The 111,411-nt window shown below is 66.5% G+C and carries 115 protein-coding genes, 5 tRNA genes and 1 pseudogene (1 of these 121 cut by a window edge); 53 read left to right on the forward strand and 68 right to left on the reverse strand.

Going from position 1 to position 111,411, the window contains the following annotated elements:
• The 5 genes in view from urtA to urtE are tightly spaced (at most 53 nt apart) and all read left to right on the forward strand, a layout consistent with a single transcriptional unit that may run on beyond the window.
• On the forward strand, window positions 1-749 hold the 3' portion of the coding sequence (gene urtA / locus AC4ELH_RS09930) for an urea ABC transporter substrate-binding protein (RefSeq protein WP_448446508.1). The gene continues 520 nt to the left of window position 1, outside the view; 749 of the gene's 1,269 nt are visible here — the last part of the coding sequence; its start codon lies off the left edge, out of view; its stop codon occupies window positions 747-749.
• A gap of 32 nt (window positions 750-781) precedes the next feature.
• Complete coding sequence (urtB, locus tag AC4ELH_RS09935) at window positions 782-1,666, forward strand: urea ABC transporter permease subunit UrtB (RefSeq protein ID WP_498884306.1); 885 nt, start codon at window positions 782-784, stop codon at window positions 1,664-1,666.
• On the forward strand, window positions 1,663-2,778 hold the full coding sequence (gene urtC, locus AC4ELH_RS09940; RefSeq protein WP_055113476.1) for an urea ABC transporter permease subunit UrtC: 1,116 nt from the start codon (window positions 1,663-1,665) through the stop codon (window positions 2,776-2,778). Before urtB ends, urtC begins: the two co-directional genes overlap by 4 nt.
• Window positions 2,779-2,831: 53 nt before the next feature.
• Window positions 2,832-3,587 carry an urea ABC transporter ATP-binding protein UrtD gene (gene urtD, locus AC4ELH_RS09945; protein WP_110916925.1) on the forward strand — a complete coding sequence of 252 codons (756 nt, stop codon included), beginning with the start codon at window positions 2,832-2,834 and terminating at the stop codon, window positions 3,585-3,587.
• Window positions 3,587-4,279, forward strand: coding sequence for an urea ABC transporter ATP-binding subunit UrtE (urtE, locus tag AC4ELH_RS09950; RefSeq protein ID WP_064885340.1), 693 nt, complete (start codon window positions 3,587-3,589; stop codon window positions 4,277-4,279). The genes urtD and urtE overlap by 1 nt, the downstream gene beginning before the upstream one ends.
• On the opposite strand, the gene hisS is transcribed toward urtE, so the two are convergent.
• Window positions 4,280-5,542 (reverse strand): histidine--tRNA ligase, encoded by a 1,263-nt coding sequence (hisS, locus tag AC4ELH_RS09955; RefSeq protein ID WP_498884309.1) that lies wholly within the window; start codon window positions 5,540-5,542, stop codon window positions 4,280-4,282.
• Entirely contained in the window at window positions 5,539-6,231 is a 693-nt protein-coding gene (locus AC4ELH_RS09960) for an MBL fold metallo-hydrolase (protein ID WP_498884310.1), read from the reverse strand. Before AC4ELH_RS09960 ends, hisS begins: the two co-directional genes overlap by 4 nt.
• Before the next feature lie 133 nt (window positions 6,232-6,364).
• Between AC4ELH_RS09960 and AC4ELH_RS09965 the strand changes: the two genes are divergently transcribed.
• From AC4ELH_RS09965 to AC4ELH_RS09975, 3 genes are read left to right on the forward strand one after another with little or no spacing between them, the layout of a single operon-like run.
• Window positions 6,365-7,240, forward strand: a complete 876-nt coding sequence (locus tag AC4ELH_RS09965; RefSeq protein ID WP_448446502.1) for a peptidylprolyl isomerase — start codon at window positions 6,365-6,367, stop codon at window positions 7,238-7,240.
• A gap of 6 nt (window positions 7,241-7,246) precedes the next feature.
• Window positions 7,247-8,221: a peptidylprolyl isomerase gene (locus AC4ELH_RS09970; RefSeq protein ID WP_498884312.1), complete on the forward strand. Its 975-nt coding sequence runs from the start codon at window positions 7,247-7,249 to the stop codon at window positions 8,219-8,221.
• An 18-nt stretch (window positions 8,222-8,239) separates the two neighbouring features.
• Window positions 8,240-9,328, forward strand: coding sequence for a preprotein translocase subunit SecD (locus tag AC4ELH_RS09975; RefSeq protein ID WP_498884314.1), 1,089 nt, complete (start codon window positions 8,240-8,242; stop codon window positions 9,326-9,328).
• On the opposite strand, the gene AC4ELH_RS09980 is transcribed toward AC4ELH_RS09975, so the two are convergent.
• The 6 genes from AC4ELH_RS09980 to yajC form a co-directional block, all read right to left on the reverse strand.
• Window positions 9,325-11,676: a RelA/SpoT family protein gene (locus AC4ELH_RS09980; RefSeq protein WP_498884315.1), complete on the reverse strand. Its 2,352-nt coding sequence runs from the start codon at window positions 11,674-11,676 to the stop codon at window positions 9,325-9,327. The two genes, AC4ELH_RS09975 and AC4ELH_RS09980, sit on opposite strands and share 4 nt — an antisense overlap.
• Window positions 11,677-11,716: 40 nt before the next feature.
• Window positions 11,717-12,244 (reverse strand): adenine phosphoribosyltransferase, encoded by a 528-nt coding sequence (locus AC4ELH_RS09985; RefSeq protein ID WP_174554257.1) that lies wholly within the window; start codon window positions 12,242-12,244, stop codon window positions 11,717-11,719.
• Window positions 12,241-13,908: an ABC transporter substrate-binding protein gene (locus tag AC4ELH_RS09990; RefSeq protein ID WP_448446497.1), complete on the reverse strand. Its 1,668-nt coding sequence runs from the start codon at window positions 13,906-13,908 to the stop codon at window positions 12,241-12,243. The genes AC4ELH_RS09985 and AC4ELH_RS09990 overlap by 4 nt, the downstream gene beginning before the upstream one ends.
• 6 nt (window positions 13,909-13,914) lie before the next feature.
• Complete coding sequence (secF, locus tag AC4ELH_RS09995) at window positions 13,915-15,189, reverse strand: protein translocase subunit SecF (RefSeq protein ID WP_064959141.1); 1,275 nt, start codon at window positions 15,187-15,189, stop codon at window positions 13,915-13,917.
• A gap of 4 nt (window positions 15,190-15,193) precedes the next feature.
• Window positions 15,194-17,029, reverse strand: a complete 1,836-nt coding sequence (gene secD, locus AC4ELH_RS10000) for a protein translocase subunit SecD (protein ID WP_448446495.1) — start codon at window positions 17,027-17,029, stop codon at window positions 15,194-15,196.
• Between the two features lie 72 nt (window positions 17,030-17,101).
• Window positions 17,102-17,455 carry a preprotein translocase subunit YajC gene (gene yajC / locus AC4ELH_RS10005; protein WP_064885324.1) on the reverse strand — a complete coding sequence of 118 codons (354 nt, stop codon included), beginning with the start codon at window positions 17,453-17,455 and terminating at the stop codon, window positions 17,102-17,104.
• A 160-nt stretch (window positions 17,456-17,615) separates the two neighbouring features.
• On the opposite strand from yajC, the gene gabT reads away from it, so the two are divergent.
• A complete protein-coding gene (gabT, locus tag AC4ELH_RS10010) occupies window positions 17,616-18,956 on the forward strand; it encodes a 4-aminobutyrate--2-oxoglutarate transaminase (protein ID WP_498884317.1) in 1,341 nt (446 codons plus the stop codon).
• 4 nt (window positions 18,957-18,960) lie between these two features.
• Here the strand turns inward: gabT and AC4ELH_RS10015 are convergent, their stop codons facing one another.
• The gene (locus AC4ELH_RS10015; RefSeq protein ID WP_064885322.1) at window positions 18,961-19,578 is read right to left on the reverse strand and encodes a hypothetical protein; all 618 of its coding nucleotides are present in this window, start codon (window positions 19,576-19,578) and stop codon (window positions 18,961-18,963) included.
• Window positions 19,579-19,646: 68 nt separating this feature from the next.
• Between AC4ELH_RS10015 and AC4ELH_RS10020 the strand changes: the two genes are divergently transcribed.
• From AC4ELH_RS10020 to car (AC4ELH_RS10030), 3 genes are all read left to right on the forward strand, one after another.
• Complete coding sequence (locus AC4ELH_RS10020; protein WP_498884319.1) at window positions 19,647-20,282, forward strand: maleylpyruvate isomerase N-terminal domain-containing protein; 636 nt, start codon at window positions 19,647-19,649, stop codon at window positions 20,280-20,282.
• A 170-nt stretch (window positions 20,283-20,452) separates the two neighbouring features.
• Window positions 20,453-23,938, forward strand: a complete 3,486-nt coding sequence (gene car, locus AC4ELH_RS10025) for a carboxylic acid reductase (protein ID WP_498884321.1) — start codon at window positions 20,453-20,455, stop codon at window positions 23,936-23,938.
• Between the two features lie 171 nt (window positions 23,939-24,109).
• A complete protein-coding gene (car, locus tag AC4ELH_RS10030; protein ID WP_498884322.1) occupies window positions 24,110-27,580 on the forward strand; it encodes a carboxylic acid reductase in 3,471 nt (1,156 codons plus the stop codon).
• Between the two features lie 95 nt (window positions 27,581-27,675).
• Here the strand turns inward: car (AC4ELH_RS10030) and AC4ELH_RS10035 are convergent, their stop codons facing one another.
• From AC4ELH_RS10035 to AC4ELH_RS10065, 7 genes are all read right to left on the reverse strand, one after another.
• Window positions 27,676-28,437, reverse strand: a complete 762-nt coding sequence (locus AC4ELH_RS10035; RefSeq protein ID WP_064960882.1) for a MerR family transcriptional regulator — start codon at window positions 28,435-28,437, stop codon at window positions 27,676-27,678.
• A 97-nt stretch (window positions 28,438-28,534) separates the two neighbouring features.
• Entirely contained in the window at window positions 28,535-28,918 is a 384-nt protein-coding gene (locus AC4ELH_RS10040) for a DUF1304 domain-containing protein (protein WP_064960862.1), read from the reverse strand.
• Between the two features lie 5 nt (window positions 28,919-28,923).
• Window positions 28,924-29,979 (reverse strand): Holliday junction branch migration DNA helicase RuvB, encoded by a 1,056-nt coding sequence (ruvB, locus tag AC4ELH_RS10045; protein ID WP_055113446.1) that lies wholly within the window; start codon window positions 29,977-29,979, stop codon window positions 28,924-28,926.
• Complete coding sequence (gene ruvA, locus AC4ELH_RS10050) at window positions 29,980-30,567, reverse strand: Holliday junction branch migration protein RuvA (RefSeq protein ID WP_498884325.1); 588 nt, start codon at window positions 30,565-30,567, stop codon at window positions 29,980-29,982.
• Window positions 30,564-31,133, reverse strand: coding sequence for a crossover junction endodeoxyribonuclease RuvC (gene ruvC / locus AC4ELH_RS10055; protein WP_064886602.1), 570 nt, complete (start codon window positions 31,131-31,133; stop codon window positions 30,564-30,566). Before ruvC ends, ruvA begins: the two co-directional genes overlap by 4 nt.
• Window positions 31,134-31,208: 75 nt before the next feature.
• Window positions 31,209-31,529, reverse strand: coding sequence for a hypothetical protein (locus tag AC4ELH_RS10060; protein ID WP_064886603.1), 321 nt, complete (start codon window positions 31,527-31,529; stop codon window positions 31,209-31,211).
• Window positions 31,530-31,600: 71 nt separating this feature from the next.
• Complete coding sequence (locus tag AC4ELH_RS10065) at window positions 31,601-32,203, reverse strand: TetR/AcrR family transcriptional regulator (RefSeq protein ID WP_498884327.1); 603 nt, start codon at window positions 32,201-32,203, stop codon at window positions 31,601-31,603.
• A 68-nt stretch (window positions 32,204-32,271) separates the two neighbouring features.
• Here AC4ELH_RS10065 and AC4ELH_RS10070 point away from each other — a divergent pair, with 68 nt between their 5' ends.
• Both AC4ELH_RS10070 and AC4ELH_RS10075 read left to right on the forward strand, forming a co-directional pair.
• Complete coding sequence (locus AC4ELH_RS10070) at window positions 32,272-33,105, forward strand: alpha/beta fold hydrolase (protein ID WP_064886604.1); 834 nt, start codon at window positions 32,272-32,274, stop codon at window positions 33,103-33,105.
• A 36-nt stretch (window positions 33,106-33,141) separates the two neighbouring features.
• On the forward strand, window positions 33,142-33,792 hold the full coding sequence (locus tag AC4ELH_RS10075) for an NAD(P)H-binding protein (RefSeq protein ID WP_064886605.1): 651 nt from the start codon (window positions 33,142-33,144) through the stop codon (window positions 33,790-33,792).
• Window positions 33,793-33,795: 3 nt separating this feature from the next.
• On the opposite strand, the gene AC4ELH_RS10080 is transcribed toward AC4ELH_RS10075, so the two are convergent.
• The 6 genes from AC4ELH_RS10080 to AC4ELH_RS10105 all read right to left on the reverse strand — a co-directional run bounded on the left by AC4ELH_RS10080 (window position 33,796) and on the right by AC4ELH_RS10105 (window position 38,545).
• Complete coding sequence (locus AC4ELH_RS10080) at window positions 33,796-34,125, reverse strand: rhodanese-like domain-containing protein (protein WP_064886606.1); 330 nt, start codon at window positions 34,123-34,125, stop codon at window positions 33,796-33,798.
• 38 nt (window positions 34,126-34,163) lie between these two features.
• Window positions 34,164-34,583, reverse strand: coding sequence for a MarR family winged helix-turn-helix transcriptional regulator (locus AC4ELH_RS10085; protein WP_498884464.1), 420 nt, complete (start codon window positions 34,581-34,583; stop codon window positions 34,164-34,166).
• 3 nt (window positions 34,584-34,586) lie between these two features.
• Complete coding sequence (locus tag AC4ELH_RS10090) at window positions 34,587-35,342, reverse strand: YebC/PmpR family DNA-binding transcriptional regulator (RefSeq protein WP_064886608.1); 756 nt, start codon at window positions 35,340-35,342, stop codon at window positions 34,587-34,589.
• Between the two features lie 77 nt (window positions 35,343-35,419).
• Window positions 35,420-35,743, reverse strand: a complete 324-nt coding sequence (locus AC4ELH_RS10095; protein ID WP_110777744.1) for a hypothetical protein — start codon at window positions 35,741-35,743, stop codon at window positions 35,420-35,422.
• 28 nt (window positions 35,744-35,771) lie between these two features.
• Window positions 35,772-37,211 carry an acyl-CoA reductase gene (locus tag AC4ELH_RS10100; RefSeq protein ID WP_498884330.1) on the reverse strand — a complete coding sequence of 480 codons (1,440 nt, stop codon included), beginning with the start codon at window positions 37,209-37,211 and terminating at the stop codon, window positions 35,772-35,774.
• Entirely contained in the window at window positions 37,208-38,545 is a 1,338-nt protein-coding gene (locus AC4ELH_RS10105) for a long-chain-fatty-acid--protein ligase (RefSeq protein ID WP_498884331.1), read from the reverse strand. Before AC4ELH_RS10105 ends, AC4ELH_RS10100 begins: the two co-directional genes overlap by 4 nt.
• Window positions 38,546-38,620: 75 nt before the next feature.
• On the opposite strand from AC4ELH_RS10105, the gene AC4ELH_RS10110 reads away from it, so the two are divergent.
• From AC4ELH_RS10110 to AC4ELH_RS10130, 5 genes are read left to right on the forward strand one after another with little or no spacing between them, the layout of a single operon-like run.
• Complete coding sequence (locus tag AC4ELH_RS10110; RefSeq protein ID WP_448446466.1) at window positions 38,621-39,253, forward strand: TetR/AcrR family transcriptional regulator; 633 nt, start codon at window positions 38,621-38,623, stop codon at window positions 39,251-39,253.
• Window positions 39,250-40,590 carry an aldehyde dehydrogenase family protein gene (locus tag AC4ELH_RS10115; protein ID WP_498884333.1) on the forward strand — a complete coding sequence of 447 codons (1,341 nt, stop codon included), beginning with the start codon at window positions 39,250-39,252 and terminating at the stop codon, window positions 40,588-40,590. The genes AC4ELH_RS10110 and AC4ELH_RS10115 overlap by 4 nt, the downstream gene beginning before the upstream one ends.
• A gap of 27 nt (window positions 40,591-40,617) precedes the next feature.
• Entirely contained in the window at window positions 40,618-41,013 is a 396-nt protein-coding gene (locus tag AC4ELH_RS10120; protein ID WP_064886613.1) for a carboxymuconolactone decarboxylase family protein, read from the forward strand.
• Complete coding sequence (locus AC4ELH_RS10125; protein WP_498884335.1) at window positions 41,006-41,896, forward strand: NAD(P)-dependent oxidoreductase; 891 nt, start codon at window positions 41,006-41,008, stop codon at window positions 41,894-41,896. The genes AC4ELH_RS10120 and AC4ELH_RS10125 overlap by 8 nt, the downstream gene beginning before the upstream one ends.
• Complete coding sequence (locus tag AC4ELH_RS10130) at window positions 41,893-42,756, forward strand: SDR family NAD(P)-dependent oxidoreductase (protein ID WP_498884337.1); 864 nt, start codon at window positions 41,893-41,895, stop codon at window positions 42,754-42,756. The genes AC4ELH_RS10125 and AC4ELH_RS10130 overlap by 4 nt, the downstream gene beginning before the upstream one ends.
• Here AC4ELH_RS10130 and AC4ELH_RS10135 read toward each other — a convergent pair.
• The 12 genes from AC4ELH_RS10135 to AC4ELH_RS10190 all read right to left on the reverse strand — a co-directional run bounded on the left by AC4ELH_RS10135 (window position 42,746) and on the right by AC4ELH_RS10190 (window position 54,668).
• On the reverse strand, window positions 42,746-44,629 hold the full coding sequence (locus tag AC4ELH_RS10135) for an ArnT family glycosyltransferase (RefSeq protein ID WP_448446458.1): 1,884 nt from the start codon (window positions 44,627-44,629) through the stop codon (window positions 42,746-42,748). The two genes, AC4ELH_RS10130 and AC4ELH_RS10135, sit on opposite strands and share 11 nt — an antisense overlap.
• Before the next feature lie 60 nt (window positions 44,630-44,689).
• A complete protein-coding gene (gene pdxT / locus AC4ELH_RS10140; protein WP_064960876.1) occupies window positions 44,690-45,271 on the reverse strand; it encodes a pyridoxal 5'-phosphate synthase glutaminase subunit PdxT in 582 nt (193 codons plus the stop codon).
• The gene (gene tesB, locus AC4ELH_RS10145) at window positions 45,268-46,116 is read right to left on the reverse strand and encodes an acyl-CoA thioesterase II (protein ID WP_064886618.1); all 849 of its coding nucleotides are present in this window, start codon (window positions 46,114-46,116) and stop codon (window positions 45,268-45,270) included. The genes pdxT and tesB overlap by 4 nt, the downstream gene beginning before the upstream one ends.
• Window positions 46,117-46,125: 9 nt before the next feature.
• Complete coding sequence (pdxS, locus tag AC4ELH_RS10150; RefSeq protein WP_064886626.1) at window positions 46,126-47,037, reverse strand: pyridoxal 5'-phosphate synthase lyase subunit PdxS; 912 nt, start codon at window positions 47,035-47,037, stop codon at window positions 46,126-46,128.
• 65 nt (window positions 47,038-47,102) lie between these two features.
• Window positions 47,103-48,173, reverse strand: a complete 1,071-nt coding sequence (locus AC4ELH_RS10155; protein ID WP_064886619.1) for an NUDIX hydrolase — start codon at window positions 48,171-48,173, stop codon at window positions 47,103-47,105.
• Window positions 48,174-48,175: 2 nt separating this feature from the next.
• Window positions 48,176-49,300, reverse strand: coding sequence for a glycosyltransferase family 4 protein (locus AC4ELH_RS10160; RefSeq protein WP_064886620.1), 1,125 nt, complete (start codon window positions 49,298-49,300; stop codon window positions 48,176-48,178).
• Between the two features lie 34 nt (window positions 49,301-49,334).
• Entirely contained in the window at window positions 49,335-50,246 is a 912-nt protein-coding gene (locus tag AC4ELH_RS10165; protein ID WP_064886621.1) for a phosphatidylinositol mannoside acyltransferase, read from the reverse strand.
• The gene (gene pgsA / locus AC4ELH_RS10170) at window positions 50,243-50,890 is read right to left on the reverse strand and encodes a phosphatidylinositol phosphate synthase (protein ID WP_064886627.1); all 648 of its coding nucleotides are present in this window, start codon (window positions 50,888-50,890) and stop codon (window positions 50,243-50,245) included. Before pgsA ends, AC4ELH_RS10165 begins: the two co-directional genes overlap by 4 nt.
• Window positions 50,887-51,456, reverse strand: a complete 570-nt coding sequence (locus tag AC4ELH_RS10175) for an ATP adenylyltransferase (RefSeq protein ID WP_498884340.1) — start codon at window positions 51,454-51,456, stop codon at window positions 50,887-50,889. Before AC4ELH_RS10175 ends, pgsA begins: the two co-directional genes overlap by 4 nt.
• 28 nt (window positions 51,457-51,484) lie before the next feature.
• Complete coding sequence (gene thrS, locus AC4ELH_RS10180; RefSeq protein ID WP_498884342.1) at window positions 51,485-53,533, reverse strand: threonine--tRNA ligase; 2,049 nt, start codon at window positions 53,531-53,533, stop codon at window positions 51,485-51,487.
• A 74-nt stretch (window positions 53,534-53,607) separates the two neighbouring features.
• The gene (locus tag AC4ELH_RS10185; RefSeq protein ID WP_135360772.1) at window positions 53,608-54,039 is read right to left on the reverse strand and encodes a TIGR02611 family protein; all 432 of its coding nucleotides are present in this window, start codon (window positions 54,037-54,039) and stop codon (window positions 53,608-53,610) included.
• Complete coding sequence (locus tag AC4ELH_RS10190; RefSeq protein WP_064879274.1) at window positions 54,036-54,668, reverse strand: PaaI family thioesterase; 633 nt, start codon at window positions 54,666-54,668, stop codon at window positions 54,036-54,038. Before AC4ELH_RS10190 ends, AC4ELH_RS10185 begins: the two co-directional genes overlap by 4 nt.
• A gap of 31 nt (window positions 54,669-54,699) precedes the next feature.
• Between AC4ELH_RS10190 and AC4ELH_RS10195 the strand changes: the two genes are divergently transcribed.
• Window positions 54,700-55,197: a DUF1990 domain-containing protein gene (locus tag AC4ELH_RS10195; protein WP_498884344.1), complete on the forward strand. Its 498-nt coding sequence runs from the start codon at window positions 54,700-54,702 to the stop codon at window positions 55,195-55,197.
• 14 nt (window positions 55,198-55,211) lie between these two features.
• The gene (locus AC4ELH_RS10200) at window positions 55,212-56,279 is read left to right on the forward strand and encodes an NAD(P)H-dependent amine dehydrogenase family protein (RefSeq protein ID WP_498884346.1); all 1,068 of its coding nucleotides are present in this window, start codon (window positions 55,212-55,214) and stop codon (window positions 56,277-56,279) included.
• Here the strand turns inward: AC4ELH_RS10200 and AC4ELH_RS10205 are convergent, their stop codons facing one another.
• Genes AC4ELH_RS10205 through AC4ELH_RS10215 form a run of 3 tightly spaced genes read right to left on the reverse strand, consistent with a single transcriptional unit; the run spans window position 56,280 to window position 58,858 of the window.
• Window positions 56,280-57,080: an SDR family NAD(P)-dependent oxidoreductase gene (locus AC4ELH_RS10205; protein ID WP_448446447.1), complete on the reverse strand. Its 801-nt coding sequence runs from the start codon at window positions 57,078-57,080 to the stop codon at window positions 56,280-56,282.
• A 42-nt stretch (window positions 57,081-57,122) separates the two neighbouring features.
• A complete protein-coding gene (locus tag AC4ELH_RS10210; protein ID WP_064879269.1) occupies window positions 57,123-57,920 on the reverse strand; it encodes an NADPH-dependent oxidoreductase in 798 nt (265 codons plus the stop codon).
• Window positions 57,920-58,858, reverse strand: coding sequence for a TauD/TfdA dioxygenase family protein (locus AC4ELH_RS10215; protein WP_448446445.1), 939 nt, complete (start codon window positions 58,856-58,858; stop codon window positions 57,920-57,922). Before AC4ELH_RS10215 ends, AC4ELH_RS10210 begins: the two co-directional genes overlap by 1 nt.
• 298 nt (window positions 58,859-59,156) lie before the next feature.
• Here AC4ELH_RS10215 and AC4ELH_RS10220 point away from each other — a divergent pair, with 298 nt between their 5' ends.
• Window positions 59,157-60,089, forward strand: coding sequence for a LysR family transcriptional regulator (locus AC4ELH_RS10220; RefSeq protein WP_448446443.1), 933 nt, complete (start codon window positions 59,157-59,159; stop codon window positions 60,087-60,089).
• Window positions 60,086-61,135: a ketopantoate reductase family protein gene (locus tag AC4ELH_RS10225; protein WP_448446441.1), complete on the forward strand. Its 1,050-nt coding sequence runs from the start codon at window positions 60,086-60,088 to the stop codon at window positions 61,133-61,135. The genes AC4ELH_RS10220 and AC4ELH_RS10225 overlap by 4 nt, the downstream gene beginning before the upstream one ends.
• Here the strand turns inward: AC4ELH_RS10225 and AC4ELH_RS10230 are convergent.
• The gene (locus tag AC4ELH_RS10230) at window positions 61,098-62,399 is read right to left on the reverse strand and encodes a cytochrome P450 (protein WP_448446439.1); all 1,302 of its coding nucleotides are present in this window, start codon (window positions 62,397-62,399) and stop codon (window positions 61,098-61,100) included. The genes AC4ELH_RS10225 and AC4ELH_RS10230 overlap by 38 nt on opposite strands.
• 118 nt (window positions 62,400-62,517) lie before the next feature.
• A complete protein-coding gene (locus tag AC4ELH_RS10235; protein WP_064879260.1) occupies window positions 62,518-63,387 on the reverse strand; it encodes a polysaccharide deacetylase family protein in 870 nt (289 codons plus the stop codon).
• Window positions 63,388-63,446: 59 nt separating this feature from the next.
• On the opposite strand from AC4ELH_RS10235, the gene AC4ELH_RS10240 reads away from it, so the two are divergent.
• Window positions 63,447-63,803 carry a MerR family transcriptional regulator gene (locus AC4ELH_RS10240; protein ID WP_498884351.1) on the forward strand — a complete coding sequence of 119 codons (357 nt, stop codon included), beginning with the start codon at window positions 63,447-63,449 and terminating at the stop codon, window positions 63,801-63,803.
• Between the two features lies 1 nt (window position 63,804).
• Here AC4ELH_RS10240 and AC4ELH_RS10245 read toward each other — a convergent pair whose 3' ends face one another.
• A complete protein-coding gene (locus AC4ELH_RS10245; RefSeq protein WP_064879256.1) occupies window positions 63,805-64,209 on the reverse strand; it encodes a DUF302 domain-containing protein in 405 nt (134 codons plus the stop codon).
• Window positions 64,210-64,393: 184 nt separating this feature from the next.
• On the opposite strand from AC4ELH_RS10245, the gene trxA reads away from it, so the two are divergent.
• A complete protein-coding gene (gene trxA / locus AC4ELH_RS10250) occupies window positions 64,394-64,777 on the forward strand; it encodes a thioredoxin (protein WP_463792156.1) in 384 nt (127 codons plus the stop codon).
• Between the two features lie 123 nt (window positions 64,778-64,900).
• Entirely contained in the window at window positions 64,901-65,617 is a 717-nt protein-coding gene (locus AC4ELH_RS10255) for a TVP38/TMEM64 family protein (RefSeq protein ID WP_498884353.1), read from the forward strand.
• Between the two features lie 3 nt (window positions 65,618-65,620).
• On the opposite strand, the gene AC4ELH_RS10260 is transcribed toward AC4ELH_RS10255, so the two are convergent.
• Both AC4ELH_RS10260 and AC4ELH_RS10265 read right to left on the reverse strand, forming a co-directional pair.
• Window positions 65,621-68,026 (reverse strand): Tex family protein, encoded by a 2,406-nt coding sequence (locus AC4ELH_RS10260; protein WP_463792154.1) that lies wholly within the window; start codon window positions 68,024-68,026, stop codon window positions 65,621-65,623.
• A gap of 105 nt (window positions 68,027-68,131) precedes the next feature.
• Window positions 68,132-68,206: transfer RNA gene (locus AC4ELH_RS10265), tRNA-Val, on the reverse strand.
• 211 nt (window positions 68,207-68,417) lie between these two features.
• Here AC4ELH_RS10265 and AC4ELH_RS10270 point away from each other — a divergent pair.
• The 4 genes from AC4ELH_RS10270 (at window position 68,418) to AC4ELH_RS10285 (ending at window position 69,206) form a co-directional block, all read left to right on the forward strand.
• Window positions 68,418-68,828: a hypothetical protein gene (locus AC4ELH_RS10270; protein ID WP_498884355.1), complete on the forward strand. Its 411-nt coding sequence runs from the start codon at window positions 68,418-68,420 to the stop codon at window positions 68,826-68,828.
• 109 nt (window positions 68,829-68,937) lie between these two features.
• A tRNA-Gly gene (locus AC4ELH_RS10275) sits at window positions 68,938-69,010 on the forward strand.
• A gap of 31 nt (window positions 69,011-69,041) precedes the next feature.
• Window positions 69,042-69,115: transfer RNA gene (locus tag AC4ELH_RS10280), tRNA-Cys, on the forward strand.
• Window positions 69,116-69,131: 16 nt separating this feature from the next.
• A tRNA-Val gene (locus tag AC4ELH_RS10285) sits at window positions 69,132-69,206 on the forward strand.
• Here AC4ELH_RS10285 and AC4ELH_RS10290 read toward each other — a convergent pair.
• A pseudogene (locus AC4ELH_RS10290) lies at window positions 69,177-69,274 on the reverse strand (hypothetical protein); the annotation flags it as partial. The gene AC4ELH_RS10285 and the pseudogene AC4ELH_RS10290 sit on opposite strands and share 30 nt — an antisense overlap.
• 311 nt (window positions 69,275-69,585) lie before the next feature.
• On the opposite strand from AC4ELH_RS10290, the gene AC4ELH_RS10295 reads away from it, so the two are divergent.
• From AC4ELH_RS10295 to AC4ELH_RS10305, 3 genes are read left to right on the forward strand one after another with little or no spacing between them, the layout of a single operon-like run.
• A complete protein-coding gene (locus AC4ELH_RS10295; protein ID WP_498884357.1) occupies window positions 69,586-69,852 on the forward strand; it encodes a hypothetical protein in 267 nt (88 codons plus the stop codon).
• Between the two features lie 29 nt (window positions 69,853-69,881).
• Window positions 69,882-70,760, forward strand: coding sequence for a zinc finger domain-containing protein (locus tag AC4ELH_RS10300; protein ID WP_498884359.1), 879 nt, complete (start codon window positions 69,882-69,884; stop codon window positions 70,758-70,760).
• Window positions 70,757-71,374, forward strand: a complete 618-nt coding sequence (locus AC4ELH_RS10305) for a hypothetical protein (RefSeq protein WP_498884360.1) — start codon at window positions 70,757-70,759, stop codon at window positions 71,372-71,374. Before AC4ELH_RS10300 ends, AC4ELH_RS10305 begins: the two co-directional genes overlap by 4 nt.
• A 335-nt stretch (window positions 71,375-71,709) precedes the next feature.
• Here the strand turns inward: AC4ELH_RS10305 and AC4ELH_RS10310 are convergent, their stop codons facing one another.
• Window positions 71,710-72,114 (reverse strand): hypothetical protein, encoded by a 405-nt coding sequence (locus AC4ELH_RS10310; protein ID WP_498884362.1) that lies wholly within the window; start codon window positions 72,112-72,114, stop codon window positions 71,710-71,712.
• Window positions 72,115-72,382: 268 nt separating this feature from the next.
• Between AC4ELH_RS10310 and AC4ELH_RS10315 the strand changes: the two genes are divergently transcribed.
• Entirely contained in the window at window positions 72,383-72,544 is a 162-nt protein-coding gene (locus tag AC4ELH_RS10315; protein WP_498884364.1) for a hypothetical protein, read from the forward strand.
• A 213-nt stretch (window positions 72,545-72,757) separates the two neighbouring features.
• On the opposite strand, the gene AC4ELH_RS10320 is transcribed toward AC4ELH_RS10315, so the two are convergent.
• The 11 genes from AC4ELH_RS10320 to AC4ELH_RS10370 all read right to left on the reverse strand — a co-directional run bounded on the left by AC4ELH_RS10320 (window position 72,758) and on the right by AC4ELH_RS10370 (window position 83,286).
• Complete coding sequence (locus AC4ELH_RS10320; RefSeq protein WP_498884366.1) at window positions 72,758-76,498, reverse strand: tape measure protein; 3,741 nt, start codon at window positions 76,496-76,498, stop codon at window positions 72,758-72,760.
• Window positions 76,499-76,591: 93 nt separating this feature from the next.
• Window positions 76,592-76,843 carry a hypothetical protein gene (locus tag AC4ELH_RS10325; protein WP_498884368.1) on the reverse strand — a complete coding sequence of 84 codons (252 nt, stop codon included), beginning with the start codon at window positions 76,841-76,843 and terminating at the stop codon, window positions 76,592-76,594.
• A 21-nt stretch (window positions 76,844-76,864) separates the two neighbouring features.
• Window positions 76,865-77,197, reverse strand: coding sequence for an HNH endonuclease (locus AC4ELH_RS10330; protein ID WP_498884370.1), 333 nt, complete (start codon window positions 77,195-77,197; stop codon window positions 76,865-76,867).
• A gap of 236 nt (window positions 77,198-77,433) precedes the next feature.
• Entirely contained in the window at window positions 77,434-77,679 is a 246-nt protein-coding gene (locus AC4ELH_RS10335; protein ID WP_498884372.1) for a DUF7302 family protein, read from the reverse strand.
• 49 nt (window positions 77,680-77,728) lie between these two features.
• On the reverse strand, window positions 77,729-78,379 hold the full coding sequence (locus tag AC4ELH_RS10340; protein WP_498884373.1) for a hypothetical protein: 651 nt from the start codon (window positions 78,377-78,379) through the stop codon (window positions 77,729-77,731).
• Window positions 78,376-78,795, reverse strand: coding sequence for a helix-turn-helix domain-containing protein (locus AC4ELH_RS10345; RefSeq protein WP_498884375.1), 420 nt, complete (start codon window positions 78,793-78,795; stop codon window positions 78,376-78,378). The genes AC4ELH_RS10340 and AC4ELH_RS10345 overlap by 4 nt, the downstream gene beginning before the upstream one ends.
• Window positions 78,779-79,087 carry a hypothetical protein gene (locus AC4ELH_RS10350; protein ID WP_498884377.1) on the reverse strand — a complete coding sequence of 103 codons (309 nt, stop codon included), beginning with the start codon at window positions 79,085-79,087 and terminating at the stop codon, window positions 78,779-78,781. The genes AC4ELH_RS10345 and AC4ELH_RS10350 overlap by 17 nt, the downstream gene beginning before the upstream one ends.
• Window positions 79,088-79,186: 99 nt before the next feature.
• Entirely contained in the window at window positions 79,187-79,783 is a 597-nt protein-coding gene (locus tag AC4ELH_RS10355; protein WP_498884378.1) for a hypothetical protein, read from the reverse strand.
• A 101-nt stretch (window positions 79,784-79,884) separates the two neighbouring features.
• A complete protein-coding gene (locus AC4ELH_RS10360; RefSeq protein ID WP_498884379.1) occupies window positions 79,885-81,132 on the reverse strand; it encodes an AAA family ATPase in 1,248 nt (415 codons plus the stop codon).
• 517 nt (window positions 81,133-81,649) lie between these two features.
• Window positions 81,650-81,910, reverse strand: a complete 261-nt coding sequence (locus AC4ELH_RS10365; RefSeq protein WP_498884381.1) for a helix-turn-helix domain-containing protein — start codon at window positions 81,908-81,910, stop codon at window positions 81,650-81,652.
• 224 nt (window positions 81,911-82,134) lie between these two features.
• Window positions 82,135-83,286 carry a tyrosine-type recombinase/integrase gene (locus AC4ELH_RS10370; protein ID WP_498884383.1) on the reverse strand — a complete coding sequence of 384 codons (1,152 nt, stop codon included), beginning with the start codon at window positions 83,284-83,286 and terminating at the stop codon, window positions 82,135-82,137.
• Window positions 83,287-83,609: 323 nt separating this feature from the next.
• Between AC4ELH_RS10370 and AC4ELH_RS10375 the strand changes: the two genes are divergently transcribed.
• Window positions 83,610-83,939 carry a DUF732 domain-containing protein gene (locus AC4ELH_RS10375; protein ID WP_448446426.1) on the forward strand — a complete coding sequence of 110 codons (330 nt, stop codon included), beginning with the start codon at window positions 83,610-83,612 and terminating at the stop codon, window positions 83,937-83,939.
• Window positions 83,940-84,030: 91 nt separating this feature from the next.
• Entirely contained in the window at window positions 84,031-84,378 is a 348-nt protein-coding gene (locus AC4ELH_RS10380; protein ID WP_413784891.1) for a hypothetical protein, read from the forward strand.
• Here AC4ELH_RS10380 and AC4ELH_RS10385 read toward each other — a convergent pair whose 3' ends face one another.
• The 3 genes from AC4ELH_RS10385 to AC4ELH_RS10395 form a co-directional block, all read right to left on the reverse strand.
• On the reverse strand, window positions 84,379-84,543 hold the full coding sequence (locus AC4ELH_RS10385; protein WP_448446424.1) for a hypothetical protein: 165 nt from the start codon (window positions 84,541-84,543) through the stop codon (window positions 84,379-84,381). It lies immediately after the preceding gene.
• On the reverse strand, window positions 84,543-84,893 hold the full coding sequence (locus tag AC4ELH_RS10390; protein WP_064879245.1) for a hypothetical protein: 351 nt from the start codon (window positions 84,891-84,893) through the stop codon (window positions 84,543-84,545). The genes AC4ELH_RS10385 and AC4ELH_RS10390 overlap by 1 nt, the downstream gene beginning before the upstream one ends.
• A gap of 148 nt (window positions 84,894-85,041) precedes the next feature.
• Window positions 85,042-86,745 (reverse strand): serine/threonine-protein kinase, encoded by a 1,704-nt coding sequence (locus AC4ELH_RS10395; RefSeq protein ID WP_498884385.1) that lies wholly within the window; start codon window positions 86,743-86,745, stop codon window positions 85,042-85,044.
• 181 nt (window positions 86,746-86,926) lie between these two features.
• Between AC4ELH_RS10395 and AC4ELH_RS10400 the strand changes: the two genes are divergently transcribed.
• Window positions 86,927-86,999: transfer RNA gene (locus AC4ELH_RS10400), tRNA-Gly, on the forward strand.
• Between the two features lie 12 nt (window positions 87,000-87,011).
• Here AC4ELH_RS10400 and AC4ELH_RS10405 read toward each other — a convergent pair.
• Complete coding sequence (locus AC4ELH_RS10405) at window positions 87,012-87,464, reverse strand: hypothetical protein (protein WP_448446420.1); 453 nt, start codon at window positions 87,462-87,464, stop codon at window positions 87,012-87,014.
• An 11-nt stretch (window positions 87,465-87,475) separates the two neighbouring features.
• Entirely contained in the window at window positions 87,476-89,107 is a 1,632-nt protein-coding gene (locus AC4ELH_RS10410; RefSeq protein ID WP_498884387.1) for an alpha/beta hydrolase, read from the reverse strand.
• A 156-nt stretch (window positions 89,108-89,263) separates the two neighbouring features.
• On the opposite strand from AC4ELH_RS10410, the gene AC4ELH_RS10415 reads away from it, so the two are divergent.
• The 4 genes from AC4ELH_RS10415 (at window position 89,264) to AC4ELH_RS10430 (ending at window position 93,319) form a co-directional block, all read left to right on the forward strand.
• Window positions 89,264-89,830, forward strand: a complete 567-nt coding sequence (locus AC4ELH_RS10415) for a TetR/AcrR family transcriptional regulator (protein ID WP_064879239.1) — start codon at window positions 89,264-89,266, stop codon at window positions 89,828-89,830.
• Between the two features lie 91 nt (window positions 89,831-89,921).
• Window positions 89,922-90,575: a biliverdin-producing heme oxygenase gene (locus tag AC4ELH_RS10420; RefSeq protein ID WP_064960255.1), complete on the forward strand. Its 654-nt coding sequence runs from the start codon at window positions 89,922-89,924 to the stop codon at window positions 90,573-90,575.
• 227 nt (window positions 90,576-90,802) lie between these two features.
• Window positions 90,803-92,392 (forward strand): PPE family protein, encoded by a 1,590-nt coding sequence (locus AC4ELH_RS10425; protein ID WP_498884389.1) that lies wholly within the window; start codon window positions 90,803-90,805, stop codon window positions 92,390-92,392.
• 117 nt (window positions 92,393-92,509) lie between these two features.
• Window positions 92,510-93,319: a hypothetical protein gene (locus AC4ELH_RS10430; protein ID WP_498884391.1), complete on the forward strand. Its 810-nt coding sequence runs from the start codon at window positions 92,510-92,512 to the stop codon at window positions 93,317-93,319.
• Here AC4ELH_RS10430 and AC4ELH_RS10435 read toward each other — a convergent pair.
• Window positions 93,316-94,374 (reverse strand): 3-deoxy-7-phosphoheptulonate synthase, encoded by a 1,059-nt coding sequence (locus AC4ELH_RS10435; RefSeq protein ID WP_064879231.1) that lies wholly within the window; start codon window positions 94,372-94,374, stop codon window positions 93,316-93,318. The genes AC4ELH_RS10430 and AC4ELH_RS10435 overlap by 4 nt on opposite strands.
• A gap of 270 nt (window positions 94,375-94,644) precedes the next feature.
• On the opposite strand from AC4ELH_RS10435, the gene AC4ELH_RS10440 reads away from it, so the two are divergent.
• Window positions 94,645-95,580, forward strand: a complete 936-nt coding sequence (locus AC4ELH_RS10440; RefSeq protein WP_498884393.1) for a LysR family transcriptional regulator — start codon at window positions 94,645-94,647, stop codon at window positions 95,578-95,580.
• Window positions 95,581-95,671: 91 nt separating this feature from the next.
• On the opposite strand, the gene AC4ELH_RS10445 is transcribed toward AC4ELH_RS10440, so the two are convergent.
• Together AC4ELH_RS10445 and AC4ELH_RS10450 are read right to left on the reverse strand one after the other, a co-directional pair.
• On the reverse strand, window positions 95,672-96,808 hold the full coding sequence (locus tag AC4ELH_RS10445; RefSeq protein WP_498884395.1) for a TDT family transporter: 1,137 nt from the start codon (window positions 96,806-96,808) through the stop codon (window positions 95,672-95,674).
• A gap of 76 nt (window positions 96,809-96,884) precedes the next feature.
• On the reverse strand, window positions 96,885-98,045 hold the full coding sequence (locus AC4ELH_RS10450; protein WP_064879283.1) for a CynX/NimT family MFS transporter: 1,161 nt from the start codon (window positions 98,043-98,045) through the stop codon (window positions 96,885-96,887).
• A gap of 140 nt (window positions 98,046-98,185) precedes the next feature.
• Here AC4ELH_RS10450 and AC4ELH_RS10455 point away from each other — a divergent pair, with 140 nt between their 5' ends.
• Complete coding sequence (locus tag AC4ELH_RS10455) at window positions 98,186-98,848, forward strand: FadR/GntR family transcriptional regulator (RefSeq protein ID WP_463792145.1); 663 nt, start codon at window positions 98,186-98,188, stop codon at window positions 98,846-98,848.
• Here the strand turns inward: AC4ELH_RS10455 and AC4ELH_RS10460 are convergent.
• On the reverse strand, window positions 98,836-99,180 hold the full coding sequence (locus AC4ELH_RS10460; RefSeq protein WP_064879223.1) for a winged helix-turn-helix transcriptional regulator: 345 nt from the start codon (window positions 99,178-99,180) through the stop codon (window positions 98,836-98,838). The two genes, AC4ELH_RS10455 and AC4ELH_RS10460, sit on opposite strands and share 13 nt — an antisense overlap.
• A gap of 46 nt (window positions 99,181-99,226) precedes the next feature.
• Here AC4ELH_RS10460 and AC4ELH_RS10465 point away from each other — a divergent pair, with 46 nt between their 5' ends.
• Window positions 99,227-99,961, forward strand: a complete 735-nt coding sequence (locus AC4ELH_RS10465; protein WP_498884398.1) for an SDR family oxidoreductase — start codon at window positions 99,227-99,229, stop codon at window positions 99,959-99,961.
• Window position 99,962: 1 nt separating this feature from the next.
• Here the strand turns inward: AC4ELH_RS10465 and AC4ELH_RS10470 are convergent, their stop codons facing one another.
• A complete protein-coding gene (locus tag AC4ELH_RS10470) occupies window positions 99,963-101,303 on the reverse strand; it encodes a sensor histidine kinase (protein WP_064879281.1) in 1,341 nt (446 codons plus the stop codon).
• Window positions 101,304-101,470: 167 nt separating this feature from the next.
• On the opposite strand from AC4ELH_RS10470, the gene AC4ELH_RS10475 reads away from it, so the two are divergent.
• The 4 genes from AC4ELH_RS10475 to AC4ELH_RS10490 are packed head-to-tail and all read left to right on the forward strand — an operon-like array spanning window position 101,471 to window position 103,780.
• Complete coding sequence (locus AC4ELH_RS10475) at window positions 101,471-102,217, forward strand: Clp protease N-terminal domain-containing protein (protein WP_448449173.1); 747 nt, start codon at window positions 101,471-101,473, stop codon at window positions 102,215-102,217.
• A 40-nt stretch (window positions 102,218-102,257) separates the two neighbouring features.
• Window positions 102,258-102,683, forward strand: coding sequence for a PPOX class F420-dependent oxidoreductase (locus AC4ELH_RS10480; RefSeq protein ID WP_064879217.1), 426 nt, complete (start codon window positions 102,258-102,260; stop codon window positions 102,681-102,683).
• Window positions 102,684-102,728: 45 nt separating this feature from the next.
• Complete coding sequence (locus tag AC4ELH_RS10485) at window positions 102,729-103,262, forward strand: hypothetical protein (RefSeq protein ID WP_498884400.1); 534 nt, start codon at window positions 102,729-102,731, stop codon at window positions 103,260-103,262.
• Window positions 103,262-103,780: a GNAT family N-acetyltransferase gene (locus tag AC4ELH_RS10490; RefSeq protein ID WP_498884402.1), complete on the forward strand. Its 519-nt coding sequence runs from the start codon at window positions 103,262-103,264 to the stop codon at window positions 103,778-103,780. The genes AC4ELH_RS10485 and AC4ELH_RS10490 overlap by 1 nt, the downstream gene beginning before the upstream one ends.
• Here AC4ELH_RS10490 and zapE read toward each other — a convergent pair.
• On the reverse strand, window positions 103,777-104,814 hold the full coding sequence (gene zapE, locus AC4ELH_RS10495) for a cell division protein ZapE (RefSeq protein ID WP_498884403.1): 1,038 nt from the start codon (window positions 104,812-104,814) through the stop codon (window positions 103,777-103,779). The two genes, AC4ELH_RS10490 and zapE, sit on opposite strands and share 4 nt — an antisense overlap.
• A 34-nt stretch (window positions 104,815-104,848) precedes the next feature.
• On the opposite strand from zapE, the gene AC4ELH_RS10500 reads away from it, so the two are divergent.
• The 3 genes from AC4ELH_RS10500 to aftC are packed head-to-tail and all read left to right on the forward strand — an operon-like array spanning window position 104,849 to window position 108,570.
• Window positions 104,849-105,619 (forward strand): pyrimidine reductase family protein, encoded by a 771-nt coding sequence (locus tag AC4ELH_RS10500; protein WP_064879208.1) that lies wholly within the window; start codon window positions 104,849-104,851, stop codon window positions 105,617-105,619.
• 59 nt (window positions 105,620-105,678) lie between these two features.
• Window positions 105,679-107,256 (forward strand): alpha/beta hydrolase, encoded by a 1,578-nt coding sequence (locus AC4ELH_RS10505; protein ID WP_498884405.1) that lies wholly within the window; start codon window positions 105,679-105,681, stop codon window positions 107,254-107,256.
• 36 nt (window positions 107,257-107,292) lie between these two features.
• Window positions 107,293-108,570: an arabinofuranan 3-O-arabinosyltransferase gene (aftC, locus tag AC4ELH_RS10510; protein WP_064879206.1), complete on the forward strand. Its 1,278-nt coding sequence runs from the start codon at window positions 107,293-107,295 to the stop codon at window positions 108,568-108,570.
• On the opposite strand, the gene AC4ELH_RS10515 is transcribed toward aftC, so the two are convergent.
• Window positions 108,562-109,134 (reverse strand): class I SAM-dependent methyltransferase, encoded by a 573-nt coding sequence (locus AC4ELH_RS10515; RefSeq protein WP_448449168.1) that lies wholly within the window; start codon window positions 109,132-109,134, stop codon window positions 108,562-108,564. The genes aftC and AC4ELH_RS10515 overlap by 9 nt on opposite strands.
• A gap of 92 nt (window positions 109,135-109,226) precedes the next feature.
• Here AC4ELH_RS10515 and AC4ELH_RS10520 point away from each other — a divergent pair, with 92 nt between their 5' ends.
• Window positions 109,227-109,970: a helix-turn-helix transcriptional regulator gene (locus tag AC4ELH_RS10520; protein ID WP_448449167.1), complete on the forward strand. Its 744-nt coding sequence runs from the start codon at window positions 109,227-109,229 to the stop codon at window positions 109,968-109,970.
• 71 nt (window positions 109,971-110,041) lie between these two features.
• Window positions 110,042-110,458 (forward strand): peptide-methionine (R)-S-oxide reductase MsrB, encoded by a 417-nt coding sequence (gene msrB / locus AC4ELH_RS10525; protein WP_448449166.1) that lies wholly within the window; start codon window positions 110,042-110,044, stop codon window positions 110,456-110,458.
• Window positions 110,459-110,468: 10 nt separating this feature from the next.
• Here the strand turns inward: msrB and AC4ELH_RS10530 are convergent, their stop codons facing one another.
• Window positions 110,469-111,212 carry a class I SAM-dependent methyltransferase gene (locus AC4ELH_RS10530; RefSeq protein ID WP_448449165.1) on the reverse strand — a complete coding sequence of 248 codons (744 nt, stop codon included), beginning with the start codon at window positions 111,210-111,212 and terminating at the stop codon, window positions 110,469-110,471.
• Between the last annotated feature and the right edge of the window lie 199 nt (window positions 111,213-111,411).

A 111,411-nucleotide genomic window follows, 5' to 3' on the forward strand; every position in this document is an offset into this window, starting at 1 on the left:
TGCCGGCACTGGACTACCTCAAGGAGAAGGGCGTCAAGTCGCTCTATCTCGTGGGCAGTGACTATGTGTTCCCGCAGACCGCCAACCGGATCATCAAGGCCTACGCCAAAGAGAACGGCATCGAGATCAAGGGCGAGGACTACACGCCGCTGGGCTCGACCGACTTCTCCACCATCGTCAACAAGGTCCGCAGCGCCGACGCGGACGCCGTGTTCAACACCCTCAACGGCGACTCCAATGTCGCGTTCTTCCGCGAATACAAGAATGTCGGTCTGACCCCGCAAGCGATGCCCGTGGTCTCGGTCTCGATCGCCGAAGAAGAGGTCGGCGGTATCGGGGTGCAGAATGTCACCGGCCAGCTGACCGCGTGGAACTACTACCAGACCATCGACACCCCGGTGAACAATGCCTTCGTCAAGGCCTACAAGGACTTCGTCAAGGATCCCAAGAAGCCCACCTCCGATCCGATGGAAGCCGCCTACGTCTCGGTGTACCTGTGGAAGAACACCGTCGAGAAGGCAAAGTCGTTCGACGTCGCGGCGGTCCAGGACAACGCCGACGGCGTCACCTTCGACGCCCCTGAAGGCAAGGTCACCATCGACGGCGAGAACCACCACATCACCAAGACCGCCCGCATCGGCGAGATCCGGCCCGACGGCTTGATCTACACCATCTGGGAATCCAAGGGGCCGATCGATCCGGATCCGTACCTGAAGTCCTACCCGTGGGCTGCGGGGCTGTCCGGCTGAGGCGAGCGTAGCGACGGCGAATCACACACAGCATGGACATCCTCATCGGCCAGCTGGCAACGGGATTGAGCCTCGGCTCGATCCTGTTGCTGGCGGCGCTCGGCCTGTCTCTGACCTTTGGGCAGATGGGCGTCATCAACATGGCGCACGGCGAATTCATCATGGCGGGCTGCTACACCGCCTACGTGGTGCAGCAGCTCATCACCAATGCCGGCGCCTCCCTGGTGATCTCCCTTCTGGTCGGGTTCCTCGTCGGCGGCGCCATGGGTGCTCTGTTGGAGGTGACGCTGATCCGGCGGATGTACCACCGTCCGTTGGATACGCTGCTGGTCACCTTCGGCGTCGGCCTGATCCTGCAACAGGTCGCCCGCGACATCTTCGGTGCGCCTGCGGTCAATGTCGTTGCGCCGGAATGGCTGTCAGGCGGCGTCGAGATTCTCGGCGCGGTGGTGCCCAAGACGCGGATCTTCATCCTGGTGCTGGCCGTCATCTGTGTCACGGTGCTGGCGCTGGTCCTCAAGACCAGCCCGATGGGACGGCGGATCCGGGCGGTGGTCCAGAACCGCGATCTGGCCGAGACCAGCGGCATCTCGTCACGCCGGACCAATATCACCACCTTCTTCATCGGATCCGGGCTGGCCGCGGTGGCCGGTGTGGCACTGACGCTGATCGGCTCCACCAGTCCGACCATCGGCCAGAGCTTCCTGATCGATGCCTTCCTGGTGGTGGTGGTCGGCGGGCTCGGCCAGATCAAGGGCACGGTGATCGCTGCCTTGGCCCTGGGTTTCCTGAACTCGTTCATCGAATACGGCACCACAGCGTCACTGGCCAAGGTGATCGTGTTCGCCATCATCGTGATTTTCCTGCAGGTCCGCCCACAGGGATTGTTCACGGTTCGGACCAGGAGTCTCGTATGACCATTCTCGGCCGCTGGCAAACCTGGGCCGGATTCGGCGTCGCAGCGATCGTGCTCTTCGGCGTGGCGCCGGCGCTACTGTCGGACTTCCGGCTCAGCTTGCTCGGCAAGTTCCTGTGCTTTGCGATCGTCGCGGTGGGCATCGGATTGGCCTGGGGCCGTGGCGGAATGCTGGTGCTCGGGCAGGGCGTGTTCTTCGGCCTCGGCGGCTACATGATGGGCATGCACCTCAAGATCGCCGACGCCCAGATCCGTGGGCACGATGTCCCTGACTTCATGCAGATCGCGGGAGTTCGGCAGCTGCCCGCTTATTGGCAGCCGTTCGCCTCCCCCGCGTTCGCGTTGTTGGCGATCCTGCTGGTGCCGACGGCGATCGCGGCCCTGCTCGGCTTCGGCGTGTTCAAGCGCCGGGTCAGGGGCGCCTACTTCGCAATCCTGTCGCAGGCGCTGGCGGCCGCGCTGGCGATCCTGCTCGTCGGCCAGACCAGTCTCGGCGGCAGCAACGGGCTGACCAATTTCCGGACCTTCTTCGGGTTCAACCTCAACGACCCGGTCAACAAGCGGATGGTGTATTTCCTTGCGGCAGTGACGCTGCTGATCGTCGTGGCCCTGGTCCGTCAGCTGATGTACAGCCGCTACGGCGAGTTGCTGGTCGCGGTGCGCGACGGTGAGGAGCGGGTGCGGTTTTTGGGCTACGACCCGGCCAACATCAAGGTGGTGGCCTACACTCTGGCCGCATTGTTCGCCAGCATCGCCGGCGCCCTGTTCGTTCCGATCGTCGGATTCATCGCGCCGTCGCAGGTCGGCATCGTGCCCTCCATCGCGTTCCTGATCGGGGTCGCGATCGGCGGGCGGACCACGCTGCTCGGCCCGGTCCTCGGCGCGATCGGCGTGGCCTGGGCGCAAACCCTGTTCTCCGAAAGGTTTCCGTCCGGGTGGATCTACGCCCAGGGCCTGCTGTTCATCGTGGTGGTCGGATTTTTCCCCGCCGGCCTGGCCGGTCTCGGCGTGCTGTTCTCCCGGTGGCGGCGCAAGCGGTCCACGGATGCGGAGGAGCCCCGGCCCGAGACGGCACCCGACGCCGATACCGAGAAAGTAGGTGCCGCATCGTGACCGGAACCGAGCAGGCCACGGCGCCAGAGCCGGTGGCCGGCGGCAACGCCGGCATGGGTGCCGAATATTTGGAAGTTCGCGGTCTCACAGTCGATTTCGACGGGTTCAAGGCAGTCAGCGACGTCGATCTCACGCTGTTCCAGGGCGATCTGCGCTTTCTGATCGGACCCAACGGCGCGGGTAAGACGACAGTCATCGACGCCATCACCGGCCTGGTGGGTGCCACCGGCTCGGTGAACAAGTCAGGTGCGGAGCTGCTCGGCAAGAAGGTGCATCAGATCGCCCGGTTGGGCGTGGGGCGGACATTCCAGACCGCGAGCGTCTTCGAACAACTGACGGTGTTGCAGAATCTCGATATCGCCGCGGGCGCCGGTCGTTCGCCGTGGACCCTGCTGCGCCGGCGGCACGGCGTGTTGCCCGCGATCGAGGAAGCACTCGAGACCACCGGGCTCGCGGACCTCGCCGACAAACCTGCGGGCGTGCTGGCTCACGGCCAGAAGCAGTGGCTGGAGATCGGCATGCTGTTGGTACAGAACGCCGATGTCCTGTTGCTCGACGAACCAGTGGCGGGGATGAGTCACGAGGAACGCGAGGAGACCGGAAATCTGTTGCGCCGTATCGGCGGAACTCGAACGGTGGTCGTCGTGGAACACGACATGGATTTCATGCGGGCGTTCGCGACCTCGGTGACCGTGCTGGCCCGCGGCCAGGTCATCGCCGAAGGTTCGGTGGCCGAGGTGCAGGCCAATCCCAAGGTCCAAGAGGTCTACCTCGGCACTGCCGCGGCCGGCGCGGAAGGAATCGCCTGATGCTCGAACTGCTCGATGTGCGAACCGGTTACGGCCGGTCCGAAGTGATCCACGGCACGAGCATCGCCGTGCCGTCCGACGGCGTCGCCGCGGTCATGGGTCACAACGGCGCGGGGAAGACGACCCTGCTGCGAGCGGCCGTCGGGTTGCTCAAATGCACTGCGGGCAAGGTGCTTTTCGACGGTGACGACATCACCAGGCTTCGCCCCAGCGCCCGCGTGGCCCGTGGCCTGGCGTATGTGCCCCAGGGCCAGCAGTCCTTCGGGCAGCTGACCACCGCGGAGAACCTCCAGGTGGTCGCCGACGGCCGCAAGAACGGCAAGGCGCTGATCGACGAGCAACTGGACCTGTTCCCGGCCCTCAAGGAGCTACTCAGCCGGCGGGCCGGCCTACTCTCAGGCGGCCAGCGTCAACAGCTCGCGATTGCCCGCGCGTTGATCACGAGTCCCAAGTGCCTGATCCTCGACGAACCGACCGAAGGGATCCAACCGTCGGTGGTGGCCGAGATCGAAGCCGCGATCACCTCGCTGACCGCACGCGGCGATCTGGGCGTGTTGCTGGTCGAGCAGCACATCGGGTTCGCGCTGGAATCCGCTCAGCGCTACTACATCCTGGAGGCGGGACGGATCACCTCGAGCGGCGCCGGCGGCTCGACGTCAGAGGCCGACGTCCGCGCCGCCATGGCCATCTGATCAGGCGAGGCGGGAAAGAACCTCTGCGACAACAGAATCGGCAGGAACATCGACCTGGTCGCCGGTCGAGAGGTCCTTGAGACCGACGGTGCCGGCCTCGATGTCGCGGTCGCCGGCCACCAACGCGTACCTGGCGCCGGAGCGGTCGGCCGCCTTCATCGCGCCTTTGAGCCCGCGGTCTCCGTAAGCCAGGTCGACACGCACCCCTTCGGCGCGCAGTCGCGCGGCGAGTTTGGCCAACTCGAGCTTGGCGGCATCGCCCAACGGCACACCGAACACCTGCACGCCACCGACACCGGCCACCGTCTTGCCCTCGGCCTGCAGGGCGAGCAGGGTGCGGTCAACACCGAGCCCGAAGCCGATGCCCGAGACGTCCTGCCCGCCGAGCTGACTCATCAGGCCGTCATACCGGCCGCCGCCGCCGATGCCCGATTGCGCGCCCAGCCCGTCGTGCACGAACTCGAAGGTGGTCTTGGTGTAGTAGTCCAGCCCGCGCACCATCCGGGGGTTGATCACGTAGGGCACACCGAGCGCGTCGAGGTGCGCCTGCACCACCTCGAAGTGGGCCTTGGCGCTGTCGGAGAGGTGGTCGAGCATCAGGGGCGCGTCCGCGGTCATCTCCCGCACCTGGGGCCGCTTGTCGTCGAGCACCCGGAGCGGGTTGATCTCGGCGCGTCTGCGGGTCTCCTCGTCGAAATCGAGCTTGAACAGGAAGTCCTGCAGCAGCTCCCGGTATGCCGGCCGGCAGGTGTCATCGCCCAGCGAGGTGAGCTCAAGGCGGAAACCGTCCAGGCCCAGCGACCGGAAGCCGGCGTCGGCGATCGCGATCACCTCGGCGTCCAGTGCCGGGTCGTCCACCCCGATGGCCTCGACACCGACCTGCTGCAACTGCCGATAGCGCCCGGCCTGTGGACGCTCATAGCGGAAGAACGGACCGGCGTAGCAGAGCTTGACCGGCAGCGCGCCGCGGTCCAGGCGGTGCTGGATCACCGCGCGGATCACTCCGGCGGTGCCCTCGGGACGCAGGGTCACCGAGCGGTCGCCACGGTCGGCGAATGTGTACATCTCCTTGGAGACCACATCGGTCGACTCGCCCACCCCGCGCGCGAACAACGCGGTGTCCTCGAAGATCGGCAGCTCGATGTCGCCGTAGCCGGCCCGGCGCGCCGAAGCCAGCAGCCCGTCCCGGACCGCCACGAACTGTGCCGACTCGGGCGGTAGATAGTCGGGCACGCCCTTGGGCGCCTGGAATGCAGAAGTCACAGAGTCAAACCTTCGAGAAACGGGTTGGTACGGCGTTCATGCCCGATGGTCGTGCGCGGGCCGTGCCCTGGTAATACCACGGTGTCGTCGTCGAGTACCAACAGCTTTGTCACGATCGAGGTGAGCAGGTCACGTCCGCTGCCGCCGGGCAGGTCGGTGCGGCCCACCGAGGACCGGAACAGCGTATCGCCTGTGAACACCGTCGGGGCCGCCGATGCTCGCTCCGGCCCGCCGGAGACCCGGAACACCACCGAACCCCTCGTATGCCCCGGGGTGTGGTCGACGGTGACCGAGACACCGTCAAAATCGAGGGTCTGGCCGTCGCCGCTCAGGTCGATCAGCTGTTTCGGCTCGGACAACAGCACGCCGAACGCCAGCCGGGACAACGCTCCCAGCGCCGCCGGGCCGAATCCCTTCATCGGATCCGTCAGCATGAACCGGTCTTCGGGGTGGATGTAGGCGGGACAGCCATAGGTGTCGGCGACCTTCTGAGCCGACCAGATGTGATCGATATGGCCGTGGGTCAGCAGGACCGCCGCCGGGGTCAGGCGGTTCTCGTCGAGAATCCGACGGAGCCGGTCCATCGCCCGCTGACCCGGGTCGACGACAATCGCGTCGGCCCCTGGTCGCTCGGCCAGGACATAGCAATTGCATGCCAGCATCCCGGCCGGAAATCCGGTAATGAACACGGTCCCAGTTTCCCATGCGACCACTTCCCCGATGTGCCGCGACCTGCGGTCTCCGCGGGTCGCAGAACCGGTACGCAGCTTCGCCTGGCAGACTCGTTGCCAACCTCAACCGCCTACAAGGAGGACTGCCGCGGTGCCGACCAACGAACAACGGCGTGCGACGGCCAAGCGCAAGCTGGAGCGCCAGCTGGAGCGTCGGGCCGCCCAGGAACGCAAGCGACGCATCCTGACCATCTCGGGGAGCGCGGTCGCGGCCCTCGTGATCATCGGGGCGGTCGTGGCCACGTTCGTCTTCACCAGCAAGGACTCGGGCAGCACCACCGCCTCGGCGGATACCACCACCGCGACGTCGGGTGCACCGGCCCAACCTGCGGCCGACGGCCAACTGCCGGCCTTCGCCGCCCCCGCTGACCTCGGCGCCAACTGTCAGTACCCGGCCGCGGCCGCGGCCAGCAAGCCGAACACTCCGCCGCGCACCGGCAAGGTCCCCACCGACCCCGCCACGGTCAGCGTCAGCATGGTCACCACCCAGGGCAACATCGGGCTGCAGCTCGACAATGGCAAGGCGCCGTGCACGGTCAACAGCTTCGCGAGCCTGGCCGGACAGAACTACTTCAACGACACCCCGTGCCACCGGTTGACCACCAGCGGCATCTCGGTGCTGCAGTGCGGTGACCCGACCGGCCAGGGCACCGGTGGCCCCGGCTACCAGTTCGCCAACGAGTACCCGACCAACCAGTTCCAGCCGGACGACCCGGCGCTGCAGAAGCCGGTGGTGTACCCGCGCGGCACCGTGGCCATGGCCAATGCCGGCCCCAACACCAACGGCAGCCAGTTCTTCCTGGTGTACCAGGACTCGCAGCTGCCGCCGGGCTACACCGTGTTCGGCAAGATCGACGACACCGGCCTGGCCACCCTCGACAAGATCGCCGCAGCCGGCGTCGCCGGAGGCGGAGCCGACGGCAAGCCGGCACTCGATGTCGAGCTGAAGTCAGTGGCCCTGGACTAGTCCCCGTTGACTGTCCCGCCCCCCTACGGCGGTTACCAGCCGGAGTATCCATATCCGGCTGGTCATCCCCCGCCTGCCCACACCAACGGCATGGCGGTCGCCGCACTGGTGTCCTCGGTGCTCTTCGCGCCGCTCGGCATCGTCTTCGGGCACATCTCGCTGTCGCAGCTCAAACGCAGCGGTGAGCAGGGTCGTGGTATCGCGATCACCGGCCTGGTCATCGGGTACGTGATGACGGCGCTGGCGCTCGTGGCGGTGGTGTTGACGGTGGTGTTCGCCGTCATCGTCGTCAAGGCCGCCGAGAACATGCCACGCCAGGACCGCTACACGGCTTCCCCGGGTGCCGGCCAGGACCTGCCCACATTCACGCCGTCGCAGAATCTCGGTGCCAACTGCCAGTACCCGGCCACCGCCGGACCCGCCGCCAAGCGGGCCGCCCCGCCGCGCACCGGCGCCGTGCCGACCCAACCCGCCACGGTGCCCGCAGGCATCGTCACCGACCGCGGCAGCATCGGGCTCAAGCTGGCCAACGACCGGGCACCGTGCACGGTGAACAACTTCGCCAGCCTGGCCGGACAGGGATTCTTCGACGGCACCCAGTGCCACCGGCTCACCACCGGTGACCTTGCAACGCTGCAGTGCGGCGACCCGTCCGCCACCGGAACCGGCGGGCCCGGGTATCGGTTCCCCAACGAGTACCCGACCAACCAGTACCGGCTCTCCGACCCTGCCGTGCAGCGACCCGTGGTCTACCCCCGCGGCACCGTCGCCATGGCCAACTCCGGACCCGGCACCAACGGCAGCCAGTTCTTCCTGGTCTACGAGGATTCATTGCTGCCACCGACGTACACCGTGTTCGGCACCGTCGACAAGACCGGACTGGCCACGCTCGACGCGATCGCCGCGGACGGGGTTGCCGACGGCAGCCACGACGGCAAGCCGGCCACACCGGTGACGATCAAATCGGCGAGCATGGACTGACCCGGCCAGGAGATTGCGATGTCCTATCCACTTCCATCCCAATTTCCGCCACCCCCATTCCCGCCGCCCCAACGCAGCGGACCCAGCGCGTCGACCCGCACGCTCGGGGTGCTGTTCCTTGCCGTGCTGGTTTGCGGCTATGCGGCAGCGGTGTTCCTGACCCGCCACATCTGGGAGGACCGAGAGGCCACCCGCATGACGTATTCGACCGCGACCTCGGATAGCGCGCCACCGTCGCCCGATGATCTGGAGAACGCGCGAGAGGTCGTCGAGAAGCGCCTGCACGAGGTCCGGCTCTCCGGATCCGAAGTGGCAGTCGACGGGGACACCGTGGTGGTCACGATCCCGAGCCGAAACCCGGCGGCGATGCGGGACATCACGATGCCGGGACGGCTGACGGTCCGCCCGGTGATCCATGCGATGGCCGCCAAGAGCGGATCTTCTTCCCAAACCCCGTCGACGCCTGTCCCCCGCAAAGCCAAACCTGATCAGGCACAACGCATTTCCGACGAGAAGGAACTTCGGCAGTCCATCAACCCGTCGATCCAGATCCTGGCGCTGCAGTACCAGGCCACCCGCTGCGACGACGACGACGCGATGGCCGGTAACGACGACCCCAACCTGCCGCTGGTCACCTGCTCCACCGACGGGCAAACGGTCTACCTGCTGGGCAAATCCGTCATGACCGGCGCGGAGATCACCGAGGCCGATTCGGAGTACAACGACGACGCGGGACAGTACGCGATCGACCTGGCACTCACCGGTGCCGGCACGAAGACGTGGGCAGACTTCACCTCGGCCAACGTCGGCAACCAGACCGCGTTCACCCTGGACTCCCGCGTGGTCAGCGCTCCGCAGATCCGAGAGGCCATCACCGGTGGCCGGGTCCAGATCACCGGCAACTTCACCGCCGACTCGGCGCGCGAACTGGCCGGCGTCCTGGGATCGGGCTCGTTGCCGTTCTCGTTGTCGCTGGAGTCCACCGCGGACACGATGTTGCCCGCGACGGTGATCGCCAAGCTGGCGCGCGCAGTCGTCATCATGGTGGGGATCGGCGTCGTGGCGATCACCGTCGTCGGGGTGCTCTACCTGGCCAGGCGACGCTAGGCCGCACTGGTGACGCGGTAGACGTCGTATACGCCTTCCACGTTGCGCACCACGCTCAGCAGGTGGCCGAGGTGCTTGGGATCGCCCATCTCGAAGGTGAACCGGCTGATCGCCACCCGGTCGTTGGAGGTCGTCACCGACGCCGAGAGGATGTTGACCTTCTCGTCGGCCAATACCCGCGTCACGTCGGACAGCAGCCGGTGCCGGTCGAGCGCCTCGACCTGGATGGCCACCAGGAACACCGACGACGGCGACGGCGCCCAGTTCACCTCGATGATGCGTTCCGACTGTTGTTGCAGGGAAGCCGCATTCGTGCAGTCGGTGCGGTGCACGCTGACGCCGCCACCACGGGTCACGAAGCCCATGATGGTGTCGCCGGGGACCGGCGTACAGCATTTGGCGAGCTTGGTCAGGGTTCCCGGCGCTCCCGGCACCGCGACACCGGTGTCGTCGGTGCTGCGCTGGCGCACCGGCATGGTCAGCGGGGTGGACCGCTCGGCGAGTTCGTCCTCGGCCGCGTCGTCGCCGCCGAACTGGGCGAGCAGGCGCTGCACGACGTGGCGCGCCGAGACGTGGCCCTCACCGACCGCGGTGTAGAGCGCGGATACGTCGGTGTATCGCAGTTCCCGTGCCAGCGAAGCCATGGAGTCGGCATTGATCAAGCGCTGCAACGGAAGTCCGCCCCGGCGGACCTCGCGCGCGATGGCGTCCTTGCCGGACTCCAACGCTTCTTCACGGCGTTCCTTGGCGAACCACTGGCGGATCTTGGCCTTGGCCCGCGGCGACACCACGAACGTCTGCCAGTCGCGCGACGGCCCGGCGTTGGGCGCCTTCGAGGTGAACACCTCGACGACCTCGCCGTTCTCCAGCTTGCGTTCCAGCGCGACCAGCCGGCCGTTGACCCGGGCCCCGATACAGCGGTGCCCCACCTCGGTGTGCACCGCGTAGGCGAAGTCGACCGGGGTCGATCCGGTAGGCAGGTTGATCACGTCACCCTTGGGGGTGAACACGAAGATCTCTTTGACCGCAAGGTCGTAACGCAACGACTCGAGGAACTCGCCGGGGTCGGCCGCCTCCCGCTGCCAGTCGAGCAGCTGGCGCATCCAGGCCATGTCGTCGATCTCGGTGGCTGCGTGGCTCTGCGGAACCCCGTTGCGGCCCTTGGCCTCTTTGTAGCGCCAGTGCGCCGCGATGCCGTACTCGGCGGTGCGGTGCATGTCACGGGTGCGGATCTGCACCTCCAGCGGCTTGCCCTCCGGCCCCACGACCGTGGTGTGCAGCGACTGGTAGACGCCGTAGCGCGGCTGGGCGATGTAGTCCTTGAACCGGCCGGCCATCGGCTGCCACAGCGAGTGCACGACGCCGACGGCCGCGTAGCAGTCCCGGATCTCGTCGCACAGGATCCGTACGCCGACCAGGTCGTGGATGTCGTCGAAGTCGCGGCCCTTGACGATCATCTTCTGGTAGATCGACCAGTAGTGCTTGGGCCTGCCCTCGACGACAGCGTTGATCTTCATCGCGCTCAGTGCCACGCCGATCTCGGCGCGCACCTTGGCCAGGTAGGTGTCGCGTGACGGCGCCCGATCGGCGACCAGCCGCACGATCTCCTCGTACTTCTTCGGGTGCAGGATCGCGAAGGACAGGTCCTCGAGCTCCCACTTGACCGTCGCCATGCCGAGTCGATGTGCCAGCGGCGCAATCACTTCCAGCGTCTCGCGAGCCTTTCGGGCCTGCTTCTCCGGCGGCAGGAATCGCATGGTGCGCATGTTGTGCAGCCGGTCGGCAACCTTGATCACCAGCACCCGTGGGTCGCGGGCCATCGCGATGATCATCTTGCGGATCGTCTCGCCCTCGGCGGCCGAGCCCAGCACCACCTTGTCCAGCTTGGTGACGCCGTCGACGAGGTGGCCCACCTCGGCCCCGAACTCGGTGGTCAGGGCCTCCAGTGTGTAGCCGGTGTCCTCCACCGTGTCGTGCAGCAGAGCGGCCACCAGCGTGGTGGTGTCCATGCCGAGCTCGGCCAGGATGTTGGCCACCGCCAGCGGATGGGTGATGTAGGGGTCACCCGATTTGCGCAACTGGTCGGCGTGTCGCTGATCGGCGACGTCGTAGGCGCGCTGCAGCAACTGCAGATCGGCCTTGGGGTAGATCTCGCGGTGCACCGCGACGAGGGGTTCCAGAACCGGGTTGACCGCGCTGCGCTGCGCCGTCATCCGGCGGGCAAGCCGGGCGCGCACGCGACGTGAGGCGCTGGTCTTCGTGGCGTCGGGTCCCGCGGCGGCCGGCAACGCCGGAGGCGACTGCACCGCCTGGCCGGCAGTCGCGTCCGTACCCGTATCGCCGGCCATCGTCACCTCCGCTCAACCTCCGAGAGTTCGAGGATATCCCTCACACCGTGTGGAGGCTGCTGACCCTCAGCGGTGCCACCACGTCCCGCCCACCCAGGGCTGTCAATTCCAGCACCACAGCGGCGCTCATGACGTTGGCGCCGCCGGCCTCGAGCAGTCGCATCGCCGCGGCCAGGGTCCCGCCGGTGGCCAGGACATCGTCGATGATCACAACGTTGCGCCCGGCGATATCAATCCCGTCGGCCGGGATCTCCAGCGTCGCGCTGCCGTATTCCAGCTGATACGTCACGCTGTGCACCGGCGGCGGCAGTTTCCCGCCCTTACGTACCGCCAGGACACCGGTACCGAGCCGGGTCGCCACCGCCGCGCCCAGCAGGAAACCCCGGGCGTCCAGTCCTGCGACCAGGTCGGCGTCGGCCGCGGTGGCGGCCAGTGCGTCGGTCACCGCGCCGAGGCCCTCGGCGTCGGCCAGCAACGGGGTCAGGTCCTTGAACTGCACGCCGGGCTCGGGAAAGTCGGGGACCTCCCGGATCAGTTGCCTGACCAGCCGGGAAACATCCGTGCTCACGTGGACAACTTCCAGCGGTCCATGTTCCAGCCCGCTCCCCACCGCGTCGGATTACTGCTCACGGCGTACATCTTGTTCGATGTCAGCACCGTGCGCTGCTGGCGGTACAGCGGCAGGGTCGGCATGTCGTTCCACAGGATCGGCGCGCCCTCCCCCGCCAGCCGGGCCAGTTCCTTCGGATCGCTCGTGACAGCCTGCGCATCGATGATGCCGTCGATCCGCTCGTTGAAATAGGCAGGCAGGTTGTTGCCGTTGCCGGAGTGGAATGCGTAGGCGTCGATCGCCGAAGAACCCGAGGAACCGCTGCCCGCGGCGCCGCCCGTGCTCGCCAGCAGACCGTCGATCTCGTTGTTGCGCAACGCCACCGGCCCCGCTGTCGCCGATCCGGCGTCTTGCACGGTGATGCCCGCCGCAGCACACGATTTCGCGATCGCGCCGACGGTCGCGGCCAGTCTGGCGTTGGGTGTCTGATACCCGATGCGAATGGTCAGCGGCTTGTTGTTCAGTGCCGCGCGCGCCGCACCCGGGTTGGCCACCGCGAATTGCGCGGCCTCGCCGACATTCTCGGCCGCGCTGAACGCATCGTCGCTGACCGGGCTGAGTCGCGAGTTGATGATCGGCGTCGCGGCGTTGCGGGCGATCACGTCGCGCGGCGTGCACAGCGCGACGGCCCGGCGTGCCGCCGGGCCGGCCAGCGGACCGCCCGGCGCGAAGATCAGCTGCTCGATACCGGCGGACGGGCTTTCCAGGCTGACGTAGTCGTCGGGCAGGTTGAGCAGGCCCGAGGAGCCGGACTCGATGTCGACGACGTCGAAGGATCCCTGGTTGACCCGCTCCTGGATGTCGGCCCCGCGCGGCCATACCGCGATCCGGTTGGTGACCGGCGGGGTGCCCCACCACTTGTCGTTGGCGACCAGGACCACCACGCCGTCCTTGGACACCGAGTCGATCCGGTAGGGACCAGACGAGGGGAACCGCTTGAGGTCCAGGTCCGGCTTGAGATCCCAGATGGTGTTCCACGCCTTGGCGATCCGGTCGATGACCGGCTGGTCACCGTTCTGCAGCGCGGTGGCCACAGCTCCGTCGCCCAGGTCGAGTTCGTCGGCGAGGACGTGTGCGGGCATCAGCGAGGTGGCCGCGAACAGTTGGCCGTAGTCGAGGAATCCGCGGTCCTGGGCGAAGGACACCCGGGCCCGCTTCTGGCCGGGTGCGCAGTCCACCGAGGCGATGTCGCGGTAACCCGCTTGGCTGGCGGCATCGAACACCGGGAACCGGCCGGATTGCGCGCCCCAGGTCAACACCAGGTCGTCACAGGTGATCGGCTTGCCGTCCGAGTAGACCGCCTTGTCGCTGATCACGTAGTCGAGCACCAGCGGGGCGCGACCCACCACCGACACCGAACCGAAGTCGTTGTCGGCGACCACCTGTCCTTCCGGACCGTGATAGGCGAACCCCGTCAGCGCCCGCGCGAATGCCTGCGGTCCGGCGGACGCGGCACCGGCCACTGTGTTGGTGTTGTAGGTGGTCAGTGTGCCGTCGACGGCGTAGTCGATCTCGTCGGCCGAACTGCCCGAACACGCCGCCAGGCCCAACCCGGCGACCACGGACAGCGTGGCCACTGTCGCTACTGTCCGTGTTCGGGCCACGGCCCGCCACTGAACCATCTGGCTTTACCGCCGGGTGTTCCGCTTGCCCGACGGACGTCCGGTCCGGGTGCCCGGACGTGCGCCCGGGGCCGGCTTGGCCGGTGCGGGCTCGCTAACGATCGACGCCGACACCGTGTCACCCGTGTCGGCGGCCTCGGTCGCATCGGAGGCCGCGTCGGTGTCATTGGTGGCCGTCGCCGCCTTGTTGCCCTTCTCCCGGCGGTTGAGCACCCGCTTGGTGTGTTTGCGCACCAGCTCGGTGCGTTCACGCAGCGACACCAGCAGCGGCGTGGCGAAGTAGATCGACGAGTAGGTACCGACGATGACGCCGACCAGCTGAACCAGGGCCAGGTCCATCAGGGTTCCGACGCCCAGGAGCCACACCGCCACCACCATCAGCGCCACGATCGGCAACACCGAGATCAAGCTGGTGTTGATCGAACGCATGAAGGTCTGGTTGACGGCCAGGTTGGCCTGCTCGGCGAAGGTTCGGCGAGTGGTGTGTTCGAAGCCGTGGGTGTTCTCCTCGACCTTGTCGAACACGATCACCGTGTCGTACAGCGAGAAGCCCAGAATCGTGAGCAGGCCGATGACGGTGGCCGGGGTGACCTCGAATCCGACCAGCGAGTAGACGCCGGCCGTCACGACGAGGTCGAAGACCAGGGTGGCCATCGCGGCCATCGCCATGTAGCGCTCATAGCGCCAGGCGATGTAGATCGAGGCCAGCACGATGAACACCACCAGCGCGATCAGTGCCTTCTGGGTGATCTGGCCGCCCCAGGTTTCCGACACCTTCGAGTCGCTGATGGCCTGCTTGCTGGGCTGACCGTCGCTGCCCTTGGGGTGGAACTCGTCGAACAGTGCGGTCCGCAGCTCTTCGATCTCCGGTTCGGACAGGGTCTCCGAACGGATCTGGACCGTGGCGGAGGCTCCGCTGCCGACCAACACGACCGACTCGGGCGCCTTGTTCAGGGTCTTGCTGTAGACGTCCTCGACCTGCTGGACGGAGACGACCCCTTCGGAACCGGCCGACGGCATCGACACCTTGGTGCCGCCCTCGAAGTCGATGCCGAACGTGAACCCGCGCAGCACCATGCTGGCGATACAGATCGCCACGATGACGCCGGAGACCGCGTACCAGAGCCTGCGGCGGCCGATGACCTCGAAGGCGCCGGTGCCGGTGTAGAGCCGAACGAAAAATCCGTGCTTGGGCAGGGCCGCAGACGTGGCTTCGATACTCGGCGTCTCCACCGAGGTGTCCTTGACGTCGTCAGCGGTGGTGTCGTTCTTTGCTGCCATGTGCCTATCCCCGTCCCGCGGTCGCATGCGAAGCCTCCCGGCGTTCCCGCGCGATCTGCTGCACCGCGCCGAGACCGTTGAGGGCAGGTTTTGCCATCGTCGGGGACTTGGACGCCAGGTACACCAGCGGCCAGGTCACCAGGAACACCACCACGATGTCCAGGATCGTGGTCAATCCCAACGTGAACGCGAAGCCCTTGACCTGCCCGATCGCCAGGAAGTACAGCACCGCGGCGGCCAGGAAGGTCACGGCGTTGCCGGACACGATCGTCTTGCGGGCGCGTGCCCAGCCTCGGGGCACCGCCGACCGGAACGACCGGCCCTCGCGGATCTCGTCCTTTATTCGTTCGAAGAACACCACGAAGGAGTCCGCGGTGGTGCCGATACCGATGATCAGACCGGCGATACCGGCCAGGTCCAGCGTGTAACCGATGTATCTGCCGAGCAGCACGAGGATGGCGAAAACCATTGCGCCGGCAGCAACCAGCGACAGGGCCACCAACAGACCGAGCACCCGGTAGTACAGCAGCGAGTACAGCAGCACCGCCGCCAGGCCGACCGCGCCCGCGATCAGACCGGCCCGCATCGAAGACAGGCCCAGGGTCGCCGAAACGGTCTCCGCTTCCGACGACTCGAACGACAGCGGCAGCGACCCGTACTTCAGCACATTGGCCAGTTCCTTGGCCGTGTCCGCGTTGAACTGACCGGTGATCTGCGTGTTGCCGCCAGGGATGGCTTCCCGGATCTCGGGTGCGCTGACCACCTGCGAGTCGAGCGTGAACGCCGTCTGGGTGCCCACGTTCGCCGCGGTGAAGTCGGCCCAGGTCTTGGCTCCCCCGCTCTTGAAGGTCACGTCGACGACGTACTGGGCCTGCTGCTGGTTCAGCCCCGAGGTGGCGTCCGCGATCTCTTCACCACTCATGATCGACGGACTCAGCAGGTAGACGGTCTGGCCGTCGGTGGAGCACGTCACGAGCGGCAACTTGGGGTCGTCGTTGCCGGCCAGAATGTCGTCCTTGTCGCAGTTCTGGGCGCGGTCCATGATCGCCTGGATCTGCATCATCGGGTTGGTGCTCTGCCGGATCGTCTTCGCCAGCGTGATCAAGGCGGCCCGAGTCTTTGCCTCGTCGGGTTTCGCCGGGGCGCCTGGCGGTGCGGGCTGCGGCGCCGGCGGCGCTGGCGTCTCTCCGGGAGCCGGTGCCGGGGCGGGCTCCGGTGCCGGAGCCGGTGTGGGTTCCGGTGCCGGATCCAACGGGTACGGGCGCGGCTGTGGGGCCGGCTCAGGCTCACTCACGGGCGGCGCCGCGGGCTGCTCGGCCGGCGCTCCCGGGACCTGGCCGGGGATCGCACCGGGAGCACCCGGAGCCGCAGGAGCACCCGGGGCCGCAGGAGCGCCCGGCGCCGCGGGGGCACCAGGAGCACCCGGCGCTCCACCCTGAGCGAGCTGCTTGATCTGCTGTACCGGTATGGCGCGAGCGACTGGCCGGATGTACAGCCGGGCGGTCTGGCCCAGGTTGCGGGCCTCGCTGCCGTCGTTGCCGGGAACGGTGATCACCAGGTTGTCGCCGTCGATGACGACCTCTGAGCCCGAGACGCCGAGACCGTCGACGCGGGCACTGATGATTTGTTGGGCCTGGTTGAGTGCCTCTCTGGTCGGCGTCGAGCCGTCCGGGGTGCGCGCTGTCAGCGTCACCCGGGTACCGCCCTGCAGGTCAATGCCGAGTTTTGGCTTGGCCTGCTTGTCGCCGGTGAGGAACACCAGCAGATATACGCCGATCAGAAGGACCAGGAAAAGTGTCAGGTAGCGCGCAGGATGCACCGGCGCCGAAGACGATGCCACGTTTCTAGGGTCTCCTCGAGATCAGTTCGTCAGCACCGCAAAGGGTACGTGCTTGTCCTGGGTGCTCTGCGGTCAGTCTTTCTTGAGGCCGTCGGTGTCGGTGACACCGGTGCTCTCGGTCAGTTCGGTCGCCGCCGCCGGGACGTCGGTGCCGGCCTCGTCGTCGGCGTCCTCCTCGATGCGGTCGCGCACGGCGAGCTTCATCCAGGTGGTGACGACGCCGGGCGCGATCTCCAGGTCGACGTTGTCGTCGGTGATGCCGGTGATCGTGGCCTGCAGGCCCGAGGTGGTGTGCACGCGATCGCCGATCTGCAGCGAGTTGTGCAGGTCGATGGTCGCCTGCATGGCCTTGCGCTGACGACGCGACGCGAAGAACATAAACGCGCCCATGACGATCAGCAGGGGCAGGAAAATGACGAGATCCATGTCAACTATGTCTTTCGTGTCGGGTCAGATGTCAGGGCGACCGAGGCCACGATACCGCCGCCGACCCGGACCACCCCATTCGCCGCCGACTGGCGGCCCGGACGACTAGGCTCGATACGCGTTCTTTCCTTCGCCGCCGTTCCGTTTTCAGGAGGCAGTGTTGAGCCATCCCGAGCAGAGCCGCCATCTGGCCACCGCGATCCCTGGCCCCAAATCCGAGGCGTTGATCGGCCGTAAAACGGCCGCGGTCGCCCGGGGCGTCGGCAACACCATGCCCGTCTATGCCGCCCGGGCCGGGGGCGGCATCGTCGAGGACGTCGACGGCAATCGGCTCATCGACCTGGGCTCGGGCATTGCGGTCACCACGATCGGCAACTCGTCGCCGCGTGTTGTCGAGGCGGTGGGTGCCCAGGCCGCGGAGTTCACGCACACCTGCTTCATGGTGACGCCGTATGAGCAGTATGTCGCGGTCTGCGAGCACCTCAACCGGTTGACACCGGTGCGCGGCGAGAAGCGTTCGGCGTTGTTCAACTCGGGTTCGGAGGCCGTGGAGAACGCGGTCAAGATCGCCCGGTCCCACACCCACAAGCCTGCCGTCGTCGCCTTCGATCACGCCTATCACGGGCGCACCAACCTCACGATGGCGCTGACCGCCAAGTCCATGCCGTACAAGCACGGCTTCGGCCCGTTCGCACCCGAGATCTACCGGGCTCCGTTGTCCTACCCGTACCGCGACGCCGAGTTCGGCAAGGAGTTGGCCACCGACGGCGCGCTCGCGGCGGAGCGGGCCATCGACGTGATGGAGAAGCAGGTCGGCGCCGACAACCTGGCCGCGGTCATCATCGAACCGATTCAGGGTGAGGGCGGGTTCATCGTCCCGGCGGACGGGTTCCTGCCTGCGCTGTTGGGGTGGTGCCGCGACAACAACGTGGTGTTCATCGCCGACGAGGTGCAGACCGGGTTTGCGCGGACGGGCGCGATGTTCGCGTGCGAACACGAGGGCATCGATCCCGATCTCATCGTCACCGCCAAAGGGATCGCCGACGGATTGCCGCTGTCGGCGGTGACAGGCCGCGCCGAGATCATGGACTCGCCCCACGTCTCCGGGTTGGGCGGCACCTACGGCGGCAACCCGATCGCGTGTGCGGCGGCGTTGGCCACGATCGAGACCATCGAAACCGACGGCTTGATCGCCCGGGCTCAGCAGATCGAGGCGTTGATGAAGGACCGCCTGGGCCGGTTGCAGGCCGAGGACGACCGGATCGGCGACGTCCGCGGCCGGGGCGCGATGATCGCCGTCGAACTGGTCAAGGCCGGCACGATCACACCCGACCCGGAGCTCACCAAGGCGCTGTGCGCCGGTGCACACGCGGCGGGCGTGATCGTGCTGTCCTGCGGCACTTATGGAAACGTGCTGCGCTTCCTGCCGCCGTTGACGATCAGCGACGATCTGCTCGTCGAGGGACTCGACGTGCTCGAGCTGATCCTGCGCGACCTCTGACGCGCTAGTGCGCGTGGGTGTGACGTCCACCGAAGAATCCACCCCAGGTCCGATGTCTGGGCGCGGGGGCTTCGGTCGGCGACGCGTCTGCGACTGCGACGGGTTCGGCCGACGCCGCCGTGGCGACGGGGCGTTGGGCATATTCGACATCACGCACGCTGCGGACCGACAACCGGCCGACCGCCATGGCCCCCAGCAACACGATCAAAGCACCCAGCCCGGAGAAGTAGGCCAACTCCAGCGACACCCGCTTGGCGTCGGTCACGGCAATCGGCATCCCGGCATCACCTATACCCAGCGGCCCGGCGAGCGCCCGGCCGATCACGAACCACGCTCCGCCCAGTACGGCCAGCCATCCGCCGAAATGAGCCGTGGCCCGGTTCCCCGAAACCAGAAGGAGCAGACCGCCCAGCGCCGTGACAGCGCCCGGAAGCACCTCCAACCAGCCGCGCGCCGACGTCCACACCCAGGCTTGGTCCGGGGTGAAGGCAAAGTCGAAGTACGGTCCGATGAACGGGATCAGCGCACCCCAGATTCCCAGTAGAACCAGCAGAAGTCCGCTGGCGGCACCGCGGCTGCGCCGCATGCGTAGCCGGCCACCGCGGGTATCGAATTCGGTCATGATGCCTCCTTTGACATCCGGGTGGGTACCCCGAACTCGAGCGGGAATAACGCTCCTAGGGTGAGGGCATGCGTCTCGTCGGAAGGTCACTGCGCGATACGTTGGCCGATGCCTGGGAACGTTGGGGCCGACGATGCGCCGAGCTCACCGCGGCACAGTGGCGAACCGCCACCCGGTGTGGCGCCTGGGACGTGCAGTCGCTGGTTGCCCATGTCTGTCCAGAGGCAACGACGTTCGACGGACTCGTCAAAGCCCGGGTGGAAGGCCTGCCCGCAGTGACGGATGCGGCCGAGATGCTGCGCATCTTCAACCAGCCCGACGGGGTCGCCAACACCACGGCGGACCGGATCGCCGCACAGGCTGTGCAGGAAGCCTCGGCACTGAGTCCCGCGGCAGCCTCGGCGCGATTCGCCGACGCCGCGGACCGGATGCGCCGGATGCCCGAAATGGCCCGGGCCGGCGAAACGGTGATCCGCTATCCGGTTGTCGGCAGCACCACACTCGGCGTGGTCGCCGAGGTCGCACTGTTGGAGGCCACCGTGCATCTACTCGACCTGGCCGACGCTGTCGGCGGAGTGACGCCATCGGCGGCGGCTCTGGCTGCGGCGCGCGACCTGCTGATCGCGGTCCCGGATCCAGCAACGGCGGTGGAGGCGCTCGCCGGACGAACGCCCGCGCACGCGGTGGTGCCGACGATCCGGTGATGCAAATAACAGGCCTGTTCCGCACGGTATGCAGGAACGACAGGACTCACAGCACATTGACAGCGGAGAAGCTGGTTTTCCGGAAATAAGTTTAGCTTCACTAACGTAGTAAACCGGTGGCGCAACGTTGCGCTGGTGACTATTTCCGCTATCAACAAAGAGGTTTTTCGATGTCGTTTGATACTCGCGAGGAGCAACTGGCGATCCGCATCGCCGATCTGACCGCTACCGATCCACAGTTCGCTGCCGCGATACCGAGCGACACCGTCACCGCCTCTGTAGACGTCCCCGGCCTCCTTCTTCCCGAGATCGTCCAGACCCTCCTGGAGGGCTACGCCGATCGGCCCGCGCTCGGGGAGCGCGCGCAGGAATTCGTCACCGACCCGGCCACCGGTCGGACCACTGCCCGCCTGCTCCCCCGGTTCGACACCATCAGCTACGGACAACTGTGGGACCGGGTGCGCGCCTTCGGTGCGGCTCTGCACGATTCCGGCGTCAAGCCGGGCGACCGGGTCGCCGTCCTGGGTTTCACCAGCGCTGACTACACCGTGATCGACACGGCTCTCGGCCAGATCGGCGCGGTGTCGGTGCCCCTGCAGACCAGCTCCTCGCCCGAATCGCTGGCGCCCATCGTGACCGAGACCGAACCGACTGTGATCGCCGCGAGTGTCGACCACCTCGCCGATGCCGTCGAACTGGCGCTCACCGCCCACGCCCCGGCTCGGGTGGTCGCCTTCGACCACCACCCCGAGATCGACGATCACCGCGATGCCGTGACATCGGCCGCCGAGCGGCTGGCCGGGGCCGGCGTCACCGTCGAGACCCTGAGCGACCTGCTGGTCCGGGGCGCCGAGCTGCCCTCACCGGAGGCGCCGAAGGCTGACGGCACCGACCCGCTCGCGCTGCTGATCTACACCTCGGGCAGCACCGGTGCCCCCAAGGGCGCGATGTACCTCCAGAGCTCGGTCGGCAAATTCTGGCGGCGCAACAGCAAGGCGTGGCTCGGACCGGTCAGCTCGGCGATCAACCTCAGTTTCATGCCCATGAGCCATGTGATGGGCCGCGGCATCCTGTATGCCTCGCTCGCCGCCGGCGGCACCTGCTACTTCGCAGCCCGCAGCGACCTGTCGACGCTTCTGGAGGACCTCGCCCTGGTGCGGCCCACCGAACTGAATTTCGTTCCGCGCGTGTGGGAGATGATCCACAGCGAGTTCCAGAGCCGGGTGGATCACCGTCTGGCCGAGGGCGGCGCGGACCGTGAGGTCGTCGAGGCCGAGGTGCTGGCCGAGGTGCGGGACAACGTCCTCGGCGGACGCTTCGTCGCCGCCATGACCGGCTCGGCACCCATCTCCGCTGAGCTCAAGACCTGGACCGAGGACATGCTCGGCATCCACCTGCTCGAAGGTTACGGCTCGACCGAGGCCGGTATGGCGCTGTTCGACGGCGTGGCCCAGCGCCCGCCGGTGATCGACTACAAGCTCGTCGACGTCCCCGATCTGGGCTACTTCGGCACCGATCAGCCGTACCCGCGCGGCGAGTTGCTGCTAAAGACCGAGAACCTGTTCCCCGGCTACTACAAGCGTCCCGAGGTCACGGCTTCGGTGTTCGACGAGGACGGTTTCTACCGGACCGGCGACGTCGTCGCCGAGATCGGTCCGGACCAGCTCCGCTACGTCGACCGGCGCAACAATGTGCTCAAGCTCGCCCAGGGCGAGTTCGTCACGTTGGCCAAGCTGGAGGCGGTGTTCGGCAACAGCCCACTGGTGCAACAGATCTACGTCTACGGCAACAGCGCGCAGCCCTACCTGCTGGCCGTCGTGGTGCCCACCGACGCCAGTGTCTCCAAAGAGGCGATCAGCGAATCCCTGCAGGAGGTCGCCAGGGAAGCCGACCTGCAGTCCTACGAGATCCCCCGCGATTTCATCGTGGAGACAACACCTTTCACGCTGGAGAACGGCCTGCTGACCGGTATCCGCAAGCTGGCCTGGCCGAAGTTGAAGGCGCACTACGGCGAGCGGCTGGAGCAGCTCTACACCGAACTTGCCGAGACGCAGGCCGGTGAACTTCGGGCACTGCGCTCCCTGAGTGCCGACGCCCCGGTGCTGGAGACCGTGGGCCGGGCCGCAGGTGCCCTGCTCGGCGCTTCGGCGTCAGACCTGGCGCCGGACGCCCACTTCACCGATCTGGGCGGAGACTCGTTGTCGGCGTTGACCTTCGGCAATCTGCTGCGGGAGATCTTCGACGTGGACGTGCCGGTCGGCGTGATCGTCAGCCCGGCCACCGACCTGGCCGGGATCGCCGGCTACATCGAAACGCAGCGCAGCGGATCCCAGCGCCCGACCTATGCGTCGGTGCACGGCAGGCACGCCGCCGAAGTCAGTGCCTCCGATCTCACACTGGACAAGTTCCTCGACGCCGCAACCCTGGCCGCCGCGCCGGGCCTGCCCAAGGCTCCTGCAGAGGTCCGCACCGTGCTGCTGACCGGCGCCACCGGCTTCCTCGGCCGCTACCTGGCCCTGGAGTGGCTGGAACGCATGGATCTGGTCGACGGCAAGGTCATCGCGCTGGTGCGAGCCAAGTCCGACGAAGAGGCCAGGGCCCGGCTCGACGCCACCTTCGACAGCGGCGACCCAAAGCTGTTGGCGCACTACCAGAAACTGGCCGCCGACCACCTCGAGGTGATCGCCGGCGACAAGGGCGAGGAGAACCTCGGACTGGACCAGCAGACCTGGCAGCGCCTGGCCGACGACGTCGACCTGATCGTCGACCCGGCCGCACTGGTCAACCACGTGCTGCCCTACAGCGAGTTGTTCGGACCCAATGCCCTTGGCACCGCCGAGCTCATCAAGATCGCGCTCACCACGAAGATCAAGCCGTACACCTATGTGTCGACCATCGGCGTGGGCGATCAGATCGAGATCGGGAAGTTCGTCGAGAACGTCGACGTCCGCCAGATGAGCGCGGTCCGGGCGATCAACGACGGCTACGCCAACGGGTATGGCAACAGCAAGTGGGCCGGCGAGGTCCTGCTGCGCGAGGCCAACGATCTGTGCGGGCTACCGGTGGCGGTGTTCCGTTGCGACATGATCCTGGCCGATACGACGTACTCGGGTCAGCTGAACCTGCCGGACATGTTCACCCGCATGATGTTCAGCCTCGTCGCCAGCGGTATCGCACCGGGCTCGTTCTACGAGCTGGACGCTGACGGCAAGCGCCAGCGCTCGCACTACGACGGCCTGCCGGTGGAATTCATCGCCGAGTCGATCTCAACCCTGGGCGGACAGTCCGTCGAGAGCTTCGAGACCTACCACGTGATGAACCCCTACGACGACGGCCTCGGCATGGACGAGTTCACCGACTGGCTGATCGAGGCGGGCTACGCGATCGAGCGGATAGCCGACTACGGGCAGTGGATCCAGCGTTTCGAGAGCACTCTGCGGGCCCTGCCGGACAAGCAGCGTCAGGCCTCCCTGCTGCCGCTGCTGCACAACTACCAGAAGCCCGAGCGGCCGATGTTGGGCGCCCTGGCCCCGACGGACCACTTCCGGGCCGCGGTGCAGGAAGCCAAGATCGGGCCGGACAAGGACATTCCGCATGTCAGCCCGGCAGTGATCGTCAAGTACATCACCAACCTGCAGCAGCTCGGCCTGCTCTAACCCCCCGTGCGCCCGTCCCCCATCGCAGTGGGACGGGCGCACGCCGGGCGTGACCAATCTCGCAGCCACCGGACTGGGATCTCGAAATATAATTAGTTTTACTAACGTAGTAGTTAGTAGGCGCGGCAAATGCGCCGACCATAGTTATTTTGATTTGCTCAGGGGACCGATATGACCACCGAAACACGCGAGGACCGGCTCCAACGCCGCATCGCACACCTGTATGACACCGACGCCCAGTTCGCCGATGCCCGCCCCAGCGACGCCGTCAACGCCGCCGTCGCCCAGCCAGAACTGCGTTTGCCCGCCGTAGTCAAAGGCATCTTCACCGGGTACGCAGACCGGCCCGCCCTCGGGCAGCGCGCGGTCGAGTACGTCACCGACGCCGACGGCCGCACGTCGGCCCAGCTGCTCCCCCGGTTTGAGACCATCACCTACCGCCAGTTGGGCGACCGCGTCCAAGCGGTGACCAACGCCTGGCACAACCACCCCGTGAAGCCCGGCGACCGCGTCGCCATCCTCGGCTTCACCAGCGTGGACTACACCACCATCGATACCGCGCTGATCGAGCTCGGCGCCGTGTCCGTGCCGCTGCAGACCAGCGCCCCGGTCACCACCCTGCGGCCCATCGTCGCCGAGACCGAACCGACCGTGATCGCGGCGAGCATCGATTTCCTCGACGACGCAGTCGAATTGGTGCGCTCCGGACCCGCGCCCGGCCGCCTGGTGGTCTTCGACTACCGGCCCCGGGTAGACGCACAGCGCGAAGCCTTCGAGGCCGCCAAGTCCGCGCTCGCCGGCACCGACGTTGTCGTCGAGCCGCTGGCCGACGTCCTGGACCGCGGCCGGTCGCTGGCCGACGCACCGCTGTACGTCTCCGGCCAAGCCGACCCGCTGGCCATGCTGATCTACACCTCCGGCAGCACCGGCACCCCCAAGGGCGCCATGTACCCGGAGAGCAAGGTCGCCAACATGTGGCAGATCGCCACCAAGGCCACCTGGGACGAAAACCAGGCTGCCCTGCCCGCGATCACCCTCAACTTCATGCCGATGAGCCACGTGATGGGCCGCGGCATCCTGATCGGCACGCTGAGTTCGGGCGGCACCGCATACTTCGCCGCGCGCAGCGACCTGTCGACCTTCCTCGACGATCTCGCCCTCGTGCGGCCGACGCAGCTGAGCTTCGTGCCGCGGATCTGGGACATGCTGTTCCAGGAGTACCAGAGCCGGCTCGACCGTTCCGGCGGCAGTGAGGACGCAGTGCTCGCCGAGGTCCGCGAGGACCTGCTGGGCGGACGATTCGTCTCCGCGATGACCGGTTCCGCGCCGATCTCGGCCGAGATGAAAACGTGGGTCGAGCGGTTGCTCGAAATGCACCTGCTGGAGGGCTACGGCTCGACCGAGGCCGGTTCGGTCTTCGTCGACGGCTACATCCAGCGCCCGCCGGTGATCGACTACAAGCTCGTCGACGTCCCGGATCTGGGCTACTTCCGCACCGACCAGCCCCACCCGCGCGGCGAGCTGCTGGTGAAGTCCGAGCAGATGTTCCCCGGGTACTACAAGCGTCCGGAGATCACTGCCGAGATGTTCGACGAGGACGGCTATTACCGCACCGGTGACATCGTGGCCGAACTCGGCCCTGACCATGTCGAGTACCTCGACCGGCGCAACAACGTCCTGAAGCTTTCGCAGGGCGAGTTCGTCACCGTCTCCAAGCTGGAGGCAGTCTTCGGGGACAGCCCGCTGGTGCGCCAGATCTTCATCTACGGCAACAGCGCCCGCTCGTATCTGCTGGCCGTCGTGGTGCCCACCGATCCCACCGCCTCGAAGCAGGCGATCGGCGATTCACTTCAGGAAGCGGCCCGCACCGCCGGGCTGCAGTCGTACGAAGTTCCTCGTGACTTCCTCGTGGAGACGACGCCTTTCAGCCTGGAGAACGGTCTGCTGACCGGTATCCGCAAGCTGGCTCGTCCCAACCTGAAGAGTCACTACGGCGAGCGTTTGGAGGAGCTGTACACCGAACTGGCCGAGGGGCAGGCCAACGAACTGAGCGAGCTGCGGCGCAATGGCGCCCAGGCTCCCGTGCTCGACACCGTGAGCCGGGCCGCAGGCGCCCTGTTGGGTGCTGCGACAACCGATCTCGCACCCGAGGCCCACTTCACCGATCTGGGCGGGGATTCGCTGTCCGCGTTGACCTTCGGAAACCTGCTGCAGGAGATCTTCGACGTCGAGGTGCCCGTGTCGGCCATCGTCAGCCCGGCATCGGATCTTCGGACCATCGCCGAGTACATCGAGGCTCAGCGCTCCGGTACCAATTTGCGGCCGACCTTCACCTCGGTGCACGGTCGCAACGCGACCGAGGTCCATGCGTCGGATCTGACGTTGGACAAGTTCATCGACGCCGCGACGTTGGCCGCCGCACCGGGGCTGCCCGGTCCGGTCAGTGAGATCCGCACCGTACTACTCACCGGCGCAACCGGTTTCCTGGGTCGTTACCTGGCCCTGGAGTGGCTGGAGCGCATGGATCTGGTTGACGGCAAGGTCATCTGCCTCGTGCGCGCAAAGTCCGACGAGGAAGCCCGCGCACGGCTCGACAAGACCTTCGACAGCGGCGATCCGAAGCTGTTGGCGCACTATCGTGAACTGGCCGCCGACCATCTCGAAGTGATCGCCGGCGACAAGGGCGAGGCCGACCTGGGCCTCGACCAGGCCACCTGGCAACGCCTGGCCGACACCGTCGATTTCATCGTCGACCCGGCCGCTCTGGTCAACCACGTGCTGCCCTACAGCGAACTGTTCGGACCCAACGCGCTTGGCACTGCCGAGCTCATCCGTATCGCGCTCACCACGCGGATCAAGCCGTTCGCTTACGTGTCGACCATCGGCGTGGGCGGCGGTATCGAGCACGGAAAGTTCGTGGAGGACGCTGACATTCGAACCATCAGCCCCACTCGACGTGTCGACGACAGCTACGCCAACGGATACGGCAACAGCAAGTGGGCCGGTGAGGTCCTGCTGCGTGAAGCCCACGATCTGGCCGGCCTGCCGGTGACGGTGTTCCGCTGCGACATGATCCTGGCCGACACCACCTATGCCGGGCAGTTGAACCTGCCGGACATGTTCACCCGCATGATGTTCAGCCTCGTCGCCACCGGTGTCGCGCCGAAGTCCTTCAACCAGCTCGACGCGGACGGCAACCGCCAGCGCTCGCACTACGACGGTCTACCCGTCGAGTTCATCGCCGAGGCCATCTCCACCCTGGGCGCCCATGCCCAGGACGGCTTCGAGACCTACCACGTGATGAACCCGCACGATGACGGCCTCGGCATGGACGAATTCGTCGACTGGCTCGTCGAGGCCGGCTACCCGATCCAGCGCGTGGAGGACTACCAGGAGTGGTTGTCCCGCTTCGAGACCACGCTGCGGGCGTTGCCCGACAAGCAGCGTCAGGCCTCACTGCTGCCGCTGCTGCACAACTACCAGCAGCCCGGCGTGCCGGTCAACGGCGCGATGGCGCCGACCGACGTGTTCCGTGCTGCGGTGCAGGACGCGAAGATCGGCCCCGACAAGGACATCCCGCATGTCACCCGCGAGATCATCGTCAAATACATCAGCGATCTGAAACTGCTCGGGTTGCTGTAACAGACTTCCCCACAAGGGAAGAATCCCCTGAGCGGCCGCGGTCCTTATCCAGGACCGCGGCCAATCAGTATCTGGCGCAGCAAGCCGTTGTCCCGTCAGCGAGCAGCTCGGTCCGCGTTCGCATGAATCGCGTCGCGGCAGAACACCGCCAAGCCCGGAAGCGCGAAAGATTCGTCGTACCTTGCGACGTATGCCGGATCGCTCACGTACATGTCTCCCAGCTTGCGGTGGAATTCGCTCGGGCAGTCGTAGAACCAGCGGTTCACGTGGAGCCGGTGCCGTTCGGCGGCATCCATCGCCGCGTCGGAGTCAGCCGGAAGTCCGCTGCGGAAAGCGTCGGACAGAGCCTGCTCGACGGCTTCTCCCTCGGTCTTGATCTGGATCCACTCGTCCTTGCCGTAGGCCTTCGTTCGACGCTGCGACTCCTTCCACTCCGCGGTCTCGCCCCACTTCTGTTCGACCTCGGCCTGATAGTCGTCGAAGTCGTCGCCGAAGAGTTCGCGCATGTCGTCGTCGGTCATGGGGGTGTTCGTCATTGCCTTCTCCAATGCCTGATCGATGGCCTCGACGAGGTCCTTCATCTCGTCGAGACGGGTCATGACGCGTTCGCGCTGACGGACCAGGTGACTGACCTCATCGCCCTCGTTCAGCAGGCTCGCGATCTCGTCAAGCGAGAACTCGAGCCGGCGGTACACGATGATCTGGGACAGCCGCGTCACGTCGGCCGACGTGTAGACCCGGTATCCCGAGGCGCCACGCCGGGACGGGGTCAACAACCCGATCTCGTCGTAGTGGTGAAGTGTCCGGACCGTGATGCGAAATCGCTCAGCCACCTGGCCGACGGTGAGCTCATCCACCGGCAACTCCTGCGTCATGTTGATCAGACTGGCGCCTCACGTCGCGTGAGGGTCAAGTGCTCTTGCTCGAACCTATGGGGCCGCGTCTGCGAACGGCCTAGAGCAGGCTGACCACGAGCAAGACGACCGCGATCAGTGGGAACGCGCCCTGGGTGATGGCTGCCCGCGCCTTGTCCGGCGAACTGGTCAGCAGCACTGCGGCGGCGGCCAACATGGAACCCACCCCGGCGAACACCAGGGCAGCTCCAACTGCGTTATGCCCCATGCCAACCGCGACGATGCCGACCACGGTGACGATCGCCAGGAACAGGTTGTAGAAACCCTGGTTGAACGCCAGCTCCTTGGTGGCCTGGGCTTCCTCCTCGCTGATACCGAAGGTCGCACGGGTCCGCGGTGAAGTCCAGGTCAGCGACTCCATGACGAAGATGTAGACATGCAGGGCCGCGGCGAGCGCGGCGAACACCAGACCGGCGATAACCATGCCGCCTATTCAAACAGCCCCGGCTGTCCCAGTCCGGTAACCGGCGGTTGCATACCCAGATGAGTCCACGCCAGCGGCGTGGCCACCCGGCCCCGCGGCGTTCGCGCCACCATGCCGGCGCGCACCAGGAAGGGTTCGCAGACCTCCTCGACGGTGGAGGCCTCCTCGCCTACGGCCACCGCCAGCGTCGACACCCCGACCGGGCCACCGCCGAAACTGCGGGTGAGCGCCGACAGCACTGCACGGTCCAGGCGATCGAGCCCGAGTTCGTCGACGTCGTAGACCTCGAGCGCGGCCTTGGCGATGTCGCGGGTGATCACCCCGTCGGCGCGGACCTCGGCGTAGTCCCGGACCCGGCGCAGCAGCCGGTTGGCGATACGCGGTGTACCGCGGGAGCGCCGGGCGATCTCGGTACCGGCCTCGCGACCCAACTCGATGCCGAGGATGCCTGCCGACCGGGCCAGCACCCGCTCGAGTTCGACCGGCTCGTAGAAATCCATGTGCGCGGTGAACCCGAAGCGGTCCCGCAGGGGGCCGGTCAGCGCACCGGACCGGGTGGTGGCCCCTACCAACGTGAAGGGTGCGACCTCGAGCGGGATCGACGTGGCGCCAGGGCCTTTGCCGACCACCACGTCGACGCGGAAGTCCTCCATCGCCAGGTACAGCATTTCCTCGGCCGGCCGGGCGATGCGGTGGATCTCGTCGATGAACAGCACGTCGTGCTCGACGAGGTTGGACAGCATCGCCGCCAGGTCACCGGCGCGCTCGAGCGCGGGGCCCGAGGTGAGCCGCAGCGACGAGCCCAGCTCGGCCGCGATGATCATCGCCAGCGAGGTCTTGCCCAGCCCGGGCGGGCCGGACAGCAGGATGTGATCCGGTGTGCCACCGCGATTCTTGGCGCCCTCGAGGACCAGTTGTAGCTGCTCCCGTACCCGGGGCTGACCGATGAACTCTCCGAGGGAGCGCGGTCGCAGGCTGGCGTCGATGTCGCCCTCGCCGACCGTCAGCGCCGGCGAGACCTCCCGCTCGTCAGGTTCCTCGGTGTCGTCGAAACGGCCCATTTACTTCTTACCCAACATGGACAGCGCGGCCCGCAGCGCGGAAGACGTGGTGGCCTCGGGGTTGTTGGCCAGCACCTTGTCGGTGGCCTCCTCCGCCTGCTTGGCGGCAAAGCCAAGTCCGACAAGGGCTTCCACCACAGGAGCGCGCACCGCGTGGCCGATCGCCCCACCGATGGCCCCTGGGGTGACCGGACCGATCTTGTCCCGCAGCTCCAGCACCATGCGCTCGGCACCGCGCTTGCCGATACCGGGAACCCGGGTCAGCGCGGTCACATCGCCGTCGGCCAGCGCCTGCCGCAGGGCCTGCGGGTCATAGACCGCCAATGTCGCCAAGGCGATCTTGGGGCCCACGCCGGAGACGCCGAGCAGTGTCAGGAACAGGTCGCGGGCGTCGCCGTCGGCGAACCCGTAGAGCGTCATCGAATCCTCGCGCACGATCATCGCGGTGATCAGCCGCGATTCGGTGCCACGGCGCAGGTTGGCCAGCGTCGAGGGCGTGGCCATCACCTTGTAGCCGACACCGGCGGCCTCGATCACGGCATGGTCGAGCGCGATGTCGATGACCTCGCCGCGCACCGAGGCGATCATGTCCGGGCCGCCTTCGCGGTGGCCTTCAGCCGGGCCTGGTACTTGCGGCGTTGTTCGGCCGCCATGGCCTCGGCGGCGGCCATGCGCTCGATCATCGGGGCGCGCCAGCAGTGGCAAATGGCAAGGGCCAGCGCGTCGGCGGCGTCCGCCGGAGACGGCTTGGCTTGCAGCGCAAGAATTCTGGTGATCATCTCGGTGACCTGAGCCTTGTCGGCACGACCGTTTCCGGTAACTGCCGCTTTGACCTCCGAGGGGGTGTGGAAGTGCACCTCGATGTCGCGCCGAGCCGCTGCCAGGGCGATCACTCCGCCGGCCTGGGCGGTACCCATCACCGTCGACACGTTCTGTTGTGCGAAGACGCGCTCGATCGCGATCACGTCGGGTCGGTGGGTGTCCATCCAGTACTCGGCAACGTTGCTGATCTCCAGCAGCCGCTTCTGCAACGGTGCGTCAGCCGGGGTGCGGACCACGTCCACATCGAGGGCGGTGACCTGCCGGCCCTTGCCGCTCTCCACCACGGACAGGCCGCAGCGCGTCAACCCGGGATCCACTCCCATCACCCGCACACGAACCCCTTCGTCAGAACATCTGTTCGATAGCCTAGCGGGCCGGGTCGGCGGGGTGTGGCAGGGACACGCCAATCACCGGTAGTGCGAGACACCCGCCCCGAGGATGCTCTGGCGGATCTGGTCGATCCGTCGCCCCGATGCCCGCCAACCCCTGACGCGTTCGGTGCCGACTTCCCGCCCAGCCCGCTCGATCACGATCTTCCAGGGCACCCCGAGAAACTTCGCCGCGAACCAGATCGGCCAGGCCAGAAGAACCAGCAGCGAGACGATGGCAAAGATCGCCCCGACCACACCGTCGGAGTCTCCCCACGTATCCGGGGCGTACATCCACTTGCGTCGCACCATCCAGGTGACCCCGTGCGGGTCGGTCACCGCCGCGTTGACCAACTGCATGACCCCGCCTTCCCAGCGCACCCACAAACGACCGAGATCACCGTAACCGCGCGAACGAGGGTGCAGTGCGCTCAATTCGTCGTATCGGTCAACACTCGGACCCCCAGCGCGATCCCTCGATACTGCGGGGCCAGTGCGCGGCCGGCTGCCAGCAGCGGTTCGACGTCACGCAGCGTGCGCGCCAGGATGAACGCGCCTTCGAGTGCCGCGACGATCGCAATCGTCACCTCGCGCGCCATCGGCGGGTCCACGCCTCGTTGGGCGAAGTAGGCGGCGCCGCCGTCGAGCCACGCGGTGAACACCCCCGCCGCGACAACCCGCAACTCCTCGACGGTGTCGGAGGTTTCGGCCGCCACCGTGCCGACCGGGCACATGTTCGCGTAGCCGCTGGCTGCCATGTCCTCCGCGGCTTGGCTGAACACCCCCTCGACCGCACGGCCCAGGTCGTCGTACTCATCGACGATCGTCGGAACGAGCAGCCCGTAGGCAGCTCCCGCATCGACCAGTGCCTCGCGGGCGATCTGCAGCTTGCCGCCCCGGAAATGGTGATAGAGCGACCCGATCGGGGCGCCGGAGGCCGCGACGATGTCCTTCATGCCGACCGCCGCGTAGCCCTTGTGCCGCATCAGTTCGGCGGTGGCCGTCAGGATCGTTTCCCGCGTGGACCTTGCCATCTGAACCTCCTGCCGACACACTAGAGCATAAATTCTAGAATCAACGTTCTAATGCCAGGAAGGTCGCCATGAAATCAGTGGAACTGCCCGCGGGGACCATCGAATATCGCGAAGTGGGGGATCCGTCCGGGCCGCCGGTGGTGCTGCTGCACGGACTCTTGATGAACGACACGCAGTGGACGACGACGCTGCCGCTGCTGCCTGCCGGGTTCCGCTATCTGCTGCCGGTGCTCCCCCTGGGTGGACACCGCATCCCGATGCGGGAGGACGCGGATCTCAGGATGGACGGGATGCTCGGCATCGTCGCCGATTTCCTCGACGCCCTGGATCTGGCGGACGTCACCCTGATCGTCAGCGACTGGGGCGGACCGCTGTTCCTGACCGACACCGGACGCGACAAACGGGTGGCACGACTGGTGATCTGCCCGTCGGAGGCGTTCGACAACTTCCCACCAGCGCCCTACGCCAAGGTGCTGTGGCTCGCCAGCCGCACCACCGGCACCGTCTCCTTCGCACTACGCCAGATGCGCATCGAGTGGCTGCGCCGGCAACCGATACTGTGGGGCGAGATGGCGAAAAAGCCGATCCCCCAACATCTTTTCGAGGGTTGGACCGAAGCCGCGCTGGCCGATCGGCGGATCCGCCGCGACCTGATCAGCTACTGCCGCAGCCGATTCGACAAAGCCGAGTTGATCCGGGCCACCAACTCCCTCGCCGATTTCACCGGCCCGTCGCTGGTGTTGTGGAGCGACAACACCGTGATGCCGCCCGCACACGGGCGGCAACTGGCCGACCTGCTACCCGACGGGCAGCTGCGCCAGATCGCGGATGCGCGAGTGCTCATCATGCTCGATCAACCCGAACAGACTGCCGAGGAGATCGGCCGCTTCCTGACCCGCTGAACGACCCGGGCTACCGTGTCGGTGGGAGGTACGGAAATGCGCGTGGTCATTGCGGGCGGACACGGAAAGATCGCCCTGATCCTCGAACGGTTGCTGGCCGCACGAGGGGACGAGGCGGTCGGGCTCATCCGCAACCCGGCCCAGTCGGCGGACCTGGAGGCGGCCGGGGCGACCCCGGTCGTACTGGACCTGGAGAGTGCATCGGTCGACGACGTGGCCGACGCCGTGCGCGGCGCTGATGCTGTGGTATTCGCAGCGGGCGCCGGGCCGGGCAGCGGCGCCGCCCGCAAACAGACCGTCGACCGGGATGCCGCGACCCTGCTGGCTGACGCGGCCGAGGCGGCGGGCGTGAGCCGCTACGTGATGGTGTCGGCACTTGCGGCCGACGATCGCTCGCTCGACAAGAACTATGACGAGGTGTTCCGCGCCTATATGCGGGCCAAGTCGGAGGCCGACGCCGACGTTCGGGCGCGCGCGGGCCTACGCACCACGATCGTGCGGCCGGGCGGGCTCACCGACGATCCCGGGACCGGAACTGTCACGGTCGCCGAAGCCACCGGACGCGGCAGCATTCCCCGTGAGGACGTCGCTCGAATACTCCTCGCCGTACTGCACGAGCCGGAGACCGCGGGCCGGACCTTCGAGGTGATTTCGGGGTCGACGCCCATCGACGCTGCACTGCGCTGACCGTCACCCGGTGAGCGGTCCACCCGCCGCACGCCAGTGGATCAGGCCGCCACTCATGTTGACGGCCTCGAAACCGTTCTCCACCAACAGGTTCGCCGCACCCGCCGACCGGATCCCGCCGGTACAGAAGGTGATGAGCAGGCGGTCGTCGGGGAGGTCCAGGCAACGCTCGGGCAATTCCTCGAGCGGCATGTGCACCGCAGCCGGGATGTGGACCCGATTCCACTCGAACGCGCGACGGACATCGATGACCAGTGCGCCCGCCTCGACGAGTCGGACTGCCTCGGCGGCGCTGACCGCCGGCGGCCGGCGCAGGTAGTGCCGAAAACTCATGAGCCCACGCCTTCCATAACCTTCAGCCTAGCTGAAGGTTATCGGGAACCCGGCATGATCCGAGTCATACAAGCGCGGAGCGCTTCGGTCAGTTCGGGGTGTTCCGCGGCGAACTGCGCATCGAGCCTGGTCACCACCTCGGCGGCCCGGTCCAACAGTGCCGCGCCTTTTGCCGTGACCTGCAGTGTCGACGCGGCGCCGGCATGCGCCGTCGCATCGTCGACCAGGCCCGCCTCGACGAACGACGCCACGGCGGCGTGTGCGCTCTGCACGGTGATGCGCGAACGTCGCGCGAGTTCACTGAACGAGATGCCCGGATTACCCCGAACATGCCCCAGCAGCCCGTACTTGCGAGTGGTCAGCCCGAGGGGTTTCAGCGCGTCGGTGAACGCGGATTCCCAGACTCGGCTGACAGTGAGCAACCCGACGGTCGGGCTGAAGGGGGGCGGCTCGGGCAGTGGCTACTCCTCGTCGAGCTGCGCAGCGACATCGTCGGGGATGTCGATGTTGGTGTACACGTCCTGCACGTCGTCGCTGTCCTCCAGCGCATCGACGAGCTTGAGCACCTTGCGGGCGCCCTCGAGGTCGACGGGCACACTCACCGAGGGCTGGAAGCTGGCCTCGGCCGAGTCGTAGTCGATGCCGGCGTCCTGCAGCGCGGTGCGCACCGCGACCAGGTCGGTGGGCTCGGAGATGATCTCGAAGGCGTCGCCGAGGTCGTTGACCTCTTCGGCACCGGCCTCCAGGACTGCCATCAGTACGTCGTCCTCGGTCAGACCGTTCTTCTCCAGCGTCACCACGCCCTTGCGGGAGAACAGATAGGCCACCGAGCCCGGGTCCGCCATGTTGCCGCCGTTACGGGTCATCGCGACCCGCACCTCGCCGGCGGCACGGTTGCGGTTGTCGGTGAGGCACTCGATGAGCACCGCCACCCCGTTGGGGCCGTAACCCTCGTAGGTGATGTTCTGCCAGTCGGCGCCGCCGGCCTCTTCGCCACCGCCGCGCTTGCGGGCGCGCTCAATGTTGTCGTTGGGTACCGAGCTCTTCTTCGCCTTCTGGATGGCGTCGTAGAGGGTGGGGTTACCGGACGGGTCTCCCCCGCCGACACGTGCCGCGACCTCGATGTTTTTGATCAGCTTGGCGAACATCTTGCCGCGCTTGGCATCGATGACGGCCTTCTTGTGCTTGGTGGTGGCCCACTTGGAATGGCCGCTCATGCAGGTACGCCCCTTTTCCGGTTAAAACTCCGGCCCTCCAGTTTACGTGGCCGGTCCTACCGCGCTCGATACGACGTCTACAACGCCTGCAGCAAGACGAGCGTGGTGCCCGCCGAGGCGGCGCACAGCACCGGCCAGTACCAGATGTGCCAGTGCCGCCAATGCCCGATCGCCATGCCGATCGGGGCCAGGACGACCAGCGCCACGGTCAGCACCGCCCATCCCGCCATGGTCGCCGCGTCATCGGCCTGGTCGGGAAACGCACCGCTGAAGCCCACCGGAAAGATCGCGGCGAACGCCAGTAACACTGCAATCAGGCCGACGAAGGCCCATAGAGCCCAACTGATCACCGACTCGACGACGCCTGGCCGCCGAACCGAGGTTCGCGACGACACGGACATGCACGGAGCGTACGCCGATCCGCCACGGTTACCCGGTAGCCACCGGCAGCGCCGCGTTGGCATTGACGTTGAGATTGCCGCCGAAAATATCGTCGTCGCCCATCCAGTGCACGAACCGGGCCAGCGGGTACATCGCATCGTGCGGACCACCGGCGACATGGCCGTTGGCGGTGCCCACCCGGCACACCCGCTGGCCACCTGCGCCGGCAAGCGCATCGCGCAGCTGGACCTTGCGCTCATAGGGGTAGACGCCGATGGTCTGGGTCGCAACGTTGACGTGGCGGATCGCGTCGTCGAGCGAGGCCACCATGACGACGTTGGAGACTTTGTTCGACGGTTGGAAGTCCACCGGCGTGTCGGACAGCAGCACCATGCCGCGCCCGTCGAAGCGGCCGAACACCTCGAGTTCGTCACCCATCGCACCCATCACCTCGATCTCGTCGCGGACGTCGGTGGGCGGCAACGGCGCCACGGCCGACCCGAACATCCGGTCGGCGCCCAGCCGCGGCCAGAGCGCGGCGCAGAACCGCCTGGCCTCGGCCGGATCGGTGGTCTCCAGGAAGACGAATCGACTTGCCAGACAGGCCTCCTGGTTGAACACGCAGGTGTCGGCGGCTACCCGCTCGGCCACCTCGGCCAGCACCTCGTCGGAGGCGAACACCTCACGGCCGATCATCGAGATGGAGCTCTTGGGGTCGAACGACACCAGCTGAATTCCTGGCCCCAGGTAGCGGATGACGTTGTTTATGGCCGGTCCACCGCCCCACGCCACGATCTTGTCGAAGTACTGCGGACGGTAGATGGTGCGCTCGACCGTCTCATCACCGCCGGCCCAGTACACCGCCGACATCGACTGCACCACAGGATGATCGGCGTCGATCTCGGCCATGGTCCGTAATACCGCAACGGTGGTGAACGGGTCTGAGGACGGCATCTTGAACAGGTTGACGGCCTTGACCAGAGCGCCCTGGGCGATCGAGGCGATACAACCCGCCGGGGCGTTGCCGGCCAGCATGTGCACCATGCGGGGCGGGAAGGCCCGGATCGCACCGGTGTTGCCGGCCGCATCCGTCCGGCTCACCCAGCCGTCGAGCACCGCCGGGTCGGCGAAGTTCGAGTCGACCTGCGCCCACAGACTGTCGCGGCGCAGCAACTCCGGAGCGGTGCGGTACAGGTTCTCCACCACCCGGCGGGGCAGCGGGTTGGTCTCGGCCACCAGATCCAGGCAGCGCTGCAGGTGCGGGTTGTCGTCGAGCGCCAGTCGCTCGCCGGTCTCGACGAGGAAGTCGATGATCTCGGCCAGCGGCACGTCCAGCAGTGGCGGCAGCTGGGCGCGGGGCGTGATCAGGGCATCCAGATCGATTGCCGGCGTGATGAAGTCGATGCCCAGATCGCGGGAGGTGTGGCGGACCGCGTCACCCTCGACGAGCTCACCGCGAATCATGAACGGAGCGTTCAGCGGGCTCATGCCTCACCCCGCACGTAGGCGTCGATGGTGCCCGAGCAGGTGATCTTGTCCCCGCCCAGATCGGCGTAGCGGGTGATGTCCGGCCCGACGGTCGGACCTTGATGACCGCACTCACAGGCACCGAAATCGGCGTCGATGCGGTCCCCGGAGATGACCCCGCCCCAGCGGCCGTCCAGCGACACGTCGAAGAATGCGCCGCGCGCCTGCACCGGTCCGGATGAGATGTCGACGAGGTTCTCGCCGGGCTCGTCGAGTGGCAGCAGCAATACCCATGGCGGCACGTGGTAGCGGCCGGCCGGGCACTTCGGGAAGGGGGTGTTCAGTTCCTGCATCGTGTAGAAGTGGTACACCCGCTCGTCGGCGATGTTGAACGTGTCGAAGATGAACTCCCGGTAGTCCGGCGGCAGCGCGGCACCTTTGAGACCGCCCGCCACCAGCAGCGCGGTGTCATCACGGAAGTCGTTGCCGGAGATTCCTTTTGCCCGTACCCCCTGAGCCACCTGGTACAGGGAGGCGAACATCCCGGTCAGCAACAGTTGCCGTTCCCGACTGGCGATCAGCTCATCGACCGCGCCGGCGGTGGCGATGTCCATCGCGCTCTGCCGGCCGGCGCTGGTGGTCTCGAATGCAGCGATCTCCGAGGGGCCGGCCGTGCCGTCGGCAATGCGCCGGCGCAGGTCGATCATGCCCATGATGGAACCGACCGAGATGGGGTCGACGGGCAGCTGATAGGTGTCGGCCTCGGTCGAGAACGCCTCGACCAGCGCGATCCTGGTGCGTTCGTTGCGCTCGACATTGGTGCGCGGCCCCAGGCCGAACAGCTTGCGCGTGCCGTCGGCCGGTATGCCGGTGGCCCAGGTCAATCCGGTGACATTGGCCCGTGAGGCGACGTCGAGGTCGGACTCCGAGCAGGCGATCATGGCCGGCTTTCCGGTGGTGCCGCTGGAGCAGGTCAGATAGCACCCGACGGACTCCATCCGGGTCACGAAGTCGTCGAGACCGGCGACCCCGCCGACGTCGACTCCCGCCGGATCACATGTGGAGACCGTGCCGACCCATTTGGCCATCCGGTCCCATCGACCGTCGGTCAGCCAATTCTGGGCGTAGCTCTTGTAGGCGCCGTGGGCGAACAGCAGCGGCACCAGGTCCTGGACCGCGACCACCTTGGCGATGTCGGCAGACTGAGATCGGTTGCGCAGCAATGGGATCTGTTCGGCGTGCACAGTGAACCGCTCGTTGACCGCGTCGATCTGCAGCTGCCGCACGTCGGCGGGTGCAATGTCGTAGCGATCCGGCGCGGTCTGCAGGGCGAGGAGTTGGTCGACTGCAGTCATGGTGGCTCCTGACGAATTTGGGAGAACTCCCGATTAATAGCACCTAATGCGTTTCATTACTGCTACTGTGGCGCCGTGGACCGAATTCGTCAAGTGGGCCGCCCCACCCGGGAGCAGGCCGCACAGCGCCACGTCGAGTTGCTCGACTGCGCGCTGGAAGTGTTCCTGGAGAATGGATTCGAGCGCGCCACCATCGACGGCATCGCGACCGCCGCGGGCATGGCCAAGCGCACCATCTATGGCCTCTACCCCGACAAGTGCGCCCTGTTCGAGGCCTCGGTGCAACGTGCGGTGGACCGGTGGTTGGTCCCGATCGAGACGCTACGTGCCGCCGAGACCGATGACCTGGAAGAGACGCTGCTCGCCATCGGCCGGATCCGGTTGGCGGGCATCACCAGTCCGGCCGGCGTCGCATTGCAGCGCATCCTCAACGCGGAAGGCAACCGCTTCCCGCGCCTGTTCCGGCTCGTATACGACCAGGGCACCATGCCGGCTCTGACCTTCATCGCCGAGGTCCTCGCCCGCCACGCCGAGGCCGGAATCATCGAGATCGACGACCCCGCCGTGGTGGGAGGGGCGTTTCTGAGCATGGTCGTCGGCGGACCCGCCACCGGTGCTCTCTGGGGCGTGACCTGGGATCCCGACGACCTGGACAAGCGCATGCGGATCTTGGTGCGGCTGTTCCTCGACGGGGTACGGCCGCGATGACCGAATCATTCATCGACGGCGCGTCGGTGCCTTCGTCCCAGCAGTACGACAACATCGATCCCGCGACGGGGCGGTCGATCGGAGCGGTGGCACGCGGCGGCGCCGACGAGATCGACCGAGCGGTCACCGACGTCATCGACGGCCACCGGGAGAGACTGGCGCTGCTGGAATGTGAGGACACCGGCAAACCGCTGAGCCAGGCCCGTACCGACATCGCCGTGGCCGCACGGTATTTCCGTTTCTACGCCCACGCGATCGACAGCTACTACGGCCAGACCATCCCGCTGACCGAGGACCTGCACGTCTACACCCGCCGCGAGCCGTTGGGGGTCACGGGCCACATCATCGCCTGGAACTACCCGATGCAGCTGCTCGCTCGTGCGGTGGCACCGGCGATCGCCGCGGGCAACACCGTGGTGCTCAAACCCGCCGATGAAACACCCCGCACCGCAGTCGAGTTCGCCCGCCTCGCGGTCGAGGTGGGATTACCTGCCGGGATCGTCAACGTGGTCACCGGGATCGGCGCAGAGGCCGGCGCCGCACTGGCCGCACACCCCGGGGTGGATGCCATCGGATTCGTCGGGTCGACCCGCGTCGGCTCCGAGATCGCCCACGCCGCCGCAGACCGGGTGGTTCCGGTGGTGCTGGAACTCGGCGGGAAATCCCCACAGATCGTCTTCGCCGATGCAGACCTGCCCCGCGCGGCCGACTTCATCACGAGGGCGATCCTGCAGAACGCCGGGCAGACGTGTTCGGCCGGATCGCGATTGCTCGTCGATACGGCGGTGCACGACGAGCTCCTTGGGCTGGTGCTCGACCGGTTCCGGCAGGTCAGCATCGGGCCCGGGATCGCCGATCGCGATCTGGGTCCGCTGATCTCCCGCAGGCAGCAGCGGGTGACCGATCTGGTGTCGGGCACCGCCACCGGTGAGATCCTGTGCGGCGGTGCGCCCCCGCAGGACCAGGAACTCGGCGACGGCGCCTACTTCGCCCCCACCGTGATCGACGGTGTCGATCCCGCCTCGCCGATCGCCCAGCAGGAGATCTTCGGCCCGGTACTGACCGTCAACAGCTTTCACGACGAGCAGGAGGCGCTCGCGCTGGCCAACGGAACCGAGTACGGGTTGCTGGCTGCGTTGTGGACGCGGGACCTGTCCCGGGCCCACCGACTTGCCGCCGACGTGGTCGCCGGGCAGGTGTACGTCAACACCTACGGTGCCGGCGGCGGCGTCGAGCTCCCGTTCGGCGGCTTCAGGAAATCCGGATACGGCCGCGAAAAAGGTTATGAGGCACTCGATGCCGTGACCGCCACCAAGACCGTCGTGGTGGCGCTGTGATCTGCCCGCGCTACTGAAAGGCATGCCATGGATCAAGACACGTATGACAAGGGATTGGCGATCCGCACCGCCGTCCTCGGCGAGGAGTATGTCCGCAATGCGGCCGGGAACGTTGACGCCTTCTCCAAACCGCTGCAGGACCTGGTCACCGAATACTGCTGGGGCGCGGTGTGGGGGCGCGAGGGCCTGGAACTGAAGACCCGCAGCATGCTGAACCTCGCGATGATCGCAGTGCTGAACCGGCCCAACGAGTTGAGCACCCATATCCGGGGCGCGCTCACCAACGGGGTGACCCGCGAGGAGATCTGCGAGATCTTCCTGCAGGTCGGCATCTACGCGGGCATCCCGGCCGCGGTCGACAGCAACCGGGCAGCCCGCGCCGTGTTCGCCGAACTCGACGAGAGCCCGGCAGCCGATGAGTGAGCCGATCGGCTTCATCGGCCTGGGCAACATGGGGTGGCCCATGATGGAACGACTGCTGGCGGCGGGATTTCCGGTGGTGGCCTTCGACGTGCGCGACGATGTCCTGGCCAGGGCGACCACACTGGGCGCTTCGCGGGCGGACTCGGTACGCGACGTGGCCGACCGCACCGAGTCGGTACTCGCCAGCCTCCCGACCCCGCAGGCGTCCGAATCCGTGGTGGCCGACGTCGTGGCCGGGTCCCGGGTCCGGCGCTTCGTCGACCTGTCCACCGTGGGCGGCGGGGCCGCACAACGCAATCACGCAACACTCGCCGCACGGGGTATCGCCGCCCTGGACAGCCCGGTCAGTGGCGGAATGCACGGCGCCCAGGCCGGCACCCTGGCGGTGATGGTGTCCGGAGCACGGACCGAATTCGACGCGCTGGCACCAGTTTTCGAGGTGCTGGGCCGGGCGATCTTCGTCTCCGAACAGCCCGGCGCCGCGCAGACCATGAAACTGATCAACAACCTGATGGCCGCCACCACCCTGGCCGCGACCGCCGAGGTGATGGTGATGGGCGTCAAGGCGGGGCTGAGTGCCGACGTGATGATCGACGTGCTGAACGCCGGATCCGGCGGGACACACGCCAGCCGCGACAAGTTTCCGCGTGCGGTACTCCCCCGCACCTTCGACTACGGGTTCGCCACCGGATTGATGGCCAAGGACGTGGAGCTGTACCTGTCTGAGGCCACGTCGCTGGGTCTGCCGGTCGAGATGGCCGAGACGGTGCAACGGATCTGGGAGCAGACGCTTCGCACCGAAGGCGCCGAATCCGACTTCACCTCCGTCATCAAGCCGATGGAGCAGGCCGCGGGTGTCATCGTCGAGGGCGCCAACCGATGAGTATGCGTGGTAAGACCTGCGTGATCACCGGCGCCACGTCGGGGCTGGGTCGCGAGTCGGCCCGGGCCCTGGCGTCGGCCGGGGCGCACGTCGTGCTGGCGTCCCGCAACGCCGCCGCACTCTCGGAGACCCGTGCCGCCATCCACGCCGAGGTGCACGACGCGCATCTGTCCGGCGTCGTCGTCGATCTCGCCTCACTGGCCAGTGTGCGCGAGGCCGCATCCCGGATCACCGAGCTCGCCCCGGTGATCGACGTGCTGATGAACAACGCCGGGGTGATGTTCACCCCGTTCGGCCGCACCGTCGACGGGTTCGAAACGCAGTTCGGGACAAACCATCTGGGCCACTTCGCGCTGACAAACCTGCTGCAGCCACAGTTCGTCGAAGGCACCCGTATCGTCAATCTCTCCTCCGAGGGCCATCGTCTCGGCGAAGTCGATCTGGACGATCCGAACTGGCATCGCCGCGAATACGACAAGTTCGCCGCCTACGGCGCAGCCAAGACCGCCAACATCCTGCATGCCGTCGCGCTCGACCACCGACTTCGCGACCGGGGCATCCACGCGTTCGCCGTGCATCCGGGAATGGTGGCCACCAACCTGGCCCGGCACATGTCCCGCGACGATGTGATCGCGGTCAGCGGCCAGGCCCCCTCACACGCCATTGAGGTGTCGACGCCCGAGCAGGGTGCCGCCACCCAGGTGTGGGCGGCCGTCAGCGCCGACCTCGACGGCCGTGGCGGGCTGTACCTGGCGGACTGCGCGGTGCGCTCCGATGCCGAGCCCTATGCGACCGATCCCGACCGCGCCGAGAAGCTGTGGGAGGTTTCGGAATCGCTGTGCGCGGTGGCTACTTCTTGAGCGGAGCGCGCAGGTCGTACACCGTGTCCGAACCGACCTTGGTCGACGTGAAGTTCGCCTTCACCCAGTCGGAGATGTCGGTGTGGGAATTGTTGCCGAAGAACCCGTGCTCCTTGTTATTGGGTTCCGGGAGGATGTAGTAGGTGATCTGCTGGTCGGCGACATAGGTCTGGAACTGCGCCAACGTCGGCGCGGGATCGCTTCCGGTGAAGCCACCGATCGCCATGACCGCTGTGTCGGTGGACAATTCGAGACCGGACGCGGCCCCGGACCGGTTGATGGCCGCCGACCATTTGGTGGTGGTGGCCCGCAGCATCGCATTGACCTCGGGATTGTCGGAGTGCCAGCTGTGCCCGTGGCTGTCGTCGGGATCGGGCGGCCCGACACTCGGGCCGCCTCCGGTGTGCGGCTGCCCCAGGGTGGCCACCGTGTAGGCGGTCGTTCCGGCCAGTCCACCGATCAGTGCCGCGGCCAGCGCGACGGTCGCCGCGGTCCGGTGCCCGCCACGCAGCGCCCACAGCAGGCCGACGGTGGCCGCCACCGTCACCACCAGGATCGCCCACCGCAGCGGCGGCAGCCAGGACGCGTTGCGGGCCAGGATCCAGAAGCTCCACACCCCGGTGCCCAGAAGCATGGTGGCCAAACCGATCTGGCCCAGGCGGCCCTCGCGCCGGTGCCACATTTCGTGGATGCCGATCGCGAACATCGCCGCCGCGGCCGGAGCCAGGGACAGGCAGTAGTAGGGGTGCACGTTGGTCTTCATGAAGCTCAGCACCAGACCGTCGATCACCAGCCAGCTGCCGAACAGGATGGCGCCGGCCCGCACGATGTCGGTGCGTGGCGCCCGACCGCGCGACACGAGCACCAGCACCACCGCGAGCAGGGCCGTCGGCACCAGCCAGCCGATCTCGAATCCGAATTCGCCGGTGAACAACCGCGGCAGGCCCTGGGTCTGGTTGCCGAATCCGCCGAAACCGTGCTGTTGCCCGGCGGAGGCAACCGGATCGACGTCGACGTGCGTGCCGTAGTGGTTGTGCCCCAGAACCCGGCCGAATCCGTTGTAGCCCAACACCAGATTCATGAAGTTGTTGTCGGTGGACCCGGCGAGGTAAGGCCGCGACGAGGCCGGCCACACCAGGGTGAGCAACACGAACCAGCCCGACGATGCGAGGAACGCGGCCAGCGAGCCCAGCAGGTGCAGCAGCCGGCGGCGGACCGTGACGGGTGCGGCCACCAGATAGACCAACCCGATGGCAGGCATCACCATCAGCCCTTCGAGCATCTTGGCCAGGAACGCGAACCCGAGCGCGACACCGGCGAGCGCCATCCAGCGGGCGCCGTTCTGTCCCAGCGCGCGCACCGCACAGTAGGCGGCAGCCGTCATCAACAGGACCATCACCGCATCGGGATTGTTGAACCGGAACATCAACGCCGTCACCGGCATGAGCGCCAGGGCGGCACCGGCCAGCAGCGCGGCACGGGGTCCGCTGATCCGGCGCACCGCCCCGTAGAGCAGCGCGACAGAGCCGACGGCCATCAACGCTTCCGGGATGAGCATGCTGGCGCTGCTGAACCCGAACAGCTGACCCGACAGGGCCATCACCCACTGCGATACCGGCGGCTTGTCCACGGTGATGAAGTTGTTCGGATCCAGCGACCCGAACAGCAACGCCTCCCAGTTGGTCGAACCGGCCTGAACCGCGGCGGCGTAGAACTCATTGCCCATCCCGTTGACGGTGATGTTCCACAGGTAGGCCACGGCGGTGGCTATCAGCAGGGCCGCCAAGCCCAGGCGCTCACGATCGAATCGCGGGGCAGCCGGCGGGGTTTCCTGGGCGGGCTCGGCGCAGGCCTCGTCAAGCGTCGTCGTCACACGTCCATTAAGTCGGTGCCGGCTATGACTGAGCTATGCGGCCGCCGTGGGTTTGCTGGGTCAGAGCGAATCGACGAACAGTTTGTGGATGCGACGGTCCCCGGTCATCTCGGGATGGAACGACGTCGCCAGCATCGAGCCCTGACGCACCGCGACGATGTGGTCGGCGGCGCGGGCCAATACCTTGACATCGGGCCCGACCCGCTCGACCCACGGTGCCCGGATGAACACCGCATGGACCGGAGTGTCGAGACCTTCGAAGTCGATGTCACCCTCGAACGAATCGACCTGACGGCCAAAAGCATTGCGCCGCACCGTCATATCGATGCCTTTGAGCGGAACGGCCTCCCGCCCGGGCGTGCCTGCGTCGTTGATCTCGGTGGCCAGCAGGATCATCCCGGCACACGAGCCGTAGCAGGGCAATCCCGCCGCGATGCGCGCCCGCAGCGGTTCGAGCAGCTCGAACTCGCGCAACAGATGGCTCATCGCGGTGGACTCCCCACCGGGGATCACCAGGGCGTCGACCGCGTCGAGTTCGGAAAGTCGCCGCACGGTGCCTGCTTCGGCACCCGCTTCACGCAGCGCAGCCAGATGCTCGCGGGTGTCCCCCTGCAGCGCGAGCACCCCGACCCGGGGGCTCACGAGCCTTCCGGTGGCGTGAAGTTGCGCTGGTAGCGGGTCAGTCCCTCCTGCATCACCGCGGCCACCATCTCGCCGTAGCGGTTGAAGATCTTGCCCTGGGTCAGCGAACGCCCGCCGCACGCCGAGGGTGACGACTGGTCGTAGAGCAGCCATTCGTCGGCGCGGAACGGCCGCATGAACCACATGGCGTGGTCCAGTGAGGCCACGTTCAGATGCTTGCGCACGTCGAGGTGGTTGACCTGGGCCGAACCCAGCAGGGTCAGATCGCTCATATAGGCCAGTGCGCAGATGTGCAGCACGTGATCGTCGGGCAGCGGGTCCCGGTGGCGGAACCAGACCTGCTGTTGCGAAGCCTTGCCAGGCAGCCGGGCCACCTTGTCCCGCGGCACGATCCGGACGTCCCATTCGGCGAACTGCGCGAATCCGGCGTCGTCGAACGCTCCCCCAGACCGGAACCCGGGCAGGTCGTCGGGGCCGGGCGCCTCGGGCATCGGGTCCTGATGTTCGATGCCGGTCTGGTCGGTCTGGAAGGACGCCGACATCGTGAAGATCGTCTCGCCGTGCTGGATCGCGCTGACCCGTCGGGTGCAGAACGATCCGCCGTCGCGGATGCGCTCGACGATGTATACCGACGGTGCCCGGGCATCGCCCGGACGCAGGAAGTAGCCGTGCAGGGAATGCACCTGGAACGTCGGATCGACCGTCCGAACCGCGGAAACCAAGGACTGCCCGGCCACGTGACCGCCGAACGTGCGCTGCAGGAAGCCCGACTCCGGGCTGAACACCCCGCCGCGATAGATGTTGACCTCGAGCTGCTCCAGGTCGAGGATCTCTTCGATCGCCATAGGAGGTATTTACCAGCCGCGTTCGGCGAGCCGGTGCGGCTGGGCGATCTCCTCGACGTTGATCCCGACCATGGCCTCGCCCAGACCGCGCGACACCTTGGCCAACACATCCGGATCGTCGTAGAACGTGGTCGCCTTCACGATCGCCGCGGCACGCTGCGCCGGGTTGCCCGACTTGAAGATGCCCGAACCCACGAACACACCCTCGGCACCGAGCTGCATCATCATCGCCGCATCCGCCGGAGTGGCGATACCGCCGGCAGTGAACATCGTGACCGGCAGCTTGCCGGCCCGGGCCACCTCGGCCACCAGGTCATAGGGCGCCTGCAGCTCCTTGGCCGCCACGTACAGCTCGTCTTCGCTCATCGAGGTGAGCCGACGGATCTCGCCGCCGATCTTGCGCATGTGGGTGGTGGCATTGGAGACGTCTCCGGTGCCGGCCTCACCCTTGGAACGGATCATCGCCGCACCCTCGGTGATCCGACGCAGCGCCTCACCCAGGTTGGTCGCCCCGCACACGAACGGCACGGTGAAGCGCCACTTGTCGATGTGGTTGGCGTAATCGGCCGGGGTCAGCACCTCGGACTCGTCGATGTAGTCGACGCCCAGGCTCTGCAGGATCTGCGCCTCGACGAAGTGTCCGATCCGCGCCTTGGCCATCACCGGGATGGTGACCGCTTCGATGATGCCCTCGATCATGTCGGGATCCGACATGCGCGACACCCCGCCCTGGGCGCGGATGTCGGCGGGCACCCGCTCCAACGCCATGACGGCGACGGCTCCCGCGCCCTCGGCGATCTTGGCCTGTTCAGGGGTGACGACGTCCATGATGACGCCGCCCTTGAGCATCTCAGCCATCCCGCGCTTCACCCGCGCGGTACCGGTCTGGTTGCTCGAACCGTTCTGCGCTGCGATATCCATCGCAATCACCTCCACATTCCCACTGATTCAGTCTATTAAAGCCGCCAAATCCATTAAATCCGCAATCACCGGATGGCTTGCAGCTCCCGATGCGCGGTTCCACGCGTATTCGCCGGCGGCGCTGTCGGCTGTTCGGCCAGTTCATTGGCCTGAGCCAGCAGCTCACCCAGTTGAAGCGGATACACGGCCTCCCCGCCGGCAACCAACTCGGCGATCATTGTCTCATCGCACCAGCGGTGCCCGTGAATGTAGTGCCGCTCCAGCGTCGTGCGCCCCGTTGCCGAAGGCTCGAACCGGGTGGTGCGGTGGATGAAGAAGAACTCCTCGCTGCGGATCACCGAGGCGTTGAAGTCGATGACGGCGTCGCGCCGCCACACCGGCCCGACAAGCTCGGCCGGTGTCGCCTGCAGTCCGGTCTCCTCGGCGAGCTCACGCACCGCTGCGTCGACCAGCTCCTCGTCGGAGCGGACGGCGCCGCCGACGGTGAACCACCACCGGGGCGCTGGTTTGTCCGGGCTGTCGATCGCGGGGTCGCTGCCGCGCAGCAGCAGCACCGCGCCGGTCTCGTCGAGCAGCACCACTCGCGCGGAGGTCCGACGGCTCACCGGGTTCACCCCCAGGTTGGGCACAGCCTGGGCGTCGGGACTCTCTACGATCTCGAAATAGGTTGGCAGTGCGGCGGTTCCGCCGAGCCGAAGCGCCCGCACCATCGGGCGTTCCCGCAACGCCAGGGTGTCGCGGACGGCATCGTTGTGGAACCGCCGGGCCAGGAGCACCCGAGCCTCGGCATCGGCCAGTTCGGCGACCAGGGCGACCGGCAGCTCGGCGGGATCGACCGCGGTCAGTGCGGCCGAGAGCTCGTTCTCGGCGGCCTCACGTGCCGGCCGCGGGGCGCGTTCGGCGGCGTCTGCCAGCTTCGCGAGCCGTCTGCCCTCGGGGGCCCCGGCGTAGGCATCGACCGCGACGGCGCGGGCCACGACGGCCCGGCGCGCCAGTGCGCCGTCCAGCGCCTGCCACGACAGGTCGTAGCGCACATGGAGCCGGTCGAGTCGGTTGGCGGTCTGATACGCCCATCCCCCGATGAGCAACAGGACGACCAGCAGCGCCAGCGCCGCGATCACGATCCAGGTCGACATGGTTAGTCGCCCACCTGCACTTTCACCCCGGGGCTCGCCACGGTCTCGTACACCCGCATGATCTGCCCGGCCACCACCGACCAGTCGTAGCGTGCCACCCGCTCGGTGGCCGCGTCGATGTAGCGGTCGCGCAACGCCTCGTCGCCGAGAACCTCGATCAGCGCATCGGCCAGGGCGTCGGCGTCGCCGACCGGCACCAGGCGGCCGGCCTGGCCACCGTCGAGCACCCGGGTGAACGCATCTAGCTCGCTGGCCACCACGGGCGTCCCCGCCGCCATCGCCTCGACCAGCACAATGCCGAAACTCTCGCCGCCGAGGTTGGGTGCGCAGTACACGTCGGCGCTGCGCATGGCCGCGGCCTTGGCGTCGTCGTCGACCTGCCCGAGGAAATGCAGGTGCCCGGCGAGCTCGCCGGCCTGCTCCCGCAGCGCCTCCTCATCGCCACGGCCGACGACCAGGATCTCGATGTCACCGAACCGCCGAACCAGTTTCGGCAGGGCACCCAGCAGCACCGGCATGCCCTTTCGGGATTCGTCGAAGCGCCCGAGGAACAGCACGCTGCGACCGGGCCGCGGATAGCCTTCGAGCCGAGGCGCATTCGCGAACGACGGCACATCGACACCGTTGGGAATCTCGACCGCGTCCGAACCGAGCGCCTCCATCTGCCAACGCCGGGCCAGGTCGGACACCGCGATGCGGCCGACGATCTTCTCGTGGAACGGGCGCAGGATTCCCTGAAACACACTGAGCGTCAACGATTTTGTCGTGGAGGTGTGAAAAGTCGCCACGATCGGCCCCTCCGCGGCCTGTAGTGCCAGCATCGACAGGCTCGGCGCGTTGGGCTCGTGCAGGTGCAGCACATCAAAGTCGCCCTCGGCGATCCACTTCTTGACCTTGCGGTGGGTGGCCGGTCCGAACCGCAGGCGAGCCACCGAGCCGTTGTACGGGATGGGGACGGCCTTGCCGCCCGACACCACGTAATCGGGCAGCTTCACGTGCGGCGACGACGGCGCCAGGACGCTGACGTGGTGTCCGCCGGCACGCATCACCTCGGCCAGTTGCAGCACATGGGATTGCACACCGCCCGGCACATCGAACGAATACGGACAGACCATCCCGATACGCATGGCTAGCTCCGTCGCCTCTTCGCGCAAGCGCTCATCAGGTGGTACCCAGTCGGGCACGACGTTCGTCGGACAGATCGGCCAGCCACTGCGGCTGCAGCATGTGCCAGTCTTCGGGGTGGGCGGCGATGTTGGCCTCGAACCGGTTGGCCAACGCCTGGATCACCACGGACACCTCCCCGGACGAGGTGTCGAGCGCGTCGAAGATCTCGACCACGCAGTCGTCCCCGTCGTAGTGGACATGCGCAGGAAACAGCGGGGCGCCGGTCTCGATCGCCAGCTTGGCCGGCCCGGCGGGCATCCGGGTGGGTTCACCGAAAAAGTCGACCTCCACCCCGTTGCGGGTCAGGTCGCGGTCGGCCATCAGGCAGACGAACATGTTGTTGCGCAACCGTTCCGAGAGCACCTCGAACGGTGGTCGCTCCCCGCCCGACAACGGGAAGACCTCGAATCCGAGGCTCTCCCGGTAATCGATGAACCGCCGGTACAGCGATTCAGGCTTGAGGCGTTCGGCGACGGTGGCGAAAGTGCCGTACTGCTGGGCCAGCCACACGCCGGCCATGTCCCAGTTGCCGCTGTGCGGTAGCGCCAGTACACCGCCGAGGCCGGCGTCGTGGGCGGCGTTCAGTTTGTCCGCCCCGATGAACACCTCATCGACTCGCTTGGCCACGGCGATCAGGTCCATCGACGGCAACCGGAACGCCTCCCGCCAGTACCGGGCATAAGAGGCGAGCGAGGCACGGATCAACTCCTCCGGCACCTCGGACGGGGCCACCCCGATGACCCGGGCGAGGTTCTTCCGCAGCTGCTTCGGCCCGCCGCCGCGCGAGGCGTAGAGGGCACCCGCGTCGAACACGTTGCGCGCCACGATCTCCGGCATGGCGCGGACCAGCTGCCAACCTGCTGCGTAACCCAGGTCGGTCACCTGCCCGGACAGCGGAATGTTCACGAGGCTCCCGGGGGTTGCAGCGGGTCCATGGCGCCCTCCGACGTGCGCACCGCGTGCAGTCGCTGCGCCACGGTGACGACGCTGGCCACCGCCAGCAGCCACGCCGCGACCTGCAGCAGCCACGGCACATGCAGGAACGGCACGCCGGACAAGCCGGCGCCGACCAGCACGATCACCAGTCGTTCGGGGCGCTCGATGATCCCACCGTCGCCGCGCAGACCACTGGCCTCGGCGCGCGCCTTGATGTAGGAGATCACCTGAGAGGTGACCAGACAGATGAGAAGCGCGACGACCAGCGTCGCACTGTTCATGCCGAACGCCGCCCACCACAGCAGACCGGCGAACACCGCGCCGTCGGCTATCCGGTCACATGTCGCGTCCAGCACGGCACCGAACCGGGTGCCACCGCCACGTTCCCGGGCCATCGCACCGTCGAGCATGTCGGCGAGTACGAAGACGAACACCGCGAACGCGCCCCACCACAACTGACCGATCGGGAAGAGGGTCAGCGCGGCGGTCACCGTGCCGGCGGTGCCGAGAATGGTGACGATGTCGGGGGTCAGGCCCGCGCGCAGCGCCGCCTTGGCCACCGGCCGCGACAGCTTGACGTAGGCCGCCCGGCTCATCAGGAAGAGATTGCTCACGGCTGGCGGGCCCATTCTCCTGCCAGCAGCTCCCGGGTCTCGCTCAGCAGCTGCGGAATGACCTTGGCGCCACCGATGATCGTGATGAAGTTGGCGTCGCCGCCCCACCGCGGCACCACGTGCATGTGCAGGTGCTCGGCCAGCGATCCCCCGGCCGAGGTGCCCAGGTTCAGTCCGACATTGAACCCGTGCGGGCGCGACACGGCCTTCATGACGCGGATGGCCTTCTGCGTGAACGCCATCAGCTCGGCGCTCTCGGCCTCGGTGAGGTCCTCCAGTTCCGACACCCGCCGGTACGGCACCACCATGAGGTGGCCCGGGTTGTACGGGTAGAGGTTGAGCACGGCGTACACGAGTTCACCGCGGGCCACCATCAGGCCGTCCTCGTCGGACATCGCGGGGATGTCGGTGAACGGCTGCGACGAGCCGGCCGAGCCCACCTTCTGGTCGCTCTTGACCGCGTCGACGATGTAGCTCATCCGGTGCGGTGTCCACAGCCGCTGCAGATGGTCGGGTTCACCCACGCCATGATCGATGATGGACCGCTCATCCCCCGTCATCCGCATACCCGTCGGTTCTTCGCGCGAGCGCTCATCACAAGCCCACCGGTACCAGGTCCGCCGTCGGCACCGCGTTGTTGCGGTCGGCGATCCACTTCACGATGGCCTCCACGGCCTCATCGCGCGGCACGCCGTTGATCTGGGTGCGGTCACCGAACCGGAACGACACGGCGCCGGCCTCCAGATCTTTGTCGCCCGCCAGCAGCATGAACGGCACCTTCTGGTTGGTGTGGTTGACGATCTTCTTCGCCATCCGGTCGTCGCTGCCGTCGACCTCGACCCGCACCCCGCGCGACTTCAGTTGGGCGGCAACGTCGTACAGGTAGTCCACGTGCGCGTCGGCCACCGGGATACCGACCACCTGCACCGGCGCCAGCCAGGCCGGGAACGCGCCCGCGTAGTGCTCGGTGAGCACCCCGAAGAAGCGCTCGATCGAGCCGAACAGCGCGCGGTGGATCAGCACGGGACGCTGACGTGTTCCGTCGGCGGCGGTGTACTCCAGCTCGAAGCGGTCGGGCATGTTGAAGTCCAGCTGGATGGTCGACATCTGCCAGTTGCGGCCCAGCGCGTCCTTGACCTGAACAGAGATCTTGGGGCCGTAGAACGCCGCGCCACCCGGATCCGGTACCAGGTCCAGACCGGAGGCCTCGGCGACCGAGCGCAGGGTCTCGGTGGCCTCGTCCCACATCTCGTCGGAGCCCACGTACTTGTCGGGATCCTTGGTGGACAGCTCCAGATAGTAGTCGTCCAGGCCGTAGTCCGAGAGCAGGTCGAGCACGAACTGCAGCAGCGAGGTCAGCTCGTCGCGCATCTGCTCACGCGTGGTGTAGATGTGCGCGTCATCCTGGGTCATGCCGCGCACCCGGGTCAGCCCGTGCACCACGCCGGACTTCTCGTAGCGGTACACCGAGCCGAACTCGAAGAGCCGCAACGGAAGTTCGCGGTACGAGCGGCCCCGCGCCCGGTAGATCAGGTGGTGCATGGGGCAGTTCATCGGCTTGAGGTAGTAGTCCTGTCCGGGCTTGCGCACGGTGCCGTCGTCGTTGTACTCCGCGTCGATGTGCATCGGCGGGTACATGCCGTCGGCGTACCACTCCAGGTGACCGGACGTGATGTAGAGGTGCTCCTTGGTGATGTGCGGGGTGTTGACGAACTCGTAGCCGGCCTCGGAGTGCTTGCGCCGCGAGTAGTCCTCGAGCTCCTTACGGATCACACCGCCCTTGGGGTGGAACACCGGCAGGCCGGAGCCGAGCTCGTCAGGGAAGCTGAACAGGTCCAGTTCGACGCCGAGCTTGCGGTGGTCGCGGCGCTGGGCCTCCTCGATGAGCTCGAGGTGGCGGTCGAGAGCCTCCTGCGACTCCCAGGCCGTGCCGTAGACGCGCTGCAGGCTCGCGTTGTTCTGGTCACCGCGCCAGTACGCGGCGCTGCTACGGGTGAGTTTGAACGCCGGGATGTACTTGGTGGTGGGGATGTGCGGACCGCGGCACAGGTCGCCCCACACCCGTTCCTTGGTGCGGGCGTTGAGGTTGTCGTAGGCGGTCAGTTCGTCGCCGCCCACCTCCATCACATCCGGGTCACCGGACGTGTCGTCGACCAACTCGAGCTTGTAGGGCTCGCCGGCGAGCTCCTCGCGGGCCTGATCCTTGGATTCGTAGACGCGCCGGGAGAACAGCTGACCGTCCTTGACGATCTTCTGCATCCGCTTCTCCAGCTTCTGCAGGTCTTCCGGGGTGAACGGCTCGGCGACATCGAAGTCGTAGTAGAAACCATCGGTGATGGGCGGCCCGATACCGAGCTTGGCCTGCGGGAACAGGTCCTGCACGGCCTGGGCGAGCACGTGGGCGCACGAATGCCGGATGACGCTGCGGCCGTCGTCGGTGTTGGCGGCCACCGGAGTCACCTCGACGTCGGTGTCCGGGGTCCAGGACAGGTCGCGAAGTCGCCCCTCGCTGTCCCGCACCACCACGATCGCGTCGGGGGTCCCGCGGCTGGGCAGATCCGCCTCGCGCACCGCCGCGCCGGCGGTCGTCCCGGCCGCGACCCGGATCGGTGCAGCGGGGGCTGGGCTGAGGGCGGCGCTCATCGGGGAGTCTCCTACCATGCGTGGGCTAGTGCGAACGCTGTCATGCTATCGGGGTGGGCCATCGGGGTTGCTGATCAGGACCCCAGCCCGATGGGGCTCTTGAGCCACTCCTGCTCCAACCCGACAAGGCCCGCCGCGAAACCGACGACGCCGAACAGCCACAGCGTGCCGAGCACGACCAGTCCCGTGAACGCCGCACTGACCCCTTTGACCGCGATGTGCTGGCGGTCGAACCAGGCCATCACGACGTCGTAGCGAGCCCGGACGTAACGCAGCGCCCGCTTCGCGAAGTCGAATTCGCTGGCCAGGATCGCCAGGCCGAGAAACACGATGGCCCAGCCGGGTCCCGGGTACGGGATCGCCACGATGCCGACCGCCAGCACGAGCGTACCGACGACGCCGACGACGATCCGGTAGGTGAATTCCGCGGCCGGGCGGGCGCGCAACTGGTCCCGCCAGCGCGCCCAGCGCCGCTTCAGCGCGGCGAGGTTGGAGCCAACGCTCATGGCTGCCCCGGCTTGAGCCGAACGAACAACGCCTCGGCCTCGGCGAGCACGTCGTCACCGTCGAGCAGTCGTCCCGCGACGAAGATCTTGCGGCCCTCGATGCGGTCGATGCCGGCCTGCACCTGCAGATCCTTCTCGATCGGGGCGATCTTGCGGTAGTTGACGTGTAGATACGCGGTGCGCTGGTACATGCTGCCGGTCAGTTTGGCAGCGGTGTAGCCGAGCAGCGAGTCGAACAGCAGCGCCAGCGAGCCGCCGTGTACCGCACCGTTGCGGCCGAGGTGGAAACGCCGGAAGTGGGCGGTTCCGGCGATCTGGTTGTCGGCAGTCCGTTCCAGATGCACCGGCACGTTGTTGACGTTGCCGCGGTTCGGCAGGTCCATCCGGCGGCCCGACGGCGAATTCCACTCGTCGGCCTCGTACGGAGCCAGCAGTGCCGACACCTTCTCGATGAGGTCGGCCGCCTCGGTGATGACCTCGTCGGGCGCGTCGGCGCTGCGGGCATGGTCCTGCAGCGTGCGCACCGCCTCGATGAAGCGGCCGTAATCAGGGCCCCCACGATCGGTGGGGTCGGGCGGATTGAACCCACCGCCGGGGTGCGCGCCTGCGGTGTCGATTTCTGGGGCCACGAAGCCACCGTATTAGTGCCATGGTGGTGACGTGAAACTGCACGACCTGGCAGAGCTGTCATTGACCTATCCGGAGGTCGGCGCCACCGCCGGCGAACTGCCCACGGGCTACCGGCACATCCGGTCCTCCGCGGTGATCGGCACCGGCCGTGACCGCTTCGAGCAGGCGGGCGCCGACGTGCTCCGGTGGGGCATGCAGCGGGGCGCGGGCCTGCGAGTGCGGGCCACCTCCGACTCCGCCGCCGAGGGCACCGAGCTGATCGTCGGGCTCGGCCCGATCCCGGCGCCGTGCCGGGTGGTCTACGTGCTCGACGAAGCCGACCGTCGGGGGTTCGCCTACGGCACGCTGGCCGGCCACCCCGAATCGGGCGAAGAGTTGTTCTCGGTCCGCTACGACCCGGAGACCGACACCGTGCATGCCGAGGTGGCTGCGTTCTCCCGTCCGGCCACCTGGTGGAGCCGGTTGGGCGGGCCGGTGACGCGGCTGCTCCAGCAGATCGTGACACGCCGGTATCTCACCGGCATCTGAGCTTCAATAGCCCGATGACATACCGGGTGATTCAGTGGGGCACGGGCGCGGTCGGGATCGAGACGCTGGCGGCGACGCTGGACGACCGTCCCGATCTCGATCTGGTCGGCGTTCGGGTGTATTCGGATGCCAAGAACGGTATCGACGTCGGCGACCTGCTGGGCCGGGCGCCGATCGGGCTCCGCGCCACGAACGATGTCCAGGCCATCTTGGATCTGGAGGCCGACTGCGTCGTGTACACCCCGCGGACCACGAACCTCGACGACGTGTGCGCACTGCTGGCCGGCGGCAAGAACGTGGTGACGACGGCGTTTCTGTTCCATCCGCAGCGCCTGCCCGAGGCCGACCGCGAGCGGTTGATGGCCGCCTGCATAGCAGGCGGGACGACAGTGCACGGCAGTGGCCTCAATCCCGGCAACCTGTCCGGTGCCCTGCCGTTGGTGCTGTCGGGCATGAGCCGGTGCATCGACAAGATCACACTGCAGGAACGCGCCGACTGGTCGGATTACGACAGCACCCACATCACCTTCGACAACATGTCCTTCGGCCGTCCCGTCGACGAGATCGGTGTCGACACAACCGAATTCCTGGCGTTCAACAACGAACTTTTCACCGAACAGGTGTGGCTTCTGGCTGACGCACTGGGTGCCGACATCGACGAGGTCACCTCGTCGGTTGAGGCTGTCCCCGCACGCCACGACCATCAGATCTTCGACCACCTGCTGGAAGCCGGTACCGCGGCCGGGCAGCGGTGGAACTGGGTCGGAGTTCGCGACGGCGAGCCACTCATCGAGATCGAGACCCTCTGGACCGTCGGCAACGAGTATCCCGATCACTGGCCCCGGCCCAGGCACGGCTGGACGCTGACCATCGAGGGCGACCCGTCCATGCAGACCCATTTCTTCAGCCTGGCCAGCTTCACCCGCGAGGCCACGATGGCCGAGCACGTGCGGGCAGCCAACGTCGCCACGGCGATGCAGGTCCTCAATGCGGTACCGGAGGTGTGTGACGCCGCGCCCGGGTTCGCCACGCTCGCGACGCTGCCACTGATCCGCAGCCACACCGGGTTTCGGCGCCGGTGACTACCTGACCACGGCCGAGCTGGGTTCTCTCGGCGCACCGAGCATGTCCCGGTGCGACGGGGGCACCCGGCCACCTTCGTCGGTGATGCCGTAGCGGGTCGCGAGCTCGGCACCGATCACCGTGTGCCCGGACAGCTGCGCCAGGTCCGGGTCCCGGTACAGCGCGTCGATGAGATAGCCGGTGAAATCCGGGGTTTCGGCATGCTCGGCGGTCTTGGCCAGCGCGCCGGGGTGGCCGGCGAAGGCGGCCTTGAATTTCTCGGTGAGCAGGATTCCCATCCAGATCGAAACCGTCGACACTCCGGTATCGGCGAAGTCGACTGCCATGTCCGCGGCCAGCTTGTCCACGCCGGCCTTCTGCGCCCCATACGCCGGGCCGTGCATGTAGCAGACCGAGCCGGGTGAGGAGGTGAACGCGATCAGGCCGCGCTCGGCGGCCAGCAGTAGCGGCGCGGCGTACCAGGACGCCACATAGGCCGAACGCAGTCCGACGTCGAGCACGTCGGCCAGCTCGATCGGCTTCTCCCAGAACGGTTTCGGGTTGACCAGGTCATCGTGGACCGCGGCGGCGTTGTTGACCAGGAGGTCCAGCCGGCCCTCCTGCTCGCCGATCCGCTCGAACAGTGCGCCCACCGCGGCGTCGTCGGAGTGGTCGAGGGGTACGGCGATACCGCCCTCCCCCGGATCGGTCACTGTACGTCCGGTGACATACACCCGCCAACCCGAGGCGAGCAGGGCGGCGGCGATCCCGCGGCCCGCGCCGCGACTCGCCCCCGTGACAACAGCGATCGGGGTATCCACGGTTATCAACCTACGGGGGGTTTCGCCGGGTGGGCACACCGGTCAGCGCGACGGGAGCCCCAGCCGTTCAAGTTGCTCGCGGAGCCGGTGCCGCCCGGACAGCGAGTGCGGACCGGCCAACCGGCTCAACACCCGCTCACTCCAACTGCCCGACAACCCGTAACGGGTGTTGTAGACCGCCAGTCGTTCGTCGTAGCCGGGCAGATGCGAATCGGCGGCCGCGGCGTCGTACTGCTCGTGATGCAGCACGGCAGCCTGGGGTAACCGTGGTTTGATCCCGGCGTTCTCCGTCGGATCGGGTGTACCAACCGCGAGCCCGAAAGTTGCGACTGCGTGCGGCGGCAGCCCGAGCTCCGCCGCGACCTCCTCGGGATGGTTGCGGACGGCCCCGACGAAAACTGTTCCCAGACCCTGGGATTCGGCAGCCACCACCGCGTTCTGCGCAGCGAGCGCGGTGTCGACGAAACCGATGATCGTGGATTCCAGGTAGTCTGCGCCGTCCAGCGTGACCCCGGTCCGCTGCGCCAACCGGCGGGCACGCCCCAGGTCGGCCACCCACACCAGGAACAACGGGGCCTCGTTGATGAACTGCTGGTTGTTGGCCAAGATCGCCAAGCGGGCCTTGCGCTGCGGATCCCGTACGGCGATCACGCTCCACGGCTGCAGGTTCGACGAGGTCGCCGCGGACTGGGCCGCGGCGACCAGCGCCGAGAGTTGCGCGTCGCTCACAGGTTGGCCGCTGAACTTGCGCACCGACCGGTGCGCGAGTTGCAGGGCGAGTGTGGCGTTGTGAACCTCGAGCGCGGCGTCGACATCGCCGTAGCGTGCGATGACCGTCATCAGGATCCGTAGAACGGCACGCCGGACACCGACTCGGACGAACGTCCGTCGACACCGGTGGGGACATCGCCTTCGAGGGTGACGCGGTACAGCACCCGGTCGTAATCGAGGTGACCGGCGTCGTCGATCGCCAGGTGCGCGGTGGCCCGGTTGTCCCAGAACGCGATGCTGCCCGGCGCCCAGCGGAACCGGACGGTGTACTCGGTGCGGGTCGCCTCGTCCCACAGCAGCTTCAGGATCGCCTCGCTCTGCGTCGGCGAGTAACCGCGGATCTCCCGGGCCCCGCGGGTGAATCCGGGGCTGACGAACAGTGCGCGCTCCCCCGTGACCGGATGCACCCGGACCGCGGGGTGATACGTCACCAGGTTTGCCTCGCGCACCTTGCGGTCCCGCTGGCTGCCGGCCACTGCCCGGGTGTTGAACTGGTGCCTGATGTCGAGCTTGTCGGCGAAGTCACGTAGATCCTTGGGCAGGTTCTCGTACGCCGCAACGAGATTGGTCCAGGCTGTATCGCCACCGTATGGCGGCAGGATGTGTGCCCGCAGGATCGAAGCCGCGGGCGGGTTCACCAGTGCGGTGACGTCGGTGTGCCAGCTGTTGTCGTAGGAGGTACGTTTCCGGCCCAGGTGGCGCTCGTAGCGGCGGCTGTCGACCGGCAGGATCTCGGGGAACCCTTCCGGCGCTTCTTCCTCGTGCGGATGGGCTGGAGTCACCTTGCCGAACTTCCGCGCGAAGGCGACCTGTTCGGCGTGGCCGATCTCCTGGTCCCGGAAGAAGATCACCTTGTACGTGTGCAGCGCATCGCGGATCTCGTCCACGACACCGGCCTCCAACTCGTTGCGCAGATCGACGCCGCGGACTTCGGCGCCGATGTAGCCGGCAACCGGCACGATGTCCAGACCCGTAACGGTGAGCGGCTTTTCGGTGACATCGGTCATCTGTGGACTCCCTTGTGGTGGCGTGATGGTGGGCTGGCGAGGCGTACTCGACCGACTCGCTCAGGTCAGAATCGACGCGCAGGTGGTGGCGAACAAGCGTCTGTGGCTACCGGAACCTTTCAGTGCGACTTAACATCTCAGGCACCGCCCGCAGGCGCGAGAATTACAACCGGCGTGATTCCTGCACCCGACGTGTCATAAAACCCCTGATCAGGGCGGTGGGACGGGCCCCAACCGGCTGCATATGTCAGCGGCAGCGCGACCTGTTCTGCGATCATCACCTCGCAGGAGGTGCCTGATGCTGGACTTACGTCGGATGATGCTGCTGTCCGATCTCGCAGACCTCGGCTCGGTGACCGCCGTGGCCGAACATCGCAACATCACGAGTTCTGCAGTATCCCAACAACTTCGTGTCCTGGAGGAAGAAGCAGGCGCAGTCCTGTTCCGTCGGGACGGGCGAACCCTCGGACTGACCCGCAGCGGCCAGGTCCTCGCCGAGCATGTGCGTCGTGTCCTGGCCGCCGTCGACGAGGCATTGAGCGCGGTCGCCGAAACCAGGGACCGGGTGGCAGGGCAGGTCGCCATCGCCACGTTCAACATGGGGATTCCGACGCTGGCCGTTCCCCTGATGCAACGGCTCAGCACCACCGAACCGGATCTGCGTGTGCACGTTCAGCAGGACACGAGTTCGGGCGCGCTGCGCCTGCTGCGTCAGAGTGAGGTGGACGTCGCGATCACCTGCCACTACGACGTCCTCGGGCCCGACTCCGCCGGCGGACTGACCACCGTGCCCTTGTTGTTCGAACCACACGTGCTGCTGGCGCCCACGCAGTCCCACCTGAGAATCCGCACTCAGGGCCTGTCTGCCCTGGCCGACGGATTCTGGGTGACGGGCCCTCAGGGCTCCGGCCTCGAGATCGCCGCGACGCATGCGTGCCAGAGCGCCGGGTTCACCCCACAGGTCAAGCACCGGCTGATCGGCGCCCAGAACATCTGCGAGCTGGCCGCCACCGAGGTAGCGTCGGCCATTGTGCCCCGGCTGTCGGTTCCCTCCAGGCTGGAAGGACTGCTCGTGGACGACCTCACCCTCGGCGGCCGCACCATCAGTGCCGTGGTGCGCGCCGGCCGGCAGCGCGATCCCAACATCGCACTGATCCTGCGCACCCTCCGGACGATCGCCGAACAGGCTTTGCCCGGACAGTCCACCGAGCCGCTCGGTGTCGCATCGTGACCACGCCCCGACCGCTCGTGGTGTACGGGGTCGGCGCGATAGGCGGCGTGATCGCCGCACGGTTGCGGCTCGCCGGGTTCGACGTGACAGCTGTCGCCCGCGGCGAACACCTCTCCGCGATCCGCGCCCGAGGCCTCACGCTGGTGACACAGGCCGGTACCGATGCAGTGACACTCCCGGCCGCACCGAGCGCCCGCGAGGTCGACTGGTCGGCCGACCCGGTGGTGATGCTCGCGGTCAAGAGTCACCAAACCGCCTCGGCCCTGGATGATCTCAGCGCTCATGCCCCGCCGGAGACCGCGGTGTTCGTCGCCCAGAACGGAGTGGCCAACGAGCCTGCCGCGCTGCGGAGTTTCGCCAATGTATACGGCGTCACGGTGATGCTCCCGGCGGCTCACCTCGACCCCGGTGTGGTCATTCAACAGAGCCACCCGGTGGCGGGGATCCTCGATCTCGGCCGCTACCCCACCGGCCATGACGAGCCGGCAGAACTGGTCGCCGCCACGCTCCGCGCATCCGGGTTCAGTTCCTCGGTACGCGACGATGTCATGGCGTGGAAACACCGCAAGCTGATCGCCAACCTCGGCAATGGCGTGATCGCGGCATACCGTCCGGGACCGGACGCCGACGAACTGGTCGCCCGCGCCCGCACCGAGGCCGAACACGTTCTCACCGCGGCCGGCATTCCCTTCGTCACGGCCGAAGAGGATGCGCTACGGCGTGGGGATCTACTGCAGGGCAGGGTTAACGACGACTATTTGAGCTCCACGTGGCAGAGCGTGGCCCGGGGCCACACCCAGGTGGAAACCGACTGGTTCAACGGTGAGATCGTGCTTCAGGCCCGCCTGCACGGTCTGCGGGCCCCCGTCAACGAACTGATCCAGCGAGTCACCGCCGAACATGCCCGGGTGGGCCGCCCGGTGCGCTCCCTCGACGCGACCGCCGCCCTCAAGAAGCTCGGGGCGGCTACGAATCCCCGGCGGACCCACGAGTTCGAGGAACCTCGCGCTAGTCAACCGCGGTCCACGCGACCGGCAGGTGTTTGACGCCGTGCACGAACGCTGAACGCAGGATGGCCGGTTCGCCGATCGCCACGATGTCGGGAACCTGGCGACGCAGTTCGTCGAAGGCCACCCGGATCTCCCGCCGGGCGAGGTTGGCTCCCAGACAGAAGTGCACTCCGCCGCCGCCGAACCCGATGTGCGGATTGGGATTTCTCAGCACGTCGAACCGCCACGGGTCGGCGAAGGTCTGCTCGTCACGGTTGGCCGAGTTGTACCACATCGAGACCTTGTCTCCCGCCTTCATCTGAACGCCGCTGCGCTCCACGTCCTCGGTGAGTGTGCGCCGCATGAAGATGATCGGTGACGCCCACCGAACGATCTCTTCGACCGCCGTCGGCGATACCGCATCGAAGTCGTTCCACCACCTGGCGCGTTCGTCGGGATAGCGGCTCAGCGCCACCATGCCATGACTGATGGCGTTGCGGGTCGTATCGTTGCCCGCCGCCGTCAGCAGAATGAAGAAGGACGCGATCTCGTTGGACGACAACCGTTCTCCGTCGACTTCCGCCTCCACGAGACTCGTCGTCAGATCGTCTCCGGGATGCGCGCGGCGCTGTTCGGCCAACGCCACGCCGTAGCCGGCCAACTCGGTGGCCACCTGCAGATACCCACTGAAATCGTCGGTGGAAACCTCGTCGTCCCCGGCCCCCATGAGCACCGAGGTCCAGTGAAAGAGCTTGGCCTGATCTTCCTCCGGGACGCCCATCATGTCGCAGATGATCTGCAGCGGCAGCGGCGAAGCCACCTCCTCGACGAAGTCCGCGGTGCCATCAGGGTGTGCCCCCACCATGGCGGACACCAGCCGGTGCGCTCGGTCCCGCACGCTCTGCTCGATCCGCGCGATCACCTTGGGTGTGAAGGCCCGGTTGACGATGCACCGTAGCCGGGTGTGGCGGGGATCGTCCAATGTGATCATCGACCCGAAGAACTCGGCAATCTCGGCGGGAACGTCGTTGAGTGTGGTGCTGGTCGGGCTGGAGCTGAACAGCTCAGGGTGCCGGCTGGCGAAGTGCACATCGTCGTAGCGGGTGAATGCCCAATGCCCGGCGCCGCCGGGAAATCCGGCGTACTCGGCCACCTCGAAGAACGAGATCGGCGCGTCGTGACGCAGCGTGGCGAAGGCGCCGTCGCGCGCATCGTCGTCACGCCCCCAGAAGTCGAGCGATCCGAGGTCGATCTCGGCGAGAGGCACCGATGGTGGTGCGGCACCGTTTTCACGGTGGGCGATGCCGGCGATTGCTGTCATCGTGGTCCTCCCGACGTTCTCGGCGACGCGGACCACCGGTCACCGGCCCCACCGCCCTACCGCAGTGTGACACCCCGTACAGCGCCGGTCCAGGATTGCGAGCCGAATCGTGCTGCGGCTATTGGCGTTCGCAATCATTCCGCACATGCGCGGCGATCTCGTCACTGGTCGTCAACCACACGTCGGGTTGAGCGGCCAGAAACTGCAGAACCTGATCGAAGTACTTGTGCCGGAACGGTTGCCCGATCACGAACGGGTGCAGCGCCAGGGCCATCACCCGACCGCTGGTGGCCGAATCCGCGTGTAGCTGCTCATACTGATCGATCACCATCTGCACGAATTCACCCCCGGTGAAACCTTTCCCGAAGATCAGTAGGTCGTTGAGCTCGACCGAATACGGCACACTGAGCATGCCAGGGACCGTCAGCGGATAGGGCTGGTCATCGTTGGTCCAATCGAGGACATAGTGAAAACCGAGTTCGGCCAACAGGTCCGGAGTGTGCGCGGTTTCGGTCAGGCCTGGCCCCATCCAGCCCAGCGGGCGCCGGCCCGTCGCATCGGCGATGTCGTCGGCGATCGAGGTGAGAATCCGACGCTCCTCGTCGACAGCCAACCCGGTGTGCAGAATCGAGTTGGTCTGCCCGTGCGCCAGCCATGCCCAGTTCCGTTCCACACCGGCGGCGACGATCTGCGGATGATGCTCGATGACGGCCGTGTTCAGCAGCACACTGGGACGAATACCGTGCCGGTCGAGGGTGTCGATGGTGCGCCAAATCCCCACCCGCGCGCCGTAATCCCGCCAGCCGTAGTTGAGCGCATCCGGGGTCAGCTCCGCTGTCCCCGGCCAGATGCTCGTCGAGGGCCGATCGACGAGGAAGTGCTCGACGTTGAGCCCGATGTACACCGCCACTCTCGCGCCACCGGGCCAACAGATCGGCGGGCGTTCAGTGATCGGGCTGTAGGCGAAAGGCGGTTGCGACGTGGTCATGGCGAACCTTACGAGCTCACACCAATGTCAGGGTCAAGTCGCGTGGGTATAACTGGCATATGCGCATAGGCGAACTCGCACGTCGCACCGGGGTCAGCCAACGGTCGTTGCGCTATTACGAAGAGCAGGGACTGTTGGCGTCCGACCGCACGTCTGGTGGGCAACGCGAGTATCCGGAGAAGGCTGTCGACCGCGTGATCCGCATCCAAGAGCTCTACGCCGCCGGGCTGCACAGTCGCACCATCTCGTCGCTCCTACCGTGTATGCGCGACACCGACGGCGGACCGGCCCCTCAGGCCACGCCCCGGCTCCTCAGCGAGCTGACCGCCGAACGCAACCGGCTCGAGCAGGCAATCAGGAACCTGTCGACCTCACGCGAGATTCTCGACGGCGTGATCGACGCGGCCTCGGAGTGATCTAAAGACTGTCGAGCGCCGCCTGCAGGCGTCGGCCGACCTCGGCTGCGATATCGGCCAGCGCCGGCTCGTCGGTCACCTCGGCCATCAGGTTGGGGTTCATCGCCTCGACGACGACCACCGCATCACCCTCAGGCCCCGTGCGCAACACCACATTGCACGGCAACAGCACGCCGATCGGTGGGTATGCACCGAGTGCCTTCTGGGCGAACTGAGGATTGCAGGCGCCCAGGATCAGATAGTCTCCCACCTCGTCACCGGCACCACCGCCCAGTTTGGCGTTGAGCGTGGCCCTGATGTCGATCTCGGTCAACACACCGAATCCCTGCTCGGCGAGCGCGTCTCGCGTACGAGCGACAGCCTCGTCGAACGGGCCTCTCGTGGTGGCCACCATCGCGATGTCCATCTCTCGATTCCTTTCGTCCCATACCAAGCGAGTGCCCATTCTGCCGCCACGCTACCCGCGGATACATCGCCCAGAGGGCGGAACGAGGCCACGGAATAAATACCCCTGGGGGTATGTTGGAAGTGGTCGAACGAATCGACCTGCGGACATCGCCGGCACTTCAACGCAAGACAAGGAGATCAGAATGACCACCCGAAACATCGGCTACGCGGATTTCGAGTCCACGATCCGGGACAACGACATCGTGCTCGTCGACTTCTGGGCTTCTTGGTGTGGCCCATGCCGCGCTTTCGCGCCGACCTTCGAGCGGTCGGCCACCAACCACCCCGAGATCGTGCATGCCAAGGTCGACACCGAGCAGGAACAAGAGTTGGCGGCGCTGATGGAAATCCGGTCCATCCCCACCATCGCGGCCTTCCGCGAGGGCGTCCTGGTCTTCAGCCAGCCCGGGGTTCTGCCGCCGGCGGCACTCGAGGATCTGATCTCGCAGGTCGCAGCACTCGACATGGACCAGGTCCGGGCCACCGTCGCAGCCCGGAAAGCCAAGAGTCACAGCGCCGCGAGCTGAACAAGGAGGATCGACAGCCTAGGACGGCTGCGCCAAGACGCCGCGCTGCAGCTGTGGCAACCCGACGGCAGGTGACCGCGCCCCGCGATGACGGTACGGCCGTGGGGAAGAATCGTGGGCGCCATGACTGACGACGACGATCCCCCCGCCATCAGCCGGCGGCCGCACATCCTGCGGCTCGTCGCGTTCGCGGCCTTTCTGTTCGGCCTTTTCTATCTCGTGGCCGTCGCGCGCGTGATCGACGTCGACGACATCCGGGCCCTGGTCGCCTCGACGGGGCCCGCCGCACCGCTGGCGTATGTCGTGGTGTCGGCCTGCCTCGGCGCACTGTTCGTGCCGGGCCCGATCCTGGCCGCGGGCAGCGGGGTGTTGTTCGGTCCGGTGTTGGGCACCTTCGTGACCTTGGGCGCGACGGTGGGCACCGCGGTGGTGGCCAGCCTGATCGGGCGACGCGCCGGCCGCGACAGCGCCCGGGCTCTGCTCGGGGCGCAACGGGCCGATCGGCTGGACCATCAGATCGAACGGGGTGGTCTGTGGGCGGTGGTCGGACAGCGGTTCGTCCCCGGATTGTCCGACGCCCTGGCGTCCTATGCGTTCGGAGCCTTCGGGGTGCCGTTGTGGCAGATGGCAGTCGGGGCGTTCATCGGCTCGGTGCCGCGCGCCTTCGTCTACACCGCGCTGGGCGCGTCGATCGGTGATCTGTCGGCCCCGCTTGCCTACACCGCGATCGGGGTGTGGTGTGTCACCGCCGTCGTCGGGGCGTTCGCCGCCCACCGCGGCTACCGCTCCTGGCGCCGCCACCACTCCGGGGCCGATCAGGCCCCGGAGCAGACGCCCTAACCGCTACTTACCGAAGCCGGCGTTGCGCAGCGCCTCGGCCATCGAGCCCATCGGCTGATTCGAGTCCCGGCGGCCGGAGTTGTTGCCGCGGTTCTGATTTCGCCGGTCACCGCCGCGCCCTTGATTTCCGCGACCTTGATTACCGCCACCGTCACGACGGTTCTGGCCACCCTGGCCGCCACGATCGTTGCGGTCGGGTCGCTTTCCCTGCTGCGGAGTGTCGTTGAGCCGCAGGGTCAGTCCGATCCGCTGCCGCTCCACGTCGACCTCGACCACCTTGACCTTGACCACCTGGCCCGACTTCACCACTTCATGCGGGTCGGAGATGAACCGGTCGGCCATCGCCGAGACGTGCACCAGACCGTCCTGGTGCACGCCCACGTCGACGAACGCGCCGAAGGCGGCCACGTTGGTCACCACGCCCTCGAGCACCATGCCGGGCTTGAGGTCGGCGACCTTCTCGACCCCGGCGGCAAAGGTGGCAGTGGAGAACGCCGGCCGGGGATCACGCCCGGGCTTCTCCAGTTCGGCCAGGATGTCGGTCACGGTGGGCACACCGAACCGCTCGTCGGCGAAGTCGGCGGGCTTGAGCCCCCGCAGGGTGCGTTCGTCACCGATGAGCTCGGCGAGCGTGACGTTGGAACGGTCAAGGATGCGCCGCACCACCGGGTAGGACTCCGGGTGCACACCCGAGGCGTCCAGCGGATCCTCACCGTCGCGGATCCGGAGGAAGCCCGCACACTGTTCGAAGGCCTTGGGACCCAGGCGCGGAACGTCCAGCAGCGCCTTGCGGCTGCGGAAGGCACCGGCGCTCTCACGGTGGGCCACGATGGCCTCGGCCAGGGATTCGGTAACTCCCGACACCCGGGCCAACAGCGGCACCGAGGCGGTGTTGAGATCCACACCCACCGCGTTCACCGCGTCTTCGACGACGGCATTGAGGCTGCGCGCCAGCGAGCCCGGCGTCACGTCGTGCTGGTACTGCCCCACCCCGATCGACTTCGGGTCGATCTTGACCAGCTCGGCCAGCGGATCCTGCAGACGTCGGGCGATCGAGACTGCGCCGCGCAGGGTCACGTCGAGGTTGGGCATCTCCCGGGCCGCGTATTCGGACGCCGAGTACACCGAGGCGCCGGCCTCGCTGACCATGGCCTTCGCCGGCGCTTTTGCCCCAGCTGACCGGATGTCGGCGATCAGCTCACCGGCCAACGCGTCGGTCTCGCGCGAGGCGGTGCCGTTGCCGACGGCGATCAACTCGACGTTGTGCCGGGCGATCAGCGCCGCCAGAGTGGCCTTGGCCTGGTCCCACTGCTTCTGCGGCTGGTGCGGGAAGATCGCGCAGGTGTCGACCACCTTGCCGGTGGCGTCGACGACGGCAACCTTGACGCCCGTGCGGAAACCCGGATCCAGACCGAGGGTGGCGCGGGTGCCGGCCGGCGCAGCCAGCAGCAGATCCTTGAGGTTGCGGGCGAACACGGCCACCGCCTCCTCCTCCGCACGCTGCCGAAGCCGGATGCGGGCGTCCACAGCGGCCGAGATCATCAGCTTGGCGCGCCAGGCCAACCGCACAGTGGTGGTCAGCCACGGAGTGGCGGGGGCCTTGGCAGCCATGTCGATGCCGAGGGACTGGGCGATCATCGCCTGGTAGAGGTCGTCCTCACCGCCGTCGAAGTTGAGCGACAGTGCCTGTTCCTTCTCGCCGCGCAGCACCGCGAGCACCCGGTGAGAAGGCATGTTCTCGAGCGGCTCGGAGAACTCGAAGTAGTCCCGGAATTTCTGCGCAGCAGGGCTTTTCGCCGCCTCATCCGACCACGGGCCGGTACGCAGTGAGCCGTCTTTCCAGAATTTCTCACGGGTCGCGCCGACCAACTCGGCATCCTCGGAGGCCCGTTCGATGATGATGTGACGGGCACCTTCCAGTGCGGCGGCCGCGTCGGCGACGTCGTCGTTGAGGAACTCGCCGGCCGCCTCGTCGGGCACCAGCGACGGATCGGCCAACAGCCGCTCCGCCAGCGGCTCCAGGCCGGCCTCCTTGGCGATCTGGGCCTTGGTGCGCCGCTTGGGCTTGTACGGCAGGTATATATCTTCGACCCGCGCCTTGGTGTCGGCGGCCATCAGGGCCGCCCTCAGCTCGTCGGTGAGCTTGCCCTGCTCCTCGATCGAAGCCAGCACGGCCTCCCGACGCTGGTCGAGCTCACGCAGGTAGCCGAGGCGTTCTTCGAGCGTGCGCAGCTGTCCGTCGTCGAGACTGCCGGTGACCTCCTTGCGGTACCGGGCGATGAACGGGACCGTCGCGCCCTCGTCCAGCAGCGCCACGGTGGCGACGACCTGCCCCTCGCCCACGGCGAGTTCCTCGGCCAGACGGGCAGTTACGGATTTGATGGTTCCGACGGTCACGCTCTGAGTCACGTCGGAGGACCCTACCGAATCGGACGGACAACACTCCGTCACCGCCGCGTGTGTGTCCGGCCACGAAAAAACGGCCCCGGATTTCTCCGAAGCCGCCTGAGGTGATGGTGGTCCCGGCTGGGTTCGAACCAGCGACCTTCCGCGTGTGAGGCGGACGCTCTCCCACTGAGCTACGAGACCGTGGGAACGACGTCGAACACTAGCACGCGTTTCCGGTCAGACCCGAATCGGTATCCACCCGATCGACTTGTTTGATTTGCCAAATATGCACGCCGATGCGGGCGTATGGTCACCCGTCATGGTTCACCTGCAGGTCCGCTGGCCGGCGGTCAGCAGCGCAGTTTTTGCTGCTAGTGCACTATTTTCCGGCTGCCACAGCGCCCCAGGCGCCATGACAGATCAGGCCCCGGTCGTAACGCCCAACATCCTGAGCGTCGCCGACCTGGTGAACCGGCAGGTCACGGGGCCGACGAGCTTCGACTCGCCGTCGGGCAACGTGCGGTGCTACCTCGATACCGCGACGGCGCGTTGCGACGTCATCGAACGTAACTGGGCCCCGCCCCTGCGACCGGCCAGTTGCGCGTTCGACTACGGCCACGGGATCACGCTGAGCCCCGGGCGCTCCGCGCAATTCGCATGCGCCGGCGACGCCGCGCCGCGCGCGGACCTCCAACTGGCCGACCGAGACTCGATCACCGCAGGAACGCTGCGCTGCGAGGGCACTGCGACAGGCATCACATGTCTCGACGTGAAGAGCCGCCACGGGTTCACCCTCTCCCGGCAGGCCTATCACCTGTTCTGAAACACCGTTTTTGGCCGCGCTTTGCCCTCCCGTAATGGGGATTTGTGTCTGCGCACGTCGGTGGACTAATGTTCTGCATCGCGACGGGCGACGATCTCGCTCGTGGCGCGCGGATGTAGCGCAGTTGGTAGCGCATCACCTTGCCAAGGTGAGGGTCGCGGGTTCGAATCCCGTCATCCGCTCGAAGGTGCGATTTGTGGCATCAACCCCAGTGGTGGAGTGGCCGAGTGGTGAGGCAACGGCCTGCAAAGCCGTGCACACGGGTTCGATTCCCGTCTCCACCTCCAAGAAGGTTTTCGACCCGCGCGATTAGCTCAGCGGGAGAGCGCTTCCCTGACACGGAAGAGGTCACTGGTTCAATCCCAGTATCGCGCACCATTTCTCACCAGCGGTTTCCAGTCTGGAAAATCAGACCGTGAACTATATGTGAACTGGTCGCAGCACACGTGAGCGCTAGCCCTGACGAAGGGCAAGCCATCGATGTCCCGGCCACCACTTCCCTGGGTCCGCGCACCACCAACTCAAAGCAGTGAGTGACAGAACGTCACTCACTGCTTTTGTCGTCTGCGCGTTTTGAACGGGGCGGTTGCCGCTGCCCCCCTTAACGAAGAAAGCGGCCCCTTGCCGGGGGCCGCCTTCTGAAATCTTCGCCCCGTTACCAGCGGGGATTCAACGCAACACACAGGAGCGTACTCCTATGCGCAAAAACAGCGCAACACATTCCCGCCCATCTGTTTGCCGTCACTGCACGGCGCCTGTGCCCGCCGGTCAGGATGTGTGCAACTTCTGCTCGAACTACACCCCACCCACGACGATCGCTCAGCGTCTCGATGTCCTGGTCAACAAGGTCGACTTGATCCGGCACGACGGCAACGCGGAGTTGCAGGCGCTTCCCGCCGATGCCCCGCTGTTCGCCGTGACTGATCTGGTCGCTGCCCTCGGGCACCTTCGGCAGGCCGCGGTGCTGTTGGACAAGGCCAACGACTGCCTTGAAGCCGATGCAGGGGCGGAGGCCGTCCGATGACTACGGCTTACAACCCCAACAAAGAGGTCGTGGAGCGGCTGGAGCGGGCGCTGAAGCACCGCTGCCCCTTCTGCCATGTGAACCCAGGCCAAGCATGCCGAACCCAGCGCGGTCGAGGCGTCGAGCTCGACCAGCCCCACTCTCGGCGCATCGACCTCACTAGACCGGCCGAACAGCGCGGACCGGCCGCACGGGTGGATGCGCTCTGCTGTGAATGCGGCAATCAACGGACTGTGAGTTCGGACTACCGCCGTTGGCAGGATCCGAACGACGGCCGCAGCGACCAAGGAAAGAAGGAGGGCTGGCGACAGACGACGTCACTCAAGTGCGATGCGTGTGGGGTGCGCACCCGGCACGCCGTTCTCAATCGCCCAGGACCGCATCAAGACTGGGATGAACGCAGTCAACTCATTGCGCTTGGCGATCCCGACACCAGCAAGTACCCGTTGGGTGGTGAGTCCATTGCGCGACTCCGCCGGGAGTACCGCCAACTGCTCCCCCGCAATCCCTATCTTCGACACCGCTATTGGACAAAGGAGGCCCAGGCGGCTTGGGACGACGGCACCAAGATGGTCACCGCCCTTTGTGGAGAGCCCATGACAATCCATGTCGACCCCAGCCGGCCATCGAAGGAGAAGGACCGCGAGAAGCCCGGGCACCTGATTGCCGACCAGCTCAGCGACACCGAATACGAGGACCCCGAAACGGGCATGTGGTGGGTCGACATGGATTGCGTGGACTGCTGCCGAGTCTCCAACCGCAACCACTGGGCGCATCAACGCAAGCGACTCGCGTGGTTCCTCACGCACTTCGTGTGGAACCCCGAACTGGTCCCAGACTCGCATGTCGGTGGTTTGATCGAGACTCTCGAGAAGCTGTACGACCAAGCCAAGAAGGAGACGCCGTGACAGAAGGGCAGACGTTCAAGAGCATGGACGAACTAGTCGCTGCCCACCTAACAGGCAACGGTGAACCTATCCCCATCAGCCAGGAGAATTTCAGCAGACTCCAGTCCCAATTGGAGGGGCAGCGGCTGCAGCAGGCGGTGGAGCGGGCCCGCGACGGAGAGACTGATTGGGAAGCGCTGCGGGACATGATGGGCAGCCACGAGTTGCCCACCCTTCTGTCGTACGTGTGGCGTCGACTGCCGCCTGAGCAGCTCATCAAGGCAGTGGGTGACACATGGGTGATGTGCGACGCCCCGGAAAAACACATGCCACGGCGTGAGTGGCTGCCGATTTTCCGGGCGGTTGGCTATCACGACGGCGACCAGAAGTCTGAGCCACCGGACCGGATCCAGTTGTGGCGCGGCGGGGTGCGGCGGACTGGGATGGCGTGGACCGCTGACCGGGAACGCGCCGTGTGGTTTCAAAAGCGGTTCGAAACCACCACACCCGCCAAGCTGTGGACCTTGACTGTTGGCCCCGACAGGTTGCTCGCGCACTACCACCAGGAGCACCGCAGCGAGGATGAGTATGTGATCGATTCGTCGGGCATCAAGCCGCGGGAGGTGTCCGACTAACGACTTGCGTTGAGAAACCCCGTCACGATCATCGTGACGGTTGCCCACGACTTGCGTTGAGAAACTCTCAATGCAAGGCCAGCCTCCGCGAGGGGTCGCGTTTCAAGCGCGACCCCTCGCGTCTTGCCAAAACGGCAAGGAGAGTTGCCACCACGAGCTGGTCGGTACCCACGGTTCACAAGCTGCACGGCTGTAACAGACGTGCAGACCGGTAGGGTGGCCATCATGGCAACCACGGGCGTTACACCGCGGATCGGATGAAAAGGCAATTGCCCGCCCGGCGAAATCGCCGTACGGCTTGACCCAGCCACGTTTCCCGGCGGCCGGGAAGATGATCAGACGCTCTGTTGGGTGACCACGACCCCGGTCCCGTCCTCAACAATCACCCAGTTGATCGGGCCAGCCGCGTAGGGTCCACCTGTCCTGACCAGGTTCACCACTCCGCGCTGAATCTTCTCTGCGGTCGCTTTATCGGAGCTGTCGATCTGGGCGCTAACGTGCAGATTCCCATCCTTGAAGCTAAAGCCCGTGACAGTCATCCCCCAGTTCGTATCACCGAAGTTACTACGGAAATCGCCCTCGATATCCGCGGTCGAAGCGGCTGGTGTCATCACCGCTGACACGGCCGCCTGTGGCGGCTTGGTCGATTCGGATGAAGGCGTGGACGCCGCATCATGCGGCGTTCCGCAGGCCGACACCGTGAAAACCGCCAGTAGAACGAATGCCATCTTCTTGATCATGTCGAGAATGTACAGACGGTTCACAGGTAACCACGGGCGTAATGGCCATAGTCGGGCCCCCACAAAAATCAGTGGCCCGCCATCTGGGAGCGGCCGTACGATCCCACAAGGTCGGGCGGTCCGTCCCTTATGGCAGGCGTGAATCGACCGCCAGGTAAAAAGACCATAGGGCGCTGGCGGGGACGGGCCCAAGTCGAAAGCCATCGTCAAGCCGCCCGACCCCCACAGATTTTACGGATATCCGTAATAGCACAGGAGGTGGGACACGATGAGCGCACTCGATGACGGCACGCTCGGAACTGAGGTCGTCACCGACCTGGCGGAACTCGCAAAATCCAGGGCCGCCTACCTGCGGGAGTACGACTACCGCCTTCCGTTGCAGGACGCTGAGCGTGCCGCTGGCCTCACCGAGGCTGACATTTGGAGCTGACGCCCACTGCCGGTGCCTGCCCAGAGTGCGGCGCCACACCCAGCCGATTCATCGACGGCAACCACCAACCCCACTGCAGCCAAGCACCACACTGCCCCCGCTGTGGCTGTGACCCCACCTCGGAGTGGCACGGCGCCAACGGATGCACACAAGCCAAGAAGACCTGACCGGCCAGGTTGCCGACGTCGGCAACCTGGCTGACCCAGCCTGCTCCTACATGGGCTTGACTGCATTCATTCCGGACCGTCCGTAGCTCTGCCAGGCGTGCGCATCGGCCTTCCTCAGTCCGGCCCTCGGTTCACCGGCGGAGATGCTGTAGTTCACGTTCGTGGTGTTGTTCGTGACCGGCCCTGGGGCGGCACCAGACCCCTGATGAATGGGCTGCCGCAAGCCGGCGTCGGGTAGCGGCTTGACGAGATCGCTGACACCCGGCAGCCCAATCGACGGGATGCCACCGCCACCGCCGCCGGGAAGGCCGACCACGTTGCCTTCGTCGCCGATCGGCATACCGGGCGACCAACCAGGCTGCTGAATGCCCAGCTTGCCTTCCAGCGCACCCTTGATCGGGCCGGAGAGTGTGTTGAAGGCAGCTTTGAGGGAGTTGGCGTTGGGTGAGTCGAACAGGTTCGCGAACCCGGGTATGCCAATGGATTCCATGACACCACCGAAGAGGCTGGATCCCAGGGACTTGCCGAGGTCCTGTACGCCGCTGTCGCTGGACTTCTCGGCCTTGGACGCCTCTTTGTCCTTCACCTCAGATAGGCGGGTCTCGGCCGCGGTTTGGCGTTCCTGCGCGGCGGTGAGCTTCTGCTCGGCCACGTCGCGCTTCTTCTCCGCGGCAGTGATCTTGTCGGCCGACGCGCCCTTCGCCTTGAGCGCATCGAGATCAGCGTTGGCCTTTTCGAGCGCGTTCTGCGCCGAAGCGGTAGACGCTTTCGCCGAGGTGACTGATGCCTGGGCGGACTGCACCCGCGCAGAGCTCCCGCCACCCTTGGAGGGATCCTCCCCATATCCAGCCAGAGCTATCCAGGCCCGGTTGGGGAACTCCGATGCCCCCGCGGCGCCGGCACCGTACTGGCCACCCCCGGACCGTCCACCCATCTCCACGTTGACGTTGCCGCCATCGGGATCCAGGATCGTACCCGCCGTATGCCCACCACCAGGGCCACCGTTCTTCCAACCCACCCAGTAGGCCGCGATCCCAGGGGGTGGGTCGCCCTGCTGGAACCCGCGCGCCAGGAGTGCCTGAGCCTCGTTGCCAGTGGAGAACCGACCATTCGCCCCGGTGATGAAGTTCGCAATCGCCGCCTGACCGCCACTGCAATCAGTGCCGGTGAGGCCAGCAGGACCGCCACGGACATAGCTGCCACCGGAAATCCCTGAGGCATACGACTTCAGCTCATCAACGGTGATCCCGCCGTCTGCTTTGCGATCGAGGCCGAACAGGCGGGCCACTTCCATCAGGATGGCCAGGGATCTGGGTCGTTTCGACTTGGCCAGTGGAATGTAGGCTTCCCCGCCGGTCTCCTCCTCGGCGAAGATCGTCCCTGCGCCACGCCCTGAATAGATGCCTGCCGATTGGGGCTTGTCGATGTAGCGCAGACCACCCTCTGCCATCGCGACGATCGCACCCCACGCACGTGTCGGCAACTTGAACGGATCAGCGGCCATGTTGTTCGGGTTCGGCGGCGCGGGTACCGCAGGCAGCGGCAACGAGCCGTGTCCGGCAAGCAGATTGTTGTACAGGGAGCCAAGCGTGCCCAGCTTGGCGATCGTGTCGTCGTACTTGGCCTGATCGACCTTGACGACAATCGTGCCGTCCCGATTCTGCTCCAGCTGGATGTGGAGTCCTCGAAGCTGAGCGAGTACCGAGTTAGCCAGGGGCGCGGCGAGGTGAATCGTGCCGTCCTTGTTGGCTTCGATCTGCGCGCCGGCCTGCTTCAGGATGTCAAGCGCCGCCTGCCCACCCTGCATGTTCAGGTTGAGCGGAATGTCCTTAGGCACAGCAGCGAAAGCGTTGGTCAGCTTGGCCGCAGCCTCCGGAACATCCACCCCCATGGCCTGACTCAGCGTTTGCAGCAGCGGGGCGGCCGTCTTGGCGTTGTCCGCCAATCCCAGTGTGGTGTCACGCAGGCTGGTTAGCTGCGTGACCGCGAGCTCCCCGCCGGGCCCGAGCGCGTTGAGCCGCCCAATCAGAGCGTCGAAATCGGGCTTCGCTCCGGTGACGATCGTGCTCAGCTGGTCGGTCGTCAGATTGAGCGTTTTGATCGACTCCGACATTGCCTTGATCTTGCCGTCGTCATAGGCGCCAGCCAGCTTGTCGGGAAGCTGGTTGATCAGCTCACCTACTGCACCAATCGACGCCGGGTTGACCGTGCCACCTGAGGACAGCAAGGCATCGTTGAGGGTCTTCTGCGCCTGGCTGGTCAGCTCCATCGCCGCGCGGCTGCGGTCCAGCGTCGCTGCGAGATTGGCTTGCGCATCCGCCGCGGACTGAGCGGCCCGCGCATGTTCGCCGAGGAGGTATGACACACCCGCGACTGCCGCCCCCACACCAGCGCCGACCGCCGCCCCGGCAGGTCCGAACAAGGACCCAACGGTGGCCCCACCGGCGATCGACGCTCCGAAGCCGAGTAGTTGCTCCCATCCACCGTCGGATGCTGATGCCAGGCCGCCGCCCGCGAGCGCTGTCAGACCAAGTTGGCTGCGCGCACTGCCCAGCCGCGCCATGGTGCCCCACGCGCCAGTGCGAGTTTTGCCGGGCAAGCTGTCCAGCTGGTCGCCGACCATACGGAGGTTCCGGATAAGCGAGGTGACGCCGCCGATGGTTTTCCACGCCGCGAACGCGATGGCTGTGTCGCGGATGAGTTTCGGGTGCTCGGTGAGGAACCCGGTCACATCACCGAGGTAGCCCGCGACGGTCTTTACGTCCTGGCCCACCTCAACGAACAGTTCGTGAATCTGCGGTCCGTGAGACGTGACCCACCCGTTGAGTTCGTCGAACCGCTTAGTCAACTGTTGAAAGGCCTCGGTGGGGCCTTCCAGTTCGCTGCCAGGTTTGCCGCCGAAGATGGCGGTGAGGAAGTTGGCGCCGACACGGGCGGTGGCAGCTTGGAAATTCTCGACTGCACCGTCGAACGATTGGCCCATCTTCTGCGCTGCGCCGCCGATGTGCTTGCTAATGGCCGCCTCGAATTGCTGCGAGTAGATCTTGCCGTCGGCCGCAAGCTTCTTCACGTCACCGGCGGCGACTCCCGCTTCTTCGCCGATCCACTGATAGATCGGAATGCCGCGGTCGGCCAACTGGTTCAGGTCATCGGTGTAGGCCTTCTGTCCGGTGCGGACCTGGTTGATGATCCGACCCATGTCCGACAGTGAGGATCCGGCGACAGCAGAAGCGTCGGCGGTGAGCTTGAGGTAGTTGGTCAGTTCCTCGCCGGGTTTGACCCCTGCTGCTACGGCATTGGCTGCGATGGTCGCTGCGTCGCCGAGGCCGTATGAGGTGCCTTTCACCGACGCCAGAGCAGAATCCATGATTTTGGCGACCGTGGCTGAATCATTGCCCAGGGCTTGGAGTTTGAAGCGGGCGGTGTCGATGGTCTTGAGCCGGTCAAACCCCTTGCTGAGGACTGCCGTCACCCCAGCCACCCCGACGGTCGCCGCGCCAGCCACACCGACCTTGAGGGCATTGCTCATCGCAGCGGAGCCGCGCCGGCCGGCGTCCGCCATCTTCCGCTCAAGCACGGAGAAATCAGAGGATTGCCCTGCGGCAGAGGAGAGCCGCGCCCCAAGAGACCGGCCCGCCGAAGCGCCCTCGTTGGCGAGCTTGGCACTGTCGATCTTGGGATTGATCTTCGCGTTGCGTTCAGCCTCATTGAGCGCCTTGGCGATGTCCCGCTTGAGGTGCTGACCGGACACCGCAAGGGTGATCCACGCCGAGGTTAATTCGGGCACGTCAAAGTCCTCCTACATCAGACCTTGGCTCTTGAATTATCTCACACAGACAACACTAAAGCGGTTGCCTGCAAACATATTTCGTCACAATGGTCACTCGCCCGACGACTTACGGAAACGGTTGGCGTCGAACGCGACCACCTTGCCGCCCTCCTTCTCCTTCGGCGGCCCCGCAGCCCGCAACCGCATGATCTCGGCCTTCGACCGCTCCAAAGCCGGATTCAAGTTCCCCCGAATCTGCGGCATCGCCTCAAACGCCTCAGAGAGCAGCTTGTAGCGCAACTCCGCCTCGGCAAGCTCGTCCTTGGCGTCCATCGCCTCATTCAACGACTCGTACTTAGCCACCCCGGACCACCCTTCAGATGCTCAGACGAACCGCGGATTGATGTACGTCGCACGAACCGGCACGGACTGCTTGACACCAGAGGACTTCGCACTGTTGCACTGGCGGCAGGCGCCCTGACAGTTGTCCAACGCATCAGCCTCGACTTGGGACCAGCCAAGGCGCTCAGCCTCATGGGAGCTGACGATGTGATCCACTTCAAACGAACGAGGATGCGGTGGCCGAGCGTCATAGTCGATCTCACCACCGAGCGCCTGGCAGTCGGCGGTGATTTGGAGAGCGCATGGAGCATCCCCATCGCGCCGGCGGACCTCAGCTCGGCGACGCGTACGGATCGTTTTCGAGGCGAACGGCATCAGTCAACGCTCTCTCTCAGTCAGCACAAGGGGGGGGTAGGGGTACCTCACACACACGGAGCCCTAGGCCCAGAGAGGTCGGTGGGATGGTGGCTTCGGGGACCTGCCCCTGGGGGGGTGCGGCGGCGGCGCAGGTGCTTCCTGTGGCGACCAGGAGGTGGTACCGAAGGAAGTCCTTTGCCTGCGAGCGAAAGGAGTAACCCCGCGGGTTTGACGCCGCCGCCGCTGGTCATGGGTTACGGCCGATCTGTCTCAGGAGCGGGTGTGTCGGCCTTCGCCGCGCGCTTCTGCTCGGCCTGCTTCGGCGGTTGTTCCACAGCGGGGACAGGCTCGTAGGTGCCGTCTGCGATCAGCCGTTCGGCTTTCGACTCACTGACGCAGACCTGGACGCCAGTTTGTGTGTTGCGCAGCCTGATCGTTACTGGTGGTGGTCGGTGGTCGGTTTCCTGCGGTGGTTGGGTGATCTGGGTGATGTCGAGCATGTTGTTCTCCTTCTGATGTGAGGTTTGTTGCGTTAGGTGCGGCGGGTGATCACCAGGTGCCGAAACCTTCGCGAAGTGGTCGGGCAGCTTGCGGTTTCGCGGCGGAGTTCAAGGCAGGAATGTTTGGCATGCCCGCGCTGTGAGGGAGGTTCAATGACGGCGGCATGTAGTGACTCAGGTTGAGGAAGCCGTTGTCGGTGTACTTGGCGAGGGCGGCGAGGTCGTCGAGGTCGCCGCGTGCGGCCGCGTTGCGTTCGAGGAAGTCCTGTTTGATGGAGGACCATCCTCGGACGAGTGCCCTTTCCAGCACGGCGGTGGCGAGTATGTTGTCGCCTGAGCGCTTTGCCGATTCGTAGAGTTCTGCGGCGTCGTCGCTGTCTTCGAGCTGGTGCGCGCGGGATTGTGCGTCGCGGAAGCTGACGACCTTGGCGGGATCGCTGCTGGCAGAGGATGATAGGCCGAAGAGTCGGCGCTCCAGTTTCTCTTTCACGCCTTTGATGGCGCCCTTCTCACGGGCGCGAAGGGCGTCGATCTGGTCGACTACCTCGGCGTGTAGTGGTTCCAGCCGTTCCCGCTTACCGGCGGGCGTGAGGGCTGGGTCTGATTCGACCTGGGCGTGTACGCGGGAGAATTCCTCGGCGAGTTGGCTGGCTTGGTTGCGGTAGCTCTGTACCTCGGTTTGTAGGTCTTCGAGGCTCATATCTTGTTCTCCTTCAGTGCGAGTGTGTTGCGGTCGATGAGCCAGCGGCTACCTGGCCGGACGGCTCGGAGTTGTCCGGTCTTGCACCATTTGCGGATGCATCGGTCGGTGACGTGTAGGGCTTTGGCCGCTTCGGTGGTGCTCATCCACCTTGTTGATTCTTCGCTATCACCTTGTAGCGCTGCATCATTCGTTCCGCTTTCGGACCAGCGGAGCGCGGAGAGGTGGAGCGCTGTGAGTGCGATGTAGGCGCCGGGGTCGGTGCCGCGCAGCCTGATTCGACGGTCGGGCGTCATGCCGATCTGTTGGTTGAGCCAGTGCGCTATGCGGGGTGGGATGATGGAGGATCCGTCGCTGGTGATGCGCTGGGCGATACGCACTTCCAGCGACGGGGTGGGGCTATTCGTCGTCGTCATGTTCCGCCTCGATGTCGGCTTCGACCCCGGCGAGCTGTAACTCCAGCACCATGAGTGTGTTGGGGCCGTGGGCTGCGGTGAGGGTTCCGATGGCGAACGCGGCGATACCGAAGAACAGCTTGGCTATGCAGTTCGGGCAGCCTCCGGTCTCTGTTTGTACGACGCGGAGAGGGTCGGCCGGTTCACCCGTGCCGGCCTTGAGCATGTCGATCATCACGCGCAGACCGCGGGCATTGGTGATCAAGCCTCCGCCTGGGTCGGTCGACGGGTCGCACAAGTGCGAATTGCTCACCAGTTCACCTCCTGCGGCTGGTGTTGCCACCCATGCTCCAGGCAGGCGCTGTGGCAGAACGGGTTCGTGGCGCTGACGGTGCAACGCGGAACGCTGCTTTCACTCATCGCAGCTGCTCCCCCCTTCACCTGTGAGGTCATGATCACCACGCAGCTCACTGACCCGACCGTTCCACGCCTTGGTACGCGCCTCGGCGAGCATCACTCGTGCGTCGTAGTTGGATGCGCGCGTTTCGATTTCCTCGACCATCTGCGGGACGATATGACCGGCGATCGTGTCCAAGGCAGCCATGCAGACCAGGAACAGCAGTCCGGGATCGCCCTTCAGTTCGCTGAAGAATCGGTTCTTGACCTCATCGAGCCTGTCTTGATCTTCGCCGCAGTCGAGCATGTCGAATGCGAGGCGGGCGCCGAATAACTCTTTGGCGGTGATGGATGGCAGGACGAGGGAGTCGCCGGTGCGTTGTCCGTCTGAGTTGTAGGTTGGCAGGGCGGATATCAGGGTGTCCCATGGTTCTTCGATGAGTGACCATCCGCGTGCTTCGTCGGCCTCGGATCGGGCCTTGGCGAGACGTTCAGGTTGGGTGTCTCGCGCCTGCCCAATCGCGTCGATCCATGCGCGTAGCGCCGATGTGGATGATTCTGCTTCGGCAAGGATTTCGTCGGGGGTCATGTCATCGATGTTGTTGGTGGTCATTGCTAGTTCCCTTCAGTGGGTGTCGTCGCCAGCGGGTTCGCTGTCGATCAAGTCGTGGTCGTCAATCAAGTCGCGGTCTTGTTGCGACACATGTGGATAGGTCATCGCGTACTGCCGCTGTAGTGGCACTCCATGCACTGACCAGACTTCAGCGATTCATCGAGGATGAGTTCGGCGCCGCATCCGCATCGCTGGCCATCGCCAGAAAGTGGTGAAACCGATGAAAGTGGTGAATCCCCAGGTGGAGTGCTGTTTTGAATTTCACCACTCATCATCGAGGGGTCAGATGTGAAATCTGACCCTCGAGTTTCACCACTAGTGCCGACAATCGAAAGGTGCCTCTGACCAGCACTTTCACCAGTTTCACTACTTTCACCACTTCTTAGGGGTGCGTAAGTGCCCCAAGCTGTTTTGGTGATCTGCTGCCGGTCGCACAGCTTCGCCAATGTGTTGCCTGCCAGCTTGTTGTCTATGCCCAGGTGTTCGGCAAGTTCAGCGGGTTTCGTCGTTAAGCGACTGTTGACGAACTTCAGTGCGTCGAGGGAGCGGTCGCCTAAGTTCTTAGTCTCACGGCGACTTTGAGCCTCGGCAGCGGCTTCCGCCAAGCCTGCACCAGCCAGCGTCCAAGCTCCGTTGTCAACAGTGAACGCGTACTCCCCCTCCGGGGCGTCCCGGCCGGTGACTTGAAGCGTGGCTTCGTTGCTGCCGCGAGCGCGACGTAGCACCAAGACATAGTCCGCCGAACCGGCCAGGCCTAGTGTGCCTGACAAGTCGTCCACGAAGTCATCTGATGAGGCCTTCCGTGAATGGTGCACGCCGAGAAGCGCTGAGCCGGGGAACGCATCCACAACCTCTTTCAGTGCGACACCGGCTTTGTAGTCCGCGAGGTAGGGGTCTTCTCCCTGGCGCCGTTGCTGCCGGGCCCGCCCCAAGGTGTCCAGGATGATTAGCCCGCGAGGATGGGCCAGCAGCCACGCCGAGATTGTGGCGATCAGGAGGTTTGGCCGCACCGCGGTTAAGAGGTGGAGCCGCTTCGGCGGAATCTCGCCGCCGAAGACGGCACGGATGCGGTCCTGCAACCTTCTGTGGGAATCCTCCAGCGCGAGGAGTAGGACATCCTTCTCTTCGACCGCTATCTTGCCGAAGCCGTGGCCACCGGATGCAACCGCGAGGGCCAGATTCAGTGTCCACCAGGACTTTCCGAGCTTCGGCGGTCCTGCCACGATCCCGAATCCCTCTTGTACGATGCCGTGGACGAACTGGACGAGCGGGGGGAATACTTCGTTGTGCAGTTCAGCGGCGGTGATGATTTCGGCGAGGAGGTCGACCTCTTGTTCGGTTCCGGTCATGCGACCACCCCGTTTGCGAGTGAGTGCAACTCCATCGCAAGTGCCCGGTCGTCTCCGCCCCTGCGGTACAACGAGCGCAGGACTTCGATGGGCAGCAGGGGGATTCCGACTCCCTGCTTGAGGAGGTGGAGTGCTGCGTCGCGCCATCCGTCGATCGACTTATCACCCAATGGCGGTTCGGTGCATCTGCAGACCCAGCCGTCTCGGCATCCACAGTCGAGCGGTTCTAGCCGTTTGGCAGCTTCCCGCCGGCGGGCCAGTTGGCTTTGAACGTCTTGAGGGAACGTGCGGGTGCAGGGAACCCAGGCCAGCGATTTCCCGGTCATGCTGCCGTCCCCTCGTTGCGGAGGTGACGTTGGCAACGCCAGCCGCAGCCGCGTGCCACGGACACGTCCGTGGTCAATGCACGCTTGCAGCGCTTGCAGCGCGGAATCCCGCTAAACTCGGGAGCATCGACTGTGGCGGTTGACGTGGTGGCCCGGGACTCAGCCCCCGGGCTTCTTCGTGTTTGAGGCATCTACACACCGCCTCCAACAGGGACCATCGCAGAGTCGATCTCATTCAAATCAACTCGCAGGACCCGCTCATTCAGCTTGTATCCGGTGATGCGCCCTTCGCTTATCCACCTTCGGATTGTCCGAACGTCGTCGATGCCGATGTACTCGGCGGCCTGCTTGAGTGATGCCCATCGCCGGGCTACCGCATGTTCGGGATGTCTCCGAGCGGCCCGGTTCAGGCTTGGTGCGTTCGGTTTGGATTGAGTTGGCAGATGCGCCATGGAAGTTGCTCCGTCACAGTGAGTTTGGGTTTGTTTAGAACCCGCGCAGAGAGGCGCGTATCTCACTGCTGGACGTCGAGCAGTACCCGCGAATTAACCGTCTCGCGTAACGTGGTCCGTCCCTAGCTCGGTGGAATCGGTTACCACCGTTTGCCCCGATTGCTCGGTCGCGCTAGCTAGAAATTTTATAGCACATACGTGCGAGAAGCGCCCGCAAGTGCGCATCAACTCAGCGTGTCGCCCTCGGCGATCTTGGACAGCAACTTGGCGATCTGCCGGTCTCTGCCCTGCGCGGCGTGCTGGTATCGCATAGCCGCGCCGGGTGTCGAATGTCCAAGCCGCGCCATAAGTTCCGCCAAAGTAGCACCAGTCGCCGCGGCAAGCACTGCACCTGAATGGCGTAAGTCGTGCCAGCGCAGGTCATCCCGTTTCGCCGCTGCGCGAGCTTTGTAAAAGCTGCGGTACAGGCTCGCCGGGGCCAGGTGCCCACCATGGGCGGCCGGGAACAGTAGCGAGTCGCGGCCAGGTTGAACGTGAGTCTCAAGGTGCTGCTTCAGCACTGGAATGAGGTGGGGTGGCACTTCGACGTCTCGGCGGCCCGCTTCGCTTTTGGGTGTCGTCACCGTAAAGCCGCCCTCATCGGTGCGCACTACCGCGCGCTCGATACGGACTACTCCGTACCCTTCGTCCTCGCCCTCCACAATGGTGATGTCTTTGCGCCGCAGCTCGGTCAGTTCGCCGAAGCGCAGTGCGCACCAGGCGGCGAGGAGCACCATCGTCCGGTACTGCGCAGGCATGCTCTCCGCGATGGTGGCGATTTCTTCGAGGGATGCCGGCCTGATCTTGTGGACGCGTTTGGCGCTTCCGGCTCCACGGATGGTGCACGGGTTCGTCGTGATCTTGCCGTCGCTGAGCGCCGTACCGAGGATGGTCCTCAGTAGTCCGTAGCAGTGCGCTCGTAGTGTCGGGGTCTTCCGCTCCCCCAATGTGGTGTGCCATTCGCGTACGTCGTCGGCAGTGATCGAGCCGAGTGCCTTCGAGCCGAGGTCGGGCAGAATGTGCTCATCGAGTAGCTTGCGGTAGTGCTCTCGGGTGCGGGGCTTCAGGTCGCGGTTGCGGATCCAGGTATCGGCATATTCATCGAGGGTCAGGCGCTTCTCTGTAGCGCCGGGCGGCTGCCATGCCTTCGAGATGATGTCGGCCTGCCGCAGGGAGAGCCAGCCGCGGGCGTCCTTCTCGGTGAGAAACGTCGTGTCGGCTTTGTACCTGTTGCCGTCTGGCCCGAAGTACATCGCCCGGTATCGGCCGCTGGGGAGTTTGTGGGCGGTGCCAAATGCTCCGCGCTTCTGGGCCTTGCGTCCCTCGCCTCTGACCACCAGACTCCTCAGTGCCGTGAACTCTCTGAGTTCGCGTGAACTCGTTGTGAGCTAACGAGACCGTACCAAAACTGTCACAACTGCCCGCAACTATGCGCTACACTGACCGGCATAAGCGCAGGCAGAACCACTGTTTTCGCTGCTCAACATACCTACGCTAGCAAACCATGTGAACTGGTTCAATCCCAGTATCGCGCACCACATTCTCTGCAGATGAGGCCCGGTTTCGACCGGGCCTTTCTTGTCTCTGTCACGTGTTCGACTTTCCTTGCGGCCCCCGATAATTCGCCAACACGCGGGGTGGCTTCAGCAATAATTCACAGGTGATCCCCGTCAGATACGCAGCGGTCGCCGCGACCCTGCTCACCGTCGCCGCGCCGATCGGGACCGCGCACGCCAGCGATGCCAGTTATATGGAGCGCCTCAGAGTCGACTTCGGCTTCGAACTCGCGCCGGACAAAGAGCAATACGCACTGAAAACCGGGCATTTCTTCTGCGACTTGATGCACGATGGGACACCCCGCGAGGATGTCGTGGGACTGTTCAAGGCGTACAACGATCAGCAGTCCCCGGAGCGTCAGGTGACCCTGGAGCAGATAAACGACCTGGTCGACGCGGCGCAACTCGAGCTCTGTCCCGACACGATCGACTAGGCGACTGATAACACTGTCGGACGTAGTGAGCCAATAAGGCAGTTCGTTCGATCACCTGATTGTTCGAACATATGATCGATCCGTGGGCGACATGCAGGCCATCGGCTACGGCGGGCAACCCGTCCGCGACGCGTTCCGCGTCGTGCGGCCACCCGCGCCCGTCCTGGTCGATCTGGTCGCTCTGTTCCCCCGCGAACCACACCTGGCGGGTCGCTACCACCCGTTGGGCATCCAGATGAGCAAGGTCGTCGAAGGCAAGCTGAGCTGCTGGGCGCTGTGCGAACAAGGCCAGTGGTGGGGCCTAGTCACCTACCCCATCCGTTTCGGAGCGAACGAAAAAACCGTGACCCACTGGATCCCCGCATGGGTACTCAAGCCTCATGAGGGACAAGGAGAAAAGGCTTCAAAAGGTCTTCGAAAGCGTCGCCGCCGAAGCTGATCAGAACGCTGCCGATCCGTAGTCGACGGCATGTGGCCACACCTGCTGAAATGCGTACCCGTCCCAGATGCAGATCGATGACGGGGTGACGAACGCCGACCCATTCCAGATCTTCGGGGCGCCGTTGACGAACGCGGAGCCGTTCCACACCTTGAGGTCAGGCATCAGGGCACCACATAGAGCACGCCGGTGACCCCAGACGTGGGAAGCGTTCCGACGATGACGCTGCCCGCTGCGCCGGATTGAACAGCCCCGGTGACGCGGGAGTCGTTGCCCTGGCACGCCGTTCCCGCCGTCGCACCGTACGACACCGCCAGCGTGCGGTTGGCCGACAGGTCACCACCACCGGTCAGGCCCGTGCCCGCCGTGATCGTCGTGGCTTTGTCAGCTTTCCCTGACAACGCGGTGACCGCCGCGGCGAGGTCCGTGGTGTTCTGATTGACCGCGTCTGCAACGGCATTCTGATCCGACGCGGTGAACAAGTCACCGATGGTCCAATCATTTCTCAATGGCATGGTTGGCATCTTGGTCGGTGGCGCACAGCGAATCCTCGAAACCGGAAAACCTGACATCCGCAGCCACGCCTGGACCACACGTAAGTAGCAGCCGGGCGGCGCTTTTCGGCAAAGCTGCTGAACTCCTGTTGCCGCTCGGAGCGGGCACCTATGCCGGTGGGAGGGGCGCAGCGGGCGGAACGGCGGGCGGAATGGGGTTCGGGATGATCGCGCCGATCGCCGGCGGTGGCGCCACCGGAGGGGCGGGCGGCAGCGGAGGAGGCACCTCAGGGCCCGGCGGCAGCGGCGGGGGCAATTGCGGAGCGGGTGGCAACGGATCCGCAACCGCGGCAGGGTCGGCAATCGGGCTGCCCGGTGGAACTTCGTCGAGCCGGGTCGCGAGAACCGGCACGGTGATCACCGCACCTTGCAGCCCACACTCGTTGGACTGGATGGTGGTGGTTTGAGCGCCGGCCAGCCCGCCGTCCGGCTGGGGTGTCAAGGCCAACGCCGTATCCGTTGCCTGTGCCAGCCCGACGTTCGGCGCCTCGCAGGGCAGTGAGCCCCGCCCCGGATCACCCTGCCAAGAATCGTTGAGGAAGCGGAACACCGCCGTCATGCCGCCGCCCTCGAGGTAGGGAACGGCATGGTTGATGCTGTCCATGCGTGTCGAGGTCGTGACACATCCCGCCGGTGTACAGGCCGATCGGAATGCCCACCAGTAGCTCGCGATCTGGTTGCCCGCCGCGGGCCAAGGGCTGCCGTTGAGTGTGGCGTGGATGTTGTCGTAGTCGAGGCGGTACAGGCCGTCGAAGACCGGGCTGCTGGGCGCTGGGACGGCCGCTGCATTCGTGGCGCCGGCAACGGCTGTGCTCGGTGGTGGGCTCGGCTGCTCACTGGTTGCGGCGTCAGCCGATGGCCACAGCTGCCACATCCCGACGCCGGCGACGACGCAGACGGCGGCGGTCGCCGCTATGGGCACCCAGCCTGGCATCTGGGGTAACCGAAACCCGGGCTGGGGCGCCGAGGCGGCCGATGCCGGCGTCAAAGTCACCGCGGGCAACGGGGTTTCATCGGCCAGGGCGTGGGCAAAGGTGCCGCAGCTGACGAATCGGTCGGCCGGGTTCTTGGCCAGAGCTTTGGCCAGCACCGGATCGAGGTCGGCCAGCTCGGGCCGCATGTCGGCCAACGCCGTCGGCTTGGAGTTGACGTGGCGGCTGACGACGACAGCAGGATTGGGATGGTCGAACAGCTGCGTTCCGGTCAACAGGTGGTAGGCGGTGCAGGCCAGCGCGTACTGATCTGCGCGGCCATCGACGTCCTCCCCCATCAGTTGTTCGGGCGCGGCATAGCCGGGGTTGTCCGCAGCCTCGCCGTTGCGTGCGACACCGAGGTCGACCAGCACCACGCGCGGCTCCGCATCACCATCGGCGTCGGTGACGATGATGTTGGCCGGCCCGACGTCGCGATGCAGGGAACCGTGCTTGTGGGCGTAGTCGAGCGCGCCGGCGACCGCGATGACGATGCGGAAAACCTGTTCGCGCGGCAGGCCGTCGGGGTACCGCTGATCGAGAAGACCAGCGAGATCCGTGCCGTCGACGAAGTCCCTCGATATCCAGAACTGACCGTCGTGTTCCCCGCGGCCACGGACCCTGGCGATGCTGGGATGCCACAACGCGGCGGCCACATCCGCCTCACGGTGAAACCGCTCCCGGTACCCGGGCTCGTCGGACCAGTCCCTGGGCAGCACCCTCAGCACCTCAGTGCCACGACGCCTCGGATGCTGAGCGACGTAGACCTCCCCCGCCCCGTCTGGCCCCAGCGGTCGAACGATCCGGAACACGGAGAACGTCTCATCGACGTTGAGCGCCATCCAGGAATCCTACGAACTGCACTCCGACGCCTGTCGCCGGCATCCGGATCACGACACCGTTTCGCGGGCCCGGACTGGTTACGTTGCCCCGCAATGCAAGTCAAACCGCGGGATTTGTGTCTGCGTGCGTCCGTGGGCTACTGTTCGGCTTCGCGACGGGCGACGATCTCGCTCGTGGCGCGCGGATGTAGCGCAGTTGGTAGCGCATCACCTTGCCAAGGTGAGGGTCGCGGGTTCGAATCCCGTCATCCGCTCAGAAGGTGCGATCAGCGCTTGACCGCGTACCGTTCGGTTGTCCAACGGCCCAGTTCTGTGCGCCAGGTGACCTCGACCTCGGTGTCTCCCGCGGCGGACAACACAACACCCAGGCTGACGGAGTCACCCGGATCCACCGAACTCACGGTTTTTTCGGCCGACCCCGAGGAGTTCGAAGCCTTTGCCGTGACCGAGCGAGCCTTGTCACGCCCCGTGTTCTCCACTCGCATGACACCGTCTTCGGCCCAGGCGACGCGCCACGCGACGAACGACTTCTCCGTGCCCAGCTCGCGACCGCGGGCCGCTTCCTCCATCGCCTGTCCGATGAGGATCCCGAGCTGAGCCTGGTTCACACGAATCCGCTTGGCGAGCACTTCGTTGCGCCACGCCACAGCACCGATCGCGAGCAAGATCGGCCAGAACAAGAACACCACGCCGACAATCCACCCGAACAGTCCTCCCACAAACGCGCAGACTACGCGAAGCGGCCGATCGCGTCCTGAATCCGCTGGGTCACTGCGGGATCCCAACCCTTCGGCGCGAGGATGTCGACCCACAGGTCAGCGGCATCCGGTCCGAACGCATGCCCATACCCGTAGGGCACGTCGGCGGAGAAAATCATGTCCAGCGTGACCTGCCAGAAGGTGACCAACGGTAGCCAGCGCATCCCCGGGTCCACATCGGGTCCCAGCGGTTCCCGCAACCAGTCCGGCCGGTGCAGCAGCAGGTCGAACGACCACCACGTGATCGGATCGCTGGCGTGCTGCCAGAACACCACACGCGGAAACTCCCAGTGCCCAGCGAGATTCACATCGGAGGTCCGGGAGGCGAAGCGGACATGGCGCCCTCCGTCGATCACCGGTAGTCGTTGCAGCGAGCCGGGATCCCTGTTGGCGGTGAGTCTCCCCCACGGCTGCGCGAAGTTGGGCGTTCCCACCAACAACGCGCCATCGGTGCGGCTGACGATATCGGCGCCGGAGGCGAACGCCGACTGGCCGCCGAACGAACCAAGGCTCTCCCCGAACACCACCAGTTTCGGCCGTTTGACCTCTGGCAGCGCCACCCAGACCCGGTGCACCGCTTCGAACAGTGCCTGCCCTGCCAGCGGTCGGGTCTCCCGGTCGGCGATGAAGGACAGCGCGCTGGGCAGGAACGAATACTGCATCGACGCGATCGCGGTATCCCCGCCGTTGACGTATTCGAGGGCGGCCGCCACATTCGGGTTCACCCAGCCGCGCCCGGTGGTGGTCACCACGGCCAGCACCTTGCGCTCGAAGGCGTGGGTGCGGTGCAGCTCGGCGATCACCTGCCCGGCGATGCCTTCGACGCTGTCGGCGGACGTGCGGCCGGCGTACACCCGGATCGGCGTACGTGCCGGCGCGCCGGTCACTTTCGAGATCTGTTCGACGTGGGGGCCACCGGCCACGAAACTTCGACCTTCGCGCCCGAGGGTGTCCCACGGCTGCGCCGATGCCGGCGACCCGGAACGCTCCGGCGCACTCGGTTGCGTCACGCCCTCCGCGGTGCTCTTGTCAGCCGCCTTCGCAGAGCGTTCGGCCAGGCTCAGCAGGCCGCGGTGCAGGGCGCCGTCGAGCCCCGTCACCACCAGCGTCACCACGATCACCACGGCAGCCAACCGGGCCACCGGGCCGGGCACGAACCGGCCACCGAAGTCAGTCAAACGATGGGTGGCCCAACGTAATCCACGCCCGATCGCCACAAGCGCCAGTGCGATCACCAGAGCGAGGAGCAGCACCAGGAGGTAGAACGACCGCTCGGCACGTGGCATGCCGATCAGGTCGCGCACGATCTGCTGCCACCACGACCCGAGCACCAGGAACGTCGGGACAACCACGGCGGCGGCACCGGCCAGTGCCCACCACCCGATCCGTCGGATGCGCACGGACCATTGCGGACTGATCCCGCAACGCCGCACAACCCATGCCGTCGCGCACCCCAACCCGTACCCGATCCCGACACTGATACCCGTCGCGACCCCCTGCAGGTACCACGCCCGCGGTAACAGAGACGGGCTCATCGACCAGGCGAAGAACAGCAGCGCGACGGCCAGTCCGCCCGGATGCAGGGTGCGTGCCGCGGACGTCACGGGCGCCGGGATGGGTAAGTCCCGCAAGGCTCGCAGCACGAAGTACCGCCCTTCATCCAGATGGGTATCGAGACTGTAATGGACGGCGGGTTCCCCACCTGCCGGCTAAGGCTGGACTAACAGAATTCGCAGGCAGGGCGGGCGTTAGACTCGAGCGTGCCCAGGATCAGCGCCTCATCGGTCGAAGAACACCGCGAGCAGATCCAGCAGCGCATCTTCGAAGCATTCGCCGCCCTGATGACCGAGCACAGCTTCGACGCGATCACCATGGCCAAGCTCGCGGCCGAGGCCGGCATCGGACGGACCGCGATCTATCACCACTTCCCGGACAAAGAGTCGGTGGTGATCGCATTCGCGTCGCATGAGACAAGCCGCTACCTCGACGGGCTGCGCAACGCGCTGTCCGAGGTGAACGATCCCGTTGGGCGACTTAGGGTTTACATCCGGCACCAGCTCGAAGCCGGACAGGAATTCCACATGGGCATGGGCATGCAGCTGTATGGCGCCTTGTCGAACGAGACCATGCTGGCCATCCGCGATCACGTGGTGGCGGTGGAGGACGTGCTGCGCGAGATCCTCGCGCAGGGTGTGGCCGACGGGAAGTTCGTCATCGACGACGAGGCCGCCACCATGTCACTGATCCATGCGTGCCTGGCGCCACGGCACCTTCCAGTAGCCGCCATCGAGCAGTTTGTCCTGCGCGCACTGTCCGCAAAAACGTAGATCCCCACGCCGCGCGACCCGGTGCTAGGTTTCCTGACAGATTGTCGGCATGATGTTGACAACCTGTCGTTAAAACACCTGGAGCCAGAGTATGCCGAGCGCCGTTGCCCCCGAGACCGTCCGATCGCTGTCCGTCGCCATGCGCGAGGACTCGCGAAGCGAGCACGAGGCCGCCGAGCAGTCGTCGTTCATGTCGGAGTTGCTCAGCGGGCGGGTCAACGGCCAGGGCTACGTTGATTACCTGCTGCGACTGCGCGCGGTCTATCGCAGCCTGGAGGACACGGTCCGAGCCCGACGTACCGACCCGGTCGTCGGCGCGTTCCATGACCCGATGCTGGAACGGTTGGCCACCATCGACGCCGACCTCGACCATTGGGCCCCGGGCTCAGCGCACGAGGTCGACTCCCCCGCCGCCCAGACCTACTGCACCCGGATCGCCGAATCCGATTGGGGCGGAGCACTTCTGGCCCACCACTACACCCGCTACCTCGGCGACCTGTCCGGCGGCCAGGCCATCGGTCGAGTGCTCGACCGGTCCTTCGACCTGGACGGCGCAGGCCTGTCGTTCTACGAATTCCCGATGCGGGCCAAGCCGTACAAGGACGCCTACCGGGCCCGACTCGACGGTCTCGACCTCGATCAGGACGACATCGACCGCGTCGTCGACGAGGTCAAGGTGGCCTTCGCGCTGAACCAGGCACTGTTCGACGAACTCACCGCCAACCTGCCCGCTTACCGCCGCTGACCCGCGCACACACCAACTGACGACTGTGTCGGCACATAGGAAGTTCATACCCCAAATCGGCAAAAGTTAGCTTATGCTAACCATACTTAGCCACTGGGGGAGCAAAGCGATCGAGAGGAGAACCGGGCCGCCGGCACGCGCTGCATCCCGGACAACGCGATGACTATCTGCACCCCCGTCCCCCCGTCGGCAAACGACGCCACTTCGCCCGTCCTGGGGGGTCTGCGATGACCGCCCCCGTGTGGATGGCGCTGCCGCCCGAAGTGCATTCAGCTCTGCTCAGCAGCGGTCCGGGCGCCGGGCCATTGCTGGCGGCGGCCGGGGCATGGACCTCGTTGAGTACCGAATACTCCTCGGCCGCAACCGAATTGACAACGCTGATGGGTACGGTCCAGGCCGGGTCATGGGAGGGGCCCAGCGCCGATCGGTACGCGGCGGCACACCTGCCCTACCTGGCATGGCTGGGCGCCACCAGCGCGAGCAGCGCACGGGTGGCCGCCCAGATCGAGACCGCGGCCGCCTCCTACACCGCCGCCCTGGCAGCGATGCCGACGCTGGCCGAACTCGCCGCCAACCGCACGACCCTCGGTGTGCTGGTGGCCACCAACTTCTTCGGGATCAACACCGTCCCCATCGCGGTCAACGAGGCCGACTACGTCCGCATGTGGATCCAGGCCGCGACCACGATGACGGTCTACCAGGCGTCCACCGAGGTTGCGGTGGCGACCGCGCCGCCGTCCACGGCGGCACCGGTACTGCTGGCGCCGGGGGTCGGGGAAGCGGACTCCGGGTCGGCGACGATGATGCAGTCTGCCGCCGTGGCCCGAGCCGGCGAATCGGGCTCTTCCCTCAGCCTGAGCGATGTGCTCAGTTCGTACGAGGAGTTCATCGAGTGGATCAAGGCCAACGATCCGATCGGCAACTGGCTGGCCGAGCAGTCTGAGCATTTCTACGGGATGTACGACCAGCTCAGGGAATTCATTCTTGAACCCTGGCGGATCCCGCAGATCCTCGCCGAGATCATCGCCGACCCGTCCTTGTTGTTCAGCACCTACATCAACGTGTTCTTCCTGGGTGCGTACACGGCCGTCTTCGCTGTGCTGGGCACTCCGCTGTACGCCGCTGCGGTCGCGGCCGCGTCCCCGGCCATGCTCGGACTACTCGGGATCGTCGGACTGGCCCAGGCCTACGACATTCCGATCGACGCTCCGGCCGAGGAGATCGCCCGTGCCGAGCCGCCCGCAGTCGCCGCGTTGCCCGGCTCCGCGGCGCCGGCATCGGTGGCGGCGGGCGCCGCACCGACGTCCACACCCACCTCCGCGCCCGCCGCCCCTGCACCGTCAACTCCCACTCCGATGCCCGCCGGGACCGAGACCTCCCTGTATGCGGTGCCGGGCGGGGGCGCCGGATTCGGTCACGGAGCGACGTCGCGGTACAGCGCCACCGCCAAGGCTTCGGACTCCGTAGGCGCGTCCGCCGCGGCCGCCGCCACAGCCGCGGCGATCAACAAGCGCCGGTCGCAGGCCCGCAAGCGACGCGGCGGAACCGCCAAAGACCGCGGTTACCGCTATGAGTTCATGACGGCCGACGGTGTCGCCGCACCGCCGCCCGAGCAAGCGGTCAACACGAGCGCCTCCGAGAGTGGGGCCGGAAACCTCGGATTCACCGGAACCGCAGTGAAATCGACGGTGTCCGGACCGGCCGGGCTGACCACGTTGGCCGACGACGCCTTCGGCGACGGAACGACGATCCCGATGGTGCCGGGCAGCTGGCAGCCCGAGGTGGACGCCGCGCCGGCGACAGAGGACGATGCCTAACCGATCCCTGTTGAGGCGGTGAGTAATTCGTGAGAACCCGCGTGATCTTCCGTCCACGGCGCGCGACCTTCGGGAGGTCATGCCAATACTGGTGATTCCGTTGGAAGGGAGCACCAGGTGAGCAGTGACACCGCGCAGTCCTCCATATGGGAGAGCACGCTGCCGCACTTCTCCACCGTCGAAAAGCACGGCCACATCACCGTGCCCGTCGTCCGACCGTCAGAAACGCTGCGATTCTTCGCCGTCCTCACCTTCATCCTGTGGGTACCGGTCGCCGTCGGCGCAGCATTCTGGATTCACAGCATGCAGACCCACAACCCGTCGACCTGGTTGGGCCTCGCCGCGATCGTCGGCTCGTTTCTTCCGGCCATCCTCGCCGGCATCCTCGCCGACGAGGCCCTCGACACTTTCGGCCAGCGCAGTACCGCCAACCGGGTGGCCGTCATACCCGCCCTCACCGGCGTCGCGGTCGGCCTGTTGGGAGCCGCACTGTGGATAGGGGGTGTCACCGGCGGGGTCCTGGCGCTGGTCAGCGTGGTGTGCTCGGCCGCCGCGGCGGCCGCCACTGCGGCGGCGTGGCGGGGCATCGGCTATACCCGTCGCAGGCAAGACCGGCTGGCGGCCCTGCGCCGGCACGGTGTGCGTTCACCAGGCGAGTTGCGCAATGTGGAGTTCAAGCAGCGGTGGACTGCGGACGATCCTCAATTCACCGTCACCGTCGCGTTCGAAGGCCCGACCGGGCGCCGGGTGGTGACGGCGAACATGGTCGCCCATCACTCCCGGGTTCCGCTGGCCGGCTCACGCGTCGTGGTCTTCAGTGCGCCTCACGACACCGACGATGACGTCCTCATCGAACTCGACCCCGCCGAACCGCCCAAGTTCGACCGCGACCCCGGCGGCCGGTACCGCAAGCCGAGCGGAAGCTAGCCCTCGCGCCTGGCAAGCTCGCGCAGCACCAGATCGGTTGCGTCCCAATCCATGCACTTGTCGGTGACCGACTGACCGTAGGTGAGCGGCCGCGCCTCGGGTGACTGCGCCCCGGCGACCAGGAAGCTCTCCAACATCACTCCGCTGACCGGCAGCCCGTCACGCACCATCTGAGCGACCTCGGTGGCCACCACTGCCTGACGGACGTGATCCTTGCCGGAATTGGCGTGGCTGCAATCGATCACCACACGGCCGGGCAGACCGGCGCCGCTCAGCTTGGCCGCGGTCGAGGCCACCGCATCGGCGCCGTAGTTCGGTCCCCCGGTGCCACCGCGCAGGATCACGTGGCAGTCCTCGTTGCCTGCGGTGCTCACCAGCGCACCACGGCCCATATCGTCCATTCCGAAGAAGACATGTTGAGCGGCAGCGGCTTTCACGCCGTCGACCGCGACCTGGATGTTTCCGTCGGTGCCGTTCTTGAAGCCGACCGGCATCGACAGGCCCGACGCCAACTGGCGGTGTACCTGCGACTCGGTGGTCCTGGCGCCGATGGCTCCCCACGCCACAGCGTCGGCAATGTACTGCGGGCTGGTCGGTTCCAGGAACTCGCACCCGACGGGCAGGCCGATGTCGATGATGTCGAGCAGCAGACGACGGGCCACACGGAGGCCACGCGCGACGTCGTAGGTGCCGTCCATGCCAGGGTCGTTGATCAGACCCTTCCAGCCGATCGTGGTGCGCGGCTTCTCGAAGTACACCCGCATGACGATCTTGAGCTGATCCTTGAGCTCGTCGGCCACCTTCACCAGGCGGCTGGCGTACTCCAGCGCGGCTGCGGGATCGTGCACCGAACACGGACCGACGACGACCAGCAGCCGGTCGTCCCGACCTGCCAGGATGTCGGCGATCTCATCGCGGTCGCGGGCCACCCGCTCCGCGCGGCGCTCCCCCAGCGGGAATTCGGTCAGCACATCGTGCGGGCTGGGAATCGCGCTGAAACTGCGAACCCGTCGGTCCGATGTGGCTGGGGCGTTGGCGATCTGCGCCAAGTTCATTTTTGGGGGTGCCTTCCTGGTGGTGGGCACCTGCAAGAGTTCCGGCGCCCTGTAACGACGAAAGGCAGCGACCGATGGTCACTGCCTGGGCTCCGGGTGGATGCGTGCTTAGTGCTGCGCTTTATCGGCTCCGCCCGGAGCCTCGATAAAGCGCCAATAGCTGGCACATACGCCGATAGTCACGTCGGCCAGGTTACACCACGTCCGGCGCGACGCCCCAACCGGTGCGTTCACAACCGCCATTTGTGACCACGCCCTACGATCCTGGGCATGCCGCTCAGCCCCCGAATGCCCGAGCTGGCAGCGTTCGAAGTGCTGCTGGCGATCGCGCGTACCGGCAGCATCGGAGCCGCCGGGCGTGAGCTGGGTCTCACCCAACAGGCGGTGTCCGCGCGGCTGGCCTCGATCGAATCGCAGACCGGCGTGCGGCTGGTACAGCGCAGTCCCCGCGGTTCGCAGCTGACCGCGGCCGGTGCGGTCGTCGCCGAGTGGGCCGACCAATTGCTCGACGTCGCGGAGCGGGTGGACGCCGGGCTGGCCTCGATGCGTACTGAGAGCCGCGATCGCGTCACCGTCGCGGCCAGCCTCACCATCGCAGAACAACTCATGCCGCGCTGGCTGGTGTCGCTGCAGGCCGACGCGGCACACCGCGGAGTGAACGCACCCCAGGTCATCCTCACCGCGGCCAACAGCGATCAGGTGATCGCCGGCGTCCAGGACGGGTCGGCCGACCTCGGCTTCATCGAATCTCCAGGCGTCCCGACCGGACTGCACAGCCGGGTGATCGCCCGTGACGAGCTGGTCGCCGTGGTACCCCCGGATCACAAGTGGGCCCGTAGATCCGCCCCGGTCAGCCCCGTCGAACTCAGCGAGACACCTTTGGTGTCAAGGGAAATCGGTTCGGGCACCAGGGATGCCCTCAGTTCTGCGCTGCGGTCCGCGCTGGGCCCGTCGAGCCGGCAGGCCGACCCCGCGATCGAATTGTCGTCGGCAGCCGCGATGCGTGCCGCGGTGCTGGCCGGGGCCGGGCCCGCCGTGATGAGCCGGCTGGCCGTCGAAGACGATCTCACCCTGGGCCGGCTGTGTGAGGTACCCGTCGCCGGACTGGATCTGCACCGGGAACTGCGTGCCATCTGGTCGGGTGGCCGCACCCCGCCGGCCGGGGCGGTGCGCGAACTGCTCAGCCACATCGCCTCGGCGCGTTGAGCCGGGCCAGGAACCGTCACGAAAACAACGCCGTGGTCGCTCCCGCTGCCGGATCGCGACCATGGCGTTGTTCTCGGTAGATGCGCTGACCTCAGCCGCGCAGTAGCCATCCGGTCCGCACCCCGCGAAGGGTGTTGGTCGCGACGGTCGCCCACGCGGCCAGCAGCACCACGTACAGGGCGACAGCCAGCCAGGAAATGGCGACGGCACCGGTGGCGACGCCCAGTGCTGATGCTCCCGTCACGCAGGTCCCCACCGGGAAGGTGAAGCTCCACCAGGTCAGGCTGAATGACAGCCCGCGGCGCGCACCGTGCACGGTGAGTGCCGTCGCGAGGCAGAACACAAACGCTCCGAAGCCGCCCATCACCAGGCCGTAGACGATCCCGAAGGCGTGCAGAGCAGAGACCGTGGCGCTGTCGGTGAGCACCGAGCCGGCATGGGCCGCCAGCAGATTGGCCGCGGTGATCGACTGGCCGACGACGCCGAGCACGATCCACACCGTCGGAATCGCCTGCACCTGGCTGAAGCCGCCGTGCATGAGCCGCGAATACACCATGGTGGTGGTGATCAGACCGGCCAGCAGGCTCAGACCGAACATGGCATAGCAGGCGACCAACAAGGTCATCCCCGCTTGTCCCGGACCGAGATGCGACAGCAGCAGGGCGCCGGTGGAGGCCGAGACCATCGGCGACACCACCGGCATCATCCAGGCCGGCACCGCCTCGACGTCGGTGTGATCCTCACGGGTGATCATCGCGTACGGAAGCCACAGACTCACAACCAATCCCAGCGCCGTACCGGCGATCCACAGCACTACGTCGAGGGCCAGCGCCGCGGACGGGCCGATGATGCCCGGCCCGAGCAGCAGCGCACCCGCTCCGACGGTGAGCAGCGCCATCGCCGGGGCACCGTAGAACTGCCCCATCACCTGGTGCCCGGCGTAGGCCTTCGCCTGTTCCCGATGACGGATCCAGTGCGTGGCGAACGCCGCGGTCAGGATCACCAGCACGGTGGCGGCGAGAATCCATACCGCAGTGGCGAACTCGTGCAGGCCCGACAGGTGCAGCGGCAGGGTGGCCGCCGCCGTCGCGACGATTCCGGTGCCCATCACCGAGGCGAACCAGTTCGGCGTGATGTGCCGGAAGGCCGAACTCGCACTGTCCAATTCGGCCAGCAGGGCGGTGTGGAACGGCCTTGCCGCGGTGTAAGTCGCCGTGTAGGTGGTCACCTCACCAATGCTGGTGGGTGCGACCGATCAGCGGTAGGTGCCACGATCTTGTGGCGCCACAAGCCAGGCTTGTGACTCAGACATATCGGTTCCGGCCGGCCAGCGCGCCCGCCACCATCTGCACCAGGTAGATGACCATCACCATGGCAAACGGCGCCGTCCAGCCGGCGGTCATGTCATGAAGCAGCCCGAACGAGAACGGACCCACGCCGGCCAGAAGATAGCCGAAACCCTGCGCCATGCCGGAGAGTCGCGCGGTGTCCTCGGCGTTACGCGCACGCAGAGCAATCACCGTGAGCGCCAACGAGAACACGCTCATCCCGATGCCCACGAAGAAGCTCCACAGCAGCGGCGCCGCACCGGGATCGACGAGCAGGCCGATCATGCCGATCATGCCGACCACGCCGAGCCCCACGATCCAGCCACTCTGGTTCTTCTGCTTGGCCGCCAGCGGCGGAACGATCAGGCTGATCGGGACGGCCAGGATGGACACCAACCCGAGCAGCAGGCCGGCGTCGGTCTTGCTGACCCCGCTGTCGATGAACACCTCGGGCAGCCAGCCCATGACGATGTAGGCCAGGAACGACTGGCAGCCGAAGAACAACGTGATCGTCCAGGCCAACGGACTGCGCAGCAGCGAGCGACCGGCAGTCCCCGACGAGGCCGCTTCGGTACGGGCCGTGCTGATTCCCCGCGCGCCCACCAACCAGAACAGCAGCGCGAGAATGGCCACCAGGGCCCAGGCACCCAACGCGCCCCGCCACCCGCCGAGCAGGGGCTCCAGCGGTGGGGTGACCGCAGAGCCCAGCGCCCCGCCGCCCTGCAGGGCCGCGGTGTAGACGCCGGTCATCAGTCCGATCTGGGCAGGGAACGAGCCCTTGATCACGACCGGGATGAGCACGTTGACCAGCGCGATGCCCCCAGTGGCGACCAGTGTTCCGCCGATCACCACGTACGGTCCGTCCAGCACCCGGGCCACCAGACCGACGCTCAGAATCATCAGGGCGACCGAGATCGCCCGGCCCAGGCCGATCCGGCGGGCCAGCCACGGCGCGGTCAGACCCGCCGCAGCGAAGCACAGCCCGGGCAGAGTGGTCAGCACGCCGGCCCACACGGCGGACGCGCCGAGGGTCTCGCGCATCTCCCCGAGAACCGGCCCGATGCTGGTGATCGCCGGGCGCAGGTTCAGCGCGGTCAGGATCACCGCCACGATCAGCAGGGCACCGCCCGCCGCCATCTGAGCCGGGCGGACCTCTACGGCACCGTCGAGCTCGAGCTCCAGATCATGCTCGTAACCGTTCAGCGTTTCCTTGCGCAGAGACCTACTCACCCGGTTATGATGCCATACATCCCATGATTGGATGAAAGGACTTTGAAGTGCCGCTCGCCACAACGCGACGCACAGGCCTCGTCGACCAGGTGATCGAGCAACTGCGCACGCTGGTCACCTCGGGCGAATGGCCGGTCGACAGCCGCATCCCCACCGAGCCCGAACTGGTCGAAGCTCTCGGCGTGGGACGCAACACCGTGCGCGAGGCGGTCCGAGCCCTGGCGCACAACGGCATCTTCGAAGTCCGGCAGGGCGACGGCACCTATGTGCGCGCCACCAGTGAGGTATCCGCGGCCCTGCGCCGGCTGTGCGGATCCGAGCTACGCGACGTGCTGCAGGTCCGGCGCTGCCTTGAGGTTGAAGGGGCCCGCCTGGCCGCCGTCGCGCGCACCGAACAGGACCTTGTCGAACTACGCGCCCACCTGGCACACACGGACACCACCGACCACGCGCAATTCACCCACTCCGACACCGAATTCCACCTGGCCGTGGTGCGGGCGTCGCACAATCCGGTACTCGTCGAGATCTACCGCGGGCTCCTTGAGGCGATCACCGCCAGCGTCGCGACGACGAGCGCGGGTCCCGGCGGGATGTTCCCGCACGACGATCTGGTCGACGCGATCGCAGCCGGCGATGTGGAACGTGCCGGGCAGGAGGCCGCGGGCTTCCTCGACGAACTGCTGGAGAGGTCCCCGGCTCAGGACTGCTGAGCCTCCCCCGCCTTCCAAGATTCCGACCAGTCCCACAATCCCGACAGCGCCGCCCCCAACCCGGCACCGGCGACCGTCAGTTCCCATGCCCCGGTTTCGTTCTTGACGACCAGTCCGGCCGCCAAGAGTTGTTGCAGCCGCTCCGACAACATGCTCGACGAGCAATTGCCCATGTGTCGGCGCAGTTCGAGGAATCCCAACGACCCCGGTTCGAGCTCCCAGATCACCCTCAACACCCAGCGCTGACCCAGCAGCTCCATGACTGCCAGCATCGGCGCATTCGCCGGGTCTTCACCACGACGGACAAACTCGGGCCCACTTGCGCTTCTCATTTAGAACCATCATATTGGTTCTAAATCAGAAGCACGGAGGCCTGTCATGAAAGTCGCGCTCGTCACCGGCGCAGCACGTGGGATCGGCGCCGAAGTGGCCCACCAGCTCGGCGCGGCCGGCGTGCACGTGATCGTCAACTACCGCGAGAAGATCAAGCGGGCCAACGCGATTGTGGATGCCATCACGGCGGCAGGCGGTCACGGGTCCGTTGCGGGCGCGGACGTCTGCGATCCCGACGCAACCGCCAACCTGATCAACCACATCAGGGACACGTTCGGCCGCCTGGACATGTTGGTACTCAACGCTTCCGGCGGACTGGAGCGTGGCGCCGACGCCGGCTACGCGATGCGGATCAACCGCGATGCCCAGGTACGCCTGTCCGAACTGGCGCTGCCGCTGCTCAGCCCGGGCGGCCGCATCGTGTTCGTCACCAGCCATCAGGCCCACTTCCACGGGCAGCAGCCGGTTCCCGACGATTACCAGCCCATCGCCGCGAGTAAGCGCGCCGGCGAGGACGCGCTGCGCGCGATGCAGTCCCGTTTCGATGAAGCCGGAGTGTCGTTCGTCGTGGTGTCCGGCGACATGATCGAGGGCACGATCATCGTGCGGTTGCTGGCCCGCCGCGACCCTGATGCCGTTTCGGCCAGGCAGATTCACGGCGCCCTGCCCACCATCGAGGAGTTCGCCGGGGCGATCGTCGACGCCGCTCTCGAACCGGCTACCTCAGGTTACACCGTGTATGTCGGCGGTGCCGATTACGTCGCTGCCGCGCACCCCTGATTCAGAAGGGCGCATCCTCCACCCGCCGGGTCAACGGCAGCTGCAACAGCAACCGCGCGCCCCCCAGCGGGCTCTCCGTCAAAGCAGCTGTGCCACCGTGCAATTCGGCTTGCTGGGCGACCAGCGCCAGACCCAGACCGGATCCCGACCGCGACGCCGTGGATCCGCGGGCGAACCGCTCGAACACCTCGGCCCGCTCGACCTCGGGCACCCCGGAACCGTTGTCGTCGACCACGATCTGCACGTCGTCGGCCGAACTGACGGCGCTCAGCCTGATTTCGGTGGCGCCACCGTGCTTGACGGCGTTGGCGATGGCATTGTCGATCACCAGACGCAGGCCCGCAGGCATGCCCAGCATCAATACCGTCGGCGAGGGCATCAGTGTGGCCCGCAGGCCCGGATACGTGCGCAACGCATCGTGCGCCGCGCGGTCGAGCAATTCGGTGACATCCATCGGCACGAAGTCCTCGACCGTGGTCAGCTCCCCCTGCGCCAGTCGCTCCAGGGCGGTCAGGGTGCCCTCGATGCGGCTCTGCGTACGCATGACGTCCCCGATCACCTCCTTGCGCTGCTCGTCGGTCATGTCCAGTGTCGACAGCACTTCCAGGTTGGTGCGCATCGCGGTGAGCGGAGTCCGAAGTTCATGGGAGGCGACCGCGGCGAAATCACGGGCCGATTCGAGCGCGGCCTTGGTGCGCTCCTGTTCGTTGCCGATGCGCGCCAGCATGCCCTCGACCGCCTCGGCGATCTGCACGGCCTCACGCACACCGCGGACCTGTACCTCGTCGGGCTTGGACTGGGCGTTGATGGCGCGGGCCTGCTGCGCCAGCAGCCGGAACGGCGTGATCATCACCAACGAGATCATCCAGCCCACCACGATGGTGCTGCCGATGACGCCACCGCAGATCAGCAGGACACGCAGGTGCAGTTCGTCGATCCGGCGCTGCGTCTCGGCCAGTGGCGCACCGAGGGCGATGGTCGCGGGGCCGGCCGTGAAGGTGCGCACGCGGTACTCGACCCCGTCGATCGTCGTGTTCGTGTAACCGTTTTCCAGCCGCGGCAGGACGATGTCGCTGGGCACCGAGACGCTGACGCCACCGATGTGGGCGGTGCGGACGAGACCGCCGTCGTCGGGCATGGCCTTGTCCGCCGATCCCTGCTTCGTGGCGGTGAGCAGCGTGCTGACATCGCCGAGGCTGCTCAATGAATCGAGTCTCCGATCCAGCTGGCTGTACTGGTCGTTGGTCACGCCGATCCACACCCAGGTACCGAGCGTGATGACGGTGACCACCACCGACAGCGCACCCACGATGACGATCGTGCGCAACGACAACACGCGCATCACCGGCCGCAGCACGGGGCGCAGCAGCGTCAGGACGCGATCTTCGAGATTCACCGGCGCTATCTTGCCCGATCCGTGCGGACCGGCGCCGCGAGCACCGGACCGCCCACACCAATCATCGTCAACTCATGGTTGACGATGCCCTATCGTCAACCTACAGTTGACGCATGAGCAAACCCGTCACCATCTCCAACCCCGTCCGCCTCGACGACCTCATCGGTGCGATCAAGAAGGCTCATACCGAACCACTCGAGCAGTTGATCGATGCCGTGATCGCCGCCGATGCCCTCGGCGAGATCGCCGACCACCTCATCGGGCATTTCGTCGACCAGGCCCGGCGCTCCGGCGCGTCCTGGACCGACATCGGCAAGGCCATGGGCGTCACCAAGCAGGCCGCCCAGAAACGCTTCGTACCGAAAGTCCCCGATTTCGACCCGGCCGCCCTGGACCCCAACGCCGGATTCGGCCGGTTCACCCCGAGGGCCCGCAACGTCGTCGTGGTCTCCCAGAACACCGCACACGAAGCCGGCAACACCGAGATCACCCCCGATCACCTGCTGCTGGCACTGTTCGCCGAACCCGACGGCCTGGCCGCCAAACTCCTTGTCAGTCAAGGAATCACCGCCGATACGGCTCGCGCGACCATCACCCTGCCGCCGCCCGCCGGGACGGTCCCGGCACTGATCCCGTTCAGCGCCGCGGCCAAGAAGGCGCTGGAACTGACCTTCCGCCAGGCACTTCGGCTCGGCCACAACTACATCGGGACCGAACACATCCTGCTCGCCCTCGCCGAGGCCGAAGGTGAGGAGGGGCCCCTGCACCGACTCGGCGCCGACCCCGAACGGTTCGAGACCGAACTCGCCGCGGCCCTGGCGCCGTTCATCGCGAAAGGCCAGGACAGCGCCGGACAGTGAAACCGGGAATGAAAGCGCCCGCGCAACCGTAGAACCTGACGTGTTACTCAACGACGCCGCACGCGAACTCATCGGCGCGGGTGCCGATGCCACGCTGGTCACCTTGAATCCGGACGGGAGCCCACAGGTCACCCTGGTCTGGGTGGCGCTGCAGTCCACGCCGGACGGCGACGAGCTGGTGACCGCGCACCTGGCCGAGCACAAGAAGGTGCGCAATGTCCGACGCGACCCTCGCGTGGCCCTGACGATCATCGATCCCGGGCGGGTGGGCGAAGCGATGCGCCCCTACCTGGCGATCACCGGCACGGCCCGCATCGTCGAGGGCGGAGCACCAGAGCTCCTCAAAGAGCTGGCGCAGACCCTGGCCGCCCCCGATGTTCCGTTTCCCCCCAAGGACGCGCCGCCCGGTTGGCTCACCCGCATCCGGATCGACAAGGTCGGCGGCGTCGGCCCCTGGGTGTCCTGACCCATCCGGCTGTAACACGTTTCAATTTGTGCGATCATGCCTGGCATGCCTCGCTGGTTTGCGCTCCTGTTCACGGCTGTGGTCGCCGCCGTCGCCGCCCTGGTGGTTCCGCCGACGGCCTCGGCCGAAAGCGCCCCGATCGGCAACGTCGGCCAGACACTGCGGGTGGAGACCGACAACGGCATCGTCGCCGACGTCACCGTGCACGACGTGCTCGCCAGCGACGTACCTCCCGGCTGGGGCTGGAACGGCTCGCCGCGCTGGCGCGCCCAGGGCAGCCCGTGGCGGGCCCCGGTCACCGTGACCACCATCGCTGCACCCAATCCCTACGCGATGGCGCTGGCGTTCACGTTCAACGGCGTCACCCCCTACGCCGACGCCTATGTACCCAAACACACCGATGCGCCCAACCGGCTCGAGGCAGCGCTGCGCAACGCGCCCCCGGGAGCCACCGTCAACGGCGACGTCTACTGGGACGTCTACCGCGCACTGGTCACCAACGTGGTGTTGACCGATACCAAGACGGGCAAGCATCTGGCGCAGTGGAACCTGTGGCAGCCAGGCGCGCCCCTGCCTTGATGATCGCCCGTGCCACGGCGGCGGACCTTCCCGAACTCGCCGCGGTGGCGGCCGCCACCTTTCCGCTGGCCTGTCCCCCGTCGGTGACTCCCGACAACGTCGCCGCCTTCATCGCCGAGTACCTCTCCGAGGCCCGCTTCGGCGAGTACCTCACCGATCCGGACCGGATCGTTCTGGTGGCGCGTGACGGCTCGATCACGGGCTACGCCATGCTGATTCACGGTGTTCCCGACGACGTCGACGTGCAGCGGGCAGTGACGCATCGACCCGCGCTCGAACTGTCCAAGATCTATGTGCTGCCCGACCGCCACGGCGGCGGTGCCGCGCAGGCACTGATGACCGAGACGCTGCGGACCGCGACCGAATCCGGAGTCGGCTGCGTGTGGCTGGGGGTCAACCAGGAAAACCAGCGCGCCCAGCGCTTCTACGCCAAGAACGGTTTCACCGTCAGCGGCACCAAGACGTTCCGGCTCGGGACGGGTGTGGAGAACGACTACGTGATGGTCCGGCCCGTCTAGGGCGTTCGCTGCGCGGCAGCCGTCAACGCCAGCAGGCGCGAGGTGGCCCGCAGGTACTTCTTCCGGAAACCTCCGGCGACCATCTCGGGGCTGAAAATGGTGTCCAGCTTGGTCCCCGACGCCAGCACCGGAATACCCGCGTCGTAGAGCCGGTCGGTCAGCGCGACCAGTCGCAGTGCCACGCTCTGGTCCTCGATCGGGTGCACACCGGTGATGAACACCTCGGTGACATCCTCGATCAGCGCGTGATAGCGCGACGGATGCATGGTCGCCAGGTGCGCACACAGCACGTCGAAGTCGTCGAGGGTCGCCCCGACGATGCCCTCGGCCCGTTGCGCCACCTCGTCATCGGACAACGGCTCGGGCGCCGGCGGCAGATCACGATGCCGGTAGTCGGGCCCCTCGATCCGGACGGTCGTGAATATCTGGGCCAGCGTGTTGATCTCGCGCAGGAAGTCCTGGGCGGCGAACCGGCCCTCGCCCAACTGCTCGGGCAGCGTGTTCGAGGTGGCCGCGATCGAGACGCCGCGCTCCACCAACGCCGAGAGCAACCGCGAGATCAGTGTCGTATTGCCCGGGTCATCGAGTTCGAACTCGTCGATGCACACCACCGAATACTCGGAGAGCAGGTCGATGCACTCGTTGTAGCCGAACACACCGGCCAGCTGCGTCAGCTCGCCGAACGTGGCGAACGCCGTGGGGGCCTCCCCCTGTGAGAGCGTGTAATACGTCGAGGCCAACAGGTGGGTCTTGCCGACGCCGAACCCGCCGTCCAGGTACAGACCGACCCCGGGCAGCACCTCCCGCTTGCCGAACAGCTTCTTCTTGCCCGCCCGCCGAATCGCAGCCTGCTCGCAGAATCTGCGGCAGGATTCGACCGCGGCGGCCTGGGACGGTTCGGCCGGGTCCGGCCGGTAGCTGTCGTAGCTGACGTCGGCGAACGTCGGCGGCGGAATCAACTGTGCGACCAACCGCTCCGGAGTGACGGTGGGATGACGATCGGCGAGATGAGCGACGCCGCTGGACCCGTGCATTCAGGCAGCGTAACGACGTGCTCCAATTCAGTTCATGTCCGATGACATCGCCGGGACAGACCTGACCGTGCTGGGAAACGTCGACAAGATCGCCGACGGTCAGCTGGCTCAGTACTACGCCTACCCCGATGACCTGCAGCGATGTTGGGTCCGGGGCAACATGATCAGCAGTCTGGACGGCGGTGCCACCGAGGACGGCAAGTCCGGCGGGCTGGGCGGTCCGGGTGACCGGGCTGTGTTCAATCTCATGCGCCACTGCGCCGACGTCATCCTGATGGGCGCGGCGACGGTGCGGATCGAGAACTACTCCGGCGTACAGCTGTCGGCCGCCCAACGGCAGGAACGCCAGCGGCGCGGGCAGGCCGAGGTGCCGCCGATCGCCGTCGTCACCGCGTCGGCCGCGCTCGACCACGAAGCCAAATTCTTCAAGCGCACCGAGGTCCCACCGTTGATCCTCACCGCCACCCAGACCGTCGCCGATGCGCGTCGGCGGCTGGGCGGGGTCGCCGAGGTGCTCGATGCCTCCGGCGCGGACCCGGCCCGCGTCGAACCGGCCGTTGCGCTGCGAATCCTCGCCGAACGCAAGCTCTTCCGGGTGCTCACCGAGGGCGGCCCGTCGCTGCTGAGCCTGCTTATCGAAAACGATCTGCTCGACGAGTTGTGCCTGACCGTGGCACCGATCCTGGTCGGCGGGGTGGCTCGACGCATCGCCACAGGTCCGGGCCATGCGCACACCCGGATGCGGCCCGCTCACCTGCTCACCGACGACGAGGGCTACCTGTACACCCGCTACGTCCGCGGCTAGTTCCGACGAGCGCTTGCGCGAGGAGCATCTGCTCCGTACGTGTCGCTACTGTGGTCAGCATGCGTCATCAGCTGGTGAAAGCCCTGCGGAGGTCGGCGGTCGCCGCGCCCGTCCTGTCACTCCTGCTCACCGCTTGCTCACCCCTGTTGGCCGCAGATCCGCGCTATGCCACCAACTCCGGCGCCCACCCGCAGGGACAGCCCGAAACCACCTCGGCGGCCCCACCCGGCCCACCCGGCATCGATGCACCCAAGAACGACCTGTCCTGGCGGGACTGCACGCCGCGCGTGTTCAACGGTGCCGGCATCCAGCCGCTGCCCGACATCACGCTGGACTGCGCGACCTACGACGCCGACCTGGACTCGATCAACGGGGCCACCGGCACGCTCAGCATCGGCGTGGTCCGGGCCCGATCCACGCAGACCCCGCCGGATGCCGGCCCGCTGGTGATGACCACCGGAACGGACATCCCCTCCTCGGTGCAGCTGCCGACATGGCTGGCACACTCGGGAACCGACGTTCTCAAATCTCACCCCATCGTCGCAGTGGACCGGCGCGGCATCGGGATGTCCGGCGCACTGGACTGCCGCGACGTCTACGACCGTCAGGAGATGCTGGACCAGACGCAGTTTCAGGCCGGCAATGATCCGGTGGCCAACCTGGGGGCGGTCACCATGACCGCCACGACCAGTTGCACCGACACCATCGCCCCGGGCGACTCGGCCTACGACAACTCCCACGCCGCCGAAGATCTGGAACGGCTGCGCAGCAGCTGGGATGTGCCCGCCCTGGCACTGATGGGCGTCGGCAACGGCGCCCAGGTGGCACTCGCCTACGCCGGGTCACACCCCAACAAGGTGGCCCGGCTCATCCTGGACTCCCCGCTGCCGCTGGCCGTCGGCGCCGAGGCCGCGGCCGAGCAGCGCGTCAAGGGACAGCAGGCCGCACTGGACGCCTTCGCCGCGCAGTGTGTGGCCACCAACTGCCCGCTGGCGCCGGATCCGAAGGCCGCCGTCGACGCCCTGCTGGCCGACGCCCGGGCCGGTCGCGGCCCCGGCGGAGCCTCGGTGGCCACCCTGGCCGACGCGATCACCACAGGCCTGGGCTTCCCGCAGGGCGACCGCGTGGCCGCCACCAACAACCTGGCGAACGCCCTGGCCGCGGCTCGCGCCGGTGACGCCGGCCCGATCTCGGGCCTCATCACCCAGGCGGACAACCTGCGCCAAACCGACGGCCAGTTCGTCAACTCCTGCAGCGATGCGCTCAACCGGCCCACCCCGGACCGCGTCCGCGAACTGGTGGTCGCCTGGGGCAAGCTCTACCCGCAGTTCGGCGCCGTCGGAGCGCTGAATCTCGTCAAATGCCTCAACTGGCCCAGCGGCACGGCACCGAAAGACCCGCAGGACCTCAAGATTCCGGTGCTGCTGCTCGGCGTGCGCAACGACCCGATCGTCGGCAGCGAGGGCGTCGCCGCCGTCGCCGCGACGATCATCAACGCCGGCGCCAACAACCGACGGGTGATGTGGCAGGGCATCGGCCACGGCGCGAGCATCTACACGCCGTGCGCGCTGCCCCCGATGACGGGCTACCTCGACAGCGGCAAACTGCCCGAGACCGACACGTACTGTCCCGCCTGACGCGGGGCCCGATCGGCGTCGGTATAAGGTTCGCTGGTGGCGGCAGCAGATTCCATCATCTCCGGTTTCGTGAGCGCATTCCGTCCCCGCACCTCCCCGCCGAGCACCGCCACGGTGCTGCGCTCGGTGTTGTGGCCGCTCGCGATCCTGTCGATCATCCATCGCAGCTACGTGCTGGCGACCAACGGTTACATCACCGACGACTTCGGGCCGGTGTACCGCGCGGTCTCGAATTTCCGCCGGCACTGGGCCATCTACAACGAGCATTTCAACTTCGTCGACCCGCACTACCTGTACCCGCCGGGCGGCACACTGCTGCTGGCTCCGTTCGGGTTCCTGCCGGAGTTCGCGTCGCGCTTCTGGTTTGTCGCGTTCAACGCCGTGGCCGTGATCATCGCGGCCTGCTTTCTGGTACGGCTGTTCAAGTTCTCCCTGACCTCGGTGGCGCTACCGGCCCTGCTGTTGGCCATGTTCTGCACCGAATCGGTCACCAACACACTGGTTTTCACCAACATCAACGGCTGCGTGCTGCTCGGTGAGGTGCTGTTCTTCTGGTTCCTGCTCAAGGGCGGCACCCGCAACGTCCTGATCGCCGGCGCGGCGATCGGTCTGACCTTGGTGGTCAAACCGCTGCTGGTGGTGCTCCTGCTGCTGCCGCTGCTGAACCGGCAGTGGCGCGCCCTGATCACGGCCATCGGTGTGCCCCTGGTGTTCAATGCCGTGGCCTGGCCGCTGTCGGCCGACCCGATGGGCTTCGTACGCAACACCGCGCCCTACATCCTTGAGACCCGCGACTACTTCAACTCCTCGATCCTGGGCAACGGCATCTACTACGGGCTGCCGATGTGGTTGATCATCGCGCTGCGCGTGGCGGCCGTGGTGCTGGCAGTGGTCAGCCTCTGGTTGCTGTACCGCTACTACCGCGAACGCGATCAGCTGTTCTGGATGCTGACCTCTTCGGGTGTCCTGCTGATCAGCTCATGGCTCGTGCTCGGACTGGCCCAGGGCTACTACTCGATGATGCTGTTCCCGTTCCTGATGACGGTGGTGCTGCCGAACTCGGTGATCCGCAACTGGCCGGCGTGGCTGGCCGTCTACGGATTCATGACCATGGACCGCTGGCTGTTGTGGCGTTGGCCGACCACCGGCCGGTTCCTGGAGTACATGAAGATCACCTACGGCTGGTCACTGATGCTGATCGTGGTGTTCTGTGTGCTGTACTTCCGCTACCTGGACGCCAAGCAGGACGGGCGACTCGACGACGGCATCGACCCGCCCTGGCTGAGCCGCCCCAAGGAAGCCGAATCAGTCTGAGGTGAACTGCATGACCTGACCCGCCAATCGGGTACGGGTCTGCATCGCCAGGCCGTGCCGCGCACACACCTCGTCGAGTTCGTCGGGATTGACCAGGCGGAACGGTGACCGGTCGAGCCGGTGGACCGCGGTCGCCATCGGGGTGCGGGTCAGGTCATAGCCGGTGAACACCCCGCCGGGTCGCAGCACCCGGGCGATCTCGGCGATCGCTTTCTCCCAGTCCACGATGTGGTGCAGCATCAGGCAGCTGAGCACCGAATCGAACGAGTCGTCGCCGAACGGCAGGTCGGTGGCATCGGCCCCGCGCACGGTCACGTTCCCGAATGCCCCCAGCCGACGGGCCGCGGTACGCACCATGGCCGGGTCGAAGTCGGTGGCGGTGATTGCCAGCTCTGGGTTCGATTCGTGTAGCCGGGCCGCGATATCGCCACTGCCCGAACCAATTTCGAGCACATCATGACCCAGCCGATCCACCGGGATGCTGCCGAGCACCGCCTGCCCGGTTCCTCCGCGCCACAGCGCTGTCTTGCAGAATGCGCGCTCGATCCGTGACATTGCCGGCATGGGGGCTCCCCTCGTCGATGTGCTGATACTCCACCCTGACCGGTTGTCGCCGCCATCGCTTGTACCGATCGGTCGTATGAGAGATTGAGGTGATGAGCGAAGACCGCGCCGCCTGGTCAGGTGCACTGGCGGTCGTTGCGGGCGCCCTGTGCTACACCGGCAAGTTGTCCGATGCGCGCCGACATCGCCACGCGGCCGCCCAGGTGGTGCGGTCCTGGACAGACCCGTTCGAGCTGGCCGACGGCCACGGACGCCGGGAGGTGACCTCCGCTGCGGTCATCCCGCCGGGGCGGGAGCATTCGATCCGGATCCTCACGCCCACATCGGGGGTGCTCGTCTTCCTCGATCCGAGCGCCTTCAGTCGTACCTCCCCCGACAGTGACGATGTGGCCGAATGGGTGTCAACCGGTCGCGAACTTCCCTGCTGGACAAGTCCGTTGCCACCGGAGCAGCTGCTCGACGAGCTGATGGCCGCTCCGCCCACCGGGTACGCCCGGCCGACGGCAGACAGCTGGCACGCGAGCGTGCTCGCCGCGGTCGAGTTGATCCCGCGCCTGCTTCCGGACCCGGTCCGGCTCACCGACGTCGCACAACGGGTCGCACTGTCACCGAGCCGGCTCGGTCGACTGTTCAACGAGCAGGTGGGACAGTCGTTTCCGACGTATGTGCGCTGGGCGCGCCTACGCTGCGCCGTGGAAGCCTTGCGCGACGGGGCATCGCTCACCGACGCCGCCCATGCCGCCGGGTTCACCGACAGCGCACACGCCAACCGGGTCTGTCACGAGATGTTCGGGATGGCGCCGAGCCAGGCCAGCCGAGAACTGGTGTGGGCATAGCAGACGATCTGCCCGATCGCCGTGGGCGAGATCGGTGGCGCCGACCACCGGACAGAACGTAACTTGGGAATATGACGACCGAGGGCCCCAAGGTGCAACTGACCGACGACGAGTGGCGCGCCAAGCTCAGCTCCGAGGAGTTCGCCGTGCTGCGCCGGGCGGGCACCGAGCGCCCGTTCGTCGGTGAGTACACCGACACCAAGACCGAAGGGGTATACGAGTGCCGGGCCTGCGGCGCCGAGTTGTTCCGCAGCACCGAGAAGTTCGAATCCCACTGCGGCTGGCCGTCATTCTTCGACCCGGCCGATTCGGCCGCGGTGATCCTGCGGGAGGACACCTCACTGGGCATGCGCCGGGTCGAGGTCCTGTGCGCCAACTGCCACAGCCACCTGGGCCACGTTTTCGAGGGCGAGGGCTACCCCACCCCCACTGATCAGCGGTACTGCATCAACTCCATCTCACTGAAGCTGGTGCCCAAGACGGAGTAAGGCCGGGCCTTCAATCGACCCGGGTGGCGTGTACCTCCCAGAACGGCATGTGCACCCGGCCGTCGACCAACCACGGCTCGATGACCCGCAACCGTTCCAGCAGCGGGGTCATCTGATCGGCCATGTCAGGGTTGCGGGCCGCCATCGTCTCGAAGACCTCGACGCTGACGTTGCCCTGGTAGGTGGTCGTGCCGAGATAGGTGATCTCCCAGCCGGCGTCGGGAAGCACCCCGCGGAAATCGTCGGCCGTCATCGAACGCGGCATCTTGAAGCCGTTGACGGTGTGGTCGCCGAACTCGTACATGTACAGCCGCGCACCGGGTTTCGTGGCCCGGTGCAAGGCCCGCACGTACGAGTTCTGCAGCTCGGGCTCATCGGTGAAGACGTGATAGAAGGCGGTGTCGACGACGGTGTCGAACTTCCCTTCCAGCCCCTCGAGCTTGGTCGCATCGGCCACCCGGAAGTCCACCGTCACGCCGGCCTTCTGCGCGTTCTGTCTCGCCCGTTCGATCGCGGCCGGTGAGGCGTCGATACCCGTGGCCGACAAGCCTTTTGACGCGTAGTGGATGGCATGGTGACCGGGCCCGGTGCCGGGATCGAGCACCTCACCCTTGACGGCGCCCAGCGCGACGAGCTGCTGCACGACCGGTTGCGGCCCGCCGATGTCCCACGGGGTCGCGGCGGGCAGTCCGTGCGCCGTCCGCTCGTCGCGGTACATCTCTTCGAAGCGATCGGATTCTTGCGGAGCAGTCATGTCCGCGAGGGTAGACCCGCTGGCTGAAGGCCCAGGTCAATCCACCTGCCACCAGTCATACCCACTGTCACGCGCACACTGTCACGCTGGAGTGGCGCTCGACGGCCAGGGTCACTCTGGCGTGACAACGGGCACCGAACCCAACCCCCGTTGTCACGCTGGAGTGCTGTCGGGCTCGACAGCCACTCCAGCGTGACAA

The organism is Mycobacterium shunyiense (assembly GCF_058270075.1).

Coding starts and splice junctions, on each gene's coding strand:
- urtB (WP_498884306.1), top strand. CDS start 782: ATGGACATCCTCATCGGCCAGCTGGCAACGGGATTGAGCCTCGGCTCG.
- urtC (WP_055113476.1), top strand. CDS start 1,663: ATGACCATTCTCGGCCGCTGGCAAACCTGGGCCGGATTCGGCGTCGCA.
- urtD (WP_110916925.1), top strand. CDS start 2,832: ATGGGTGCCGAATATTTGGAAGTTCGCGGTCTCACAGTCGATTTCGAC.
- urtE (WP_064885340.1), top strand. CDS start 3,587: ATGCTCGAACTGCTCGATGTGCGAACCGGTTACGGCCGGTCCGAAGTG.
- AC4ELH_RS09975 (WP_498884314.1), top strand. CDS start 8,240: ATGTCCTATCCACTTCCATCCCAATTTCCGCCACCCCCATTCCCGCCG.
- AC4ELH_RS09980 (WP_498884315.1), bottom strand. CDS start 11,676: ATGGCCGGCGATACGGGTACGGACGCGACTGCCGGCCAGGCGGTGCAG.
- AC4ELH_RS09990 (WP_448446497.1), bottom strand. CDS start 13,908: ATGGTTCAGTGGCGGGCCGTGGCCCGAACACGGACAGTAGCGACAGTG.
- secF (WP_064959141.1), bottom strand. CDS start 15,189: ATGGCAGCAAAGAACGACACCACCGCTGACGACGTCAAGGACACCTCG.
- yajC (WP_064885324.1), bottom strand. CDS start 17,455: ATGGATCTCGTCATTTTCCTGCCCCTGCTGATCGTCATGGGCGCGTTT.
- AC4ELH_RS10015 (WP_064885322.1), bottom strand. CDS start 19,578: ATGACCGAATTCGATACCCGCGGTGGCCGGCTACGCATGCGGCGCAGC.
- AC4ELH_RS10020 (WP_498884319.1), top strand. CDS start 19,647: ATGCGTCTCGTCGGAAGGTCACTGCGCGATACGTTGGCCGATGCCTGG.
- car (WP_498884321.1), top strand. CDS start 20,453: ATGTCGTTTGATACTCGCGAGGAGCAACTGGCGATCCGCATCGCCGAT.
- car (WP_498884322.1), top strand. CDS start 24,110: ATGACCACCGAAACACGCGAGGACCGGCTCCAACGCCGCATCGCACAC.
- AC4ELH_RS10040 (WP_064960862.1), bottom strand. CDS start 28,918: ATGGTTATCGCCGGTCTGGTGTTCGCCGCGCTCGCCGCGGCCCTGCAT.
- ruvB (WP_055113446.1), bottom strand. CDS start 29,979: ATGGGCCGTTTCGACGACACCGAGGAACCTGACGAGCGGGAGGTCTCG.
- ruvA (WP_498884325.1), bottom strand. CDS start 30,567: ATGATCGCCTCGGTGCGCGGCGAGGTCATCGACATCGCGCTCGACCAT.
- AC4ELH_RS10060 (WP_064886603.1), bottom strand. CDS start 31,529: ATGCAGTTGGTCAACGCGGCGGTGACCGACCCGCACGGGGTCACCTGG.
- AC4ELH_RS10065 (WP_498884327.1), bottom strand. CDS start 32,203: ATGGCAAGGTCCACGCGGGAAACGATCCTGACGGCCACCGCCGAACTG.
- AC4ELH_RS10070 (WP_064886604.1), top strand. CDS start 32,272: ATGAAATCAGTGGAACTGCCCGCGGGGACCATCGAATATCGCGAAGTG.
- AC4ELH_RS10075 (WP_064886605.1), top strand. CDS start 33,142: ATGCGCGTGGTCATTGCGGGCGGACACGGAAAGATCGCCCTGATCCTC.
- AC4ELH_RS10080 (WP_064886606.1), bottom strand. CDS start 34,125: ATGAGTTTTCGGCACTACCTGCGCCGGCCGCCGGCGGTCAGCGCCGCC.
- AC4ELH_RS10090 (WP_064886608.1), bottom strand. CDS start 35,342: ATGAGCGGCCATTCCAAGTGGGCCACCACCAAGCACAAGAAGGCCGTC.
- AC4ELH_RS10095 (WP_110777744.1), bottom strand. CDS start 35,743: ATGTCCGTGTCGTCGCGAACCTCGGTTCGGCGGCCAGGCGTCGTCGAG.
- AC4ELH_RS10100 (WP_498884330.1), bottom strand. CDS start 37,211: ATGAGCCCGCTGAACGCTCCGTTCATGATTCGCGGTGAGCTCGTCGAG.
- AC4ELH_RS10105 (WP_498884331.1), bottom strand. CDS start 38,545: ATGACTGCAGTCGACCAACTCCTCGCCCTGCAGACCGCGCCGGATCGC.
- AC4ELH_RS10115 (WP_498884333.1), top strand. CDS start 39,250: ATGACCGAATCATTCATCGACGGCGCGTCGGTGCCTTCGTCCCAGCAG.
- AC4ELH_RS10120 (WP_064886613.1), top strand. CDS start 40,618: ATGGATCAAGACACGTATGACAAGGGATTGGCGATCCGCACCGCCGTC.
- AC4ELH_RS10125 (WP_498884335.1), top strand. CDS start 41,006: ATGAGTGAGCCGATCGGCTTCATCGGCCTGGGCAACATGGGGTGGCCC.
- AC4ELH_RS10130 (WP_498884337.1), top strand. CDS start 41,893: ATGAGTATGCGTGGTAAGACCTGCGTGATCACCGGCGCCACGTCGGGG.
- tesB (WP_064886618.1), bottom strand. CDS start 46,116: ATGGCGATCGAAGAGATCCTCGACCTGGAGCAGCTCGAGGTCAACATC.
- pdxS (WP_064886626.1), bottom strand. CDS start 47,037: ATGGATATCGCAGCGCAGAACGGTTCGAGCAACCAGACCGGTACCGCG.
- AC4ELH_RS10155 (WP_064886619.1), bottom strand. CDS start 48,173: ATGTCGACCTGGATCGTGATCGCGGCGCTGGCGCTGCTGGTCGTCCTG.
- AC4ELH_RS10160 (WP_064886620.1), bottom strand. CDS start 49,300: ATGCGTATCGGGATGGTCTGTCCGTATTCGTTCGATGTGCCGGGCGGT.
- AC4ELH_RS10175 (WP_498884340.1), bottom strand. CDS start 51,456: ATGCGGATGACGGGGGATGAGCGGTCCATCATCGATCATGGCGTGGGT.
- thrS (WP_498884342.1), bottom strand. CDS start 53,533: ATGAGCGCCGCCCTCAGCCCAGCCCCCGCTGCACCGATCCGGGTCGCG.
- AC4ELH_RS10185 (WP_135360772.1), bottom strand. CDS start 54,039: ATGAGCGTTGGCTCCAACCTCGCCGCGCTGAAGCGGCGCTGGGCGCGC.
- AC4ELH_RS10200 (WP_498884346.1), top strand. CDS start 55,212: ATGACATACCGGGTGATTCAGTGGGGCACGGGCGCGGTCGGGATCGAG.
- AC4ELH_RS10210 (WP_064879269.1), bottom strand. CDS start 57,920: ATGACGGTCATCGCACGCTACGGCGATGTCGACGCCGCGCTCGAGGTT.
- AC4ELH_RS10215 (WP_448446445.1), bottom strand. CDS start 58,858: ATGACCGATGTCACCGAAAAGCCGCTCACCGTTACGGGTCTGGACATC.
- AC4ELH_RS10220 (WP_448446443.1), top strand. CDS start 59,157: ATGCTGGACTTACGTCGGATGATGCTGCTGTCCGATCTCGCAGACCTC.
- AC4ELH_RS10230 (WP_448446439.1), bottom strand. CDS start 62,399: ATGACAGCAATCGCCGGCATCGCCCACCGTGAAAACGGTGCCGCACCA.
- AC4ELH_RS10235 (WP_064879260.1), bottom strand. CDS start 63,387: ATGACCACGTCGCAACCGCCTTTCGCCTACAGCCCGATCACTGAACGC.
- AC4ELH_RS10240 (WP_498884351.1), top strand. CDS start 63,447: ATGCGCATAGGCGAACTCGCACGTCGCACCGGGGTCAGCCAACGGTCG.
- AC4ELH_RS10245 (WP_064879256.1), bottom strand. CDS start 64,209: ATGGACATCGCGATGGTGGCCACCACGAGAGGCCCGTTCGACGAGGCT.
- trxA (WP_463792156.1), top strand. CDS start 64,394: ATGACCACCCGAAACATCGGCTACGCGGATTTCGAGTCCACGATCCGG.
- AC4ELH_RS10255 (WP_498884353.1), top strand. CDS start 64,901: ATGACTGACGACGACGATCCCCCCGCCATCAGCCGGCGGCCGCACATC.
- AC4ELH_RS10270 (WP_498884355.1), top strand. CDS start 68,418: ATGACAGATCAGGCCCCGGTCGTAACGCCCAACATCCTGAGCGTCGCC.
- AC4ELH_RS10310 (WP_498884362.1), bottom strand. CDS start 72,114: ATGATCAAGAAGATGGCATTCGTTCTACTGGCGGTTTTCACGGTGTCG.
- AC4ELH_RS10315 (WP_498884364.1), top strand. CDS start 72,383: ATGAGCGCACTCGATGACGGCACGCTCGGAACTGAGGTCGTCACCGAC.
- AC4ELH_RS10330 (WP_498884370.1), bottom strand. CDS start 77,197: ATGCCGTTCGCCTCGAAAACGATCCGTACGCGTCGCCGAGCTGAGGTC.
- AC4ELH_RS10335 (WP_498884372.1), bottom strand. CDS start 77,679: ATGCTCGACATCACCCAGATCACCCAACCACCGCAGGAAACCGACCAC.
- AC4ELH_RS10340 (WP_498884373.1), bottom strand. CDS start 78,379: ATGAGCCTCGAAGACCTACAAACCGAGGTACAGAGCTACCGCAACCAA.
- AC4ELH_RS10345 (WP_498884375.1), bottom strand. CDS start 78,795: ATGACGACGACGAATAGCCCCACCCCGTCGCTGGAAGTGCGTATCGCC.
- AC4ELH_RS10355 (WP_498884378.1), bottom strand. CDS start 79,783: ATGACCACCAACAACATCGATGACATGACCCCCGACGAAATCCTTGCC.
- AC4ELH_RS10360 (WP_498884379.1), bottom strand. CDS start 81,132: ATGACCGGAACCGAACAAGAGGTCGACCTCCTCGCCGAAATCATCACC.
- AC4ELH_RS10365 (WP_498884381.1), bottom strand. CDS start 81,910: ATGGCGCATCTGCCAACTCAATCCAAACCGAACGCACCAAGCCTGAAC.
- AC4ELH_RS10380 (WP_413784891.1), top strand. CDS start 84,031: ATGCAGGCCATCGGCTACGGCGGGCAACCCGTCCGCGACGCGTTCCGC.
- AC4ELH_RS10385 (WP_448446424.1), bottom strand. CDS start 84,543: ATGCCTGACCTCAAGGTGTGGAACGGCTCCGCGTTCGTCAACGGCGCC.
- AC4ELH_RS10390 (WP_064879245.1), bottom strand. CDS start 84,893: ATGCCATTGAGAAATGATTGGACCATCGGTGACTTGTTCACCGCGTCG.
- AC4ELH_RS10395 (WP_498884385.1), bottom strand. CDS start 86,745: ATGGCGCTCAACGTCGATGAGACGTTCTCCGTGTTCCGGATCGTTCGA.
- AC4ELH_RS10420 (WP_064960255.1), top strand. CDS start 89,922: ATGCCGAGCGCCGTTGCCCCCGAGACCGTCCGATCGCTGTCCGTCGCC.
- AC4ELH_RS10425 (WP_498884389.1), top strand. CDS start 90,803: ATGACCGCCCCCGTGTGGATGGCGCTGCCGCCCGAAGTGCATTCAGCT.
- AC4ELH_RS10435 (WP_064879231.1), bottom strand. CDS start 94,374: ATGAACTTGGCGCAGATCGCCAACGCCCCAGCCACATCGGACCGACGG.
- AC4ELH_RS10440 (WP_498884393.1), top strand. CDS start 94,645: ATGCCGCTCAGCCCCCGAATGCCCGAGCTGGCAGCGTTCGAAGTGCTG.
- AC4ELH_RS10450 (WP_064879283.1), bottom strand. CDS start 98,045: ATGGCGGCGGGCGGTGCCCTGCTGATCGTGGCGGTGATCCTGACCGCG.
- AC4ELH_RS10460 (WP_064879223.1), bottom strand. CDS start 99,180: ATGAGAAGCGCAAGTGGGCCCGAGTTTGTCCGTCGTGGTGAAGACCCG.
- AC4ELH_RS10465 (WP_498884398.1), top strand. CDS start 99,227: ATGAAAGTCGCGCTCGTCACCGGCGCAGCACGTGGGATCGGCGCCGAA.
- AC4ELH_RS10470 (WP_064879281.1), bottom strand. CDS start 101,303: ATGCGCGTGTTGTCGTTGCGCACGATCGTCATCGTGGGTGCGCTGTCG.
- AC4ELH_RS10475 (WP_448449173.1), top strand. CDS start 101,471: ATGAGCAAACCCGTCACCATCTCCAACCCCGTCCGCCTCGACGACCTC.
- AC4ELH_RS10485 (WP_498884400.1), top strand. CDS start 102,729: ATGCCTCGCTGGTTTGCGCTCCTGTTCACGGCTGTGGTCGCCGCCGTC.
- AC4ELH_RS10490 (WP_498884402.1), top strand. CDS start 103,262: ATGATCGCCCGTGCCACGGCGGCGGACCTTCCCGAACTCGCCGCGGTG.
- zapE (WP_498884403.1), bottom strand. CDS start 104,814: ATGCACGGGTCCAGCGGCGTCGCTCATCTCGCCGATCGTCATCCCACC.
- AC4ELH_RS10500 (WP_064879208.1), top strand. CDS start 104,849: ATGTCCGATGACATCGCCGGGACAGACCTGACCGTGCTGGGAAACGTC.
- AC4ELH_RS10505 (WP_498884405.1), top strand. CDS start 105,679: ATGCGTCATCAGCTGGTGAAAGCCCTGCGGAGGTCGGCGGTCGCCGCG.
- AC4ELH_RS10515 (WP_448449168.1), bottom strand. CDS start 109,134: ATGCCGGCAATGTCACGGATCGAGCGCGCATTCTGCAAGACAGCGCTG.
- AC4ELH_RS10520 (WP_448449167.1), top strand. CDS start 109,227: ATGAGCGAAGACCGCGCCGCCTGGTCAGGTGCACTGGCGGTCGTTGCG.
- msrB (WP_448449166.1), top strand. CDS start 110,042: ATGACGACCGAGGGCCCCAAGGTGCAACTGACCGACGACGAGTGGCGC.
- AC4ELH_RS10530 (WP_448449165.1), bottom strand. CDS start 111,212: ATGACTGCTCCGCAAGAATCCGATCGCTTCGAAGAGATGTACCGCGAC.